Genomic DNA, 104,972 nt, shown 5'->3' with positions numbered 1-104,972 from the left:
ATACAAGGGTGGGCAAAGCGTAGCGTGCCCAGGTCATGCGTCTATTGCGATCACGCAGAGATGGTGGGCAAGTCGCTTGCGCTCCTTTGCCCGCCCTACGGCGTCGTCATATCAGGCTACTCGCGGACGCCTCAGTCGGGCGTCTTCAAATCGTCAGGCCTCGGCATCAGGACGATGTTGTAGCCGGAATCGACGTAGTGGATCTCGCCGGTGACGCCGCCGGAGAGATCCGACAGCAGATACAGCGCCGAGCCGCCAAGCTCGTCGAGCGTGACGCCGCGGCGAAGCGGCGAATGCTTTTGCATGAAGGCGAACATCGCGCGCGCCTCGCCGATGCCGGAGCCGGCGAGCGTCCGGATGGGGCCCGCCGAGATCGCGTTGACGCGGATGCCGCGCGGTCCGAAATCGGAGGCGAGATAGCGCACGGAGGCTTCCAGCGCCGCCTTGGCCACGCCCATCACGTTGTAGTTCGGCATCGCGCGCTCCGAGGCGCCGAAGGTCAGCGTGATCATGCTGCCGCCCTCCGTCATCAGCTCGGCGGCGCGCTTTGCCACTTCCGTGAACGAGAAGCAGGAGATCACCATGGTGCGTGAAAAGTTCTCGCGGCTGGTGTCGGCGTAGCGGCCCTTCAGCTCGTTCTTGTCGGCAAAGCCGATGGCGTGGATGACGAAATCGAGCTTGCCCCATTTTTCACGGAGCACATCGAAGGTCGCATCGACGCTGGCGATGTCCTCGACGTCGCACGGCAGCACCAGATCGACGCCGAGCTGCTCCGCCAGCGGCTTGACGCGCTTGCCGAGGGCCTCGCCCTGGAAGGTGAAGGCAAGCTCGGCGCCGTGGGCATGCAGCGTCTTCGCCATGCCCCAGGCGATCGAATGATCATTGGCGATGCCCATGATCAAACCGCGCTTACCTTTCATCAGACCTTCCATCTCGCGATCACCTTCCGCTTTGGTCATGCCCGGGCTTCCACGCCCTTCCAAACCTAGTCCCAATACGTGGATGGCCGGGACAAGCCCGGCCATGACGAGAAAATCAACAGTACGCCAACAACGACGTCATGCATCCAGCCGGCTGAACACCAGCGTGGCGTTGGTACCGCCGAAGCCGAAGGAGTTCGACAACACGGTGCCGATCTTGACGTTGTCGATGCGCTTGCGCACGATCGGCATGTCGGCGAAGACAGGATCGAGCTCCTGGATATGGGCGCTCTCGCAGATGAAGCCGTTGTTCATCATCAGCAGCGAGTAGATCGCCTCCTGCACGCCGGTGGCGCCCAGCGAGTGGCCGGTCAGCGCCTTGGTCGCCGAGATCGGCGGGCACTTCTCGCCACTTCCGAACACGCGGCGGAGCGCGTCGATCTCCGGCGGATCGCCGGCCGGGGTCGAGGTCGCGTGCGGATTGATGTAGTCGACCTTGGTCTTCACCGTCGACATCGCCATGCGCATGCAGCGCTCGGCGCCTTCGCCTGAAGGTGCGACCATATCGTAGCCGTCCGATGTCGCGCCGTAGCCGACGATCTCGCCGTAAATGCGGGCGCCGCGCGCCTTGGCATGTTCGAGCTCTTCCAGCACCAGCACGCCGGCGCCGCCGGCGATGACGAAGCCGTCCCGGTTGACGTCGTAGGGACGCGAGGCCGTGGCCGGCGTGTCGTTGTACTTCGAGGACATCGCGCCCATGGCGTCGAACAGCACGGAGAGCGACCAGTCCAGCTCCTCGCAGCCGCCGGCGAAGATGACGTCCTGCTTGCCGATCTGGATGGTCTCATAGGCGTTGCCGACGCAATGGTTCGACGTCGCGCAGGCCGAGGAGATCGAATAGTTCACGCCCTTGATCTTGAACCAGGTCGCAAGCGTCGCGGAGGCCGTGGACGACATCGCCTTCGGCACGGCGAAAGGTCCGACGCGCTTCGGTCCCTTGGTGCGGGTGATGTCGGCGGATTCGACGATGGTGCGGGCAGAGGGGCCGCCGGAGCCCATGATGATGCCGGTGCGAATGTTGGAGACTTCATCAGGCGACAGACCGGAGTCCTGGATCGCCTGCTCCATCGCGACGTGATTCCACGCCGCGCCCTGGCCGAGGAAACGCATCGCGCGGCGGTCGACCACCGTCGCAGGATCGAGCGTCGGCGCGCCCTGTACCTGCGAACGGAAGCCGAGCTCGGCATATTTCTCAGCCCGCGAAATGCCCGACTTCGCCTCGTGAAGGCTCGCAAGCACTTCCTGGGTGTTGTTTCCGATCGACGAGACGATGCCCATCCCGGTGACCACAACCCGCCTCATGACAGCCTCGCCTTAATCGTTGTTGTCTTGGTGATGCGCTCAGCCCAGGCTCGTGCCCTGCTTGAACAGGCCGACCTTCAAGTCCTTGGCGCGATAGATAATCTGGTCATCGACCGAAAGCCACCCGTCGGCGATACCGAGCACGAGCTTTGAACGCATCACGCGTTTGATATCGACGTTGTACACAACCTTGCGCGCCTCGGGCAGCACCTGGCCGCTGAACTTTAATTCGTTCAAGCCAAGCGCCCGACCGCGACCTTCGCCCCCGGTCCAGCCCAGGTAAAAGCCGACCATTTGCCACAGCGCGTCGAGGCCGAGGCAGCCCGGCATCACCGGATCGTTCTTGAAGTGGCAGCCGAAGAACCAGAGGTCGGGCTTCACGTCGAGCTCGGCGCGCACCAGCCCCTTGCCGAACTCGCCGCCATTGTCGTTGATGTCAGTGATGCGGTCGAACATCAGCATCGGCGGCAACGGCAGCTGGGCATTGCCCGGGCCGAACATCTCGCCGCGGCCACAGGCCAGCAGATCTTCGTATTCGTAACCGTTGCGCCTGTTCAGCATGCACGAGCCTCTGTTTGAATTCCGGTTGAGCGGCGCTTTCTGGCGAAAATGGGCCCCGTCCCGGTCGGAGAGCAACGCCATTGCCACTGTCAGGCGCTACGCCCGCATGCCCCGGATGGACTGCGGACCGGGCTTCGATGCCCGGCTGCGCCAAGATCGGCTAAGCGGAACCGCGCGCTCTCTAACACAGGCCATTTCGGGTAGCAAAGCGCATCCATGAAGGTAAAATGATGCGATCCCGGCCCGGTTCCAAGTCTGATTAGAACCTCTCTAGTTGCGAGAAACTTGCATCTGCATCTTTCTGTTCTTATATTGCGGAGAGATATTGTTCACGCGTGCCCGAAATCTGGAAATGAACGAGAATACCGCGCCCCATCACGACGACGACGTCCATGCCGCGGCCCTCTTGTCCGGCCGCCAGCCGGCTCTGACCGGCTGCCCCTGGCACGACGTCAATGAAATGCTCCAGTCCGCCGGGCTTCGTCCGACGCGCCAGCGCATGGCACTGGGCTGGCTGTTGTTCGGCAAGGGTGCGCGTCACCTGACGGCTGAAATGCTGTACGAGGAAGCCACGCTGGCCAAGGTTCCGGTGTCGCTGGCGACCGTCTACAACACGCTGAATCAGCTCACCGACGCCGGGCTGCTCCGGCAGGTCAGCGTCGACGGCACCAAGACCTATTTCGACACCAACGTCACCACCCACCATCACTACTACCTCGAGAACAGCCATGAGCTGGTCGACATCGAGGATCCGCATCTGGCGCTGTCCAAGATGCCGGAGGTGCCGGAGGGTTACGAGATCGCGCGCATCGACATGGTCGTGCGCCTGCGCAAGAAGCGCTGACGTCGTCCTGAAATCGCTGAATTGATCGTCTTGGCCGGGCTTGTCCCGGCCATCGTTATTTGCACGGTCATTCCGGGATGGTCCGAAGGACCAGACCTCAGATGCGCAATTTGCGCATCGGGGAATCTCGGTATCCTCAGGTGCGCAATTGCGCACCATAGTTCGATGCTGACGCATCGCCCGGGATGACCCTTCGGGTCAGTTGACCTGCTCGTCCGAATACACGCCCCAGAGGCGCTCCTGCTGGATCCAGCCGTCAAAGCCGTTGCCGGTGACCCGGCACCAGTTTGCAGCGCATTTCTTCACCTGCGTGACGACGCCGGCCTGGAGTCTTGCTGCAACCGCGCTGTCCAGATCGGCGCGATCGTAGATCGGGGCGAGGTCGTCCTTGTGCTTCATGGTGACGACCGCGGTGCGGCGGCCCGACAGCAGCGAATGATAGACCCAGCCCTCGGCGCCCTCGGAATCGCGCACCCGGCGCCAATTCTCGAACTCGGCGGTGATTTCCACCGGCAGGCCTGAACGGGTGTAGACCCAGGCCACGTCATTGTCCTTGGTCGGGCCGGCACGGACGTTCACGTGGTCCGATTTGAGGCTGACATAGCGCGGCACCGGCAGGCCGCTGGCGGTCTGGGGCGTGGTGTCCTTGGCCGAATGCGAGGGGCCGACCGACGCGCTCAACCAGGTGCAAACGAGCGCCATCACCGAACAAAACCGCCCCAACGCCATCAACCCGTCTCCTGTCGAAGACCCGGCCCGAGCCGGGTCCTCACCCCAAATTCCAAAACCCGCCGCGCAAACCCCTGACCCGCCCCACGCGGGTGTTCCCCAGGCCCGATCCTTGAAGCCTTAACCCGTGGTTCTTGTCTTGGCCCGGCCTTCTGCTAGAGAGGACGGGCACTTGAACAACCAGTTTGCCCCGATTTTCCGGCCGGAAATATCGGGGGAGCTTGAAGGAAACGCCGGGGACGGACACGGCAAGGGCAGTGTCGAACAACCGGGTTAATGAGACCTCAACGACCGGCCTTTGGCGACAGAGGCGGCCTGCGACGCCTCATGAGAGCAGGACATGTCGGTGAAGAAAAAGCCCCTCGTCGTGGTGACGCGCAAGCTGCCGGATTCCATCGAGACGCGGATGCGCGAATTGTTCGACGCGCGGATCAATCTCGAGGACACGCCGATGTCCGCCGACCAGATCGCGGAAGCCGCACGCACCGCCGACGTGCTGGTTCCGACCGTCACCGACCATATCAGCGCCGACATCGTCAACCAGCCCGACTGCAAGCTGCGGCTGATCGCCAATTTCGGCAACGGCGTCGACAATATCGACGTCGAGGCCGCGCATGCCCGCGGCATCACCGTCACCAACACGCCGAAAGTCCTGACCGAGGACACCGCCGACATGACCATGGCGCTGATCCTCGCCGTGCCCAGGCGGATGATCGAAGGCGCCTCGATCCTGACGGAGGGAAAGCCCTGGCCGGGCTGGTCGCCGACCTGGATGCTCGGCCACCGTATCGGCGGCAAGCGGCTCGGCATCATCGGCATGGGCCGCATCGGCCAGGCGGTGGCGCGCCGCGCCCGCGCCTTCGGCCTGCAGATCCACTATCACAACCGCCGTCCCGTAGCGCCGAAGATCGCCGAAGAGCTGGGGGCGACCTATTGGGAAAGCCTCGACCAGATGCTGGCGCGGATGGACATCATCTCGGTGAACTGCCCGCACACGCCGGCGACCTATCATTTGCTCTCGGCGCGGCGGCTGAAGCTGATCCGCAAAGACGCCTACATCGTCAACACCGCGCGCGGCGAGGTGACCGACGAGGACACGCTGATCAAGCTGATCGAAGGCGGCGAGATCGCCGGCGCCGGCCTCGACGTCTACGAGCACGAGCCTGCGGTCAACCCGAAGCTGGTGCGGCTCGCCAAGGCCGGCAAGGTGACGCTGCTGCCGCACATGGGCTCGGCCACGATCGAAGGCCGGGTCGAGATGGGCGAGAAGGTGATCATCAACATCCGCACCTTCCTCGACGCCCACAAGCCGCCGGATCGCGTGCTGCCGAGCATGCTCTGAGGTTTCACTGCCACCTCTACTCGCGGTGGATGCTCAAATCGTCGAACACCGGCCCATCGCCGTTGAGCGGGTTGGCCGGATCGCGTCCGTAGCGCAGCGTCTCGAAGCGCATCGCGCGCGCATCGATCATCAGGAGGCGGCCGACCAGCCCGTCGCCGAAACCGACGATCTCGCGGATCGCCTCCATCGCCATCATCGATCCCAGCACGCCCGCCAGCGCACCCATGACGCCGGCTTCCGCGCAGGCCGGAACGGTACCCGGCGGCGGCGCTTCCGGAAACAGGCAGCGATAGGTCGGATTGAATTCGCCCTGCTCGTTGGTCTCGTGCGCGCGGATGGTGGTGAGCGAGCCGTCGAAGGTCCCGAGCGCCGCCGTGATCAGCGGCCGCTTCGCGAAGAAGCAGGCGTCCGAGACCAGATAGCGCGTCGAGAAATTATCGGAGCCGTCGAGCACGAGGTCGTAGTCGCCGATCAGGCTGAGCGCATTGTCCGCATTCAGCCAGGTGGCGTGGCCGACGAAACGGACATGCGGATTGAGCGCTGCAATCCGTTCGGCGGCGCTCTCGACCTTGTGCCGGCCGATATCGGGCGTGGTGTGGATCACCTGGCGCTGCAAATTGGACAGCGACACCACGTCGTCATCGACCACGCCGAGCGTGCCGATACCGGCGGCGGCCAGATACATCAGCGCCGGCGCGCCGAGCCCGCCGGCACCGACCACCAGCGCGGAGGCCCGCTTCAGCGCGGCCTGGCCCGGTCCGCCGACGTCGCGCAGCACGATATGGCGGGCATAGCGTTCGAGTTCGTCCGGGCTCAGCATCGTCGTACGCCTCTCCTAACACGCCCTTGCTCTCGATCCTCATGGTGAGGAGCGCGGAACGCGCGTCTCGAACCATGAAGGCCCCGATGTCGCCTGTGGCCATCCTTCGAGACGCCGCCTTCGGGCCGCTCCTGAGGATGAGGATCTCGGTTTGTGGCCACTAAGCCACCTGAACCACCGCTACATTGTTCGCGACCAACGAGATGTGCTTGAATGACATTGCGTTCAATGGGCTGGCTGGATTTGTCATGAGATCGATGCTTGCGGCAACACTGATGTTTGCGTCTGCCACAGGCGCGAACGCCCAGATGACGACGCCGCAGATCCCCGGTACCAAGCCGAAGCCGGTCCAGACCGTGCCGATCCGGCCACCCGCAATGCAGACGCCGTCGGCGACGGCGGACGCGATGGCGCAGGCGGAGCGGCTGTCGCTGCAATCCGACCTCGCCTGGGTCGGCCAATACAACGGCGCCATCACCGGCGACGTCAGCGCGCGGCTGGTCACCGCCATCAAGGAATACCAGAAGGCCAAGGGCGGCAAGCCGACCGGCGTGCTCAATCCGCAGGAGCGCGCCGCGCTGGCCGAGACGGCGCGAAAGAAGCAGGACGGCGTCGGCTGGAAGATCGTGACGGAGCCGACCAGCGGCGCCCGGCTCGGTATCCCCTCGAAACTGGTGCCGCAGCAGGCGAGCGACGCCAACGGCTCGAAATGGACTTCGCCGACGGGAACCGTGCAAGTGCTGCTCAGCCGCCGCAAGGAGGCGAACCCGACCACGGCAAAACTCGCGGATCTCGAGAAGGAGCCGTCCGGGCGCAAGGTCGATTACACCGTGGTGAAGCCGGATTTCTTCGTGCTGTCCGGCTTGCAGGGCCTGAAGAAATTTTACGTCCGCGGCACCTTTAGAGGCGACGAGGTCCGCACCATGACGATCCTCTACGACCAGGCGACCGAGAACACGGTCGAGCCGGTCGTGATCGCGATGTCGAGCGCGTTCAATGCGTTTCCGCCAGGCCCGCAGGCCGGGCCGCCGCCCCGCAAGACCGTCGAGTACGGCACCGGCCTCGTCGTCAGCGACGACGGCGCGATCGTCACCGACCGGCTCGTCACCGACAACTGTCTTGCCATCACGATCGCCGGCTATGGCAGCGCCGATCGCCTCGCCGAGGACAAGGAGCGCGGTCTCGCACTCCTGCATATCTACGGCGCGCGCGGCCTGAAGCCGTTCAGCCTCGCTGGCGGCGCAGCAAAGACGAACGTGGATGTCGTCGGCATCGCTGATCCCCAGAGCCAGGGCGGCGCGGCCGGCGTGTCGGTGGTCAAGGCCGCACTTGCGCCGGTCCCGAGCAGCGATTCCATGCTGTCCCCGCCGCTGGCGGTCGGGTTGTCCGGTGGTCCGGCGATCGATGGCGACGGCAAGTTCGCCGGCATTGCGCTGTTGAAGCCGGCGATGGTCGCGGGGCCCGCGACATCGGTGCCAGCGTCACAGGCGGTGATGGTGTCCGCGGACGCGGTGCGCGATTTCCTGAAGGCGAACGAGGTCACAGCGAACGGCACCTCGACGGATGCAAAAGCTGCCGTCGTGCGCGTGATCTGCGTGCGGAAGTAGGTCTAACGCCAACTCTCGTGTCCCGGACGCGGTGCGGCGCGTAGTGCCGCGCCGCTGAGCCGGGACCCGTGCTTCCTCAAATTCCGTGCAAGTGGCTTTCTGGGCCCCGGCTCCGCAGCGCATCACTAACGTGCTGCGCTTTGTCCGGGGCACGAGCTCAACCGAACCGCGAGCATCGTCACACGTACGACTACTGGTCCAGTAATGGTACGGATTAGCTGGCCATCCCTATTCCGCCATCATCGTTACTGCTGATTCGGACCTCCGCGATCCCCCTTTGGATCGGGCCGGCACGTCCTGAGCTAGAAGGCTCAGCATCGAGATCGATGCACGTTCGCGTGGCGTATTCCTGACCCAAGCATTCCAAAGGATTGATCTTCAAATGCACACGATCGTACTGGCCACCCAAAAGGGTGGCAGCGGCAAGAGCACGCTCGCCATCGGCCTCGCGCTGGCGGCCAAGCAGGCCGGCTTCACCGTCCGCCTGATCGAGACCGACCCGCAGGGCACCCTGTCGAACTGGCAGCGCCGCCGCACCGCCGATGATCTCGTCGTCGAGCCGATCTATCACGCCGCCGACATCGAGCCGCGCCTGAAGATGCTGGCTGACAGCGGCCTGCAGCTTGCGATCGTCGACACCGCAGCCGGCCTCAGCGCCGCGACCACCGCTGCGATCCGCCATTCCGATCTCTGCCTGATCCCGGCCCGCCCGAGCGTCGCCGACATCGAAGCGACCGTCTCGACGCTCAGCGTCGCGCGCGCCTGGAAGCGGCCCTACAGCTTCGTGCTCAACCAGACACCGATCCGCGGCCAGCGCATCGACAATGCCGCCAATACCCTCGCCGAGGAAGCCGCGCTCGATCTTTCGGACGTGCTCGCGCGTCCGCTGATCGTGATGCGCAACGATCACCAGGACTCGCTCGCGAACGGCCTTGCGGTGAGCGAATTCGCGCCGAACGGTAAGTCGGCGAACGAGATCCGCGGCCTCTGGCGCTGGATCGAAACCCGGCTCGAGCTCGAAGCCACGGCCAATGTCCTGATCGACCAGGTGATGTCGGCTGCGGATGGCATGCTGCATGTCGCTGCCGATCTTTCGGCGGACGAGACCACGACCCTGGCGTCCTGAGCGGGGCGATCGCTCAGACGGCAGCCGGCCCTTCGCCATCCCAAAGGGCCCCAGCGACGAAGCAATCCGGCCACCAGCCCGGCCGGATTGCTTCGCTTCGCGTTTTGTCTAAAACAACCCCATGCACAGTAGAACTGCTCCCGGCTGGCGTGGCCCGGTGGCGGCGCGCAGGCGTTTGACTTATCGGCGAAAACGGCCATGTAACGGAAAACAGCTTCGATCGGATCAAACTTCGCCGTGTCTGGCGCCGGGTGTCACACCCTACCGCGCAACCAGGCCTCGTACCGTACGATCCATCGCTCGGACTTCGACTGTCCGTCGTGATGCGCGAACTCGATGAAGCCGATGACCTTCGCGCAGGTCTTCTGCTTGACCCTGCGCGAAGTCTCGCGCCGCACCAGTGCACATGTTACGCTTGGTAGTAGTTGGCTTACTCAATAGTTGCATACGCTCGGACGACATAACTCAACCGCCAAGGAGCGCAAGAGGAAACTGGTAATGCCAGATTGGTTGAAAGAGTTCACTCAGGGCTGGCCAATGATCAAGGCCAATCTGCCGACCTTTATCTTCATTCTGTTCCTGATGGGCGGCGCCTTCTGGGCCATCTTCACTTGGGCTTATGGCTCCATCATCGCAAACCAAGCCTCCGAAATTAAGCTTCTCGAACGACAAAAACTCGAAGCCACTGCCGCTCCCAAAGCGGTCGGGTTCGTCGAACGCGCCTCGCTATCGTTGCATCTCTATCCAGATACGCGACAACCAGACAGGCTTGATACCGCGGAGAATGTCTGGCGTTGGTATTATCTCGCTGATGTTCTTGCCAGTGTCGATGCCGACGGTAAGGAGAGCCGACGAATCATGAGTTCAAAACTATTTGTAACTTTTGAGCAGCCGGTCAACGTGGGAACGCTCTCCGTGAAGGCCGACAAGCCGTTGACTGCTTACGAAGTCAAAGAATTCAACAATCGGTTCGCAATTGTCGTATTCGCGGGACCGATCCCAGAATGCAATGTCGAACTCAGAGTGACCAAATAGCTGCTCTTGTCGGCTTTTGAGCTAATCCAGCCATCCGGCAGTCCAGCCGATCGGTTTCAAGCTGCGGCGTCTGCATGAACAACTATTTCTGACATTTCGGACACCAGAACGTCGATCGGCCGTTCTGCGTAAATCGCTTCACCGTGCCGCCACACCCCGGCGTCTTGCAGGTCTCGCCTTCGCGGTCGTAGACCTTGAACGAGTACTGGAAATAGCCGAGCTCGCCCGAGGTCTGGCGATGATCGCGCAGGCTGGAGCCGCCGGCCTTGATGGCGTCGTTCAGCACGGTGTGAATCGCACTCACCAGCCGCTTCGCATGATCGGTCGGCTCGCCGCCACCAGTGCCCTTGCGACCCTTGGTCGCGAGCGTCGCGGCGATCCGGCGCGGCGACAGGTGCGAGCGATGCAGGGCTTCGCAGACATAGATGTTGCCGAGACCCGCGACCACGCGCTGGTCGAGCAGCGCGGCCTTCAAATTGGTCTTTTTACCTTCGCACGACCGCGCCAGCATCGCGGCGTCGAATTCGTTGCCGAGCGGCTCGGGACCGAGGTCGCGCAGCAGCGGCTCCTCGTCGAGCGCGTTACGTGCGATCACTTTCATGTAACCGAAGCGGCGCGGGTCGTTGAAGACGATGTCGGCGCCAGAGGACATCCGAAACAGCACGTGGTCGTGCGTGGAGTCCTTCCCCCTGGGATAGTGAAACTCGCCGGGAGCTGCCTCGTTGTCCGGCTTGACGACGCGGAACGAGCCCGACATGCCCAGATGCATCAAGAGCACATCGCCAGAGGCGAGATCGGCCATGAGATATTTTGCACGGCGGCCGAGCCCCGTGACGATCTGCCCCTGGAGCCGGGCCACGAAGTCCGGCTGGAACGGAAAGCGCAGGTCCGGCCGGCGGGCCTCCGCGACCAGGATTTTCGCGCCCTCCATGACGGGCTGAAGGCCGCGGCGAACGGTCTCGACTTCGGGCAATTCAGGCATGGTCAGGCATTCACCTTATGAGGGCGGTGTGATAGCGCCATTGCGGCGGGCGCGCTATGGTTCGCCCAGTGGAGTAGAGTAATGGATCGGCCGGGCGAAACCACGCATTTTGGCTTCAGGGACGTCCCCCTCGGGGACAAGCAGACGCTGGTGAACGACGTGTTTCACAGCGTGGCGTCGCGCTATGATTTGATGAACGATTTGATGTCCGGTGGCCTGCACCGGGTCTGGAAGGACATCATGATCACCGCGCTCGACCCGCCCAGGGGCGACCGGCCGTTCGCGTTGCTCGACGTGGCCGGCGGCACCGGCGACATCTCGTTCCGCGCCGCCAAGGCGGCGGGCCCCGGCTTCCATGCCACGGTCTGCGACATCAACACCGACATGCTGGCGGTGGGCCGCGAGCGCGCCGCGAAGCGCCATCTCGAAACCCGGGTCGATTTCGTCGAAGGCAATGCCGAAGCGCTCGCCTTCGCCGACCGCAGCTTCGACGGATATACGATCGCTTTCGGCATTCGCAATGTGCCCCGGATCGATCTGGCGCTGCGCGAGGCCTATCGCGTGCTCAAGCCCGGCAGCCGCTTCCTGTGCCTGGAATTCTCCACCGTCGAGATGCCCGGGCTCGACCGGATCTACGACCTGTTCTCGTTCAAGGTGATCCCGCCGCTCGGCCGGATGATCACGGGCGATGCCGAGTCCTACCAATATCTCGTCGAATCCATCCGCAAGTTTCCCAAACCCAACGCCTTCGCCGACATGATCCGCGACGCCGGCTTCGCCCGCGTCAGCTGGCAGACATTGTCCGGCGGAATCGTCGCACTGCATTCGGGCTGGCGTTTGTGATCTCTGCCTTCACCCACATTGCGCGCCTGATCCGCGCCGCGTTCGTGTTTGCGCGCGAGGGCGTGTTCGGCTCGGTCGATCCGAGCCTGGTGCCGCCGCCGGGACAGCTCGCACTGAAGCTGGCGCGCCTCATCGAACGGCGCGGCGTCAAGCACGGCCCGCGGATATCACGTGCGCTGACGCGGATGGGCCCCGCCTATCTCAAGCTCGGACAATTCCTGGCCACGCGCCCCGACGTCGTCGGCGTCATCATGGCGCGCGACCTCGAGAGTCTCCAGGACCGCCTGCCGCCGTTTCCGCAGGACGAAGCCGAAGCCGCCATCGCGACCTCGCTGGAGCGGCCGCTGAAGGACGTGTTTGTGAGCTTCGGGCCCCCCGTCGCGGCCGCCTCGATCGCGCAGGTGCATCGCGGCGAGGTCTTGCACGCCGGCATCCGCAAGTCGGTCGCGGTCAAGGTGCTCAGGCCCAACGTGGCCTCACGCTTCCGCCGTGATCTCTCCGACTTCTTCTTCGTCGCAAACAAAGCCGAGACCTACTCGGCCGAAGCGCGGCGGCTGCGCCTCATCGAGGTCATCAACACCATGTCGCGCTCGGTCGCCATGGAGATGGATCTGCGGCTGGAAGCCGCGGCGCTGTCGGAGATGGCGGAGAACACGCAGGGCGATCCTGATTTCCGCGTGCCTGCTGTCGACTGGGACCGCACCACGCACAACGTGCTGACGATGGAGTGGATCGACGGCATCGCGCTGAACGATCACAAGCGTCTGGCAGAATCGCAGGTCGACCTGCCCGATCTCGGCCGCAAGGTGATCCAGAGCTTCCTGCGGCACGCGCTGCGCGACGGCTTCTTCCACGCCGACATGCATCCGGGCAATCTGTTCCTGGATGACGCGGGACGACTCGTCGCGGTCGATTTCGGCATCATGGGCCGGCTCGGCATGAAGGAGCGGCGTTTTCTCGCGGAAATCCTGCTCGGCTTCATCACCCGCGATTATCGCCGCGTCGCCGAGGTGCATTTCGAGGCGGGCTACGTGCCCGCGCATCACTCGGTCGAGAACTTTGCGCAAGCCATCCGCGCCATCGGCGAGCCGATCCACAACCGCACGGCGGAAGAGATCTCGATGGCGCGGCTCTTGACGCTGCTGCTCGAGGTCACCGGCCTGTTCGACATGACGACGCGGCCCGAGCTGATCCTGCTGCAGAAGACCATGGTGGTGGTCGAGGGCGTGGCGCGCGGCTTCGATCCCAAGCTCGACATCTGGAAGATCGCCGACCCCGTGGTGCGCGAATGGATCGAGCGCAATCTCGGACCCATAGGCCGGGTGCAGGGTGCCCTCGCCGGGACCGGAGACATCGCGCGCGTGCTGATGCGCCTGCCGGAGATCGCCGAGCGGTCGGTGAAGGTGCTGGAGCAGCTCGAGACCATGACGCGGGAGGGCATCAGGCTGTCGCCGGAGAGCATCGCCGCGATGGGTCGCAGCGAGGGCCGCAAGAACCGCTGGCGCACCGTCGCGCTCTGGATCATCGCCGCGACCTTCATCGGGATCCTGATCGCCGTCCGGAATCTGTGATTGCCAAAAGCTTGATTGCATTGCAATCACGCGAATGATAGCATCGCCATCATTTCGTGCTGGAGGGCGTCATGGCAAGCCTGACCATCCGCAAGCTCGACGACGGCGTCAAAACCTATTTGCGGCTGCGCTCGGCCAAGAACCGCAGATCGGTCGAGGAAGAGGTCCGGGTCATCCTGCGGGAGCTGATCGAGGGCCGGGAGGAGCCGCTGACGCCGTTTTCGGCGCCGCCGGCAGCCTCCGTCGTCCCCACCCCTCAGCGCACCGGCGCCGTCCCTGAGGCCAGCGTCACCCTGATCATCGGCGGCGGGATCGCGGCCTATAAATCGCTCGACCTGATCCGAAGGCTGAAGGAGCGCCGCGTCGAGGTCCGCTGTGTCCTGACCAAGGCCGCGCAGCAATTCGTCACGCCGCTGGCGGTCAGCGCGCTGTCGCATGAGCGTGTCTATACCGACCTGTTCGACCCCCAGAGCGAGTTCGACGCAGGCCATATCAGGCTCGCCCGCGACTGCGACCTGATCGTGGTGGCGCCGGCCACCGCCGACCTGATGGCGAAGATGGCGAACGGCCACGCCGACGATCTCGCCAGCGCGATCCTGCTCGCGACCAACCGCAAGGTGCTGCTGGCACCTGCAATGAACCCACTGATGTGGAACAATGCGGCGACGCGTCGCAACGTCGGCTTGCTCCAGCGCGACGGCGCGGTGCTGATCGGGCCCAATTCCGGCGAGATGGCGGAAGCGGGCGAAGCTGGTGTCGGCCGCATGTCTGAAGCGATCGAGATCGCCAATGCCGCCGAGCGTCTGCTGCGGCCGCCGGTGCCGCGCCCGCTCGCCGGCAAGCGCGTGTTGATCACCGCAGGTCCCACCCACGAGCCGATCGATCCGGTGCGCTACATCGCCAACCGCTCTTCCGGCAAGCAGGGCTTTGCCATCGCCGCCGCCGCACAGGCCGCCGGTGCCGAGGTGATCCTGGTGAGCGGGCCGGTCGACCTCAGCGATCCCCAGGGCGTGACGGTAAAGCATGTGGAATCGGCACGGCAGATGCTGGAGCAGGTGCAGGCCTCGCTTCCCGCCGACATCGCGATCTTTGCCGCCGCGGTCGCCGACTGGCGCGTTGCCAACGAAGGCGAGCAAAAGCTGAAGAAGACCTCGGCCGGCATGCCGCCGCTTCAGCTGATCGAGAACCCCGACATCCTCGCCACGATCTCGAAGCTGACCGACAAGCGCCCGCCGCTGGTGATCGGCTTTGCCGCCGAGACCGAGCACCTCATCGACAACGCCAAGTCAAAACTCGCCCGCAAGGGCTGCGACTGGATCGTCGCCAATGACGTCTCGCCCGCCACCGGCGTGATGGGCGGTGATCGCAACACCGTGCACCTCATCAGCAAGAATGCTGAGAAGAACGGCGAGATGACAGTTGATTCCTGGCCGGTGATGACCAAGGAACAGGTCGCCATCGAGCTGGTCGCGCATGTCGCGAGAAGTGTGACCGACAAATCCCTGGAGCCGGCATCTTGAGCACGAAGGTCACTGTCGAATTGCAACGCCTGGCCCACGCCGAGGGCCTGCCAATGCCGGCCTATCAGACCACCGAGGCTGCCGGCCTCGATCTGATGGCGGCGGTGCCGGAGGGCGAGCCGATGACGCTCGCTCCCGGCCAATATGCGCTGGTGCCGACGGGCCTTGCGATCGCATTGCCGGCCGGGCACGAGGCGCAGGTGCGGCCGCGCTCGGGACTTGCCGCCAAGCACGGTGTCACCGTGCTGAACGCGCCGGGCACGATCGACGCGGACTATCGCGGCGAGATCAAGGTGATCCTGATCAACCACGGCGCGGCGCCGTTCGTGATCGAGCGCGGCGAGCGCATCGCCCAGATGGTGATCGCGCCCGTGGTGCAGGCCGCGCTGGTTCCGGTGGCCACATTGTCGGCCACCGATCGGGGCGCCGGCGGCTTCGGCTCGACCGGCCGCTAGTTTTTACACCTCTCCCGCTTGCGGGAGAGTTCGGCGCGAAGCGCCGGGTGAGGGCTCTATCCTCTGGGGGATTGTCCCGTTGCGGAGACACCCTCTCCCCGACCCTCCCCCGCAAGCGGGGGAGGGAGCGCATCTTCATCTTGGCGAGCGATCCGCATCACACGCTAACGCCCGGCAATTTCAGCCGAATCACCCGAAGAATTACGTGGGTTGGAACCGCCCGGCCGGCATTTTTGGGGGGCTATGTTTGCGTTCACGATCTGGACTCTTACCGGCGGAGTCGCGGTGAGGGTATTGTCGTTTGATTCGCGCGCGACGGGGGTCGCCGCGCGTAAATTCGTGCGGTCTTGGGGCAACTATGTCAGGCGTGATCGTGTCGATGCGTCGGACGCTGCTGTCGTGCACATCGCTGGCGCGCAACGGCTTGTTGGGAGGCGCTCTTGCGGCGCTGCTGCCGGCTGCGCCGGCCGAGGCGGCCGACCTCATCGACACCCTCTCCATCATGCTGGATTTCAACCGGCAGGAACTCGCGGTGCTCGCCACCGCGCTGGCCTTGCTCGGCTTCTCGGTGGTGGCTGCGATCCTCTTGATGCGCACGCGCGTGCGCACCGCGAAGAACGAGGCGCGGCTGCGCGCCCGAATCGGGGAACTGCAGCTCCAGGCCGACCGCTTCGGCGCGCTGCTGTTCGCCGAGCCGCAGATCCTGATCTCCTGGCCGGCCGGCGACAATCGCGCGCAGATTTCCGGCGACATCTCCTTGGTGCTGCCGCGCGATTCCTCGCCGCAACGCGTGCTCGCATTCGGAACCTGGCTGCCGCCGGAGCCCGCACTCCAGATGGATCATGCCGTCGATGCGCTGCGTGACCGTGGCGACGGGTTCCAGCTGACCCTGACCACCGCGCATGGCCACACGCTCGAGGCCATCGGCCGCGCCATCGGCGGCCAGGCCATTGTCCGGATTCGCGAACTCTCGGGGCTGCGCCGCGATCTGGCCGAGACCAATCTGCGCTACAACGCGCTCTCCGACGAGACCGAGATGCTGCGCGGCTTTGCCGCCAACGCGCCCTGGCCGATCTGGGCCAAGGGCGAGAACGGCGCGCTGACCTACGCCAACCCGGCCTATGTCCGCGCCACCGAGGCAAACAACGTCACCGACGCGCAGGAGCGCAGGCTCGAGCTGCTCGACAGCGCCGACCGCAGCGCGATGGAACGGGGACTGAAGGACACCGCCAATTTCAACGCGCGGCTGCCGATCGTGATCAGCGGCGAGCGCCGCATCTACGACGTGCGCGCGGTCAATGTCGGCAGCGGCAGCGTCGGCGTCGCCATCGATGCCAGCGAGGCGGATGCGCTCAGCTCGGCGCTGGTACGGATGGCAGAGGCGCATCGCCGCACGCTCGACCAGCTCTCCTCCGGCGTTGCCGTGTTCGACGGCCAGCGCCGGCTCGCCTTCTACAACGATTCCTACCGCCGGCTGTGGGACCTCGACCGCACCTTCCTCGACGCCAATCCCGACGATTCCAGCGTGTTGGATCAGCTCCGTGCCGCGCGAAAACTGCCGGAGCAGCCGGACTTCCGTGCCTGGAAATCCAAGCTGCACGAGGCCTATCGCGCGGTCGAGACCACCAAGGACACCTGGTACCTGCCCGACGGCCGCGCGCTCTCGGTCGTCACCACGCCGAACCCAGAAGGCGGCGTCACCTATCTGTTCGACGATGTCACCGAGAGCCTCGAGCTCGCTCGCCGCTTCGACGGCATGATCCGCGTCCAGCGCGAGACGCTGGACAGTCTCGCCGAGGGCGTCGCCGTGTTCGGCAGCAACGGCAAGGCGCAGCTGTTCAACCCGGCCTTCGTGCGGATGTGGAAGCTGTCCAGCGATGCCATGCGCGACGAGCCGCACATCCAGACGGTGGAAGGCTGGTGCCATCAGCTGTTCGACGACCCCGCGGTCTGGCGCCAGATCCGCGAGGCCGTCACCTCGATCGAGAGCCGCGCCGACGTGCCGCTGAAGCTGGAGCGCAAGGATGGCAGCGTGCTCGACGGCATGATCCGTCCGCTGCATGACGGCGCGACCATGCTGACGTTCCAGGACATCACCGACACCGAGAACGTCGAGCGCGCCCTGCGCGAGCGCAACGAGGCGCTGGAGGCCGCCGACCAGATGAAGGTGGATTTCGTCCACCACGTCTCCTACGAGCTGCGCTCGCCGCTCACCACCATCATCGGCTTCGCGCATTTCCTCAGCGATCCCTCGACCGGGCCGCTGACGCCGAAACAGGCCGAATATCTCGACTACGTCACCAAATCGACCAACGCGCTGCTGGCGCTGACCAACAACATCCTCGATCTTGCCACCATCGACGCCGGCGCCATGAAGCTGGAACTCGGGCCGGTCGACGTCAGCAAGACCATCGAGCTGGCCGCGGAAGGCATCCAGGACCGGCTCGCCACCGACCGCATTCGCCTCAAGGTCGAGATCGCGCCCGATGTCGGCAGCTTCGTCGGCGACGAGAAGCGCGTGGTGCAGGTGCTCTATAACCTCCTCGCCAACGCCGTCGGGTTTTCTCCACAGGATTCCACGGTCGGCATCAGCGCGCGGCGTACAGAGCGTAGCGTGGTCTTCACTGTGACAGATTCCGGGCCTGGAATACCTGCCGACATGAAAGACAAGGTGTTCAACTGGTTCGAAAGCCGCTCGCAAGGCTCGCGTCACCGCGGTGCCGGGCTCGGCCTGTCGCTGGTGCGCTCCTTCGTCGAGCTGCATGGCGGCAAGGTGCGGGTGGATTCGATCGTCGGCCGGGGCACGGTCGTGATCTGTGACTTCCCGACCGACCAGGCGGCGCATCGCGACGCCGCCGAATGAGCGCGCCCACCACATTCTCCGTCGCGCTTCACAACGAGACGGCCACCGCGCAACTGATGGCCGACCTCGCGCTGCTGGTCGGTCCCGGCGATGTCATCACCCTCACCGGCGATCTTGGCGCCGGCAAGACCGCGGCCGCGCGCGCCATGATCCGCTACCTCGCCGGCGACGAGGCGCTGGAGGTGCCGAGCCCGACCTTCACCCTGGTGCAGGGCTACGAGCTGCCGCCGTTTCCGGTGATGCACGCCGATCTCTACCGCGTCGAGGACGAGAGCGAGCTCGAGGAGATCGGGCTGTCGCCGCTGCCCGATGCCACGCTCGTCCTGATCGAATGGCCGGAGCGGGCGCCGTCGGCGATGCCGCAGGACCGCATCGACATCGCACTGACGCATCGGCCGGCGCTGGGCTCGAATGCGCGCGCCGCCGACATCACCGGTTACGGCAAGGGGGCCGCCGCTGTCGCGCGGCTGCAGGCGCTGCGCGAATTCCTCGACGCCTCCGGCTACATGGATGCAACGCGCAAACGCATGGCCGGCGATGCCTCGACCCGCTCCTATGCGCGGCTCTTGCGCGACGACGACATCGTCATCCTCATGAACTTTCCGCAGCGCCCTGATGGTGCTCCGACGTACAACGGAAAATCCTACAGCGCCGCAGTGCACCTCGCCGAGAACGTCAAACCCTTCGTCGCCATCGACGAAGGCCTGCGCGCGCAGGGCATCTCCGCGCCCGCGATCCACCATTCCGACCTCGACCATGGCTTCCTGATCACCGAGGATTTCGGCAGCGAAGGCGTGATCGAAGGCGACCCGCCACGCCCGATTGCCGAGCGCTACGAGGCCGCGACTGACGTGCTGGCCGTGCTCCACGGCAAGACGCTGCCGGAAACATTGCCGCTGGACGGACAGACCTACGCCATTCCCCTCTTCGATGCCGAGGCGCTGCTGATCGAGATCAGCTTGATGCCGGAATGGTACCTGCCCGATCGCAACACGCCGCTGAGCGACGACAAGCGCGCCGAATTCTTCGCGATGTGGCGCGAGCTGCTGAAGAAGCCGCTGGCCGCGCCGAGGACGTGGATCATCCGCGACTATCACTCGCCCAATCTGATCTGGCTTCCGGATCGCGCCGGCATCGCGCGCGTCGGCGTGATCGATTTCCAGGACACCGTGCTCGGTCCGCAATCCTACGACGTGGTGTCGCTGCTGCAGGACGCCCGCATCGACGTGCCCGAAAGCCTCGAGCTGACGCTGCTGTCGCGCTACATCAAGGCGCGGCGCGCTGGCGATGCCGGCTTCGATCCGGCCGGGTTCGCCGAGCTCTACGCCATCATGTCGGCACAGCGGAACACGCGGCTGCTCGGCACCTTCGCCCGCCTCAACCGCCGCGATGGCAAGCCGCATTATTTGCGTCACCAGCCGCGGATCTGGACCTATCTCCAGCGCTCACTGGCGCATCCCGCGCTGAGCCCTTTGCGCGACTGGTATCTCGCCAACGTCCCACCGCCCCAAAGTCCGCCAAAGGCCTGATTCGGAGTCCGATTTACCGGCTGTTAGCCAAGACGCCGGTATTCTGGCGGCGAGGCAGCCGGATGATTACGGGCTGGAGCGGGCAGATGGCGGTAAAGACGGACCAGCGAGGCAACAGCCGGGTTGTCTTCGAGCGCGGGATCTCGGCCCAGATGATGGGAATCGACGGCACCTGGCGGCGCGACTGCACCATGGAGGACGTCTCCGAGACCGGCGCCAAGCTGACCATCGACGGCTCGGTGGAGGGCCTCCATCTGAAGGAATTCTTTCTGCTGCTGTCGTCCACGGGACTTGCGTACCGGCGTTGCGAGCTGGCCTGGGTCAATGGCGACCAGATCGGGGTCAATTTCCTCAAGCTCGGTGACAAGAAGAAAAAGACGCGTTCCACAGCCGTCGGGGCATGATGGCAACACCCGTCGTACAACCGTCACGGCGGGTGGTTAAGGCGGTTGAGATGCGGTGCGGCTGATCTAACCTCGTGTTAGGATTGCTGCGAACGCGAAAGGTCCGAGAAAGCGAAGGATGTCCGTCAAACCGACCAAAGCCATGGTGCTCGCCGCAGGATTTGGCCTGCGCATGCGTCCGCTGACGGACAAGATGCCGAAGCCGATGGTGCCGGTGGCCGGCCAGCCGCTGCTCGACCATGTGCTCGACAAGCTCGGCCAGGCCGGCGTGACCGAGGCCGTGGTCAACGTGCATTACCTGCCGGATCAGATCATCGATCACACAGCATCGCGCCAGCTTCCGCGCGTGACGATTTCCGACGAGCGCGACCAGGTGCTCGGCACCGGCGGCGGTGTGGTCAAGGCGCTGCCGCTGCTCGGCGACGCGCCGTTCTTCCATGTCAATTCCGACACGCTCTGGATCGACGGCGTGCGCTCCAATTTGACGCGGCTTGCTGAAAATTTCGACCCCGCGCGGATGGACATCCTGCTGCTGATGGCGCCGACTGCGACCAGCATCGGCTATAGCGGTCGCGGCGATTACGGCATGCTGCCCGACGGCGCCCTGCGCAAGCGCAAGGAAAAGGAGGTCGTTCCGTTCGTCTATGCCGGCGCTGCGATCCTGTCGCCGTCGATCTTCGAAGGCGCGCCGCAGGGCGAGTTCTCGCTGACGAAGATGTTCGACCGCGCGGGCGAGCAGGAGCGGCTGTTCGGCCTCCGTCTCGACGGCGTCTGGATGCATGTCGGCACGCCCGACGCCGTGCACGCCGCGGAAGAGGCGTTCCTGGAGAGCGTGGCGTAGGCCAGCCTCGAGGACGGTGCCGTAGGGTGGGCAAAGCGAAGCGTGCCCACCACCTGATGCCGTCGGGAAAGATCGTGGGCACGGCGCAAGTGCGCCTTTGCCCACCCTACGGCACCTCGCCTAGTCCGGCGAACAACGGGGACTATCCCACCTCCGCCCATGACCATTTGAGCCCGCCTCCCTATATTGCCCTGATCTCCGAATCAGGCGGTTCATGCGCGTCTTCAGCGTCCCCATCTCAGTTCCATTCCTGCGCACGATCGTCGCGAGCCTGCTCGAGGGACGGCTGGTCGAGGGATTCGAGGCGCGCAAGGAACCGGCGCGGCTGGCGGATGCCACGCTGTATTTGCCGACAAGGCGTGCGATGCGCGTGGTCCGCGAGATCTTCCTCGACGAGATGAAAGCGGACGCCGTGGTGTTGCCGCGCATCGTCGCGCTCGGCGACATCGACGAGGATGAGCTCGCCTTCGCCGATGAAGGCGAGCAGTTCTCCGGCGCGACTCCGCTCGACATTCCGCCGCGGCTCGGCGAGCTCGAACGACGGCTGACGCTGGCGCAACTGGTTGCGGCGTGGGCCAAGGGCCCGGTGCTGTCGCCGCTGGTGGTCGGCGGACCTGCCTCGACGCTGGCGCTCGCCGGCGACCTCGCGCGCCTGATCGACGACATGGTGACGCGCGGCGTCGACTGGAGCGCGCTCGACGGCCTCGTACCTGATAACCTCGACCGCTACTGGCAGCACTCGCTCGAATTTTTGCGGATCGCGCGCATCGCCTGGCCCGGGCATCTCGCGGAAATCAACCGGATCGAACCCGCGGCGCGGCGCGATCTGCTGATCGCGGCGGAAGCCAAACGGCTGACCGCGCATCCGAGCGGGCCGGTGATCGCAGCCGGTTCGACCGGATCGATGCCGGCCACCGCAAAATTTCTGCACGCAGTCGCCTCGCTGCCGAATGGCGCAGTGGTGCTGCCGGGCCTCGACACCGATCTCGACGACGACGCCTGGCGCAGCATCGGCGGCGTGCGCGACTCGCTCGGCAAGTTCGCGGAGCATCCGGCGTCGAACCATCCGCAATATGCCATGCACGCGCTGCTGGATCGTTTTGGCATCAAGCGCAGCGACGTCGAGATTCTCCAGCCGCCAGCGGACGGCGGCCGCGATCTGCTCGCATCCGAATCGATGCGACCATCGGCCAAGACGGAAGTCTGGCACGACCGGCTGAAGCAGCCGGATGTTGCCGCGAAGATCACCGGCGGCATGAAGAATCTCGCTGTCGTCGAAGCACCCAACCCTGAAATGGAAGCGCTCGCCATCGCCATTGCGATGCGCGAGGCGCGACATCTCGACAAATCGGCGGCGCTGGTGACGCCCGACCGCGCGCTGGCACGACGCGTGATGGCCGCGCTGACCCGATGGGATCTCGCGTTCGACGATTCCGGCGGCGACGTGCTGATGGAAACATCCGCCGGCGTTTTCGCGCGGCTTGTGGCGGAAGCGGCGACCAAGGGATTGGAGCCGCCGACGCTGCTGGCGATGCTGAAGCATCCGCTGTGCCGGCTCGGCCGACTGCCTGGCGCGTGGAAGGCGGCGATCGAAGATCTCGAGCTTGCAGTCCTGCGCGGCACGCGCCCGCCTGCGGGCACGGCCGGCCTCTTGCGCGAATTCAACCGCTTTCGCGAGGAGCTGACAAAGCTGTGGCGCAGCGAGGTCTCCGCGCTCCACAAGGCCGAGCCCCGCGCGCGTCTCAAGGCTGAGGATCTCGACCGCATCCAGACGCTGATCGACGCCCTGCAAGCAGCATTGGCGCCGATCGAGAGCCTGCCGCCATTAAAGCCATATGACTTCGCCGAGCTCGCGCACCGGCACCGCGAGATCATGATCGAGCTGTCGCGCGACGAGCAGGGCATCCCGCTGGCCTTCGAGGAGCGCGAAGGCCTCGCGCTCGCCGGCGCCTTCGACGATCTGCTGCGCGGCGGCACGATCAGCGGATTGATGGTGACGCTGCCTGATTATGCCGACGTCTTCCAGACCGCGTTCAGCGATCGCGCGGTGCGGCGGCGCGACAAGCCGGGCGCGCGGCTGCAGATCTACGGCCCGCTGGAATCGCGCCTGATGCAGGCCGACCGCATCATCGTCGGCGGGCTGATCGAAGGCGTTTGGCCACCCGCGCCGCGCATCGACCCCTGGCTCAGCCGGCCGATGCGGCACGAGCTCGGTCTCGATCTGCCGGAACGCCGCATCGGCCTCTCCGCCCACGATTTTGCCCAGCTGCTCGGCGGCGACGAGGTGATCCTCACCCATTCCGCCAAGGCCGGCGGCGCGCCGGCGGTGGCTTCGCGCTTCCTGCATCGGTTGGAAGCGGTTGCGGGCGACGATCATTGGAAGGCGGCCGTTCGCGCCGGCGAGAAATATGTGCAGTTCGCCGGCGCGCTGGACCAGCCGGACGAGGTCAGGCCGATCAAGCAGCCCGAGCCGCGGCCGCCGCAGGCCACGCGGCCGCTCAGGATGTCGGTGACCGCGATCGAAGACTGGCTGCGCGATCCCTACACGATCTACGCAAAACACATTTTGCGGCTCGATGCGCTCGATCCCGTCGACATGCCACTGTCGGCCGCCGACCGGGGCTCGGCGATCCATGACGCGATCGGCGAGTTCACTGAGAGCTATGCCACACGTCTGCCTGACGACCCCGCGCGTGTGCTGCGCACGATCGGCGAGAAATATTTCGCTCCGCTGATGGAACGGCCCGAGGCGCGGGCGCTGTGGTGGCCGCGCTTCCAGCGCATCGCGCGCTGGTTCGGCGAATGGGAGACCGCGCGGCGCAACGCGATCGAGGCCATTACCGCCGAGACACGCGGCGAGATATCCATTCGCCTCGACAATGCGCGCACGTTCCATCTTTCCGCACGCGCCGACCGCATCGAGCGGCGCCAGGGCGGCGGCTACGCCATTCTCGACTACAAGACCGGCCAGCCGCCGACCGGCAAGCAAGTGCGCATGGGCCTGTCGCCGCAGCTCACGCTGGAAGCCGCGATCCTCCGCGAGGGCGGTTTTCCCGATATCGACGCAGGTTCTTCCGTGAGCCAGCTCGTCTATGTGCGCCTGAGCGGCAACAACCCGCCCGGCGAGGAGCGTATCCTCGAGCTCAAATACAAGCAGAGCGACGAGCCGCAACCGCCGGACACGGCGGCCGCGGAAGCACGGGCCAAGCTGGAGGCGCTGATCCGTGCCTTCGAGGACGAGAACCAGCCCTACACTTCGCTGAACCTGCCGATGTGGACGAACCGCTACGGCGCCTATGACGACCTTGCCCGGATCAAGGAATGGTCGGCAGCCGGCGGCTTGGGGATCGAGGAATGGTGAAGCTGCCGCGCCCCATCCCCGACGAGGTGCGCGCGCGGCAGGCGCGTGCGTCCGACCCGACCGCGTCGGCCTTCGTGTCGGCCAATGCCGGCTCGGGCAAGACGCATGTGCTGGTGCAGCGGGTGATCCGCCTGCTGCTGTCGGGCGTGCCGCCGGAAAAGATCCTCTGCATCACCTTCACCAAGGCCGCCGCCGCCAACATGGCCGAGCGCGTGTTCACCACGCTGGGACATTGGGTGACGCTGGATGATGCAGCGCTCGACGGAGCGATCAAGGCTGTCGGCATCCCGCATCCCAGCGCGAAAATTCGGCGCGACGCGCGAAAGCTGTTTGCCTGTGCGCTGGAGACGCCGGGCGGACTGAAGGTGCAGACCATCCACGCGCTGTGCACGCGCCTGCTCCAGCAGTTTCCGTTCGAAGCCAACGTGCCCGCGCGCTTTGCCGTGATCGACGAGCGCGACCAGACCGACATGATGGAGCGCGCCAATCTGAAGGTGCTGCTGGAGGCCGCGCGCGACCCGGAGAGCGTCACCGGCCGCGCATTGCTGACCGCGATGGCGAGCGCGGCCGACGTCACCTTCAAGGAGGTCGTGCGCGAGGCCTGCCTCAGCCGCGATCACTTCATGGCCTGGACGGACGAGGCCGGCAACGCAGAGGCCGCTGCCGCGCAGATGGCGGCGGCGCTGGGTGTTGACCCCGCCGACCGCATCGAGGACATCGAGACCGAGATTCTCGATGGACCCTTTCTGCCGCGATCGCGCTGGGACGACATCGCCTTCGCGCTGGAGGACGGCAGCAAGTCCGACAACGACCAGGCCGGCCGCCTTCGCGACGCAAAGGCATTTTCCGGCAGCGCGCAGGTCGATGCCTATCTCTGCGTCTTTCTCACCGACGAAAAGCTGCCGCGCAAGGCGGTGCTGACCAAGAAGTTTGGCGAGCACAACCCGTCCGTCGCCCGCCTGTTCGAGAACGAGGCGCAGCGCATTGGTGTATTGATCGAGAAACGCCGCGCCGTGACCATGCGCGATCGCACCGCGGCGCTGTTGCACATTGCGACCGCTGCCGCGGCAAACTATCGTCGCGAGAAGCAGGAGCGCGGCCTGCTCGACTACGACGACCTCATCGACAAGACGCTGGCGATGCTGAACCGCGTGTCTTCGGGCTGGGTGCATTACAAGCTCGACCGCGGCGTCGACCACGTGCTGATCGACGAAGCGCAGGACACCAGCCCGCGGCAGTGGGACATCGTCGCCCACATCATTTCCGAATTCACGGCCGGCGAAGGCGCGCGCGAGGGGCTGAACCGCACGGTCTTCGCGGTCGGCGACGAGAAGCAGTCGATCTTCTCGTTCCAGGGCGCTGACCCGCACGAATTCGACAGGCGCAAGCGAGAGCTGGATCGCAGATTCAGAGCTGCCGGGCTGAAGTTCGACCCCGTCGCCTTTACCTACTCGTTCCGTTCGGGTGCTGCGATCCTGCATTCGGTCGACCACGTCTTCCGCGAGCCCCAGATCTACAAGAGCATCCATTCGATCGACGTCGGCCATCCCTTGCACAATTCGCTCAGCGATGCTGGTCCAAGCGTCGTCGAGCTCTGGGACCTCGCGGAGGCCGATGACAGGCAGGACATCGAGGGCTGGCGCGCGCCGTTCGACGGCGTCGCCGTCACCAGCCCCGAGGTCAAGCTGGCGCGCCGCATCCAGGCCGAGATCAAGCGGCTGGTCGAGAGCGGCACGCTGACGGGGCACGAAGGCGAGCGGCGGCCGCTGCGCTATGGCGACATGCTGATCCTGGTGCGCCGGCGCGGCAATGCGTTCGATGCCGTGATCCAGGCGCTGAAGCACGCCGGCGTTCCGGTGGCCGGCGCCGACAGGCTCAAGCTGACCGAGCACATCGCGATCATCGACCTGATGAACCTCGCCGATGCCCTGCTACTGCCGCAGGACGATCTCGCGCTGGCTGTGGCGCTGAAGAGCCCGCTGTTCGGGCTCGATGACGACGACCTGTTCCAGCTTGCCCATGACCGCAAGGGATCACTGCGCCGCGCACTCGGCGAGCATGCGTCCGGGAGCGAGAAGTTCGCGGCCGTGCTGCGGCGTCTGGAAGCCTGCGAGACGCGCGCGCGCGAGGAGACGCCGTTCGCCTTCTACGCCTGGCTGTTGGGAGGCGACGGCGGCCGTGCGCGCATCCTGCGCCGGCTCGGCCACGAGGCCAATGATGCGCTCGACGAATTCCTGGAGCTGGCGCTGAGCTGTGAGCGCAAGGCGCCGGCCTCGCTGCAGGGCTTCATGGCCTGGCTGCGCTCGGCCGACACCGAGGTGAAGCGCGACATGGAGATCTCGCGCGACGAGGTGCGGGTGATGACCGTGCACGGCGCCAAGGGCCTGGAGGCTTCCGTAGTGTTCATGGTGGACACCACATCGTCGCCGGCAGACTCACAGCGGGTTCGGCTGATCCACGTGCCGCGCGGCAATGGCGGTGAGGTCGTGGTCTGGGCCGGCCGCAAGGCTGATGACCCCAAGCCCGTCGCCGACGCGCGCAAGGCCATGCTCGAGGAGACCGAGGACGAATATCGCCGCCTGCTCTATGTCGCGATGACACGCGCGGCCGACCGACTGATCGTCGGCGGCTGCATGCCCGGCAATATGAGGACGGTGCGCAAGCTGAGCTGGTACGACCTGGTCGACACCGGTCTCGGCGGCTCGGGCCTGGACAAGCAGACGATCGAGACGCCGCTCGGCAAGGTGACCCGATTCACCCGGCCAGAGGACGTCGCCGCGCTGGGTATCCCGGCGGCGACCGTGGACCAGACGGTCGCGTTGCCGGACTGGCTGCGGACGCCAGCGCCGCGCGAGACCGTTGACGACGATCTGGTGCGTCCCTCCGGTCAGGTCGCCGAGCAAGGCCGCGCGGTGCGGACTGGCGAATCGGTCCAGTCCCGCGCGCTCGCGCTGCAGCGCGGCACGCTGGTGCACCGTCTGCTGCAATCCCTGCCCGATATCGCCGCGGAGCGCCGGCGCGAGGCCGCGCTCGGCTTCATGGCGCGCAACGCCGCGGACTGGACGGAAGCCGACCGCACCGCTTTGGCCGACAAGGTGCTGGCCTTGATCAATGAACCGCGCTTTGCGCCGGTCTTTGCCGCCGGCAGCCGGGCGGAGGTCGCTATCGCCGGCCGACTGGAGCGGCCGGGCCGTGCGCCAGCGCTGGTGTCGGGGCAAATCGACCGGCTGGTCGTTCGTCCGGATGAGGTTTTGATCGTCGATTTCAAGACCAACCAGGCGACGCCCAGGAACGCCGCGGAGGCGCCCGCCGCCTATGTCCGGCAGCTTGCGCTGTATCGGGCGGTGCTGGCGCGGCTTTATCCCCAAAAGCCGATCCGCGCCGTCCTGCTCTGGACCGAGGCCCTTGAATATATGGAGATTTCACCCCCCGCGCTGGACGCGGCGCTGGCATCCCTTCATCTCGGCGTGAGCGTCCTTGACCCGGCAAGGGGCCGTTCATAGGTTGACGGCATGATTCCGGGCGCGATTCCCATCCGCGCCGATTCTTTCAACCGAACGAGGTACTCCCATGGCCGTTGGCAAGGTTTCTGACACCGATTTCGAAGCCGAAGTGCTCAAGGCGAACGGTCCTGTGGTCGTCGATTTCTGGGCTGAGTGGTGCGGCCCCTGCCGCATGATCGCGCCCGCCCTTGACGAGATCGCCGGCGCGATGGGCGACAAGGTCAAGATCGTGAAGCTCAACGTCGACGAGAGCCCCAAGACCGCGTCCAAGTATGGCGTGATGTCGATCCCGACCCTGATGATCTTCAAGGGCGGCGAGATGGCCTCCCGCCAGGTCGGCGCGGCGCCGAAGGCGAAGCTGCAGCAGTGGATCACCTCCGCGGTCTGATCCGCGGCGCGTAAGATTATTTTCGACAACGGCCGGCGAAAGCCGGCCGGTTTGCGTTGATGGGACGTGTCCAGCGTATGACGAGTCCCGCCCTTGCCCGCCCCTCCCGCAAAGCGCGCGCGAAAATCGACCTCCTCTCTCGTTGCGATGGAGGCGCGGTCGGTCGACGAGATTCCGCGCGGCAAGGAGTGGCAGTACGAGCCGAAATGGGATGGCTTTCGCTGCCTGCTGTCGCGCGACGGCGGTCATGTCGATCTGCGCTCAAAATCCGGCGAGGATCTCGCGCGCTATTTCCCGGAAGTAGTCGTCGCCGCATTGAAGCTGAAGGCAGATCGCTTCACCCTCGACGGTGAGATCGTCGTGCCGCACGGCAAGAGTTTTTCGTTCGACGCACTCCTGCAACGCATTCATCCCGCGGCGAGCCGCGTGACGAAACTCTCGCAGGACACGCCGGCGCTCTATCTCGCCTTCGATCTGCTCGCGGCGGCAAAACAGGAGCAGCTTGCTGAGCGGCCGCTGAGCGAACGACGGCCGGCGCTGGAAGCTTTTGCGAAGGCCATTCTGAAGGCCAGTCTCTTCCGGCTCTCACCGGCGACAACGAACTATGCCACCGCGAAGAAATGGCTGGCTCAGTCCGGTGCCGGCTCGGACGGCGTCATCGCCAAGCGCGTCGACCTGCCCTATCAGGCCGGAAATCGCGACGGCATGCAGAAGATCAAGAAATTCCGCAGCGCCGATTGCGTCGTCGGCGGCTTCCGCTACGCCACCAACAAGATCGCGGGGCGAAAGGTGGTCGGCTCGCTGCTGCTCGGGCTCTATGACGATGGCGGCCTGCTGCATCATGTCGGCTTCAGCTCCGCGATCAAGGCAGAGGAGAAGCCCGCGCTGACCGACCGGTTGGAGGCGCTGATCGCAGAACCCGGCTTCACCGGCAACGCGCCGGGCGGGCCGAGCCGCTGGTCCACCGAGCGCTCGGCGAAATGGTGTCCGCTCAAGCCAAAACTGGTGATCGAAATCTGCTACGACCATTTCAGCGGCGAACGCTTCCGCCACGGCACCTCGATCCTGCGCTGGCGCCCCGACAAAGCACCGCGGCAATGCGGCTTCGAGCAGCTGAAGCAGAAGGTGGCGGACCCGATGAAGCTGCTGAAGTGAGTCGGTCTAGTGCCCCGGACGCAGCGCGAAGCGCTGCACCGCGTCCGGGACACGAGAGGATTTACCTGAGCCATCCGGTCGCGATCGCCTGCGCCAGTTCGGGCTGCCCATTGCGCCGCGCCAGCGCCGCCATCGCCTCGTGATCGTACGCGACGTGGCGGAATGTCACCTGCCAGGCACCATCAACCAGATCGAGGATCGCGTAGCGCGCATGCGGCGTGCCGGCCTCGACGACATGCGGATAGGGATGCTTGTCGCGAAAGCCGGGACTGCCGACGCTGCCGGGATTGACGATCAACCGGCCGTCGCGCAAGCGCACGGCGCGGGCGAGATGGGTGTGGGCGCAGAGGATCAGGGATTGCGTGAGCCCCAGCGCGAATTGCTCGATGCGGTCGAGCGGCGACAGCGCCACCGCGCCGTCCGGGTGCACTATGTCGAGCCAATAGACCTCGTCGTTATCGGGCGTCGCGTGGCAGAGGAACACCTGCTCGCGAAACACCCGCGTCATCGGCTGCGCGCGCAACCAATCCAGTTGCACGATATTAAGCGCTGCGTGGGCGGGGCGATCCCACGAGCCCATTTTCTCCGGGGGGCGGTCGAGCAGATAGCGGTCGTGATTGCCGAGCACGTGCACGGCGTCGAGCGTCATCAGGATCTCGATGGTGCGGCGCGCATCGAGCGGGCCGCTCAGCATGTCGCCGAGATTGACGATGTCGGTGATATCAAGGGCCCGGATGTCGGCCAGCACCGCCTCCAGCGCGAGATAGTTTCCGTGGACGTCGGCAATCGCGGCGAAACGCATGTTGTTATCCCCACTCTCGTGCCCCGGACGCAGCGCAGCACGCAGTGGTGCGCTGCTGAGCCGGGGCCCATGTTGCGGCATTCTGGGTCCCGGCTCGCGCTCCGCGCGTCCGGGACAAGAGAAATCATGCAGGAGGCGTGCCGTTGATCGCCAGCACGTGGCCGGCCAGATACAGCGAGCCGGTGATCAGGATGCGCGGCGGCACCTCGTAGGCGAGCTTCGACAGGGCGCGCAGCGCGGCCTCGACGCCGGAGACGGTCTCGACGCGCATGCCGAGGCTGCGAGCGGCGTCGGCGAGGCGATCGACCGGCATCGCGTTCTCGGTGTCGGGGATCGGCACCGCGATGATGTGACGGGTGAGACCGGCGAAATTGGCGAGAAAGCCCTGCGCATCCTTGTTGGCCATCATGCCGGCGATGACGACCAGCGGTCGCGACACCCGCTCTTCGAGATCTCCGAGCGCGGCTGCCGCGACGCGGCCGCCTTCGGCATTGTGCCCACCATCCAGCCAGATCTCCGAGCCCTGCGGTCCCCACGAGAGCAACTCGCCGGAGGTGATGCGCTGCATCCGCGCCGGCCATTCGGCACCGACGATGCCGGCCTCGAACGCCGCCTGATTGATCTTGAAGTTCGGAATCGCGCGCAGCGTCGCGATCGCAAGGCCGGCATTATCGAACTGGTGGCGGCCGAACAGCCGCGGCGCTGCCAGATCCATCAGGCCGCGATCGTCGGAATAGACGAGGCGACCGTGCTCGACATTGACGTGCCAGCTCTCGTTCGCCGCAAAAAGCGGCGCGCGCATGCGCTTGGCCTGCGCCTCGATCACCGCCATGGCTTCGCCCGCCTGCTCCGCGGAGATCGCGGGCACGCCGCGCTTGATGATCGCCGCCTTCTCGCCGGCGATCGACGTCAGGGTGTCCCCGAGGAAATCCATGTGGTCCATGCTGACGGGCGTGATCACGCAGGCCGCCGGCGCATCGATCACGTTGGTCGAATCGAGCCGGCCGCCGAGGCCGACTTCGAGCAGCACCACGTCGGCCGGGTTCTGCGCAAACAGATGGAAGGCGGCCGCCGTCTTCAGCTCGAACAATGTCGCGGCCTCACCGGCATTGACGCGCTCGACCTCTTCGAGTGCGGTACGCAACTCGTCATCGCCGACGAGCCCGCCACCGCCGACGCGGCCGAGCCGGAAGCACTCGTTGATCCTGACAAGATAGGGCGAGGTGTAGGCGTGCACCCGCAGGCCTGCTGCCTCCAGCGTCGCGCGCAGATAAGCGAGCGTCGAGCCCTTGCCATTGGTGCCGGCGATGTGGATCACCGGCGGCAGCTTGAGCTCGGGGCGGCCGAGCCGCTCGAGCAGGCGGTGCATCCGCTCCAACCCGAGATCGATGCGCTTCTGATGCAGGACCGACAGCCGCCCGATCAATTCACCGAGCGGCGTCTTCGCGCTGTCAGGGGACGCGTTCACGCGTGGGGCGCAGCCGGCGCCGTCTCGGCGGCCGATACGATCTGCGCCGGGCTGACCACCGGCTGCATCGGCTTCGACGCGGTCTCCAGCGCCGGCGCCTTGGTCAGCAGGCGGCAGAGCCGCGCCAAAGTCGGACGCAGCTCGTGGCGATGCACGACCATGTCGACCATGCCGTGCTCTTTCAGATATTCGGCGCGCTGGAAACCTTCAGGCAGCTTCTCGCGGATGGTCTGCTCGATCACGCGCGCGCCGGCAAAGCCGATCAGCGCGCCGGGTTCGGCGATCTGCACGTCGCCGAGCATCGCATAGGACGCGGTGACGCCGCCGGTGGTCGGGTTGGTCAGCACGACGATGTAGGGTTGCTTGGCCTCGCGCAGCATCTGCACCGCGACCGTGGTGCGCGGCATCTGCATCAGCGACAGGATGCCTTCCTGCATGCGCGCGCCGCCCGAGGCGGCGAACACGATGAACGGCGACTTCTTCTCGACCGCGAGCTCGAGCCCGCGGACGATGGCTTCGCCTGCGGCCATGCCGAGCGAGCCGCCCATGAAGTCGAAATCCTGCACGGCGACGACCACGGCGGAGCCTTCGAGCTTGCCGTAGCCGACCTTGATCGCGTCGTTCAGATTGGTTCGGGCGCGCGCGTCCTTGATGCGGTCGACGTATTTCTTCTCGTCGCGGAACTTGAGCGGATCTGGCGTGACGTCAGGCAGCGCGACGTCGAACCATGTCTCGTTGTCGAAGATCGACTTCAAGCGCGCTACCGCACCCATGCGCATGTGATAGTTCGAGCCGGGGATGACGAACTGGTTGGCCTCGACGTCCTTGTAGAACACGAGCTGCCCGGAATCCGGACACTTGATCCACAGATTCTCCGGCGTCTCCCGCCGCAGCATGTTGCGGATCTTCGGCCGGACCACGTTGGTAAGCCAGTTCATGGTTTGCTCCGATGTGCGACCCGCCTCGCGGATCGCCTGAAGGGATATATGGCGACCGGGCCGTTGCCCGGCAAGCCGCCGTGTCGCCGTGTCGCCCGCCCCAAAAGCGGAATTATGGCCTATTCCGCCGCTGCCCGCGCGCCTTTGACGCCCTGGGCCAGGGCCGCCGTCAGCTCAGCCACGGCGTTAACGGTTTTGCCGGTCGCCCGTCCCTCGGCGTCGAGGCTGTTCTTGAGCGCATCGACCAGCGCGGTGCCGACGACCGCACCATTGGCATGGGAGGCAATGGCACGCGCCGTCTCCGGCGTGCGGATACCGAAGCCGACGCAGACCGGCAGCTTGGTGTGCCGCTTGATGCGGGCGACCGCTTCGCTCACGGCCGAGGAGTCCGCCGTCGCAGCACCGGTGATGCCGGTGATGGAGACGTAGTAGACGAAGCCCGAGGTGTTGGCGAGCACGGCCGGCAGGCGCTTGTCGTCGGTCGTCGGCGTCGCCAGGCGAATGAAATTGAGGCCGGCCTTCAGCGCGGGCAGGCAGAGCTCGTCGTCCTCTTCCGGCGGCAGGTCGACGATGATGAGGCCATCGACACCGGCGCTCCTGGCATCGACCAGGAACTTGTCGACGCCGTAGATGTAGATCGGATTGTAGTAGCCCATCAGCACGATCGGCGTCGCATTGTCGTCCTTGCGGAAGCTGCGCACCAGCTCCAGCGTCTTCTTCAGCGTCATGCCGGCCTTGAGCGCACGCAGCCCGGCGGCCTGGATCGAGGGACCGTCGGCCATCGGATCGGTGAAAGGCATGCCGATCTCGATGACGTCGGCGCCTGATTTCGGCAGCGCCTTGATGATCTCGAGCGAGGTCGCGGGATCAGGATCGCCGGCCATCAGGAAGGTCACGAAGGCCGAGCGGCCCTGCTTCGCAAGCTCGGCAAAACGGATGTCGATACGCGTGGTCACTTCTTGCCCCTCAGGATGTCGCCGACCTGCGGGACGTCCTTGTCGCCGCGGCCGGAGAGGTTGACGACCATCAGGTGATCCCGAGGCCGCTTCGGCGCGAGCTCCATCACCTTGGCGATGGCGTGCGCGGGCTCGAGCGCGGGGATGATGCCTTCGAGGCGCGACAGCAGCTGAAACGCGGCGAGCGCCTCGTCGTCGGTCGCGGAGAGATAGTTCACACGGCCGATCTCGTGCAGCCAGGAATGCTCGGGACCGATGCCGGGATAATCGAGGCCGGCCGAGATCGAATGCGCGTCCTGGATCTGGCCGTCCGCGTCCATCAAGAGATAGGTGCGGTTGCCGTGCAGCACGCCGGGACGGCCGCCCGCGATCGACGCCGCATGCAGCTGCGTCAGCCCATGGCCCGCAGCTTCGACGCCGAAGATTTCGACGGAGGGATCGTCGAGGAACGGATGAAACAGGCCCATCGCGTTCGAGCCGCCACCGATGCAGGCGACCAGCGAATCCGGCAGGCGGCCTTCGACCTCCTGCATCTGCGTCTTGGTCTCGTTGCCGATGATCGACTGGAAGTCGCGCACCAGCGTCGGATAGGGATGCGGGCCGGCCACCGTGCCGATGCAGTAGAAGGTGTTGTGCACGTTGGTGACCCAGTCGCGCAGCGCCTCGTTCATGGCGTCCTTCAGCGTGCGCGTGCCCGACTGCACCGGCATCACCGTGGCGCCCAGCATCTCCATGCGGATCACGTTGGGCTGCTGCCGCTCGACGTCGACGGCGCCCATGTAGACCACGCATTCGAGCCCGAAGCGCGCGCACAGCGTCGCGGTGGCGACACCGTGCTGGCCGGCACCGGTCTCGGCGATGATACGCTTCTTGCCCATGCGCCGCGCCAGCATGATCTGGCCGAGCACGTTGTTCACCTTATGCGAGCCGGTGTGGTTGAGCTCTTCGCGCTTCAAATAGATCTTGGCGCCGCCGAGATGCTCGGTGAGACGCTCGGCGAAATAGAGTGGCGAGGGCCGGCCGACATAGTGCTTGAGATAGCCGTTCATCTCGGCCTGGAACGCCGGATCGGCCTTAGCCTCAGTGTAGGCCTTCTCCAGATCGAGGATCAGCGGCATCAAGGTTTCGGCGACGAAGCGGCCGCCGAAGATGCCGAAATGGCCGCGATCGTCGGGACCGCTGCGATAGGAATTGGGTTTGGCGACGTTCATCGAACACTCAACTCTTGGCTGGATTCTTGGCTGGCGCGCGCAGCGCGAATGAAGGCCTTGATCATTTCAGGATCTTTCACGCCGGGGGCGCTCTCGACACCGGAGGAGACGTCGACGCCGCCGGCGCGGGTGACGCGGAGTGCCTCGGCGAGATTGTCGGCGTGAAGCCCGCCCGAGACCATGTAGGGCAGCTTCAGATCGAGGTTTTCGAGAAGGTGCCAGTCGAACGGCTCCCCCAGGCCGCCGGGCCGGGTCGCGTCCTTCGGCGCGCGGGCATCGAACAGGATGCGGTCGGCGATCGCGGCATAGCCGGGCAACACGGCGAGATCGGCCGCGGTCGCGACCGGGACCGCCTTCATCACCGGCCGGCCGAACCGCTGCTTGATGTCGCGCAGCCGCGCCACGCTCTCCTTGCCGTGCAGCTGGAAAATGTCCGGCGACAGCGCGTCCATGATGTTGTCGAGCGTCGCATCGTCGGCGTCGACGGTGAGGGCGACCTTGAGCGCGCGCCCCTTCACCTGCCGGCCGAGATCGCGGCCAAGCTCCAGGGACAGGTGCCGCGGCGAAGGCGGGAAGAACACGAACCCCACCATATCCGCACCCGTCTCGAGCGCCGTTTGAAGCGTCTCGCGCGTGGACAGGCCGCAGATTTTGACGAGCAGGGACATGGTCTCAAAGCAAATGGAGGCCGCAACGTGCGGCCGGAAAACAGCGTTTTCGGTCGGGGCCGCTTCTACAACGTCGCGCGCTGCTTGTCTCGCCCGATGGGCCCGTAAAGCCCGACCCCGGAGGGAACGGGAAGGCGCTGCGACCCGGGCTTTGCCGCGGCCGCCTGGGCCCGCAAATCGGCCAGTTCGCCCCTGGCGGCCCGTGAATCCGCCTCGTGCCGGCGCGCCGCGCGGCGCCAGTGCCGCTGGCCGAACCAGACGGCACAGCCGCCAGCGAAGACGCCGAGGGCGGCGACCAGGATCAGGAGCAGGAACAGCGGCAGTGTGACCGACAATGACGGGTCGTTCGCAATGAACGGATCGAACGAGACCGCGACGAAGTGCCGGTTGGCAACGGCGAAGGCCACCAGGATCAGGCCCAGCGGGATCACGATCAGCGCGGTCAGGAACTTTCGCATCGCGATCGCTCGTCTTGAATCAAGCTTGCGGCCGCATCGTGCGGCCGTTCGGTTAAACCCCGACGACGACAGCCTCAGTCGGGCGCGCCGGGATCCGGATGGTCGCGGTTCAGCCGCTCGCGCATTTCCTTGCCGGTCTTGAAGAACGGAACGCTCTTCTGATCGACGGGCACATGGGCGCCGGTACGTGGATTGCGCCCGGCGCGTGCAGGGCGATGCTTGACCGAGAAGGCACCGAAGCCGCGCAACTCGACGCGGTCACCGCGCGCGAGGGCCGCTACGATCTCTTCGAGAATCGCATTCACAATGTTCTCGACATCCCGCTGGTACAGATGCGGGTTGTGCTCGGCGATACGCTGAACAAGTTCGGATTTGATCATCGAGAGATAGGACCCGGAAGCGTGCGGATGACCATTTCCGTGAAAATACCTTGATCTGTCAAGACGCTAAATCAAGGTTGAGCGTCGTGAAATTGCGTGACAAATGCCGAAAAAGCGGGCTGCCCCGACGCGCGTCAAACGGGAAAACCCTCAGATGCTCGCCCAGTTCCGTCAATTTGAGGCGGCCGGTTGCCACAGGGCCAGCATTCCATCCATTCCGAACCGATCGACCGCCTGCGCGACGCCGGTTTGCCCGATTTGATGCGCAATCGAGCCCAAACCGAGCGCTTCCAGCGTAACGGCGGCGGCCGTCTTGAGGAATGGCAGATCGCCGAAGCGCGGCTGGAGCTTGTAGTCGCGCACGGAGAGCCCCTTCTTGACGCCCTTCTGCTCGACCAGCCAGGTCACCGCCGTCTTCTCGTCGCCGATCTGATCGATCAGCTTGAGATCGATCGCCTGGCGCCCGGTGAAGACGCGGCCATCAGCCACTTTCTCGAGCTGCGTGTCATCCATGCCACGCCGCTCCTTCACCAATCCCCTGAACCAGGCATAGGAATCCTTCACCAGCGCATCGAGGGCGGCCCGTGCTTCCGGGCTGGTCGGCTCAAAACCGTTGGGCGCGGCCTTCAGCGGCGACGACTTCACCTCCTCGACCTTGACGCCGATGGTCTTCAGCAGCTCGCTGACGTTGGGATATTGGAACAGCACGCCGATCGACCCGACCAGCGAGCTCTGCTGGGCGATGATGTGGTCGCTGGCAATCGCCGTGATGTAGCCCCCGGAGGCAGCCAAGCCCTCGACCACCACGACGAGCGGCTTTTTCGCCTTCAGCCGGACAAGCGAATCGTAAAGCTGCTCGGACCCGGCCGTGGTGCCGCCCGGCGAGTTGATGTGAATGATGACCGCGGCGGCCTGCGAATTCTCCAGCCGCTCCAGCGCCTGCGTGCGATCGGAATCGCTGCGGATCAGGCCCTCGATCTGGACCCGCGCGATCGAGCCGGCGGATGCGAACGTGCCCCGCGTCCCCGGTGTCACGACCAGCGCAAAGCCCGCAATCGCCGCAATCGCGATCAGCGCAGCCACCACGCGCCAAAACGTCAGCTTGCGGCGGATCCTGCGGCGATCGACGATGATGTCCGAATCGAGCGACATCTAGGTATCTCCAAATGAAAGGCCGGACGCGTTGTGCCCTCACAGCGTGACCAACGGCTTATCTGGATACATCAATTGCGGCGCAATTTGAAGAAAACAAGGCCTCTTGAGGCCCAGCAAGCAGCCACAAGCTCAGTCGTCATCCCCGCGAACGCGGCGATCCATAACCCCAGGCAAGAGTTGTCGCGCGAGCTCGCAACCGCGAGTCTTCGCCAAACTCGATCCTGTGGTTATGGGTCCCGGGCGCGCGCTTTGAGCGCCCCGGGACGACAGCGGAGTTTGTGGAGGCGGCAACAAAAAAGCCCCGGCTCGCGCCGGGGCTTCGATGTCTGGCGAACCGAAAGGTTCGCTTACTTGCTGTCGCGGTTCTTGAGCGCGGTGCCGAGGATGTCGCCGAGCGTTGCTCCCGAATCGGAGGAGCCGTACTGCGCGATGGCTTCCTTCTCTTCGGCAACTTCGAGCGCCTTGATCGACACCTGGACCTTGCGGGCCTTCTTGTCGAACTGGATCACGCGGGCGTCGACCTTCTCACCGACGGCAAAGCGTTCGGCGCGCTGGTCGTTGCGGTCACGGGCGAGCTCGGAGCGCTTGATGAAGGTCGAGAAGTCGGTACCGGTGATCTTCACCTCGATGCCGCTTTCCTTCACTTCGAGCACTTCGCAGGTCACGACCGCGCCCTTCTTGACATCGCCCGGCTCGGCGAAGGGGTCGCCTTCGAGCTGCTTGATGCCGAGCGAGATGCGCTCCTTCTCGACGTCCACATCGAGCACCACGGCCTTCACCATGTCGCCCTTCTTGTAATTGTCGATCACCTGCTCGCCCGGAAGCTTCCAGTCGAGGTCGGAGAGATGGACCATGCCGTCGACGTCGCCCTCGAGACCCAGGAACAGACCGAACTCGGTCTTGTTCTTGACCTCGCCCTCGACCGTCGAACCGGTCGGGTGACCTTCGACGAAGACCTCCCAGGGGTTGCGCATGGTCTGCTTGAGGCCGAGCGAGATGCGGCGCTTGACGGAATCGACTTCCAGCACCTGCACTTCGACTTCCTGCGAGGTCGAAACGATCTTGCCGGGGTGCATGTTCTTCTTGGTCCACGACATCTCGGAGACGTGGATCAGGCCTTCGATACCCGGCTCGAGCTCGACGAACGCACCGTAGTCGGTGATGTTGGTGACGCGGCCGGTGAAGCGGGCACCCAGCGGGTACTTGGCTTCGATGCCCTGCCACGGATCGTCGAGCAGCTGCTTCATGCCCAGCGAGATGCGGTGCGTCTCGTGGTTGATCTTGATGATCTTGACCTTCACGGTCTGGCCGATCGAGAGCACCTCGGTCGGGTGGTTGACGCGGCGCCACGCGATGTCGGTGACGTGCAGCAGGCCGTCGATGCCGCCGAGATCAACGAACGCACCGTAATCGGTGATGTTCTTGACCACGCCGTCGATGACCTGACCCTCTTCGAGGTTCTGCACCAGCTCCTGACGCTGCTCGGCGCGGGTCTCTTCGAGAACCGTGCGGCGGGACACGACGATGTTGCCGCGGCGGCGATCCATCTTGAGGATCTGGAACGGCTGCGAGTTGTTCATCAGCGGCGCAACGTCGCGGATCGGACGGATGTCGACCTGCGAGCGCGGCAGGAAGGCCACGGCACCGTCGAGGTCGACGGTGAAGCCGCCCTTGACCTGGTTGAAGATGACGCCGTTGACCTTCTCGTTGTTCTGGAACGCCTTCTCGAGCTTGCCCCAGCTCTCTTCGCGGCGCGCCTTGTCGCGCGACAGCACGGCTTCGCCGAGCGCGTTCTCGATGCGATCGAGGAACACTTCAACCTCGTCGCCGACCTTCAGTTCGCTGTCACGGCCGGGGCCGGAAAATTCGCGCAGGGCGACGCGGCCCTCGGTCTTCAGGCCGACGTCGATGACGGCCATGTCCTTTTCAATTGCAACAACCTTGCCCTTGACGACTGAGCTCTCCTGCAGGTTGCCACCTGCGAAGGACTCGTCGAGCATCGCGGCGAAATCGTCGCGCGACGGGCTATAGGTATCAGCAGAAGTCGAAGCCATTTGTTCTCCAGTTGCGGATGTCGTGCCGGCCGTTGGGTTCATGGGCGTATCGCGCGCGCAGTGTCGGAAGGTCCGCAGAACCTTCGAGCGACCGCTCGCTGCTCCGGCCTGAAAGGCGGAACAGCGGAAGCGGGCCGGCTGAGGCCCGCGCGTTCGATACGTGGAAATCTTGTGTCCGGAGCCTGGATCGCGTCGGCCCCAAACAGGGGACCGAGGTATCGACCTCAAAGAGCGGGAGCGGGCACTTCCTCCAATGACGGCGGCGGCTTAACCCCGCGACCGGCCCGCTCGGACGGCCTCGATAATGTCGATGGCGGCCCGGACGCCGCCTTCTATATCCAGTTGGGAGTTATCTAGCAAGTAAGCATCCGCGGCCGGTTTCAGGGGGGCAATCGGCCGGTTCTTGTCACGTTCGTCGCGCTGGATGATGTCGGCGAGAACGGCGGCCTCGTCGGCCTCCTCGCCCCTCGCCTTGGCCTCCATGGTCCGGCGGCGCGCCCGGACTTTTGGGTCGGCGACGACGAAGATCTTCACGTCGGCATGCGGGCAGATCACGGTTCCAATGTCCCGGCCGTCCAGCACCGCGCCGGGCGGATCGGCGGCGAATTGCCGCTGAAAATTGACCAGGGCCTCGCGCACCCTGGGGATCGCCGAGACGATGGAGGCGCCCTCGCCGGCCTTCTGGGTCTTCAGGGCGGGATTGCCGAACTTTTCGGGATCGAGTTCCAGCGCTGCGGCGACCGCAGCCTCCTCGTCCCGGAGATCGTGACCGGACTGCATCAGGGCATAGGCCACCGCGCGATAGATCACGCCGGTATCGAGATGACGGTAGCCGTAATGGTGCGCGAGACGCTTGCCGAGCGTCCCTTTGCCCGAAGCCGCGGGCCCGTCGATGGCGATGATCATGTCACTCAAACCTTGGCTGTCTGCGGCCCGCGCGCACGTCGCAATGGCCGCTCTTCGGTAAAAATATTGCGAGACGCGAACTCGGCCGGGCTCGCAAAAGTGAGATATTCGCGCATCGCGTCGGACGGGGACGACGCGGTGAACCATGGCTCGGCAAGGCGTCGGGCCGGATCGCAGACCCAGGCCGGCACCCGGCCAAGACAACGTTGTTTTGCCAGATATTCGGCGATCGCACCGACCAGGGCGTCGAGCCGTTCGTTCTGCGTCAGCGCCGGCTCGTCCTCGATCGTCTCGTATTGAGCGAGGCTTGTCCCGGCCAGATCGAACGTGTCTACGAATTCGGCCAACGTCGCGTCCTGCGGCGCGCCGGCGCGAATACGGTCGACGGCTTCAGCGAGGGTATTTGGGCGCATCCGCTCCTCCCCCGAGATCCATGTTTTTCAGCAAGAAGCGTTGCTTCTCCGAGGACGCGGCGCTCACCGGAAAATATCGGCCTAGCAAAGCGATGGCTTCCTCAACAGTCGAGATTCCGACGACTTTCATCAAGTTCAAAATATCCAGCCGCTCCGTCTCCCCGCGAACGGGATCCGTGATACGGAACGCCTTCAATTTCAATGCCAGAAGATATGCAGCGGAGGGCACGGAAACCTCAAGCCCTGGTGATGTGCCGTCACGTGGGAAAGTGCCGAATTCGAGGTGATCCGCGGCGCGATCAGCCAGCGGGCTGAGATGAAATACGACCTGATCGTTGAACCAGTCGGCGTCCCATCCATTCCGCGCGGCAATTTCGGCTGTTATCCTCTTCAGCCAATCTGGCAGCGGATGCTCGAGCTTCGAGACGTCGACATCTTCCGTCGCAAAGCGGAAATTACTGGCGAGCATGAGGGCGGAGCCACCATAGACCGCGATCTGAAGCTTGGTTCCGGCGTCGGCCGCAGCGCGGCCGATCGAATCGAAAGCGTCCAGCAAGGCCTCGCGGTCGAGGGCTTCGCTCATGGCCGCGGCCTCATGAAAACTCGGCCCCTAGCGAACGCATCATCGGAATGAAGTCCGGGAAACTGGTGGCGATGAAGGCGGTGTCGTCGACGGTCACCGGCTGGTCGGAAGCGCAGCCCATCGCCAGGGCGGACATCGCGATACGATGGTCCATGTGGGTTGCGACAGTGCCGCCGCCGGGGACGTGACCGCGGCCTTCGACGATCAGGTCATCGCCGGAGACCTCGACCTTCACACCGTTGACGCGGAGCATGGCGGCCGTGGCCTCCAGACGGTCGGATTCCTTGACGCGCAGTTCCTGCAGGCCGCGCATGATCGTCGTGCCCTCGGCGAAAGCGGCTGCCACCGCCAGCACGAGATATTCATCGATCATCGAGGGCGCGCGCTCCGGCGGCACCACGACGCCGCGCAGCTTCGAGGCGCGCACGCGCAGTTTCGCCATCGGCTCGCCAGCGTCACCGCGGATCTCGCTCTCCTCGATCGATGCGCCCATTTCGCGCAGCGTGGTGAACAGGCCGGTGCGCAGCGGATTGGTCATGACGTCGGACAGGACGACATCGGAGCCCTCGACGATCAGCGCCGCGACCACCGGGAAAGCCGCCGACGACGGATCGGCCGGCACCACCACATTGGCGCCGTGCAGCTCGGGCTGGCCTTTGAGCGTGATACGGCGGCCGTGCACGCCCTCCTGTGCCAAGGTGATGTCGGCGCCAAAATGCTTCAGCATCAATTCGGTGTGGTCGCGGCTGGCCTCGGTCTCGATGACCGTCGTGGTGCCGGGCGCGGCGAGGCCCGCCAGCAGCACCGCCGATTTGATCTGGGCCGAGGCGACCGGAGTCTTGTAGGTGATCGGCAGCGGGTCGCGCGCGCCCTGAAGGGTCAGGGGCAGACGGCCACCCTCACTGCCCGAAATGACCTTGGCGCCCATCTTTTCCAAGGGATCGAGGATCCGGCGCATCGGGCGGCTGCGCAGCGAGGCGTCGCCGTCGAAAACCGCCGAGATCGGGCAGCCGGCGACGGCGCCCATCACCAGCCGGCAGCCGGTGCCGGAGTTCCCGAAATCCAGCGCTCCCTTGGGCTGGGCGAAGCCCGCGACGCCCACACCCTGCACCTTCCAGGCAAAATCGCCGGTCCGCTCCACGGTGGCGCCCAGCGCCTGCATCGATTTGGCGGTGTTGAGGACGTCTTCGCCTTCCAGCAGGCCTGAAATCCTGGTCTCGCCGACCGCGAGCGCGCCCAGGATGAGGGCACGGTGGGAGATCGACTTGTCCCCGGGCACCCGTACTTTCCCGGTCAGGGCCCCGCTGGCGCGAGCCTGGAGCGGCCTCGTTTGGTCGGAATGGGTCACGATTGTGTCCTTGGATGCGCCCTCGAGGGGGCTGGGCGCAGGTACCACATGGTCCGCGCCTCGTCACGGGCATGTCGTTCTCCCGTAATGCGCTATTGACAGCGGGCCGCCAACTAGCCAAGTGAAACACCGCTTTTCAGACATTCCCAGGATTCCTGCCGTGGCCAAGTCCGAACTCGGAACTAAACGTATTTGCCCGACCACGGGCAAGAAGTTCTATGACCTCAACAAGAATCCGGTGATCTCGCCCTATACCGGCGAAGTCGTGCCGATCGCCCCCGTCGCGCCCGCGCGCGTGCCCCGCGGCGCCGAAGCCCGGCACGCAGCGACGGCGGACGCCACGCCGGAGCCGGCAGAGGTCGAGGAGGTCTCGCTCGAGGAGGCCGACGCCGAGGAGAACACCGGCAAGGTCAAGGCCGCCGTGCCCGAATCCGAGGACGATATCGAGGTCGATGAGACCCTCGATGACGACGATGACGATGATTCGACCTTCATTGCCGACGAGGAAGAGGGCGATGAGGACGTGACCGACATCATTGGTGATGTCGGAGGTGATGAAGAGACTTGAGATCAGCCCTGATCTGTGAAAAAGGGTGCACCGCGCGAGTCACCAGGGCTCGCCGGTGCGGGTGATCCACCAGGATCCCCGCAAGGACTAAAGGGGCCATAGCTCAGCTGGGAGAGCGCTTGCATGGCATGCAAGAGGTCGGCGGTTCGATCCCGCCTGGCTCCACCACGCTTCGCCCTTCGGGCTACGCGTGGCGCAGCCGCGCGAAGCCTGAAGGGTGAAGCGTGGTGTCCGGCGTAGCCCGAAGGGCGAAGACGGACTGGTGAGACCCCCACCTAACGGCTACCCGGGCGATAGCGTCGATGTGGTACGTCTACATCCTCCGCAGCATTGAATTTCCCGAGCAGGAATACGTTGGCGCTACCGAGAATTTGAAGCGACGGATTCCGGAGCACAATGCCGGCAGATCCAGCCACACCGCCAAGTTCAAGCCCTGGAAGCTGATCTGGTACTGCGCCTTCCCCGACAAGCATAAAGCGCTCGCGTTCGAGGCGTATATGAAGTCTCACTCCGGGCGCGCTTTCACGAAGAAGCGGCTGTCGTAAGGGATACGCCCCCTACTCCCCGATCACCGCGTTCAGCCGATCCCGCAGCGCGACGATCTCGTCCTTCATCGACACCAGTTCCGACACCGAGCAGTCCGAGGCCGCCAGGATCGACTGTGGCACGCTGCGGGCTTTTTCCTTCAGGGCCTGCCCCTGCGCCGTCAGCGCGATCAGGACCTGACGCTCGTCCTCGCTCGAGCGGGTGCGCCTCACGAGATGGGCGGCCTCGAGCCGCTTGAGCAGCGGCGTCAGCGTGCCCGAATCCAGGAACAGCCGCTCGCCGATGTCCTTGACCGGCACGTCGTCGCGCTCCCACAGCACCAGCATCACCAGATATTGCGGATAGGTCAGGCCGAGCCGGTCCAGCAGCGGCTTGTAGACGCGGTTGAAGGCGTGCGCGGCCGAATAGACCGCGAAGCAGATCTGGTTGTCGAGCCGCAGCGGCGCGTCCGCTGCCGAAGGTCTTCGAGGCATGGAGAATCTCACGGGATTTCCTCCCATTCTGGGGCCGGCGGGCGGCACATTCAATTGCGAACAATTAAATGTGAGCCATGCTAATTTCAATTGTGCACAATCTAATTGTTTGCGATACAGAGCGTACCCCAACCGGAAGACCCGAGGAGACGACAATGTCCGTGAACGTCCTCTACAAGACCAGCGCCAAGGCCACCGGCGGCCGCGACGGCCATGCTGCAACCCTCGACGGCGCGCTCGACGTCAAGCTCACCACGCCGAAGGAGCTCGGCGGCGGCGGCGGCGCCGGCAACAATCCCGAGCAGCTGTTCGCGGCCGGCTACGCCGCCTGCTTCATCGGCGCGATGAAGTTCGTGTCGTCGCAGGGCGGGCCCAAGGTTCCCGCCGACGCCTCCGTGACCTCGACCGTCGGCATCGGCCCGCGCTCCGAGGGCGGCTTCGGTCTCGACATCGATCTCGCCGTCTCGCTGCCGGGCCTCGCCCGCGCGGAAGCCGAGGCGCTGGTCGAGAAGGCGCACCAGGTGTGCCCATACTCCAACGCCACGCGCGGCAATGTCGACGTTCGCCTGACGGTCGTCTGATCGAAAGGGCGGATTGGCTGGCCCGGGATCCCCCTCGGGCCGGCCGCTTCCGCTGATGCGCCAATCCTGATTTGCCATGCCGCGGCATGCGGCCGGCACTGCATACGTCCCTACGCAACAAGCCATTGCTGGCTTGTGCGAACCTCGCTAGGCCTGTGACCAAATCTCGACACAGGGAAGCGAAGGCATGAGTTCTGAAGCCGCCAGTTCTGAAGCCGCATTGGGCGCAATGAGCGGATTGCGCGTCATCGACCTCACGCGCGTGCTCGGCGGTCCCTACTGCACCCAGATCCTCGCCGACCACGGCGCCGACGTGATCAAGGTCGAGCCGCCCGCCGGCGACGAGGTGCGCGAATGGGGCCCTCCCTTCCACGAGGAGGACGCGGCCTATTTCGTCGGCATCAACCGGAACAAGCGCTCGATCGGCCTCGACCTCGCCTCCGAGGGCGGCCGCATCGTGCTGCTCAAGATGCTGGAGACGGCCGACGTCCTGATCGAGAATTTCAAGCCGGGCACGCTGGAGAAATGGGGCATCGGCAACGATGTGCTCAGCAAGAAATTTCCGCGCCTCGTGCATTGCCGGATCTGCGGCTTCGGCGCCGACGGCCCGCGCGGCGGCAATCCCGGCTATGACGCCATCATCCAGGCCATGACCGGCATGATCGCTGCGACCGGCTCGCCCGAGAGCGGGCCGATGCGGATCGGCGTGCCGCTGGTCGACATCACCACCGGCCTCTACGCGGCGATCGGCATCCTGATGGCGCTGTCGGAGCGGCAGCGTTCGGGCAAGGGGCAATTCCTGGAGACGACGCTGTACGAGACCGGCCTTGCCATCATGCATCCGCACACCGCGAATTATTTCATGCATGGCAAGCCGCCGAGCCTCACCGGCAACGAGCATCCAAACCTCGTGCCTTATGCGATCTTCCCGACCAAGACCGACAACATCTTCATCGGCGTCGGCAATGACGGCACCTTCCGCAAGCTCGCCAAGGAAATCGGCAAGCCGGAGCTCGGCACCGATCCGCGCTTTGCCCGCAACAAGGACCGCATCGCCAACCGCGAGGCGCTGCGCGCCGAGCTCGCCGCCGTGTTCAGCCAGCACGAGGCCGAGCCGCTGTGCAATCGCCTGCTCGCCGCGGGCCTGCCCGCGGGTCCCGTGCAGAAGATCGACCAGGCGCTGACCAACCCGCACACGATCGCGCGCGGCGATATTATCGAGAAGGACTGGTACAAGGGCGTGGCCTCGCCGATCCGGCTCGACCGCAGCAAGCCGAGCCTGCGCCGCCTGCCGCCGAAATTCAGCCAGCACTCGGCGGAAGTGCTGGGCGAGTTCGGCTACTCCAAGGCCGAGATCGACGCGATGGTCGAGCAGGGCACCGTCTGCGGCCCCGAGCGCAAGCGGTAGAGGCCACCACCTCCGTCCAACGAATGATGCCGCAGTGCGGCGCGGGCACGATAGTGCAGCGCGAACGGAGGAGGCTGCCCCCTCCGTCTTCGCCTATTTGCCGGCTTCCCTTTTCCAGCGCTTGCCGCTTTCGTTTCGGCCGCTTACACAGTCATGTGAACGTCATATGGCGCTGCTAGCGCAAGCGCTTCTTTAGTGACGGGCAAGGGAGGTTTTCTTGATGGCTCTTCGACATTTTGGCACGGCTGCTGCTGTTGCACTCACGGTTGGTCTCGGCGCTTCGCCGGCTTTGGCCGTGACGGAAATCCAGTGGTGGCACGCGATGACCGGCGCCAACAACGACGTCATCGTCAAGCTCGCCAACGACTTCAACGCGTCGCAGAGCGACTTCAAGGTCGTTCCGACCTACAAGGGCAATTACGCCGACACCATGAACGCGGGCATCGCGGCGTTCCGTGCCGGCAACGCGCCGCACATCATGCAGGTGTTCGAGGTCGGCACCGCCACCATGATGGCTGCGACCGGCGCGGTGAAGCCAGTCTACAAGCTGATGGCCGACGCCGGCGAGAAGTTCGATCCCAAGATCTACCTGCCCGCCATCACCGGCTACTACTCGACCTCGAAGGGCGAGATGCTGTCGTTCCCCTTCAACTCGTCGTCCACCGTGATGTGGGTCAATCTCGACGAGCTGAAGAAGGCCAATGTCGCGATCCCGAAGACCTGGCCCGAAACGTTCGAGGCCGCCAAGAAGCTGAAGGCTGCCGGTCATGACACCTGCGGCTTCTCCGGCTCCTGGGTTACCTGGGTCAATCTCGAGCAGCTCTCCGCCTGGCACAACGTCCCGCTCGCCAGCAAGGCCAACGGCCTCGACGGCTTCGACACCAAGCTCGAGTTCAACGGGCCGCTCCAGGTCAAGCATCTCGAAAACCTGGTCGAGCTGCAGAAGACCAAGGTCTACGACTATGCCGGCCGTACCAACACCGGCGAAGGCCGCTTCACCTCGGGCGAATGCCCGATCTACCTGACCTCGTCGGCCTTCTTCGGCAACGTCAAGGCCCAGGCCAAGTTCGCCTTCACCGCGGTGCCGATGCCGTATTATCCGGAGGCAAAGGGCGCGCCGCAGAACTCGATCATCGGCGGCGCTTCGCTCTGGGTCATGGGCGGCAAGCCGGCCGACGAATACAAGGGCGTCGCGAAATTCCTGACCTTCCTCTCGGACACCGATCGCCAAGTCTACATCCACAAGGCCTCGGGCTATCTGCCGATCACCAAGGCGGCCTATGAGAAGGCCAAGGCCGAGGGCTTCTACAAGGACCAGCCCTATCTCGAGACCCCGCTGCTCGAGCTGACCAACAAGGAGCCGACCGAGAACTCGCGCGGTCTGCGCCTCGGCAACATGGTTCAGCTCCGTGACGTCTGGTCGGAAGAGATCGAGCAGGCGCTGGCCGGCAAGAAGACCGCCAAGCAGGCGCTGGATGCCGCCGTCGAGCGCGGCAACACGATGCTGCGGCAGTTCGAAAAGACCGCCGTCAAGTGAGGCGATGAGCGGCAGGCCGGTTACCCCGCCTGCCGCTTTCGGCGGACACCATGCAAAAGCAAGCCATTTTCCAATCCAGGCTATTGCCCTACGCGCTGGTTGCGCCGCAGCTCGCGATCGTCCTGCTATTCTTCTACTGGCCGGCCTTGCAGGCGGTCATCCAGTCCTTCCTGCTCCAGGACGCCTTCGGTCTGTCGACGAGCTTCGTCTGGTTCGACAATTACATCGAGCTGTTCAAGGACCCCGCCTATTTCGAGGCAATCGTCCGGACCTTCTTCTTCTCGTTCGCGATCGCGGTCTCGTCGTTGTCCTTTGCGCTGCTGCTCGCCGTCATGGCGGACAAACCCCTGCGCGGCTCGATGCTGTACCGCACGCTCTTGATCTGGCCCTATGCGGTGGCGCCGCCCGTGGTCGGCGTGCTCTGGATCTTCATGCTGCATCCCTCGCTCGGCGTGATCTCGCGCTATTTGCGCGCTGCCGGGATCGACTGGAATCCGCTGCTCGACGGCGACCAAGCCGCCAGCCTGATCATCCTCGCCGCCGCCTGGAAGCAGATCTCCTACAATTTCCTGTTCTTCCTCGCCGGCCTGCAGAGCATCCCGCGGAGCGTGCTCGAAGCCGCCGCGATCGACGGCGCACGCCCGATGCGCCGGTTCTGGACCGTGACCTTCCCGCTGCTGTCGCCGACCATCTTCTTCCTGCTGGTCGTCAACATCGTCTACGCCTTCTTCGACACGTTCGGCATCATCGACACCATGACCCGCGGCGGTCCCGGCAAGTCGACCGAGACGCTGGTCTACAAGGTCTATTCCGACGGCCTGCTCGGCGGCAATCTCGGCAGCTCCGCGGCGCAATCGGTGATCCTGATGATCATGGTCATCGTGCTCACGGGAATCCAGTTCCGCTTCGTCGAACGCAAGGTAACCTACTGATGGTCGAGGAAGAGGGCTTTCGGCGCTACGTTGCCCACATCATTCTCTGGATCGGGATCGCGATCGTCGCCTTCCCGGTCTACATCGCGTTCATCGCCTCGACCCAGGACAACGCGCTGATCGCGAACGGGCAGATGTCGCTGCTGCCGGGCGGTCATTTCTTCGAGACCTATTATCAAACCATCTTCGTCGGCACGAGCGGCTCGACCCGCGAGCCGGTCGGCAACATGATGCTGAACTCGCTGGTGATGGCGCTGCTGATCGCGATCGGCAAGATCGCGATCTCGATCATCTCGGCCTATGCGATCGTGTATTTCCGCTTTCCGTTCCGGATGCCGATCTTCTGGATCATCTTCATCACGCTGATGCTGCCGGTCGAGGTCCGCATCTATCCGACCTACAAGATCGTCGCCGACCTGCACATGCTCGACAGCTATGCGGGCCTCGCGCTACCGTTGATCGCCTCGGCCACCGCGACGCTGCTGTTCCGCCAGTTCTTCATGACCGTGCCGGACGAGCTGCTGGAAGCCTCGCGCATCGACGGCGCCGGCCCCTTGCGCTTCTTCTGGGATACGCTGCTGCCGCTGTCGCGCACCAACATGGCGGCGCTGTTCGTGATCCTGTTCATCCTCGGCTGGAATCAATATCTCTGGCCGCTGCTCATCACCACGCGCGACGACATGCAGACCATCCAGGTCGGCATCCGCAAGATGATCACCACCACCGACGCGCTGACCGAATGGCCGATCGTGATGGCAACCGCCGTGCTGGCCATGCTCCCGCCGGTGTTCGTCGTCGTCGCCATGCAGAAACTGTTCGTGCGCGGACTGGTCGAGACGGAAAAGTAAGAAGTGAGTTTTCATGGCTAACGTTACCCTGCGCAACGTCCGCAAGACCTATCCCGGCGGCTTCGAGGCCATCAAGGGCGTCAACGTCGATGTCGGCGACGGACAGTTTTGCGTGCTGGTCGGCCCCTCCGGCTGCGGCAAGTCCACGCTGCTGCGCATGGTCGCAGGCCTCGAGACCGTCACCGGCGGCGAGATCGACATCGGCGGCCGAATCGTCAACCAAATCGAGCCCGCCGATCGCGACATCGCGATGGTGTTCCAGAACTACGCGCTCTATCCGCATATGAGCGTCTACAACAACATGGCTTACGGCCTGCGCAACCGCGGCATGGCGGAGGCCGAGATCAAGGCCCGCGTCGAGGAAGCCGCGCGCGTGCTCGAGCTGTCGCCGATGCTGGAGCGCAAGCCGCGCCAGCTCTCCGGCGGCCAGCGTCAGCGCGTCGCCATGGGCCGCGCCATCGTGCGCCAGCCCAAGGTGTTTCTGTTCGACGAGCCGCTCTCGAACCTCGATGCGAAACTCCGCATCGCGATGCGCGTCGAGATCCGCAAATTGCAGCGCCGGCTCAACACGACGTCGATCTACGTCACCCACGACCAGCTCGAAGCCATGACGCTCGCCGACATTCTCGTCGTGATGAACGGCGGCCAGGTTGAGCAGGTCGGCAATCCCCTGGCGATCTACGAGAAGCCGGCGACCACCTTCGTCGCCTCCTTCATCGGCGCGCCGCCGATGAATTTGATGTCGACGCGCCCCGAGGAGATCAGGTCGCAGCTTGCGGGCAGCGCGGCGGCCGATGCCGGCATCCTCGGCATCCGCCCGGAAGATTTCGTCATCACCGACCAGACACCGGCCGGCGGCGTCGCCTTGCCGCTGACCGTGGAGGCGATCGAGCGCGTCGGCGCCGAAACCTTCGTCTACGGCTCGCGCGAGCAGGAAGAGCAGCGTGTCGCCGCCACGCCGGGCGAGCTGCCGCCCGGCGAGATCATCGTCCGCATTCCCGGAACCGAGGCGCCCGCGATCGGCGCGAAAATCCGCGTCGCGGCGCTACGGGCGAAGCTGCATTTGTTCAGCGGTGACGGGCGGACGCGGCTGGAGGGCTGAAGGTCCAACCAAAAAGTGCGAAAACAACCCCATGCACAGTAGAGGGGGCTTTGTTTTCGTTGGAGTAATTCTCCTGCAACTTCGTCGTGCCCGGGCTTGTCCCGGGCATCCGCGTTCTTGATGCCGCGAATAAAGATCGGGAATGGCCGGGACAAGCCAGCCATGACGGTTCGGGAGCATCTGGCGGCGCGACCAGCCCCTCCACAGCACTCTGCTACGTGCTTGAACCCACAGGGGAACGTGCCCATATTGCTGATCAAGGGGCGCCTCTATGGGCCCTGATGCACCAAAGTCGCTTTGCGAGGACTTTGTAAACTATGTCTCGTGTTCCCACGTTATCCAGTCCGTTCCTTCTGGGCTTCGACGAGATTGAGCGCGTGCTCGATCGCGTCGTCAAAGGCGCCGACGGCTACCCTCCCTACAATATCGAGAGGTGTGGCGGCGCGGACGGCCAGCCCGAGCGCTTACGTATCACGCTGGCGGTCGCCGGATTTACGCGCGACCAACTCGATGTAACCATTGAGGAAAACCAGCTCGTGATCCGCGGGCGGCAGCAGGACGACAAGTCCCGGCAATACATCCATCGCGGCATCGCCGCGCGCCACTTCCAGCGCACCTTCGTGCTGGCGGAGGGGATGCTGGTGCTGGGTGCGGATCTGAAGAACGGGTTGTTGTCGATCGATCTGGCCCGGCCTGAACCGGAGAGGATCGTTAAGACAATCGCTATCAATGAGCACGAATAATGGAACGAGTAGCGGACTCGACCGCTTAGTGTTCCAGAGGAGTCGAGACCATGAGTGAAGGTCACGTTGCGTTCGAATACGAAGCCAAGAACGTCTCGCCCGAGACGCTGGCAACCCTGGGCGAAGGCCATATCGCCTATGTGAAACAGATCCGCTCCGAGGACGTGCCGGGCCTGTTTCCCGAAGCGCCGAAAATCGCGCCGGGCCTCAAGCTCTTTGCGCTCCACGCCGCCGACGGCACGCCGATCATGCTGACCGACAGCCGGGAAGCTGCGATCGCCAATGCCTGGAGCAACGAGCTGCAAGCCGTCAGCGTGCACTGAGCGCACGTCGCACGAATAGAGTTTCCAGCGGGCATGCCTTCTTGCGAAGGCGTGCCCGTTTCCATTTCGTGTGCAAACTCGAACCGGAGCGCGAGCGCGATCTGACTGAATCGATTGAGCCACGGACCCGTCCGACTTGTCTCGCTTAAGTAAACCGCCGACGCGAGCCGCGCGCATGGGAATACTGAACTAGCCGCAAGGGGCGCGCTCGTATCGCACCGAACAGTTACGGAACGCGGGATTGCGGCTTAGTCGCTTGTCCCCATGTGGCGCTGGATAGAACTCCTCGCAACAACAGCAAGCGCTAGATTAAAATGACCTAGTGTGAGGCCGCGGCGTGCTTAGCTCTCGTGCCCCGGACGCGACGCAGCGCAAAGCGGCGCGGCGCAGCACGACGCATCGCGCGGTGGAGTTCAGGTCACGTAACTTTCCCGCTTCAACGCCCCGCCGGCATCAGCGCCCGCATGACGTCCGGCTTCCAGGTTTGACGCGCGCTGTCGAAGGCCGCGAAATCATGGTCGAACTGCCAATAGGCCCATGCCCAGCCAAGCCGGTCCGCACTTCGCGCCACGAACGACAGATATCGCGTCCGGGCTTCGGCCGGAGCGCGCTCGTACACGCCGAACTCGCCGAGATAGATCGGGCGCCTTTCCTTTTCCGACCAGATCCGGATCTTTTCGAAGTCGGCGAGAGCCTTCCGTTCGTCCTCCGGCGTGCCCCAATCGAGTGGCCCGATTTGCGAAAACGTTGGGGACCACGGCGCACCCTGATGCGTGAAGCGTATCGGCGCGTAATAGTGAAACGTGACGATGAGGTTCCTGTCACCTGACGGCAGGGCCAGTTCCTCGACCGGCATGTCATCGACGTTGAGAACGGCAGCAATGACCGTCCGTCCGGGATTGCCGGTGCGGATGATGCCGAGACACTCGTTCAGAAGCGCGTTCCAGCTGGTCGACGTCATCTGCCCGCCGGGCTCGTTGAGGACCTCGAAGACCAGCGTCGGATATCTTCCGGCATAGCGCCCGGCGATTTGCGTCCAGAACGCCTTCAGCTTCTCGGCGCATCCGGACACGTCGCGCTGGCAAGTATCCGTATCGTGCTCGTCGAGAATGGGGATGAGCTTCCGGGCGAGCACCTCCTCGATCACGGCATCAAGCCGCCTCAAGACGATTTCATCCAGCAGATTCCCTGGGCCCATGAACTTGAAGCCGAAGAAATTGATCCGAACGTGCGAGAACCCGGCCTTTCGGATGGCCGTGAGGTTGTCCAGACGAAATGGCGCGTTCCGGCCTCCCTCCCAGATGCCGTCGTAGCCAAGGATGTTGATGCCGCGCCCCAACTCTCCTGGAGCGGGCGCGGTGCCCTGTCCGGCTGCGTCGGCCTGAGAGCAGATCGCAAGCATGGTTATCGCCAAGGTGAGACGGAAGGTCACCGACCAGCGGGCGCAGATGGCATTCAAGCTGCTTCCTCCATCATGGCTGCAGGGGTTGCTGCGGCACCGGCCTGCACACTGCGAAGAAGCATGCGACGAGAAGCACCGACGTGAACATCGTCGAGCGAAGGAACATCGTCTCCGTGAAGTTCGATTGAAAGCTCAAGACGACAAATCCGATGATGAGAGCGCAATGGCAACGATTGATCGACCGCGTGGCGATCAAATACAGGACCTTTTCCGAAAACAGATAGACGCTCGCGACGAACAGCAAATATCCCAGAAACCCCGTTTCGATCGCCACCGCGATGTAACCGCTATGATAATTGTCGAGCACCCAGCCATGGTTCTGGTTGAAATAGTCGTAAATCGAAGGACGCGTCCAGAATCCGTTGATGCCAAAGCCCAGCAGGGGCGCATCGTTGAAATGGCTGATGGCGTACTGCCAGATGAAGGTCCGCTCGGTCAAATCGATGGTCGATTCGCCGAGATGGATGGAATCGTACCCCGTCAGATAGAAATACAGGAACAGCAGGGCGGCCAGGATGCACATGATGAACGGCAGAACCGCATAGACTCTCATGCAACGGATCGACCACATCGAGGTCACGAGCAGTCCACACGCGGCAACGGCAACGGCGCCGGCACCGCGGGATTCCGAGGCGATGACGCACGTCAATGCCAGAAGGAACGTCGCGAGAAAAGCGATCCATCCCTGCCCCGTCATCTTCTGATAGCAGGCAAAGAACATCAGATATGCGCTGATGAAGCCGAGCGTCTGCTTCGATTCGTAGATTCCTTGCCACTGGCCATTGTGCATCCAGCTCTGGTCGACGCCGATCTCTGGCACGAAGACGGCACACAAGGCCGAGGCGGCGACCAGAATGAAGAACCCGAGGGCCGTCGATCCGACGATCTCGTCCATGTCGATACGCGTAATGAGGCAGTACGCACCGAAGGTCGTCACCACAAGTGCCGCGCTCTTCATGATCGCCGCAACGGCGAGACTGGTCCAGAGAACGGAAATGGCAGCGAGGGCATAGAATGCCACCAGCGCGATGAGATCGGGATTGAGCTGCACGCGCACGCGTGGACGCACGAAGACACTGGCGTAGATCAGGATGCTCCACATCACGAGCGCAACGGCCTGTTGCAGATAGCTCCACTCTGCGGGAAGCAGCGCGGGATGGAAGACCCCCATCGACGCGACCACGTTGACGGTGATCGAACCGCGGATCACGTTTCGGGCAAGCTTCTCCACGCCGACGCTGCGCGCTTTCCAGATCGCGCTTTCGTATGCCTCGGAATCCGAAGCGATTTGGAGGTTGGCCCCGAGCTGACCTTCCTGAAGCACGGCTGATGTTCCCTTACCGCGCGTCGCGACCGCCTTCGCGCGGTCGACATTCCCGGGGCTTGCGCCGCGAGCGGGCCTCCATTGGCCCGGACGTCAGTTCGAGCAAAAGCGCAGCGTGAACCCAACGATATCGATGATTGGCGGTTCGTCGCCGGCTCCAACGCCAGCACCGAATGGATCGCCTGGGCGTTTCGCGAGGCGCGTAGCTTTTGGACGATACGCCGGGCATCCGCCGGCCGAGGCCCGGTTGCCCGGGCCGCTCTCCCCCCGCCGCGCCAATGCGCAACGACGCATTTCCATTCCGAATCACGTCCGCTCAGTCCAAAGCTTCGAACGACTCTTAGCGGATCCTGGCGCCGCCCAATATGCCGTGCGTCTCACGCGGGACAATTTTCGGAGCGTCTACCTGGAGGTCCCTTGGGGCAGGGCGAGCGCCGACAATGCCTGGCGATCCAGGAGGCCAGAGTCGACCCGGCCTTTGACGGCGACGTTACGCCGCGGTGGCCGGCGGCAGTGCCAGCACAGAGTAAATCGCCTGGGCATCGCGCGAGGCACGCAGCTTCTTGGCGATGTCCTGGTCGCGCAACAGGCGGGCGATGCGGGCGAGCGCCTTGAGGTGATCGGCGCCGGCGCCTTCGGGGGCGAGCAGCAGGAAGACCAGATCGACCGGCTGGCCGTCCATCGCATCGAAATCGATCGGGCGGTCGAGGCGAGCGAACAGGCCAAAGATCTTTTCGAGCTTGGGCAGCTTGCCGTGCGGAATGGCAACGCCATAGCCGACCGCGGTGGTGCCGAGCTTCTCCCGCTGCAGCAGCACCTCGAACACGGAGCGCTCGTTCTGCCCGGTCAGCTCGGCGGCCCTGGCCGCGAGCTCCTGCAGAGCCTGCTTCTTGCTGTTGACCTTCAATGCCGGGAGAATCGCCTCGGGTGCGACCAGATCGGTAATCGGCATGGAGGGTTTCCGAGGTGAATTAAACCGTCAGGTTCCGAATTGGCCGGCTTGGAGAGAAACCACGCCGGGCCGGCGCGAGAAGGTGAAGCAGGAAGGGGACTTAGCCCCGGTCCTGATGTGGGGCGCTTCTACTCCAACGCAATCCCGGTGCCAACTGCCGCGTGCGGCTTTGCCCCGGTCATTGTTAAGCCCTGGGGATCATACGGGGCTCCGGTTTTTGGCTAACCGCCCGCCTTGCCGTCCGGTTTCGCACCAGGCGGGTCGATCCAGCCCACATTGCCGTCGGCCCGGCGGTAAATGATGTTCACCCGGCCGCTGGAGCCGTGCTGAAAGACCAGGCAGGGGGCCCCACTCAGGTCGAGTTCCATGACGGCCTCGCTGACCGACAGCGGCTTCAGCGAGGTGGTGGCCTCGGCGATGATGACGGGGCTGTAGCCGGTGACCTCGTCCTCGCCCTCCGGCGCCTCGAGCACGTAGCTGGTGGCATCGAGCGCAGCCATCGCTTCGGAGGCGACATGGGCCTTGCGGGCGGAGCGGTCCTTGAGCCGGTTCTTGTAGCGGCGCAGCCGCTTCTCGATCATCAGCAGCGCCTGGTCGGCGCTGGCATAGGCATCCGGCGCGTTCGAATCGGCCTCGAGCGTGATCCCGGAATCGAGATGCAGGGCGCAATCGGTGCGGAAGCCGAAGCCGTCCTTGCTGAGCGTGATGTGGCCGGAATAATTGCCGTCGAAATATTTGCGCAGCACCTCGTCGGTGCGGTCGGCAACGCGGCCGCGCAGGGCCTCGCCGACGCTGATGCTCTTTCCGGAGATTCTGAGAGTCATGTGATGCCTCGCTTGGTTCACGTGCTCGCGGTGCGATGACACGTCATCGCACCTCTGGAATATTCCCTGCGCATGATCTCCCCGCAAACGCGTTTGGCCTTTTTCGGGAAGGGAAACCGTTGGCCACTTTTCCGGATCATGCGCGTGCTTGGATCGGTCTCGACGGGAGGTCGAGAGTAGCGGGATTTCGCGCCAGCGCAATCAGGCTGGCTCGGTGTTGCGGGAACGATCGGACAACGCGGTGGAGAGGACGTTACCAAGAGCGCTCTGCTTGTCGCGGCGACGTTGCACCGAGGAAGGAATGCGCATGGCTTCGCGGTACTTCGCGACCGTGCGGCGGGCAATATCAATGCCCGAGGCGCGCAAGCGTTCCACGATGGTGTCGTCCGACAGGATCGCCGCAGGCTCCTCCGAATCGATCAGCTGCTTGATGTGGTGGCGCACGGCTTCGGCGGAATGCGCCTCGCCGCCATCGGCCGAGGCGATCGAGGCCGTGAAGAAATATTTCAGCTCGAACGTGCCGCGATTGGTCGCCATGTATTTGTTGGCGGTGACGCGCGACACCGTGGATTCATGCATCTGGATGGCGTCGGCGACGGCCTTCAGATTGAGCGGCCGCAAATGCGCCACGCCGTGGGTGAAGAAGCCGTCCTGCTGGCGCACGATCTCGGTTGCAACTTTCAGGATGGTGCGGGCGCGCTGATCGAGCGCGCGCACCAGCCAGGTCGCGTTCTGGAGCGCGTCGGTGAAATAGGACTTGTCGCCGTCCTTGCCGATCTTCTTCGAGAGCTCGGAATAGTAGGTCTGGTTGACCAGCACGCGCGGCAAGGTGTCGCTGTTGAGCTCGACATGCCAACCGCCGTCGGGACCCGGGCGGACATAGACGTCGGGCACCATGGTCTGCAAACGCGCCGAGCCGAACTTCATGCCGGGCTTGGGATTGAGGCGGCGAATCTCGCCGATCATGTCGGCGATGTCCTCGTCGTCGACGCCGCAGAGCTTGCGCAGCGCCACGATGTCGCGCTTGGCCAGGAGATCGAGATGCTCGACCAGGGCCTGCATCGCAGGGTCGTAGCGGTCGAGCTCGCGGAGCTGGATCGCGAGGCATTCGCTCAAATTGCGCGCACACACCCCGGGCGGATCGAACTTTTGCAGCACGGCAAGGACGCCCTCGACGTCGGCTTGCGTCGCGCCAAGGCGCTCGGCGGCCTGGCCGAGGTCCGGCGGCAGATAGCCGGCCTCGTCGACGAGGTCGATCAGATACTGGCCGATCATGCGCTGCGCAGGGGCGGTGAAGGCCACCGAGAGCTGCTCGGCGAGATGGTCGCCGAGCGTGGTTTCCGCGGCGACGAAGGCCTCGAGATTGTAGTCCTCGTCGCCGGAGGCACCGCCGCCCCATTCCGTATAGGTGGTCGGCGCCGCATCCTGGGCGTTGCGCGCCGCGGCCTCGGCCGGCTCCTCGGAGAAGACGTTGTCCAGGCCCGTATCCAGGGTCTGCTCGATCTCGGCGCGGGTGCCGAGATCCTTGCTCATCCATTCTTCCTGGCCCGGCTCGAACGCCTCGCCCGGACCGCCGCCCGGCTCGTCGCTACTTCCACCGCCGAAATCGTCGTTATCGCTGTACTGGCCGGCCTCGGCCGGGGCCTCGCCCGCGGGGGCCTCGTCATTGGCCCGTTCCAGCAGGGGGTTACGCTCGAGCTCCTCTTCCACGAAGGTCGTGAGATCGAGATTGGACAATTGCAGCAGCTTGATCGCCTGCATCAACTGCGGCGTCATGACCAGCGACTGCGATTGCCGGAACTCTAATCTCTGCGTGAGCGCCATGAAGCAAGAACCGTTCCCAAAAATTGGTCCGATTTTTGCTTATCCTAGTCCGGGCCCGATGTACACGCCTTGACGAAACCCAAAAACGGGCTAGAGGCGGAATTCCTCGCCAAGGTAAAGGCGGCGCACGTCCGGATCGGCGACGATCTCATCCGGGCTCCCCTCGGTCAAGATTTCACCGGCATAGACGATGTAGGCGCGATCGGTGAGGCCGAGCGTCTCGCGGACATTGTGGTCGGTGATGAGCACGCCGATGCCGCGATTGGTGAGATGGCGGACGAGGTCCTGGATGTCGCCGACCGCGATCGGGTCGATGCCGGCGAAGGGCTCGTCGAGCAGCATGTAGTTCGGACGCGTCGCCAGCGCGCGCGCGATCTCGACGCGGCGCCGCTCGCCGCCGGACAGCGCGATCGAGGGTGATTTGCGCAGCCGCGTGATGTTGAACTCGTCGAGCAGCGAATCGAGCTGCTGCTCGCGCTTCTTGCGCGAGGGCTCGACGACCTCGAGCACGGCGCGGATGTTCTGCTCGACGGTGAGGCCGCGGAAGATCGAGGCTTCCTGCGGCAGATAGCCGATGCCGAGCCGCGCGCGCTGATACATCGGCAGCTTGGTAACGTCGTGGCCGTCGAGCTCGATGGCGCCGCGATCGGCCTTGATCAGGCCGGTGATCATGTAGAACACGGTGGTCTTGCCGGCGCCGTTCGGACCGAGCAGGCCGACGGCTTCGCCGCGGCGCACATAGATGCTGACGCCGCGCACCACCTGGCGGCTGCCGAACGCCTTTTCCACGCTATGCACAGCCAGGAAGCCCGGCCGCTTCAGGAGCTGGGGCCCGCCGGTGCCGTTCGGCTTGGCGGCGGCCCTGACGGGATGAACCGCCGGCTGACGCGGCGCCTCGGCCTGATAGTCGTCTTGATAGTCACCCTGGAACTGATCGGGCGCAGGTATCGCCTGATCGCGGGCCATCGGCGCGTCCCTGATAGGGCTGGTCACGAGCCCGCCGACGCCGTCACCGAGCGCGGTGATGTCCTGACGCGCAAATCCTGGCCGGCCGCGCTTGGCGGGGCGCCGACGGAACATGCTGAAGAGATCGACCATCCCCGCCTTCTAGCCTTTCGCGACGATCCTGCGCGAATTCGCGCAACTGCCGCACAGGCATTTCGATTTGCCGGTGCAGCATGAGTGAAGGGATGTCTCATGCCCAGTGAAACACGCCCGAAAAGCGGCGGACCCCGCTTCGAAAGCCCTGCGCGCTAGATACAGTCTCGCCGGCCAAGCTTCAACCTCGGTTCGGCCGCATCCGAACCAAGCTGTTGAATTCATTTCGGTTTAGTTGCACCGGGCAATTGCAAAGGCGGCGCCCCGCCGGGCTTGCCCGAACCGCAATCATTGCCGCCGCCCTGCGGCAGCAGGGCCTGAACCCGGCCGTTGTCGGATTCCACCCGCGACACGCCGGTCGTCATGTCGACCATCAGACGGTCGCCGCGCAGCACGTTCTTGCACTGCGTCAGGACGACCTGGCCCCCGCCGCCCAGCATGGTGATGAGATTGGTCCTGGTGTCGAACACGGCGGTCTCGCCCGTCACCACCTGGTCCTTCTGGGTGACCACAACATTGCCGCGCGCCTCCAGCCGCTTGATCGAGGAGCTGCCACCCGGGCCCGGCTGCGCCGACTGCATCGGCGCGCTCTTGGTCGCCTTGGCCGCCGGCTGCGGCGTAGCCGGCTTGTCGCCGCCCGATTCGTAGAACACCACCAGCGTCTTCGAGGTCATGGTGGTGTCGCCCTGGACGACCTTCACATTGCCTGAGAAGGTCGCCTCCTTCTTCTTGTCGCGCATCTCGAGCGAGGCGGCTTCGATCTGGATCGGCTGATCGCGGTTCTGCGAAAAGCCCTGCATCGCGTTGGGCACGCCCTGCATCGTGCTCTGCGCAAATGCGGCGCCGGTTGCAGCAAGCGCGACGGTGGCGGCGAGCGCAACTGCACTGAAGATGGCATTGCGCGTGTGATTGCGCGGAAAAGACCTGATCATGAAATCACTTTGAATTGGCAGATTTGTTCTTTGACTTGGCCGGCGGCGCCGCCGGCGCGGGCTCGACCGGCGCAGGCTGCGCGGCGGCGGGGTCATCCAGCTTGTCCAGATGCATCACCACATTGCCCTCGAAGCGGATGACGTCGCCGCCTTCCGTGATACGCAGCTTGTCCGCGGTCAGCGTGCCGTTGGTCAGCTTGACGTCGACACGTTCGTCCGAGGAGACCGTGCCCTTGCCCATGTCCACGAAGGCCGAGTTCAGCCGCGCCTCGTAGCCGGTCGAGGTGCGCAGGAAGATGTCCTTGTGCAAATCGAGCTGCTGCTGCTTGTTGTCGAAGCGGCCGGTGCGGGCATCGAGGAACAGGGTCGATTGATCCTCCATCAGCACTTTCGCGCGCAGGTCTTTGAGATCGACGTGATCAGGATCGGTGATGTCCTGGGTCGCGGTCTTGGCCCAGAGCTCGTAGGGCCGCTGATCCGGCGTGAAGCCGGCCAGATGCGGCGATTCCATCGTGATCTTGGTGCCCGACACCACCATGTTTTCGACGGTGAGCGGCAGCTCGGGAATCCTGAATTTGTTGAAGAACGCGATGTAGATGATCACGGCCATGGCCACGATCACCGTCGCCGGGACCGAGACCCGCAGAATCCGCACCAGGCGGCTGTGGCGCGCCGCGCTGGCAAACTTCGCCGCAAGCGCGGCGTCGTAGGTTGGATTGTGGGCCGAATTCACCTGAGCTCCAGGGTGCCTGCTAGCCTGTTCGGGTCGAAGGTTCATTGTACCCGGCGCCGGCAAAATATGCAGCTGGCGACAGGCCGTTACGAAAGTGTCCGAAACGGGGCGGCAACTCCCTCCAGATGGGCTCAGGAGTGCGCGAAAATGTCCTCCTCCTCCCAGCCCTGGAGGTCGAGCAGGGCGCGGGTCGGCAGGAAATCGAAACAGGCTTTGGCCAGCGCAGTGCGGCCCTCCCGCACCAGCATGGCGTCGAGCCGCTCGCGCAGGGCGTGGAGGTGCAGCACGTCGGAGGCGGCGTAGGCGAGCTGCGGCTCGGTCAGGCTGTCGGAACCCCAGTCGCTGGATTGCTGCTGCTTGGAGAGATCGACATTGAGCACCTCGCGCACGAGGTCTTTCAGGCCATGGCGATCGGTGTAGGTGCGGATCAGACGGGAGGCAATCTTGGTGCAATAAATCGGGCCGGTCATGACGCCGAAGGTCTGGTACAGCACCGCGACGTCGAACCGCGCAAAGTGGAAGATCTTGGTGATGGCGGGATTGGCCAGGAGCGCCTTGAGGTTCGGCGCGTCGGTGTGGCCCTTGGGGATCTGCACCACGTCGGCGCTGCCGTCGCCGGGCGAGAGCTGCACCACGCAGAGCCGGTCGCGGTGCGGGTTCAGCCCCATGGTCTCGGTGTCGATCGCCACCGCTCCGGTGTAGCGGGACAGGTCGGGCAGGTCGCCGCGATGCAGGCGTACGGTCATGGCGTTCAAAACCTCGGGTCTAATCGGTGCGTCGGCACAATAGCGAATTCGGATTGCCCGCGATGTAGCCATTGCCGGCGGACCGCGCAAGCACGGGTTCGCTCAGATCGCCGCCAGCATGATGCAGATCATCGCCGCAACCGCAATGCGGCTGGGGCCGTCGCGGAAGGCGTACAGAATCGGGTCATCGGGCATCTCGCGGCGATGCGCCATCATCAGGGCGCGGCCGAACCAGTACAGCAGCAGCGGATTGAGCAGCCACAGCATCCAGGGACGGCTGTACAGCGGCATCACCGCGGACGAGGAGACGTAGAGCGAGAACACGGTCACCGCGTTCATCGCGCTCGCCGCCGCCATCGCGCCGATGATTTGCAGGTCGGTGATTCTGTAGTCGCGGTTGGAAGGATCGGAGAGGCCGGCGCTCTCGCGCATGCTGAGCTCGCTGAAGCGCTTGATCAGTGCCAGCGAGGTGAACACGAACAGCGAGAAGATCAGCAGCCATTCCGACAGCACCACGCCGACGCCGACCGCGCCGGCGACGATGCGAAGCGTGTAGAGACCGGCGAGCGTGACGATGTCGACCAGCATCTTGCGCTTGAGCGCGAGCGAATAGGCAATCGTGGTGACGAGATAGGCGCCGAGCACGCCGAGGAACAGCGGCGAGATGCAGAGGCCGGCCACGACCGCGAACAGCCACAACGCAGGGATCGCTGACAGCGCCGACGAGATCGGCAGATCTCCGGCCGCCAGCGCGCGATGGCGCTTGGTCGGATGCTGCCGGTCGGCTGCGAGATCCAGGAGGTCGTTCATCAGATAGGCGCCGGACGCACAGGCCGAGAACGCCAGGAACGCCAGCAGCGCGGAGCCGAAGCTGGCAAAGTTCAGCTGATGCGCGGTGATGACGGGCACGAACACCAGCGTGTTCTTGGCGTATTGATAGACCCGCAGCGCCTTGGCCCAGGTCTTCAGGCTCGCACGGCCGCTACTGCGGGCGCCGATGCGCGCGATGAAGGCGCGATCGAAGGGAAGCTCGCCCGCGGCAAGATTGGCCGGCGCAACCACGCCGTCGAAGCCGAGATGCGCGGCGATGCCCGCGGCATGACGGGCGAAGCGGTCAGCGACCAGATAGATCTTCTCGCCCCGCGCCCGCGCCGCCAGCGCCTGGTTCAGCACTTCGGAGTCGTAGGGCAGATGGGCGTAGTCGATCTCGGCGCGCGCCAGGATATCCGTGAGCGCCGCCATGCCCGGGCGTCCGCCAGCGCCGAAGCGGGCGAGCATGCGCGCCGGCGCGCTGAACAGCGCCTCCATCAGCAGCTCGGACCGCAGCAGCGCGCCTTCGAGATCGATGACGAGCGTCCGCGCGGCCGCCGCCGTCGGTGCGGGGGCGCCAGACTCGTACTGCCGGGCAGGCTGCTCCATCCGAAAACGCTCTGACTTGCCGCAAACTGACCGGCATCCGGCCGGGGAGCAGGGAAATGGACGGTCAGGACACTAGGGGAGCATTCGCTAAAGGCGGCTTAATCGGGGCTGCAGGCGCAGCGAGAACAGGTGGGAGCGCCCGCCGGTCCAGCGACAAATGCACACTTATCAATGGGTTATGACCCAGCAACCGCTCGCGGCGCCTTCTTCTGCGCAGCCATGGCCGGCTTCGCGGGCGTCGCCTGGGCGTGCGGCTGTGGGGATGCGGCTTCCGGCGTGGCGACCGCGAACAGACGCCATTGCATGGAAGGCCAAAGCCCGACATCACCAGCCGACGCGCATTCCGACGCGGCCGCCCAATCCGCCGCCATTGGTGCCGTAGGTCAGGCCGCCACTGGCCTGCACATGCTCGCTGACGCGCAGCGCTGCACTCATGGAGAGCGCATTGGTGTTCTGGAAGGTGCCCCAGTTCATGCTCATTGCGATCTTCTCGGACGGCATCAGCCATGGCGAGCCGGACATTGCAAAGGCCATCGCGACGCCGTTGATCGCCTTGCCGGCTCTGCCGTCGATCTCGTTGAGGCGGGCATTGATGCCGGCGAGCTGGCTATTGATGCCTGCGATATCCGCGGGGCTCGCAAACCCGAGCGCACTGAGCGAGGTCGCCGCGAGATTGCCGGCCGCGTCCGTGGTGACGAGCTGCACCGGTCCGGACTGCGCGGCCGTGCTCGCGGCCGAGGTGACGCCTGTCATCGTGTAGGTATTGCTCGCGGTGCCGTAGACCTGCTGGTTCGCGCGCGTCGCGGTGGCGCCATTGCCGACCGCGGTGGAATTGGCGAAGGTTGCGGAGGCGCCATTGCCGAAGGCCGAGGAATTTGCGCCGGTGGCGTTGGAGCCGTTGCCCACCGCGGTGTTCGCGACACCGTTTCCGCTCGCATTGGCGCCGTTTCCGACCGCAATGTTGAAGCTGCCGGTCCCGCTGGCATTGGATTGCGTGCCGTTCGCGATATTCCTCGAATTGGCGCCGTTGGCATTCGCAAGATAGCCGGTCGCCGCGTTGGAGCTGTTGGCGCCAAATGCGATGGCGGCGTTGCCGGTGGCGACGTTGTTGCTTCCGGACCCGCTCGCGTTGGTATTCAGGCCGGTCGCGATGTTGAAGCTGTTGTCGCCGGTCGCGTTGGAGTTGACGCCGGTCGCGATGTTGCCGCTGCCGTTGCCGAAGGCGTTGGCGTTGCTCCCCGTCGCGGTGTTGGCGCTGGCGTCACCGTAGGCCTTGGCGACAAACCCGCTCGCAACATTTCTGCTGTTGTTGCCGGAGGCATTGGAACTGCGCCCTGTCGCAACGTTCCTGCTGTTGTCTCCGTTGGCCAGGGCGGTCAGCCCGGACGCAAGATTGCCGCTGTTGTTGCCGCTGGCATTGGCTCCGGCGCCGGCCGCGATATTGGTGCTGTTGTCACCGCTGGCTTGCGCGTTGTTTCCGGACGCCATGTTTTTGCTGCCGTCACCGCTGGCGATGGCTCCCGCTCCGGTCGCGCTGTTGAAACTGTTGTTGCCGCTGGCGTTGGCATTGCTTCCGGTCGCAATATTGGAGCTGCTGTGGCCGCTGGCGTTAGCGCCGGTCCCGGTCGCGGAGTTGTTGCTGCCGTTGCCGTCAGCGGAAGCAGACGGCCCGCAGGCAAAATTGCTCGCTGATCCGGCCGCCGTGGCGCCTTGCTCAGACGCGGCACCATCCACGCACACGAACTGAGCCCGGGCCTGCGGTGCGCCGGCGCAGGCCGCGATCACGGCAATGAGCGCCGTTGCCAGAAAAGCGGTTGCTGGCGCCCGCGATGAAATCGTCATGTTCGTTCCCCACTCCCGTCTTCCAAACTCGCAACCGGCAAGACGAGGAAGAATGAAGACCGCCGTCACTTCCAGCCCCAGCCTGCCACTGCGTCAACGCGATTGACGCTTGTGCAACACTCAAAGCATGTGAGCTGTGGTTTTGGGAAGGCTCCCGACGCAGGCAGGTCTGCGCGGCATTCCGTCCTCCCATGTTCATGGGGCATGTTCGTGGGGCTTGCCCCGACGACCCAACTTCTCAGTCCGCGCATCCCTTTCGCGAAGAGGCGGACGGTTTGCCGAATGCCCTGCTGTTGCATGGATCCCACAGCTCGGCGCGAGCTTCATGTTCCGGCGCAACGAGTGGCCTGCGGCCCCTAAAAATCGCCCCAAGCCACCCCATCTGCCAATTTCTCTCCCCGCCCACTACGAATCGAGATCCATGACCGAACAGACGCTCGCCGCGCCGATCGACGATCCATCAGAACGCCAGCGCGGCTTCACGCGCTACCAGGCGCTTCTGATCGCGCTGCTCGCGTTCACGCAGTTCACGATCATCCTCGACTTCATCATCATGTCGCCGCTCGGCGCCATCCTGATGCCTGCGCTCGACATCACGGCGACGCAATTCGGCGTTGCGGTGTCGGCCTACGCGTTCAGTGCGGGACTGTCGGGCATCCTCGCCGCCGGCTTTGCCGACCGCTTCGACCGCAAGCGGCTCTTGCTGTTCTTTTATGTCGGCTTCACGCTCGGCACCCTGCTCTGCGCCGTGGCGCCGAACTACCATGTGCTGCTGCTGGGCCGGATCGTGACCGGATTGTTCGGCGGGGTGATCGGCTCGGTGGTGCTCGCCATCATCACCGATCTTTTCCCGCTGCACCTGCGCGGCCGCGTGATGGGCTTCGTGCAGACAGCGTTCGCGGCGAGCCAGGTGCTCGGCATTCCCGCCGGGCTGTTTCTCGCCAATCACTGGAGCTGGCATGTCTGCTTCATCGCGATCGTCATCGTGTCGATCGCCGCGATCGCCATCATCGCCTTCGCCATGGAGCCGGTCGATGCGCATCTGAAGCTGAAGCAGGACAAGAACCCGTTCCACCATCTGATCGCGACCGTCGCCCAGCCGCGCTACACGCTGGCCTTCTTCGTCACGACGCTGCTGGCGACCGGCGGATACATGCTGATGCCGTTCTCCAGCGCTTTCACCGTGCACAATCTCGGCATCGACATCACGCATCTGCCGACGATCTATCTGGTCTCGGGCCTGTTCAGCATCGTCACGGGACCGCTGGTCGGCCGTGCGAGCGATGCGTTCGGCAAGTACCCGACCTTCGTGTTCGGCAGCGTGGTGTCGGTGATCATGGTGCTGATCTACACCCATCTCGGCCACGTTACGCTGACGACCGCGATCCTCGTCAACGTGCTGATGTTCGTCGGCATCTTCTCACGCATGATCCCGTCGCAGGCGCTGATGTCGGCAATCCCCGATCCCGACCAGCGCGGCTCGTTCAGCGCGGTCAGCGCCTCGCTGCAGCAGCTCTCCGGCGGCCTCGGCTCGGTGCTCGCCGGCGCGATCATCGCGCAGGCGCCCGACGGCTCGCTGATCCATTTCGACCGGATCGGCTACGTCGTCGTGGCGTCGGCAATCGTCTCGCTGGTGGCGATGTACTTTGTGCAGAAGGCGGTGGCGGGCCGGGCGGGGAGGCGGATGGTGTGAGGGGGCGGGCGGAGACCACGATCTCGCCCGCGTGCCGCACAGCGACCGCGAGCCGCTGCCGAGGCGTCAAGCATCCATCTTCTTTTTGAGTTCGTCGATAAAGCGCTTCGCCCAAGGCGAGCGGCCAACCACCTTGGAAGGATCCATCAACGCAAGCAACTTAAACGAATGTTCGCCTTTGCCATATGCGGCCTTAGTTTTGCAAGCGGCAGTGGATTTTTGAAGCGCTCCATATACTTCCGCCTTTGTGATTTGCTCGACAGCCCGCGCTGCCGCCGGGAGCTGGCTCTCTTTGAAACCGATGCCAAAAAAAACCTTTAGGCTGTTGCGGTCGGCCAAGAACCAGTTCTCCATGACTTCGACCATGAGGTGGCAATCATCACTCTTACTTCCACGCGGCATCTCCCATCCGTCGCCTTGGCGCTGCTTGAGATGCGCCCATGGCAACCAAGTCGCGGGCATGCCCTGTTGATGCGCTTCGGCGACGACTGCTTCACTATCCACGAGAAGCATGGCTTCATCACCGCTGGCGATCGCAGTACAAAAGGAATCGTATGCATCGCGTCGGCTGCCGCAGGCGACGACACGAGGACGATTCTTTAGTCCAGCTTTCGTGATGAATTTCGTGAAACCTTCGCGACACGCAGATTTCAACGCGGCCGCATCTCCACCGCCTTCAACGTAGAGCTTCACCAGCGCACCCCCCCGATCTCGCCTCGGGTCCAGAGTTCGCCAAGCCGATACTTCTCTAGCCAGGGTTTTAGCTTCTCGGCGCTTAATCGTTCAAGTGTGCTGCCATGCTCCGACCGCCCTGCTACCAAAACGGCTTCAGGCATATCAGTCAGTGCATCCACCAACACATCGGAATGCGTCGTGACGATGATCTGTGTACGCTCGGACGCTTCCTTGAGGAGCGTTGCCAAGGTTGGCAGAACATCGGGGTGCAATCCCAACTCTGGTTCTTCGATGCACAGCAGTGGTCCAGGGTTAGGGTGACAGAGTACGGCGAGCAGGCAGAGGTAACGTAGCGTGCCATCAGAGAGTCGAGTTGCTGGCACAGTGTAGCGCCCTTCATGGAAGAACACCTGCACAGTTCCTCCTTCGATCTGCACGTCGAAATCGTCGATGCCTTCGTATAGTACGCGAAGAGATTCCAGCAGCTGCTTCCTGACGGCCGGCTCGCGACGCAGACGATTCAAAACCAATCCCAGGTTGCTGGCATCTGATTCCAAATGCTCGTTGGGAAGGTCAGCTTTCTGAGGCAAGCGCGGGATCGTATAGCGGCCGAAGCTCCATTCCCTGTAGAGCCGCATCTTGGTAAAAGTGTTCCCAAGATACGTCAGCTCAGGATATTGATCCGGGTCCTTGCGCTGGGACAGAATAGAGCCGGCAGGATCTATATCTTCATGTTGAAGACGGCGCTGATTTCCCTTTACGTTAAGCACGCCATGCCCACTCTCGAAACGGTAGTAAAAGTATGGGTGTGTGTGACCGCGGTCGGGAAATTCGTTCTCGACCCTTTCATCTACGATTTCGAAGCGTTGGCCGACCTCGGTGAAGCTCAGTACGTAACGCAGTGCCGTTGGGCCGTTGGGATAAGCGATGACGGCATCAACCTTGGCCGCCGGAAGCTTGGATGCTCCCTTCCATAGCCAGTCTCTCACACCGCCACCGTCGCGAATAGGCGTAAGTAGGTCTTTTGGTGTGGCGCGGAGAAGCTCAATCGCCTCAATGAGGTTGGATTTACCCGAACCATTGGGACCAATGACGACGTTCAGCGGACGAAGCTCGATGGCCGGCGTTGCATCTCCGTAGCTTAGGAAATTAGTGAGCGTAATGCTCTTAAGGAACATGCTGCAATCCTTCACGACTTCGACTCGCTTCCGCGAAGTGGTCGCATTAATTTTTAGTGGCAGATTTCCTCTGGCGCCACAGCCGTCTCAAGGACCCTAGGAAGATACGCGCCCAGTCTTATGGTGATCATAGGGCAACCCGCTCTTCATCCCTCGACCTGGCACCGGCGTCACGCTTGCTGTCACGGGTGGCCTTCAGCTTTGCCACCAGCCGGGGCCTCCCAATGCGGGCCTAGGTCTCGAAACCAGCCATGCACCTGTCAAAAACCAGCAGCAAGCGGTGGTCGTCCGGAATGCGAAGGACGACTGACGGTGCCCCCACACTGAAATTTCAGCGCGAGAAACCTCTAGCGGGATAGATGTGTACCCGGGGTGTGCATCGGTTAGGGGCTCAAATCCCCTGCAAGTGAGCGATTTCAACCACTTGGGTTGGGGGTGGTGCCCAGGAAAGGACTCGAACCTTCACGGCCGTTAAGCCACTGGCACCTGAAGCCAGCGCGTCTACCAATTCCACCACCTGGGCATGCCGTTTGGGGCACGGAGGCGGTTACTACGGTTCGGTGACGCCGTTGTCAATTCATGCGTGACCCGGGTTTGGGGATGCCGATTGCGCATCGCAAACTGGCCCGATACAAGCCTGACAAGACGCACTCTTTTCCGCAGGAATGGCTCCCATGGCATCGAATCTGGAAACTCTCGTCACGGTTTTCGGCGGATCGGGGTTTTTGGGCCGCAGCGTGGTCCGCGCCCTGTGCAAGCGCGATTACCGGGTCCGGGTCGCGGTCCGGCGGCCGGAACTGGCCGGATTCCTCCAGCCGCTCGGCCGGGTCGGGCAGGTCCATACCGTGCAGGCCAATTTGCGCTATCCGGCCTCGGTCGAGGCGGCGCTGCGTGATTCGCATGTCGTGATCAACCTGGTCGGGGTCCTCACTGAAGCCGGCGAGCAGACATTCGACGCCGTCCAGGCCAGGGGCGCCGAAACGGTCGCGAAGGCCGCCGCCGCGGCAGGGGCCCGCCTGGTGCATGTCTCGGCGATCGGCGCCGATGCCGAATCACCCTCGCGCTACGCCAGGGCCAAGGCGGCCGGCGAGGCTGCGGTCCTGTCCGCGGTGCCCTCGGCCACGATCTTCCGCCCCTCGGTGATGTTCGGCCCCGAGGACCAGTTCACCAACCGCTTTGCCGCGCTGGCCCGGATGTCGCCGGTGCTGCCGCTGATCGGCGGCGAAACCAAGATGCAGCCGGTCTATGTCGGCGACGTCGCCACCGCGATCGCGAACGCCGTCGACGGCAAGGCCAAGGCAGGCGCTCCTTACGAACTCGGCGGGCCGGAAGTGCTGACCATGCGCGAGATCATCGAGACCATCCTGGAGATCACCGACCGCGAGCGGATGCTGATCCCGCTGCCGTTCGGCCTCGCCCGCTTCCAGGCCGCGTTCCTGCAATTCGCGCCGGGCGCGTTCAAGCTGACGCCGGACCAGGTCACGTTGCTCGAGCGCGACAATGTGGTGTCGGATACGGCGAAGGCCGCCGGGCTGACGCTGGAAGGGCTCGGCATCACCGCCGATTCGCTGGAAGCGATTGCCCCGCAATATCTCTGGCGCTTCCGCGCCGCCGGGCAGTTCCAGCGCAAGAGCGCGTGAGGTTCTTACCTCTCCCGCAAGCGGGCGAGGGAGCACACCTTCAGCGCGGCGGCGGCGCCACTTCTTCAACCCTCAGAACTTCAACTTCTTGAACACCGCTTCCGGCAGCGTCTTGATGATCAGCATCACGAGGCGCCATTTGCCGCTGACATAGACGACGTCGGTTTTGTTCTCGACCGCCTGGAGAATGGCATCGCCGACCACCGGCGCTTCGACGGTGAGCGGGCCGATCAGCTTCATGCCCTCCGTCATCTTGGTGCGGACGAAGCCGGGCTTGACGGTGACGACATGCACGCCGCCACGGCTGGCGCGGGCGCGCAGGCCCGACAGGAAGGCGGAGAAGCCGGCCTTGGCCGAGCCATAGACATAGTTCGAGGCGCGGCCGCGATCGCCGGCCACGGACGACACGCCGACAATCGTGCCGCTGCCACGCGCGAGGAATCTCTCCGCGAACAGGCCGAGGATCAGCGCGGGCCCTTCGTAGTTCGAGCGCATGATCGCGGTGGCATGGACAAGGTCGCTCTCGGCATTCTGCTGCACGCCGAGGAGGCCGACGATCGAGATGACGACATCGGGCAATGCCGGCAGGCCGCTCACAAAGCCCTCGAATGCGGCGGTGTCGAGCACATCGAATTTATGGAGCCCGACGTCGATCGCGTAGCGCGCGCGCAGATCGGCGGCGTCGGGCTCGAGCGCGACTACGTCGCGGCCGGCGAGACCGACATCGTATCCCGCCTTGGCAAAGGCGCGCGCCGCGGCGCGGCCGATGTCGGAGGAGCCGCCGAGCACCAATACAGACTTGCGTGACGTCACGGCCTAGACCTCATCAAACAGACGCTGTGAAAGTTTCGATCGGATGTTGCCGGCAGGATCGAGCGATTTGCGGATCGCGTTGAAACGCTGCAAGGCAGGATAGCCCGCCACGAAGGTCGCGCGCGACTGGCGCGCGTCTTTCGCCAGATACAGCCTGCCGCCGGCGGCGACGACGAGGCGATCGATCTCGTCGAGAAAGTTCAGGATGTCGCCCTTCACGGGGAAATCCAGCGCGAGCGTGTAACCGGGCAGCGGGAACGACAGGATGCCGTCGCCCTGGCCGAGCTTCTTGAGCACGGCGAGGAAGGAGGCATCGCCGCGCCGCGCGACGCGATCGAGGATGTCGCCGAGAACGGCGCGCGCGCCGGCTTGCGGGATCACGCATTGATGCTGGAGGAAGCCGCGCTTGCCATAGATCCGATTCCACGCACTGATGCTGTCGAGCGGAAAGAAATACGGATAGAGCGAGACCACATGGCTGGCGCCGGCGCGCCGCGCGCCCATGCGGTAGTAGAGCTCGTTGAAGGCGCGGACGCTGGTGCGGTTCAATGCCATCGACGGCAGGTCGACCGGCACGCTGAGGCGAGACTCCTTGCCGAGCGGAAATACATCGGCGCCTTCCGCCAGCTCGCCTCTGCCCGCGTGCTCGCCGAGATAGATCAGCGAACGGCCGAGATCGCGGCCTCGTGCCACGCAATCGATCCACGCCACCGAATAGGTCGCTGCATCGCCCGCCTCGAGCGCGCGCATCGCGGCATCGAGATCGGACGCGGAGATCACCCGCTCGCGGATCCACCCGGTCTCGACCCGGCGCAGCCGTATCGTCGCTTCGAGGATGATGCCGGTCAGGCCCATGCCACCGACGGTCGCGAAGAACGCATCGGAGTTCTGTTCGCGCGAGGCCTCGATGACCTCGCCCTGCCCGGTGCGCAGCAGGAGGCTGTCGACATAGCGGCCGAAGCCGCCCTCGCAATGATGGTTCTTGCCGTGAACGTCGGCGGCGATGGCGCCGCCGATCGAGACGAAGCGGGTGCCGGGCACGACGAAAGGCAGAAAGCCACGCGGGCCAAAGGTGTCGATCAGGTCCGACAGCAGGACGCCGGCCTCCAGGCGGATGCGGCCCGTCACCGCATCGAACGACCTGATCCGGTCGAAGCCGGTCATCGTGACCGTCCTGACCGCGCCAATCGCGGCATCGCCATAGGCGCGGCCGTTGCCGCGCGCGACGGTGCCGGCGGAGACGGCTTCGCCGACCGCCGCGAACGAGCGCGGGCGCAGCACATCGCTATCGACAACCGGGAAACGCCCCCAGCCGCTGACGAGGGTCATGGCTCAGCTCCTGTGCCGGACGCGCGCCGCCCGGCGTTGGAACTGACCTGACTACCGATCAAAAGCTTATTTTGCGTTGAAAACGCCGGTCCAACCGTTACGGACCATAAGCCTACCTGCCGAGCGCCAGCGCGATCAGGCCGAGCGTGCCGACGATGACGCGCCACCAGGCGAACACCACGAAGCCGTGCCGGGTGACATATTCCAGGAACGTCTTGACCACGATGATCGCGGTGATGAACGACACCACGAAGCCGATCGCGACGATGCCCATATGGTCCATCGTCATCTCGGAGCGGTTCTTGTAGAAGTCGTAGGCGAACGCACCGATCATGGTGGGGATGGCGAGAAAGAACGAGAACTCCGCCGCCGCGCGCTTGTCAGCGCCCAGGAACATCGCGGCGACGATGCTGGCGCCGGAACGCGACACGCCCGGGATCATCGCGACGCACTGCGCGATGCCGATATAGAGATACATCAGCAGCGGAAACCTCGTGGCGTCGTGCTCGCGCGGCTTGAGGTCGAGCTTGTCGACCCAGAGCAGGATGGCGCCGCCGACGATCAGCGTGAAGCACACGACCCATGGATTGAACAGCACGCTCTTGATGTACTTGCCGGCGACGAGGCCGACGACGACAGCGGGCAGGAACGCGACCAGCACGCCGACCACGAAGCGGCGCGAATAGGTGTCGCCCGTGAAGAAGCCGATCACGACGTCCCAGAGCTTCTTGAAGTAGAGCCCGACGATCGCGAGGATCGCACCCAGCTGGATCAGAACCGTAAACGAATCCCAGAACGCGCCTTCACCGAGATGGAAGAAGCGTTCCGCGAGCAGCAAATGGCCGGTCGAGGACACGGGAAGGAACTCGGTCACACCCTCGATGATGCCGAGGATCACTGCCCGTATTGCGTCTGACATATTTACGGTCCATTTCGGCTGGAAAAGCGGGGCTCTTCTCGCCTATTCGCCCCCATGCCGCAATCGCAAAATGCGAAATCACGCCCTTGCCTCGCGGTTTTGAAGGACTAGTGTGGCGCCGCACAAACATTGATGGAATCTTAAGCACCATCAAATAGTCAAAGGCTTCATGTTTACGCTGTTTCATCATCCGTTCTGTCCGCATTCGCGTTTCATCCGCCTGATCGCGGGCGAATACGGGCTCGACCTCAAGTTGGTCGAAGAGCGCAGCTGGGAGCGGCGCGAGGCGTTTCTGTTGCTCAACGCGGCCGGCACGACGCCCGTTCTGGTAGACGACGAGCAGCCGCCGATCCCGGGCGCGGCGATCATCGCCGAATATGTCGACGAGGCCTATGGCGCCGAGATGGGACCCAAGCGCCTGATGCCGGAAGCCATCGGCGAGCGCGTCGAGGTGCGCCGGCTGATGGCCTGGTTCAACGAAAAATTCTTCGAGGAGGTCTCGCACCCTCTCGTCACCGAGCGCATCTACAAGCGCTTCATGAGCGAGGAGAACGGCGGCGGACCGCCTTCGGCCGACGTGATGCGCGCCGCCAAGGCCAATGTGCGCTATCATCTGGCCTATATCGGCTGGCTGGCGCAGACGCGTAATTTCCTCGCCGGCGACCGGCTCACTTACGCGGATCTCGCCGCCGCGGCGCATCTCTCGGCGATCGACTATCTGGGCGACGTGCCATGGAGCGAGGACGACGCAGCAAAGGCGTGGTACGCGCGGGTAAAGTCCCGCCCGTCGTTCCGTCCGCTGCTGAGCGAATGGCTGGCCGGCGTGCCGGCGTCGCGGACCTACGTGGACCTGGATTTCTGAACTCCGATCCGACTGAACTGAAAGCGGCGCTCACGCGCGAGGCGCGGGCACTCGGCTTCGACTGCATCGGCGTCACTGCACCTGGCACGATCGAGACCGCCGGAAAATACTTCCTTGAATTCATCGCCTCCGGCGGCCATGGCGACATGGACTGGCTCGCGGCGCAGCCGGAGCGCCGGGTCGATCCGCGCGGGCTGTGGAGCGATGTGCGCAGCGTCATCATGCTCGGCGTCAATTACGGCCCGGACCAGGATCCGCTCGCAATTCTCGAGCAGCGCAAGCGCGCGGCGATCTCGGTCTATGCGCAGGGCGACGACTATCACGATCTCATCAAGAAACGCCTGAAGGCGCTGGCGCGCTGGCTGGTCGCGACCGCACCGTCGGACGTGAAAGTGTTCGTCGACACCGCCGCGGTGATGGAGAAGCCGCTGGCACAGACCGCGGGTCTCGGCTGGCAGGGCAAGCACACCAACCTCGTCTCGCGCGAATTCGGCTCGTGGCTGTTCCTCGGCGCGATCTACACCACGCTGGAGCTGCCGCGCGACGATGCCGAGATCGATCATTGCGGCTCGTGCCGGGCCTGTCTCGACATCTGCCCGACGGCGGCGTTCCCCGCGCCCTACAAGCTCGATGCGCGGCGCTGCATCTCCTATCTCACCATCGAGAACAAGGGACCGATCCCGCACGAATTTCGCAAAGCCATCGGCAATCGCATCTATGGCTGCGACGATTGCCTCGCTGCGTGTCCCTGGAACAAGTTTGCGCAGGAGGGCCGCGAGGCCAAGCTCGCCGCGCGCAGCGAATTGCGCGCGCCTGGTCTCGCCGAGCTCGCACGCCTCGACGACGCCGCGTTCCGCGCGCTGTTCACGAAGTCGCCGGTCAAGCGGATTGGTCGCGATCGCTTCTTGCGGAACGTGCTGATTGCGATTGGCAACTCGGGTGAGGCGGAGCTCACGGAAGAAGCGCGGCGGTTGCTGGAGGATGCAAGCCCGCTGGTGCGTGGCGCTGCGGTATGGGCGCTGGGACAATTGATGGGACGGGACGAGTTTGAGGCGATGAAGGGCGCGGCGTTAGGCGAAGAATCGGACGAAGGCGTTCGTCAGGAGTGGCACGCCCACCCTTGATTTCCCCGTGCGTTTCTTCAATCTCGCGCGCATGACAAACCTGCCTTTCTTCACCCGCGACGGCGATACATTCCATCCGACGGAAGCCGCCAATGGTCCGTGGGATCCAAAATCGCTGCACGGACGCGTCGTCGTCGGGCTGCTCGGCTTTGCGATCGAGGAGCGCCATTCCGGTCCCGAATTGGTGCCGGCGCGGCTCACCGTCGACATGTTTCGGCTGCCGACCATCGACAAGCCGATCGAGGTGACGACGCGCCTGGTGCGCGACGGCCTGCGCATCCGCGTGGTCGAGGCGGAGTTCGTCTCCGGCGGTGTCAGCATGGCGCGTGCCTCGTGCCAGCTGCTGCGCAAGACGCAAAATCCGGACGGCAATGTCTGGTCGCCGCCGAATTGGGACGCGCCGAAGCCGGCCGACATTCCAAAACCCACCGATCCCAGGCTCGGCATGAACGGCAAATGGACGACGCGCCCCATCGTCGGCCACATGGGCTCGCTCGGCCCGCGAAAGCTCTGGATGAGCGAGGTGCGCGAGCTCGTCGCCGGCGTGCCGATGACGCCGTTCGTCCATGTCGCCACCGGCGCCGATTTCGCCAGCCCGTTTGCGAACGCCGGCGACAACGGGCTCGGCTACATCAACAGCGACGTGACGATCTATCTGCACCGACTGCCGGTGACGAACTGGATCGGCTTCGAGGTGGTGAACCATCACGCCACCGACGGCGTCGCGATCGGCGAATGCTGGCTCTATGACGAGCAGGGCCCGATCGGCACCGCGACGGTGGCCGCACTGGCGCAGCGCAAGCCGATGACGAATCCGTCGAAGCGGTAGCTCTCCGCCGTCAATCCGGGTCCGCGCCGTGCACCAGATGCCGCTTCATCTCCGGCCGTACCTTCAGCTCCGCGCCCTGCTTGGCGACGATCTTGGCAATCCGCTCGGGTGCGAACTTCAGATCGACGAACGCTGGCGCGGTATTGGCGACCTCGTGATAGCTCACGATCTTGCCGCCGTTCAGCGTCATGATCGCGACACCCTCGAACATCGCCCGCGCGCCGTTCGCCTCTGGCAAGGTCGAGCGATAGCTGAAGGTGTAGCGCGCATAGAGCGTGGTGCCGTCGGTGACGGGATCGTGCATGTCCCAGCGGAAATCGGTCGCCGTGCGATAGAACCAGTCGTCGATCATCGCAGCGATCTTCTCGCGGCCGGCGAAGGCGCCGTAGAACACGTCGTGATAGACGCCGTCCTCGGTGAACAGCTCGGCGAATGCTTTGCCGTTGCGCTGCTCGACGGCATCACAGAACGCGCGCAGCATGGCGGTGGTGGTCATTGTTGCCTCCCGGTGTCCTTCTTCCCTCTCCCACAAGAGGAGAATGAAGTGAACAATCACCCCATCTCCGCCACCGCGGCAAGAATGCGCGCGATGTCCTGCGGGCGGGAGAGGCGGTGATCGCCGTCCTGGATCATGGTCAGCACGACGTCGTCGGCCGGCAGGCGATGTGTCAGCGCGAATGCGTGCTGCCAGGGCACGTCGGGATCCTTCGCGCCTTGCAGGATGCGGACCGGGCAGCCGAGATCGATGGCGCTGCCGAGCACGAGATGGTTGCGGCCTTCCTCGATCAGGTTCCGCGTGATCGGATAGGGTGAGCCGTCGCCATATTCGGATGGCCGCAGCCAGAGGCCCTTGGTCTCGATCTCCTGCTTCACCGCGGGCGAAAAATTCTTCCACATCAGCTCTTCGGTGAAGTCCGGCGCAGGCGCGATCAGCACGAGCCCTGCGAGCGAGGCCGCACCAGAACGCTTCCTGATCTCGCGCGCGAGCAGCAGCGCCATCCAGCCGCCCATGGAGGAGCCGATCAGGACCTGCGGACCGGCGCAGAACCGCTCGAACACCGCCACGCACTCCTCCAGCCAACGTCCGATGGTTCCATCGGCGAAATCGCCGCCGGATTCGCCGTGACCGGAATAGTCGAACCGGACCATGGCGCGGCCATGATCCCGGGCCCAGGCGTCCAGCGCCAGGGCCTTGCTGCCCTGCATGTCGGACTTAAATCCGCCGAGCCAGACCAGCCCGGGTCCCTGTCCGTGCCGGCTGCGCACCGCGATCCTGCGCGCGGACGGGCCCTCGCCCACATCGATGGAGCCGAGCACGGCATTGGGAATTGCATGGCTCATGGAACGTTTGCCCTGGCTGCGCGGTTTGAGCTGTCGGGTCGAATTCCGCAACGCCGGAGACCGGCATTGTCCCTTTGGGACGCTTGCGGAACGGAAGCAAGGTGTCTATGTCGGTCAGCGTGCCTAGGCGTGACCGAAATACCTCGCATTTGAGGGTTTTTCGTTTCGCGCACGAGCGAATTGCTTGCCGGCAAACGTATCTTCCTGCAAAGTAGCGGCCTCTTTCACAACTTTGGAGAACCACCCATTCGCCGTCCCAATAAAGCCCCGCCCGTCGCCAGCAAAGACGGGCCGCGCATCAATGATGATATTCGCAATGCGCAGATCCAGCTGATCGATCAGGCCGGTGACAACAAAGGCACGGTCGAGACCGTTGCCGCCATCCGCATGGCCCAGGAAGCCGGCATGGATCTGGTCGAGATCTCGCCGAACGTCAGCCCTCCCGTCTGCAAGATCATGGACTACGGGAAGTATAAGTATTCGGCCCAGAAAAAAGCTGCCGAAGCCCGCAAGCGGCAGAAGATCGTCGAGATCAAGGAGATCAAGCTCCGCCCGATGATCGACGACCACGATTACGACGTGAAGATGCGCGCGATGCAGCGGTTCTTCGAAGAGGGCGACAAGGTCAAGATCACGCTGCGCTATCGCGGCCGCGAAATGGCGCACCAGGAGATCGGCACCAAGCTGCTCGACAAGATCAAGACCGACGTCGCCGAGCTCGCCAAGGTCGAGCAGGACGCCAGGTTCGAGGGCCGTCAGGTCGTCATGGTGCTGGCGCCGCGCTGAGCTTTGTTTTCAGTTGAGATTCAACGGCCCGTCCGGACATCCGGCGGGCCGTTTTGTTTAAGGGATCATGCGAGCCGCGGGAGAGGTCGGCGCGAAGCGCCGGGTGAGGGCTTTCTCCTCTTGGGGGGTTCTCGCTTGCGGAGATACCCCCTCCCCAACCCTCCCCCGCAAGCGGGAGAGGGAGTGCACCGTCTCCGTGATTGCGATCTCAGGTCCTTGTCGCCTGCCAGGTGCCGCTGCAGCGGTCGCCGGAGATGATGCCGTTCCACGAACCGGCGCCGTTCACGCCGGCGAGCCGGCCGCCGCCGCTGGCGTGGGAGGCGCCGACCGAGACCTGGACTGCGACCGCGCCGCCGCGATTGATCTTGCCGGAGACCCGGCCGCCGCCGGCAGACGACACCCGGCTACCGGTCACGGTGAAGGGGACGCTGTAGCCGGAGCTGCAATTGCCCCGCGTGGTGGCGAAGGTGACGTTCCAGATGCCGTCATAGCCGCCGATGCGGGCATCGGCAGTCGATGGCAGCGTGGTCGTGGCGAGCACGGCCAGAAGCGCCAGATGGCGCGGACGGGCGAAAACCGTCAAAGAGGGAAGCGATCGGGAAAAATGGGCCATTTTGGTCCTGCTCCAGGCGACAGGCTTGGACATGAGGGTCGCAATTCCGAATAGTCGCCGGGCTGGTTTCGCCGGTTCATCGTTGCCAATCGGCTTGTCCTCTGTCATAAGCCCAGCCTTCATCGCCCGGCTGATTAAGGGCTGCCGTGGCGGTGTTTCGTGCGGGTTTCGCGCTTGTTCGCAAAACTTGAGCACAATCAACGCTCTAACGAGCATTTTTGACGGCCAGCCGCCTTCGCGGGCGGATCTCTGTGGCCATTAGGAGAGCCAAATGCCCAAGCTGAAGACCAAATCGGGCGCTAAAAAGCGCTTCAAGGTGACTGCCACCGGCAAAGTGATGTTCGCCCATCGCGGCAAGCGTCACGGCATGATCAAGCGGACGAAGAAGCAGATCCGTCAACTGCGCGGCACCGCGGTGCTGTTCAAGACCGACGGCGACAACGTCAAGAAGTACTTCTTGCCGAACGCCTGATCGCGTCCAAGATCATTGCCAGCTCCGCCGCGTTCCGCGCGGCGATCCGAAAACCAAGTCACCTCTGAAGGATATTTGTCATGTCACGCGTCAAACGCGGTGTGACCGCCCACGCCAAGCACAAGAAAGTCTACAAGGCCGCCAAGGGTTTCTACGGCCGCCGCAAGAACACCATCCGCGCCGCCAAGCCGGCCGTGGAGAAAGCCCAGCAGTACGCGTTCCGTGATCGCAAGCGCAAGAAGCGGACCTTCCGCGCGCTCTGGATCCAGCGCATCAACGCTGCCGTCCGCCCGTTCGGCCTGACCTACAGCCGATTTATCGACGGCATGGCCAAGTCCGGGATCACCGTGGACCGCAAGGTGCTGTCGGATCTCGCGATCAGCGAGCCCGCGGCGTTCCAGGCGATCGCCGAGAAGGCCAAGGCCGCCCTTGCGGCGTAATGCGGCCAAGGCTGCGCTGGCGGCGTAAGCCGTCCTCCACTGTCCTCTGCGCAGCGTTGAACTTGTGATGGCCCGGGCAGAGGCGCGTCTCGGCGCTTGACTGCCCCGGCCGTCATCACTCGCGCAAACACTTCTCCGACGTGGAAGCCCGGCGCAACGCCGGGTCTGACGGGCTAGGATCATCGGCTCAGCATCCTGGCCAAAAGGGATTGCCATGACCGATCTTGCCCAGCTCCAAGCCCAGATCATCGCCGACATCGCCGCCGCCGCCGACGAGGCCGCGCTCGAAGCCGTCCGCGTTGCCTCGCTCGGCAAGAAGGGCTCGATCTCAGCCTTGCTGGCAACGCTCGGCAAGATGTCGCCGGACGAGCGCAAGACGCAAGGCGCCGCGATCAACCAGGCCAAGGACGAAGTTGCCCAGGCGCTCGCCGCGCGGCGCGACGTGCTGAAATCGGCGGCACTCGATGCGCGGCTCGCGTCCGAGACCGTCGACGTCACGCTGCCGCTGCGCGATGCCCCGACCGAGGCCGGCCGCATCCATCCGCTGAGCCAGGTCTGGGACGAGCTGACCACAATCTTCGCCGACATGGGATTCTCGGTTGCCGAAGGCCCCGACATCGAGACCGACGATTACAACTTCACCAAGCTGAATTTTCCGGAAGGCCATCCGGCGCGCGAGATGCACGACACCTTCTTCTTCCATCCGAAGGAGGACGGCTCGCGCATGCTGCTGCGAACCCACACCTCGCCGGTGCAGGTGCGCACGATGCTGAGCCAGAAGCCGCCGATCCGCGTGATCTGCCCGGGCCGCACCTACCGCATCGATTCGGACGCGACCCACACGCCGCAATTCCACCAGGTCGAAGGCCTCGTCATCGACAAGCACTCGCATCTCGGCCACCTCAAATGGATCCTGCACGAGTTCTGCAAGGCGTTCTTCGAGGTCGACCACATCAACATGCGCTTCCGCCCGTCGTTCTTCCCGTTCACCGAGCCGTCGCTGGAAGTCGACATCCAGTGCCGCCGCGACAAGGGCGAGATCCGCTTCGGCGAGGGCGAGGACTGGCTCGAGATTCTCGGCTGCGGCATGGTGCATCCGAACGTGCTGCGCGCCTGCGGCATCGATCCCGACGAGTACCAGGGCTTCGCCTGGGGCATGGGCATCGACCGCATCGCCATGCTGAAATACGGCATCGCCGATCTGCGCCAGCTGTTCGACAGCGACGTCCGCTGGCTGTCCCATTACGGCTTCAAGCCGCTCGAAGTGCCAACGCTGGCTGGAGGGCTGAGCTCGTGATGCTCGCGCCCAGACACGCAAAGACTTTCTCTGTTCCCTCCCCCCTTGTGGGGGAGGGTCAGGGAGGGGGGTAGCCGCGGATGCCGCACGCAGTTGTGAGCGAACGTCAGCGCAGCCGAGCCAAGCAGCTTCGGCGAACGATGACGCGCGCCGAAACACTGCTGTGGCGCTATCTGAAGGCTAACCGCATGGATGGTGTTGGCATCCGCCGCCAAACGCCAATCGGAAACTACATCGCCGACTTCGTCCGCTTCTCTTCGAAGATCATCATCGAGCTTGATGGGGAATCCCACGATTTCGAAGAACGTCAGAAGAAGGATGAGCGTCGCGACGCTTTCTTCGCAGCCGAGGGCTTTCAGGTTCTGCGCTTCACCAACGAACAGGTGATGTCGAACTTGGAGGGAGTTGTTGAGACAATTCGCCAGGCCACTTCAGCCGGAGCCCGCGGCTCACCCCCCTCCCTGCCCCTCCCCCACAAGGGGGGAGGGAACACTGGCACCGACCACAGTAACTCCACCGACAAGAGCCGAGGCACACAGCCATGAAATTCACCCTCTCCTGGCTGAAGGATCATCTCGAGACTGACGAGCCTCTCGACAAGCTCGCCGAGAAGCTCACCATGATCGGGCTCGAGGTCGAGAACATCGAGGACAAGGCCAAGGCGCTGAAGCCCTTCACCATTGCAAAGGTGATCTCGGCCGAGCAGCATCCGAATGCGGATCGCCTGCGCGTCTGCATGGTCGATACCGGTGACGGCGGTGCGCCGGTGCAGGTCGTGTGCGGCGCGCCGAATGCGCGGGCCGGCCTCGTCAGCGTGTTCTCGGCCCCCGGGACCTACATTCCCGGCAAGGACATCACGCTCGGTGTCGGCACCATCCGCGGCGTCGAGAGCCGCGGCATGCTGTGCTCGGCGGCCGAGCTGCAGATCTCCAACGACCATGACGGCATCATGGAATTGCCGGCGGATGCGCCTGTTGGCGCCGGCTATGCCGAATGGGCCGCGCTTGGCGATCCCGTGGTCGAGATCAATTTGACGCCGAACCGGCAGGACTGCACCGGCGTGCACGGCATCGCGCGGGACCTCGCCGCCGCCGACATGGGCAAGTTCAAAGACCCGGCCATCAAGCCGATCAAGGGCGAGTTCGCGTGCCCGGTGAAGGTCACGGTCGAGGATTCCACACTCTGTCCAGGCTTCGCGCTGCGCCTCGTGCGCGGTGTCAAGAACGGTCCGTCACCGGAATGGCTGCAGAAGCGGCTGACCGCGATCGGGCTGCGTCCGATCAACGCGCTGGTCGACATCACCAACTTCATGACCTACGACCGCGCGCGGCCGCTGCACGTGTTCGACGCCAGGAAGGTGAAGGGCAATCTCGTCGTGCGCCGCGCGCGCGAGGGCGAGACGCTGCTCGCGCTCGACGGCCGCACCTACAATCTCGATCCCGCCATCTGCGTGATCGCGGACGAGCACGGCGTCGAATCGCTCGCCGGCATCATGGGCGGCGAAGCCTCCGGCTGCGACGATGATACCACCGACGTGCTGATCGAATCGGCGCTGTGGAACGAGATCAACATCGCCCAGACCGGCCGCAAGCTCGGCATCAATTCGGATGCGCGCTACCGCTTCGAGCGCGGCGTCGATCCGGCCTTCATGGTGCCGGGGCTGGAGCTGGCGACCAAGCTCGTGATGGAGATGTGCGGCGGCGCGCCGTCCGAGACCATCGTGGTCGGCAAGGCCTTTGGCGACGACCGGGTGATCGATTTCCCCGTGACCGAGGTCAAGCGCCTCTCCGGCATCGAGGTGCCGCAGCCGGAGATGAAGCGCATCCTGACCCATCTCGGCTTCATGATGGCAGGCCCCGGCCCGGTGGTGAAGGTTGCGGTGCCGTCGTGGCGCACGGATGTACACGGCAAGGCCGACATCGTCGAGGAGATCGTCCGCATCTACGGCGTCGACAAGGTGCCAATGACGCCGTTCGAGCGCGGCGAGGACGCGCGCAAATCGGTGCTGACGCCGCTCCAGCTGCGCACGCGCCGCGCCCGGCGCGCGCTCGCAAGCCGCGGCATCATCGAAGCGGTGACCTGGTCCTTCATCACGAAGTCCGCGGCGAAATTGTTCGGCGGCGGCCAGCGCGAGCTCGAAGTCGCCAACCCGATCGCGTCTGACCTCTCCGACATGCGCCCGACCCTTTTGGCGGGCCTGATCGCGGCCGCACAAGCCAATGCCAATCGTGGCGTCAGCGATGTCGCGCTGTTCGAGGTCGGCCAAATCTTCAAAGGCGACCGTCCGCAGGACCAGTTCATGGCGGCGAGCGGCGTACGCCGCGGATTTGCCTCCTCTGAAGGTCTGGGACGGCACTGGTCGGGCTCGGCCCAGGCTGATGTGTTCGACGCCAAGGCGGATGCGCTGGCCGTGCTGGCAGCCGCAGGCGCGCCGATGCAGGCGCTGCAGATCGTCGCCCGCGGGCCGGCATGGTTGCATCCGGGCCGCTCCGGCACGATCCAGATCGGGCCGCAGAACGTGCTCGGCACTTTCGGCGAGGTGCACCCCAGAGCGCTCGAAGCGCTCGGTGCCGACGGTCCGCTGATGGTGTTCGAGGTGATCCTCGACCGCATCCCCGAGGCGAAGAAGAAGCCGACCCGCGCCAAGCCCGTGATCGAGCTGTCGGCATTCCAGCCCGTCACGCGCGACTTCGCCTTCATCGTCGATCGTACCGTGAAGGCCGGCGACATCGTGCGGGCCGCGCAAGGCGTCGACAAGAAGCTGATCACCGGCGTGAACGTGTTCGACGTCTACGAGGGCAAGGGCATCGACGACGACAAGAAGTCGATCGCGATCGCGGTGACGATCCAGCCGCGCGAGAAGACACTGACCGACCAGGAGATCGAGGCCGTGGCTGCGAAGATCGTGGCCGAGGTCACCAAGAAGACCGGCGGCACGCTGCGGGGATGAGTATTGCGGACTTCCTTCCGAAGGATGTCAGCCTCACCATTGCGATGGCGCTCTGCGCCGTCGCCTTCGTTTCCGGCACTGCACGCGGCTTCTCCGGCTTCGGCTCGGCGCTGATCTTCATGCCGCTGGCAAGCAGCATTGCTGCGCCACGGCTCGTCGCCGCCTTGCTTCTGGTGATCGATTTCGTCGCGGCGGCACCGCTGCTGCCCGACGCTTGGCGTAAGGCCGACCGCAAGGCGACCGCGGTCATCGTGCTGGGCGCGCTGGTCGGCGTGCCCGTCGGCACCTATTTCCTCAGCGTGCTCGAGCCCGTCACCACGCGCTGGATCATCTCCTGCTTCGTCGCCGCGCTGTTGCTCCTGCTGCTGTCGGGTTGGCGCTATCGCGGCAAGGACCACACCTGGCTCTCGGTCGGCATTGGCGGCCTGTCGGGCTTCTGTAGTGGCCTCGCGCAGACCGGCGGCCCGCCGATCGTCGGCTACTGGCTCGGCCGCCCGGTCGCGCCGATCGTCGCGCGCGCCAATATCGTGCTGTTCTTCGGCGCGTCTGATTTCTTCTCGATGATCAGTTACGCGTCCACGGGTCTGATCAGCCGCGAGTCGCTCGTGCTCTCGCTGATCGTCGGGCCGGTCTATGCGGCTGGCGTCGCATTCGGCGCCTCGCTGTTCGGACGCGCCAGCGAGAAGGTGTTTCGCAGCATCTGCTACGGGCTGATTGCGATGGCCGTGATCGCGGGACTGCCGCTGCTGGACGGGGTGTTGCGCTGATCCATCCGTCGTCCCGGCGAACGCCGGGACCCAGACCGCGTGATCTCACGAGTGAGATCGGTTGCAGTACCAGGCGCAAAGTCTTCGCCAAACTTCTCCCTGGGCGTATGGGTCCCGGATCTGCGCTTCGCTTGTCCGGGACGACAGCGGAGTTTGTTGCGGCTTAGTTGCCCTGCTGCCGCGGCGCCCTGCGGCGCTTGGTCGATTGCGTCGGCACGTCGGCGGGCTCGTCCTTGAGCGCACCGATCTTGCGCAAGGCTGCGTCCGCGGCGCGTTCGCCGCTTTCCCAGGCACCGTCGACGGTGCCCCACAGCGTCTCGTGCGTAGCTTCGCCGGCGAGGAACACATTGCCGATCGGCTCTGTCAGGATTTTCCGCGACAGTTGACCGCCCGGGGAGGCCGCCGACATCGCGCCCATCACGTAGGGCGAGGCGTTCCAGCGCGTCGCGCTGGTCTTCTGCACGGCGACCGCGGCCTCGCTGCCGAACAGTTTTGTGATCCATTCGCGGGCGAAGGCCGCCATTGCCTTCTCGCCCTGCTCGGAGAGATCGCGGCCGAACGCGCCGCCGACGTCGATCGAGCACAGCGAGGAGCCGCCGATATTGGCGTACATCAGCGCCGTGCGCGCCGAATTGCTCTGCTCGATAAGGATATCGTCGCGCGACAGGCCGAGCGGATTGCCGGGCAATTGCAGCACGATCCGATCATAGCTGCCGAGGCCCAGCTTTGACGCCGCGTCCAACGTGCGTTTGGGAATGTCGGGCGTGAACTTGATCGCGCCCGATGTCAGCACGTTGGTCGAGACCGTGACGATGACGGCGCGCGCTGCGATCTTGCCGGCTTGCGTCTCCACGCTGACGTCGCGGTTGCTCCAGCTGATGCGGCTCGCCGGCGTCGACAGCGCCACCGGCGCCTGCTCGCCGAGCTTGGTGATCAGCGTGCCCAGGCCCTGACGGCAGGCGATCGCCGCGTTGCGATCCTGCGCGCGTCCCTTGTCGATCGCGGACAGCTCCTTCAGGTCCTTGCCCGCAAAGCCCGCGCCCAGCATGAACTCGGCCGCGCCCGTCCAGTCGCCGAGATCCTTCGGCAGCACGGAGGCGCAAGAGGTATCCAGCTTGGCCCGCGAGGCATCGTCGATGGCACGATTGGCGCGCACCAGCGCCGCCAGGAATTGCTCGGTCTCGCCCGCGCGCGCGTTGCGCCGGCCGATGCGCATCTTCTGGCCCGATGGCGCCGGCAGTACGTCCAGCCCGACATTGCGCGCCAGCCGGATCATCGGATTGGTGTCGGGATTGTGCATCCAGCGCGCACCACGGTCGAACGGCACCTCGAAGGTGGTGCTGTCGGTGATACAGCGGCCGCCGACTTGCGATGCCGCTTCCATCACGACGACCTTGCGTCCCGTCGCCATGATGCGCCGCGCCGCGGCGATTCCGGCGGCCCCCGCACCGATCACGACGATATCGGCCTCGCGCGGCAGGGGCGCGGCGGTCGCGCGCAGGACCGGCATCGCGGCAAGGGCCGCCGACGCCGAAAGGAAACCGCGGCGCGTGATTGTCATGTCATGGTTTCCGAGGACTTGCGGCGAACGGGAACAGTCAGCGAACCTTGCCGCATCTGATGTTGCACGGCAACCATCATGGTGAATCAATCGTGCTTGATGTCACGGAGTGATGAACCGAATTGCAAGACGTTTCGACCATGATAGAGAAGGGAAAAAGACGGCCGGAAAAGGCCGTGGGGGGAGTTTGAAATGGGGACGGTCCTAGATTCAGTCGGCAAGCTGATTGCCGCGTACCTCTCCAAGGAGGTGCCGGGCTACGAACCGTTCACGCCGAGCGACCCGGAGCACCTGCGCGGCGTGATCGAACCCGGCGACGTGCTGCTGGTCGAAGGCAACAACCGCATCTCCGGCATCATCAAATATCTGACGCAGTCGACCTGGTCGCATGCCGCGCTCTATGTCGGCCCGATCGAGGGCGCCGCGGAGCCCGACGGCGAACCGCATGTGCTGATCGAAGCCAATATCGGCGAAGGCGTCACCTCGGCGCCGCTGTCGAAATATTTCCCCTATCACACCCGGGTCTGCCGCCCGGTCGGGCTGTCCTATGAGGACCGCACCACGGTGTGCCGCTATGCGATCAACCGCATCGGCTTCGGCTACGACACCAAGAACATCGTCGACCTGATGCGCTTCCTGTTTCCGCTACCGATTCCGCAGCGCTGGCGGCGCCGCATGATCGCGATCGGCTCCGGCGATCCGACCAAGATCATCTGCTCGGCCCTGATCGCCCAGGCGTTCGATGCCGTGCGTTACCCGATCCTGCCGAAGATCACCAAGGCCGGCAGCCGCGCCGCCCGCCGCGAGATCCTGCACATCCGCGATTCCTCGCTCTACATGCCCCGCGACTTCGACATCTCGCCCTATTTCGAAGTCGTCAAACCCACCATCGTGCACGGGTTCGACTACACCGCCCTGCACTGGGCCGACAAGCAGAAGCCGCTCGAGGAGGTAGCGGGCACATTCAGTGTGTTTCCAGAAACGATCAGTGCGCCGCCGCTCGTTCCTGAGGCGGCTGACGAAGAGGCGCCGGACGAGATTCCGGCTGAGCAAGTGAGTGCGTGCCTTTCGGAGACCGCTGAAAGCGTCCCCGTCCCCGCTCATATCCCGCTGCTGAAGAAACTGGCGATGTACCGCCCGCGGCGGCGTGGCCGAGTCCGCGAGAGGGCGGCGTAACGGCTGCGAGTGTGGCGCGATCTCGCCACAACAATCGTCATTGCAAGGAGCTCTTGCGACGAAGCAATCCAGACTGCCTCTACGGAAGCCGTCTGGATTGCGTCGTTGCACTCGCAATGACGTAAATTACCGCTCCGCCCGCCCGATCACCGCCATCAGCTCCGCGATCTTCTCGCGCTGGTCGGCCTTGTCGCCGCTCGCAATGGCGTGCTCGACGCAATGGGCGACGTGGTCCTTCAAGACCTCCTCCTCGACCCGGCGCAGCGCGGCACGCACCGCCGAGATCTGGGTCACGATGTCGATGCAGTAGCGGTCTTCCTCTACCATTTTCGAGAGGCCGCGAACCTGCCCCTCGATCCGGCCGAGGCGTTTTCCGACAGATGCCTTGATGTCCTTGCGCATGAGGTCTATATACCCCTACCGGGTATGGGTTGCAAGACCTGGTGCAAGCGCCGGAGCGAGAGCTATGAACGAACACGAGCATCATCACGACGCGGGCGGGCATTCCGGATGCGGTTGTTCGGCCAAGACGGAACCAGCCAAGGCGGAAGCAGCCAAGCCGGCGGCGTCCTCGTGCTGCGGCGATCACGCCGGCCACGGCCATCATCACGCGCATGACCATGGCGAGGCGGCCAGCAAGGTGCACGATCCCGTCTGCGGCATGACGGTCGATCCCACGACCTCGAAGCACCGCTTCGAACATCACGGCGAGACATTCCATTTCTGCTCGGCCGGCTGCCGCACCAAGTTCGCCGCGGATCCCGCAAAATATCTCGCCAAGGACAAGGCGCCCGAGCCCGCGATGCCCGCTGGCACGATCTACACCTGCCCGATGCATCCGGAGATCCGCCAGGTCGGTCCCGGCAGCTGCCCGATCTGCGGCATGGCGCTGGAGCCGGAGGTCGCGAGCCTGGAGACAGGTCCCAATCCGGAGCTCGCCGACATGACGCGGCGGTTCTGGATCGGCGGCGCGCTGGCGCTGCCGGCGGTGGTATTGGAGATGGGCGGCCACCTCGCCGGCCCGCACAACTGGATCGACCCGACGCTCTCGAACTGGATCCAGCTCGTGTTCGCCACGCCGGTGGTGCTGTGGGCCGGCTGGCCGTTCTTCGTTCGCGGCTGGCAGTCGCTGCTGACGCGCAACCTCAACATGTTCACGCTGATCGCGATGGGCACCGGGGTTGCCTATGTCTACAGCATCATCGGCACCGTCGTGCCGCAGATCTTCCCCGCGACGTTCCGCGGCCATGAAGGTGCGGTTGCCGTCTATTTCGAGGCGGCTGCCGTCATCACCGTGCTGGTGCTGCTCGGCCAGGTGCTGGAGCTGCGCGCCCGTGACGCAACCTCCGGCGCGATCAAGGCGCTGCTTCAGCTTGCGCCGAAGACCGCGCGCCGCGTCGATGACGACGGCAGCGAGCACGAGGTCGAAATCGACGCGCTCCATGCCGGCGAACGCCTGCGTGTCCGTCCCGGCGAAAAGGTGCCGGTCGACGGCGTGATCCTCGAGGGCCGCTCCTCGCTCGACGAATCGCTCGTCACCGGCGAGTCCATGCCGGTGACCAAGGAAACCGGCGCGAAGGTGATCGCCGGCACGCTGAACCAGTCGGGCAGCTTCATCATGCGCGCCGACAAGGTCGGACGCGAGACGCTGCTGTCGCAGATCGTGCAGATGGTCGCGGACGCGCAGCGCTCGCGCGCGCCGATCCAGCGGCTGGCCGATCAGGTCGCGGGCTGGTTCGTGCCCACCGTCATCGTCGTCGCGATCGCCGCCTTTGCCGCCTGGGCCTGGTTCGGACCTGAACCGCGGCTCGCCTTCGGCCTGGTCGCTGCGGTGAGCGTGCTGATCATCGCCTGCCCCTGTGCGCTGGGCCTCGCAACCCCGATGTCGATCATGGTCGGCGTCGGCCGTGGGGCGCAAGGCGGCGTGCTGATCAAGAACGCCGAGGCGCTGGAGCGGATGGAGAAGATCGACACGCTGGTGGTCGACAAGACAGGCACGCTGACCGAAGGCAAGCCCAAGGTGGTCGCGATCGTGCCCGCGTCAGGTTTTGCGGAGGATGACATCCTCAAGCTTGCGGCCAGCGTCGAGCGCGCCAGCGAGCATCCTTTGGCTGACGCGATCATGCGCGCGGCCAAGGAGAAGCAGCTTGCCCTCGGCCAGGTCGAGCAATTCGACTCGCCGACCGGCAAGGGCGCCACCGGCAAGGTCGACGGCAAGACCATCGTGCTCGGCAATGCCAGATATCTGACCTCCATCGGCATCGACACCAAGACGCTCGACACTGAAGCCGAACGGCTACGCGGCGATGGCGCCACCGTGATCAACATGGCCGTCGACGGCCGGCTCGCCGGCCTGTTCGCGATCGCCGATCCGGTCAAGGCCTCAACCCCGGAGGCGCTGAAGGCGTTAGCTGCCGAAGGCATCAAGGTGATCATGCTAACCGGCGACAACCGTACCACGGCCGAGGCCGTGGCGCGCCGGCTCGGCATTGCCGAGGTCGAGGCCGAGGTGTTGCCAGACCAGAAGAGCGCGGTGGTCACCAAGCTGCAAAAGGCCGGCCGCATCGTCGCGATGGCCGGTGATGGCGTCAACGACGCGCCGGCGCTGGCCGCCGCCGAAGTCGGCATCGCCATGGGCACCGGCACGGATGTGGCGATGGAGAGCGCCGGCGTGACCCTGCTCAAGGGCGACCTTACCGGCATCGTGCGGGCGCGAAAACTGTCGCAGGCGACGATGAGCAACATCCGCCAAAACCTGTTCTTCGCCTTCATCTACAACGCCGCCGGCATTCCGATCGCGGCCGGCATCCTCTATCCCACCTTCGGCGTGCTGCTCTCGCCGATCATCGCCGCAGCAGCGATGGCGCTGTCCTCGGTGAGCGTGGTCGGAAATGCGCTGCGGCTGCGTGCGGCCCGGCTGTGAGGGCGACGAAATCCGTGTAAGACGGGTCCATTCAGCGGGTACGCGCGGAGAGGACCTGATGCAGCGAATTACCATCACGATCGAGGACGATCTGCTGGCGGAGATCGACGCGGCGGCGGAAGCCCGTGGCTACCAGAACCGCTCCGAGATCATCCGCGATCTCGCCCGCGCCGGCCTGCAGCAGAGCACCGAGGACACCGCCCAGACCGGCCAATGCGTCGCCGGCCTCGTCTATGTCTACGACCACGCCGCCCGCGATCTGTCAAAACGCCTGGTGCAGGAGTTCCACGGCCATCACGACCTCGCGCTGGCGACGCTGCACGTCCATCTCGACGACAACAATTGCATGGAGATGACGGCGCTGCGCGGCGATGCCGCCGAAGTCAGGCATTTCGCCGACCACATCATCGCCGAACGCGGCGTGCGCTACGGCCGCGTGGTGATGATCCCGACCGGCGAAGGCAAGCCCGCGAAGGCGCGGAAGCATCCGCACCGGCATGGGTAGGAGCGAGCTTGCGTGCCCCGGACGCGGTCGTGCCTTGGGCAGCCGCCCTCCCTTGCCGAAGCCGCATTGGGTGTCTACCTCTCGCAGGTAGTTTACCTCAGAGGGTCCCCCATGCTGGATGCCGCCATCAAGGCGCTGTCGCAAATGATCTCGCCGCCGATGCGCTCGATCCTGTGGCGATCGGTCGGGCTTGCGCTCGTGCTGATCACCGTGCTGGCGATCGGACTGCAGCGGCTGCTGAGCTGGTTTGCGACCTCCGGTGAGGTCTGGCTGGAAGGCCTGCTCGGGCCGGGCTGGCACACCTCGCTCGAGGTCTTGTCCTGGATCGTCTCGATCGCGGCGGGTCTTGGCGTCGTGTTCGGCGGCGTCTTCCTGATGCCCGCGATCACCTCGCTGGTGGCGAGCCTGTTCGTCGACGACGTCGCCGACATCGTCGAGCGCGAGCATTATCCCGCCGAGCAGCCGGGCCTCGCGCTGCCGTTCAGCCAAGCGATCTTCGAGGGCATCAAGACCGCGCTCCTGACCATCCTGGTCTATCTGATCGCGTTGCCGCTGGTGCTTTTCGCCGGCGCAGGCTTCCTGATCTTCTTCCTCGCCGCTGCCTGGCTGCTCGGCCGCGAATATTTCGAACTCGCCGCGATGCGTTTCCGCTCGCCGGAAGAGGCCAAGGCGATGCGGCGCGACAATGCCGCCACCATCTTCACTGCCGGCCTCTTCATCGCCGCCTTCGTCTCGATCCCGATCGTGAATCTGGCGACGCCGATCTTCGGCATGGCCTTCATGGTCCACATGCACAAGCGGCTGTCGGGCCCGCGGCCGGAGCTGATCGAGCCGGCGCGGCAGATGCGGTGATGCGCTCTACGTTACCTGCACGCCGCACTTCCGCAGCACCGTCTTGGCGAAGCCGAACGGCGCCGGCGTGAACGGGCCGGGCGGGGCGCGGGTGATCAGCGCGAGGACACCGAGCGCGGCTACAGCGAGCCAGAAGCACAGCCAGAAGCCGTCGATATAGGCGAGCACATTGGCCTCGCGCTGCACGATGCCCGCCAGCGTGCCGACCGCGCGCGGCTGCGCCAGCCCGGCGCCGTGGGCCGCGAAGTGATCGGCAAGCTGCTTCAGGACGCGGACCACATCGACATCGCCGACGCCGAGGTTCTGGCCGAGATAGAAGGAATGGACCTGCTCGCGCACGCGCAGCCATGTCCCCATCAGCGCCACGCCGATCTCGGCACCGCCGAGCCGCATGATCTGGATATAGGCGGCAAAGGAGGTGGCACGGCTCGGGTCGGAGTTCGACAGCAGCGTGATGATCAGCGGCAGCAGGGTCAGCGACTGCCCGATCGCCTGGAGCAGCACGATGCCGACAAAGTCCTCGCGCGCCCAGTCATGGGTGAGCTGCGTGCCCCAGAGATTGGCGGCGGCGAAGCAGGCGAATCCCACGACCACCACGGTCCGCGTATCGAAATGCCGCAGCAGCCAGATCGAGAGCGGCACCAGCACGAACATCGGGAGCGCGCCATAGGTGAGCAGCAGCACGCCGCTCTGCTCGGGCCTGAGCAGGGCGATGGCAGCGAGGAAATTCGGCACCAGCGAGGCGTTGGACAGGCTGGTCAGCGTGTAGAGCAGGATCAGCACCAGCCCCAATCCGATATTACGCGAGAACAAGACGTTCACATGCGCCCAGGGCTGCCGTACCAGCGACTCGTTGACGAGGAAGCCTGCGAACAGCACCGCACCACTGACAAGCAGCGCCATCACCGTTCCCGAACCCAGCCAGTCCAGCCGGTTGCCCTGATCGAGCCCGGCGTAGATCATCGCGACACCTGCGCCGAGCAGCAGCATGCCGCCCCAATCGGCCTCGCGCAGCAGCGCGCGGTTCACCGGCTCGTTCGGTGTGCCGAGATAGACCATCAACCCCATCAGCGGCGCGACCACGACGCTCTGCCAGTACAGCCATTGCCAGCCGAGATGGTCGACATAGAAACCGACCAGCGAGCTCGAGGTATCGAGCGCAAAGCCGACGCGGATCGAATAGATCGAGATCGCCGGCAGCCACCAGCGGATCGGCAAATTGCGGAACACGATCATCAGCGTCGCCGGCACGAAGGTGCCGAGCAAGAGGCCATGCACGACGCTGAGCGCGAGCAGCGTTGGATAATCGTGCACGAAGGGAACGATCAGCGAGATGACGGCATAGATCAGGCTCGGAACGCCAAGCACGCGCCGCAGCCCGAACACGGTCGCGAGCCATGCCACTGCCGGCGCGATGAAGATCTGCGAGCCGATGCCGGCGGTCGAGAGCCAGGCGCCCTCGTCGAAGCTGAGCGAGAACGCGCCGCGCAGGTCGGGCAGGCCGACCGTGGTCAGGCGGCTGTCGAAATTGGCGAGGAAGGAGCCGAGCAGCACCGCCGCAACGGCGAACAGCGGCCGCGGCGCGACGCCGCCGCGCGACAGCGGTCCGCGATCGGCATCGTCATTTTCCGCCATTGCCGTCCCTGGTGTCGATGCTGGTAACGACCGACATGCCCGGCACCAGCCGCGCCAGCAGCGGCTGGCCGTCGTCGAGCTGGATCCGCACGGGAATGCGCTGCACGACCTTGGTGAAATTGCCGGTGGCATTGTCCGGCGGCAGCAGCGCGACTTGCGCCCCCGTCGCCGGCGCGATGCGCTCGACCTTGCCGCGCAGCGTCTCGCGCGGAAAACTGTCGACGGTGATCTCGACCGGCTGACCCGGCGCGACGTGCGTCAGCTGGGTCTCCTTGTAGTTCGCGATCACATAGACCTTCGGCAGCGGCACCACGTTGATGAGGTTGGTGCCGATATTGACGTAGTCGCCGGGCTGCACCTGGCGCTCGCCGACGACGCCGTCGAACGGCGCCGATATCCTGGTGTAGCCGAGCTTGAGCTTCGCACCCGCCAGCGTTGCCTTGGCCGCAGCGACATCGGCGGCACGCTGCTTCCGGGTGCCTTGCAGGACTTCGAGCTGGTGCTGCTGGGCTGCGATCACGGCGCGGCTCGCGCGCACGTCGGCCTGCGCCTTGGCGTAAGCAGCCACCGCCTGCTCGAGCCGCTGCCGCGTGCCGGCTTCGGTCTGCGACAGCGATTGCTGACGCTCCTGCTCCTGCCGCGCCTCGACCTCCATGGCTTCCGCGGAAAGCCGCGCCGCCTGCGCCTGCGCGATCGTCGCATATTGCAGCTCGACCTGATTGGCCAGATTGTCGAGCGCGGCCTGCGCGGCGGCGACCGAAGCTTCGGACTGCGCGACTTGGGCCTCGTAGTCGGCGGGATCGATCTGGATCAGGAGATCACCGGCCTTGACGCGCTGGAAGTCGGTCACGGCGACGGTCAGCACTTCGCCCGAGACACGGCTGGAAAGCCGCGTCAGCTCGGCGCGCACATAGGCATCATTGGTGGTCTGGATCACGGCATTGCCGACCCATTCGTCGAAGCGCAGCGTCGCCAGCGCGACGAAGCCGAGCGCGACGATCACGGCGAACAGCGGGATCGCGAACCGACTCCACAGCGAAGTGGCTGGCCGCTGCGTCGGCTTCGATGATGGGGCCGGCGTTGCGGCAGCCGGGGGCGGGACTTGTTCCTGTTGACTCACGATATCACCCCAAGACGCTCTGCTCTTGCCGCCGTCATTCCGGTCCTTCGGACCGCCCCGGAATGACCCCCACTGCCAATCTCAGACCGTCTTCTCCGGCCACCGGCAGAGATCGTTGATCAGGCAGACCTCGCAGCGCGGCTTGCGTGCGAGGCAAGTATAGCGGCCATGCAGGATCAGCCAATGATGGGCATGCAGCATGAACTCGGCCGGGATCACCTTTTCGAGACCAAGCTCGACTTCGAGCGGCGTCTTGCCGGGTGCAAGTCCGGTGCGGTTGCCGACGCGGAAGACATGCGTGTCGACCGCCATTGTGTGCTCGCCGAAGGCCATGTTGAGCACGACGTTGGCGGTCTTGCGTCCCGCACCGGGCAACGATTCGATCCCGGCGCGCGTGCGCGGCACTTCGCCGCCGAATTCGCTGAGCACCTTGGCAGACAGCGCGATCACGTTCCTGGCCTTGGTGCGGTAGAGGCCGATGGTCTTGATGTACTCGCGCAAGCGCTCCTCGCCGAGATCGAGCATCTTCTGCGGGGTGTCAGCGATTTCGAACAAGGCGCGCGTCGCCTTGTTGACGCCGGCGTCGGTTGCCTGCGCCGACAGCACCACCGCGACCAGCAGCGTGAACGGATTGACGTGCTCGAGCTCGCCTTTCGGTTCCGGGTTGGCTTTGCGGAAACGGCTGAAGACCTCGTGGACCTCGGCGGGCGTCCAGCGCTTTACCGCCTTGAGCGTCTTCTTGGCGGGCGCGTTCGGCTTCGCGACGATCGCCTTTGCCTTCTTCTTCGGCACCGGCGCTTTGCGCGGAGCCGGCTTGCGGGTGATTTTCGCCATGATCGGGATATACTGAGGGACGATGAGCACAGGCAACGAAATTGAGGGCAGCGATCCTGATCCGCGCGACGTGCAGATCTTCTCCGCGCTGCTGACGCCGCACCGCTCGCTGAACCGCACCGGCTTCCTCGCCGTGATGCTGTTCCTGAGCGTGGTCAGCTTCGTCACGGGCCTCGCCTTCCTGATGATGGGTGCCTGGCCGGTGTTCGGTTTCTTCGGCCTCGACGTGCTCGTGATCTGGTGGGCCTTCAAGGCCAATTTCCGCGCGGCGCGGGCCAGCGAAGAGATCGTGGTCACGCCCTCGGAGCTGCGGGTGCGCCGCGTCAGCCATCGTGGCCAGGTCTCGGAATGGACGTTCAATCCGCTCTGGGTCCGGCTCGACCAGGAGGTCGACGAGGAATACGGCATCGAGCACCTCTATCTGATCTCGCGCGGCCGCCGGCTGCTCCTTGCCGGCTTTCTCGGGCCGGAGGAAAAAGCTAGCTTTTACAATGCCTTGGTCGGCGCCCTGAATGCCGCCCGGCGCGGCCCGACCTACAATCCGGTGACCTGAGCGCAGTCAGAAATCGGGTGGTTTCCCATCCGTCCCTCTCCTACATTTCCGGTCATGATGACACTCGCCATACATGACCAGCGCCTGGCCGGGCCGGGCACCCAGAACGCCGCGCTGCGCGACTATGATTCGGTGCGCCGGGCGATCGCCTTCATCTCGGAGAACTGGCGCGCGCAGCCGACCATCGAGGCGATGGCGGATGCGGCCGGGGTCACGCCGGATGAGCTGCACCATCTGTTCCGCCGCTGGGCCTCGATCACGCCGAAGGCTTTCATGCAGGCGCTGACGCTCGATCACGCCAAGGGCTTGCTGCGGGACTCCGCGAGCATCCTCGACGCCGCGCTCGACTCGGGCCTGTCAGGGCCGGGCCGGCTGCACGATCTCTTCGTGACCCACGAAGCGATGTCGCCGGGCGAATGGAAGAACGGCGGCGCCGGTCTGACCTTGCGCTACGGCTTTCACCCCTCGCCGTTCGGGACGGCCATCGTGATCGCGACCGATCGCGGCCTATCGGGGCTCGCCTTCGCTGACCCTGGCGAGGAGAAGATCGCACTCGCCGATATGACGCGGCGATGGCGGAACGCAACCTATGTCTGGGATCACGAAGGCACCGCGCCACTCGCCCAGCGCATCTTCGATACAAAACTGTGGCGGCCGGACCAGCCGCTGCGCGTGGTGATGATCGGCACCGATTTCGAGGTGCGGGTGTGGGAGACGCTGCTGAAGATCCCGATGGGGCGCGCGGTGTCCTATTCCGACATCGCCTGCAACATCAACAGCCCGAAGGCCTCGCGCGCCGTCGGCGCGGCGGTCGGCAAGAACCCGGTCTCGTTCGTCGTGCCCTGCCACCGCGCCCTCGGCAAGAGCGGCACGCTGACGGGCTATCACTGGGGCATCACCCGCAAGCAGGCGATGCTGGGCTGGGAGGCCGGGCAGCTCGGGGTGCAGTAGTTGAGATCTAGTAGGGTGGGTTAGCCGTAGGCGTAACCCACCTCTTTGGTTTCCACGGTGACGGAATTGGTGGGTTACGCCGCCGACTGCGCTTCGCACAGTCGCCGTCTAACCCACCCTACGGCAGCGTGCTCGCGTCGAAAACCTAACCCGCCAGATCGAGCTTCGAGGCCACCGTCGAATCCGCGTTGAGGCGGTAGATGATCGGCACACCCGTCGCCAGCTCGCGCTTCAAAATGCCTTCGGGCGAGAGCTTTTCCAGCACCATGATCAGCGCGCGCAGTGAATTGCCGTGGGCGGCAACCAGGGTGCGCTTGCCGTTGAGCACGCCGGGCAGGATCTCCTGCACGTAGTACGGCAATGCGCGCGCCAGCGTGTCCTTCAGGCTTTCGCCGCCGGGCGGCGGCACGTCGTAGGAGCGGCGCCAGATCAGCACCTGGTCCTCGCCCCATTTCTTGCGCGCGTCGTCCTTGTTGAGGCCGGAGAGATCGCCGTAGTCGCGCTCGTTCAGCGCGAGGTTCTTCGTCGTCGGCAAGCCCTTCTGGTCGAGCTCGCCGAGGATGAGATCGAGCGTGTGCTGTGCGCGCGTGAGCACCGACGTGTAGGCGACGTCGAACACGAGGCCGTGCGCCTTCAGCTTGCGGCCGGCTTCCGTGGCTTCCTTGACGCCGAGCTCGGTGAGGTCAGGGTCCTTCCAACCCGTGAACAGGTTCTTCAGATTCCATTCGCTCTGGCCGTGACGCACGAGCACGAGAAGACGTTCGCTCATTGACTGCTTTCCGTTAGGTTCGATCAGATGTCGGACAGGCCGAGCACGTCGGCCATGGAGTAGTGCCCCGGCTTCTTGCCATGCGCCCACAGCGCCGCCTTCAGCGCACCATGGGCGAACAGCATGCGGTCCTCGGCCTGGTGCGACAGCGTCAGGCGCTCGAACGGGCCGAGGAAGGTGACGCTGTGATCGCCGGCGACGGTGCCGCCGCGCAAGGAGGCGAAACCGATATTGCCCGGCCTGCGCGCGCCGGTGATGCCGTCACGGCCACGTTCGGAATGTTCATCGAGAGTGACGCCGCGGCCGCTGGCTGCGGCCTGCCCGAGCATCAGCGCGGTGCCGGATGGCGCATCGACCTTCATGCGGTGATGGGTTTCGACGATCTCGATGTCAAAACTCTGGTCGAGCGCCTTGGCGACGCGCTTGACCACGGCCGCCAGCAGATTGACGCCGAGGCTCATATTGCCTGATTGCACCACGACGGCGCGGTTGGTGACGCTCTTGATCACGGCATTGTCGGAGCCGGACAATCCGGTGGTGCCGACGACATGCACGATACCGCGCTCGGCCGCGATCGCGACATTGGCGATGGTCGCCGCCGGCACGGTGAAATCGAGGATGCCGTCGGCCTCCTTCGACATCGCCCAGAGATCGGCCGAGAGCTTGATGCCGTTGGCCGGCAGGCCTGCGAGCACACCGGCATCCTTGCCGAGCAGCTCCGAGCCGGGGGCCTCGAGCGCGCCGGCCAGCACCGCGCCTTTGCTCTCGGCAATCGCCCGCACCAGCGCGCGGCCCATCCGGCCACCGGCTCCAGCAACAATCAGGCGCATGTCGGACATGGTGTGATCCTCTCACGGCCGTTGTAGCGGGGGGACGCAGTTCCGGCAACCGAGGGAGGAGCAACGCAACCGTCATTCCGGGGCGACTCGCAGAGCCGAACCCGGAATCTCGAGATTCCCCGGTGCGCAATTGCGCACCTGAGGTCTGGTCCTTCGGACCATCCCCGAATGACAGTGGATCTCAGCCGTCAGACGGCTGCGGGCCGTCATAGCCCTCGATGATGATGAGGTCGGCGACCGAGTGCGGCTGGCGCACCTTGATGTTGGCCTGGTATTCCGGCGAATTGTAGCAGGCGATCGCGGTCTCGTAGTCCGGGAATTCGATCACGACGTTGCGGGTGCGGCTGGCGCCCTCGACGGTGGTGAACTTGCCGGCGCGGACGACGAAGCGGCCACCCCACTTCTTGAAGATCGGACCGTTGGCGACGGCGTAGGGCTTGTAGCCCTCGTCACTGCTCACATCGACGCGCCCGATCCAGTAGCCTTTTGCCATTGTTCTTCTCCCTATGTCGCTGATCTTCATTTGAGCATGATCTGATCGGAAAGCCGCTTCACACTTTGCGCTAACGCGGCCCTTCGGGTCCGGATCATGCTCAGAGCGCCTGCGCGATCTCGGCCTGGATGGCTTCCGCAATCGCCTTGGGGTCGGCGGCTTCGACGACCGGCCGTCCGACGACGAGATAATCGGCGCCGGCGGCGATCGCGCGGCCCGGCGTCATGATGCGCTTCTGGTCGCCGGTTGCCGAACCGACCGGCCGGATGCCGGGGGTGACGAGATGCATCTGGTGGCCGACGATCTTGCGCAAGGCCCCGACTTCCTCCGGCGACGACACCAGCCCGTCGATGCCAAGCACCTGGGCCTGCTGCGCGCGCGCCTCGACCAGCTCGGAGACGCCGAGCCGATAGCCGGCCGCGTGCAGATCGTCCTCGTTGTAGGAGGTCAGGACCGTGACGGCGAGGATCTTCAGGCTCGAATTGCCGCGGCCTTCGACCGCGCCCTTCATGGTCTGCGGATAGGCGTGCACGGTGAGAAAGGTGGCGCCAAGCCTGGTGATGCTCTCGACGCCTTGCATCACGGTGTTGCCGATGTCGTGCAGCTTGAGATCGAGAAAGACCTTCTTGCCCTTGTCGGCGAGCTTGCCGACCAGCGGCAATCCGCCGGCATAAGCGAGCCGATAACCGATCTTGTAGAAGGTGACGCTGTCGCCGAGACGATTGATCGTCGCCTCCGCGGCATCGACGCTGGGCAGATCGAGCGCGACGATCAGGCGGTCCTTGGGGGCGATCTCGGCTGGCGTCATGTCACCTCACATCATGCGTTGGGAAATGTCGATCAATTGCGCCACCAACTCCTTCAACGCGGCGATATCGGCCTCGTTCTTGAGCCTGTCCATATCGTCATAGGCCTGGTCGGCAAAGGCGAGCGTGAGCTGGCTGGCAATCACATTGGCGTGGCAGGAGGTCAGGATCAGCCTGAGCGCCTGCAGCGCACGAGCCGCGCCGAGCCGGCTCTGCGAGGCGCCGGCGAGTGCGAAGGCACGGTTGCGGAACACCTCGCCGCGCGTCTCGTGCGGATCCTGCACACGGCTGACCCAGTCGATCGCGTTCTTGAGCAGCGGCGGCACCGAGGCGTTGTATTCGGGCGAGACGAACAGCACGCCATGATGCGTGCCGATCATGCGCTTGAGATTGACCGCATGCTTGGGCACGCCGGCCTTGGCCTGGAGATCGCCGTCGTAGATCGGCAGCGGAAAATCGGCGAGCGAGATGCGGGTGACGTCCACGCCGGCCCGGGCGAATTCATAGGCGGCGACCGCCGCCAACTTCACGTTGTGCGAACCGGTGCGCAGCGAGCCGGGAATGACCAGGATTTTAGGTGCGGACATCCGCTTCCATGCGTTCGGCGAATACGAGCCGCCGCGCAAAGAACCGAGCCGGCGGAATTAATGCTTGCGATACACCCAGACGCGGGCGGGCGGAAGGTTCATCCAGATCCGTTCCGACGCCTCTGTGGACACGCCGGGCAGCGATTTCGGGATCGGCGGCACCACCGCATAGGTGAACTGGACGAAAGGCGCGCCGGGCGCGAGCGCCGTGAAGGCGTCGCGGATCAGCCGCAGCCGCGTCAGCATCGGTTTTGTCACGAGCGGCAGGCCGGAGACGACTGCGGAGGCCGGCGCGCTCAGGACGTTCCAGAGCGTGTCACGCAGGCGATAGGCATCGCCCTGCACCACCTTGGCCTGCGGATAGCGGTCGCGCAGCAGGGCGCAGAAGCCGGGATTGTATTCGACGAGGACGAGACGCTTCTGGTCGACGCCGCGCTCGATCAGGGCCGAGGTGATGGCGCCGGTGCCGGGTCCGAGCTCGACCACAGGCGCGTCCGAATCGACATCGACGTAGTGGGCCATGGTCCGGGCCAGCAGCTTGCCCGACGGCATCACCGCGCCCATGTGCAGGGGCTTTTCGATCCATGATCTGAGAAAGCGCACCTCGTCGTCGAGACGAGGCTTCTTCAACGCACGCGCGGACGATGGCAATGGCATGTCAGGACCGGACGGGACCGCGGGACCGCGGCGTGTCAGAAAATGGTCATAAAGACGTATAGGCCGAAGGCGGTATGGTCAAGCCGAGTCAACTCGCCCGATTACCGAAGAAATCCTTGACCTTGGCGAAGAAGCCCTCGGATTCCGGCTGGGTGTTGCCGCTTGACAGCTTTTCGAACTCGGCCAGCAATTCCTGCTGCTTCTTGGTGAGGTTCTGCGGGGTCTCGACCACGACCTGAACATACATGTCGCCCATCTGGCGCGACCGCAGCACCGGCATGCCTTTTGATGCAATGCGGAATCGGCGGTTCGACTGGGTCCCGGCCGGCACCTTCACCTTGGCCTTGCCCTTCTCGATGGTTGGCACCTCGAATTCGCCGCCAAGGGCGGCCGTCACCATCGAGATCGGCACACGGCAATGCAGATCGGCGCCGTCGCGCTGGAAGAACTGGTGCTGGGCCAGCGACAGGAAGATGTAGAGGTCGCCGGGCGGACCGCCGCGGACCCCCGCCTCGCCCTCGCCGGCGAGCCTGATCCTTGTGCCGTCCTCGACACCGGGGGGAATGTTGACCGAGAGATTCCGCTCGCGGGTGACGCGGCCCTGGCCCGAGCAGGACGGGCAGGCATCCTCGATCATCTGGCCGCGGCCCTGGCAGCCCGGACAGGTTCGCTCCAGCGTGAAGAAGCCCTGCGACTGCCGCACGCGGCCGGCGCCGCCGCAGCTCGAGCAGGTCTTCGGCTTGGTTCCGGCCTTGGCGCCGATGCCCGAGCAGGCCTCGCAGGTGACCGAGACCGGAATCTCGATCTGCGCGGTCTTGCCGCCGAAGGCTTCCTCGAGCGTGATTTCCATGTTGTAGCGCAGGTCGGCGCCGCGCTCGCGACCGCCGCGGCCGCGCTGCCCGGCCATGCCGAACAGATCTTCGAAAATGTCGGAGAAGGAAGAGGCGAAGCCCGCGCCGAAGCCGGCGCCACCGCCGCCCTGCTCGAAGGCGGCATGGCCGTAGCGGTCATAGGCCGCGCGCTTGTCCTTGTCCTTGAGGACCTCGTAGGCCTCGTTGATTTCCTTGAACTTGACTTCGCTGGTGTCGTCCCCGGGATTGCGGTCCGGGTGGAACTTCATCGCCAGCTTGCGGAACGACGATTTCAGGACGGATTCGTCGGCATCGCGTTCGACTTCGAGGGTTTCGTAATAGCAGCGCTTGGTGGACGTGGACATGTGGGACTCGGTCTATCCAATCGCGATTCAAGTCGGAGCGAAACGACGTCGCCACACGACGATATAGGCAGCCTTCTGCCTGACGGCAGAGGCTAGCGTGGCGGCGTTCAGCATAACGGCTGGGAATTGATCGATCGTAACGGGCGACCCGCCCGTCCGTCCCGACACGACGGCCTCCCCCGCGAAGGAGGAGGCCGGTAGAGCGTGTGGGGTCCAAGCCGTCCGCATCATGACCCTCTTGGGGTTCAGGCGGACTTCTTGTTGTTCTTGTCGTCGTCGACTTCGGTGAATTCCGCGTCGACGACGTCGTCCTTGGCCGCGTCCTTCTTGGCGTCGGCCTCGGCCTGCTGCTTGTACATGGCCTCGCCGAGCTTCATCGAAGCCTGGGCCAGCGTCTGGGTCTTGGCCTTGATCGCCTCGGCATCGTCGCCCTTCAGCGCTTCCTTGAGGTCGCCGACGGCATCCTCGATGGCGCGGCGCTCGGTCTCGCCGACCTTCGAACCGTGTTCGGCCAAAGCCTTCTCGGTCGAATGCACCAGACCATCCGCCTCGTTCTTGGCGGTCACGGCCTCGCGGCGCTTCTTGTCCGCCTCGGCATTGGCCTCGGCGTCCTTGACCATCTTCTCGATGTCGGCTTCCGACAGGCCGCCGGAGGCCTGGATGCGGATCTGCTGCTCCTTGCCGGTGGCCTTGTCCTTGGCCGAGACGTTGACGATGCCGTTGGCGTCGATGTCGAAGGTGACCTCGATCTGCGGCATGCCGCGCGGAGCCGGCGGAATGCCCATCAGGTCGAACTGGCCGAGCATCTTGTTGTCGGCCGCCATTTCACGCTCGCCCTGGAAGACGCGGATGGTGACCGCGTTCTGGCTGTCCTCGGCGGTCGAGAACACCTGGCTCTTCTTGGTCGGGATCGTGGTGTTGCGGTCGATGATGCGGGTGAACACGCCACCCAGCGTCTCGATGCCCAGCGACAGAGGGGTGACGTCGAGCAGCAGCACGTCCTTGACGTCGCCCTGGAGCACGCCGGCCTGGATCGCAGCGCCGATCGCCACGACTTCGTCGGGGTTGACGCCCTTGTGCGGCTCCTTGCCGAACAGCTGCTTCACGACTTCCTGGACCTTCGGCATGCGCGACATGCCGCCGACCAGAACCACTTCGCCGATCTCACCGGCGGTGACGCCGGCGTCCTTCAGCGCCTTGCGGCAGGGCTCGACGGTCTTCTGGACGAGGTCGTCGACCAGCGCTTCGAACTTGGCGCGGGTGAGCTTCATCGTCAGATGCTTCGGGCCGGTCTGGTCCGCGGTGATGAAGGGCAGGTTGATCTCGGTCTGCGTCGTCGAAGACAGCTCGATCTTGGCCTTTTCAGCGGCTTCCTTCAGGCGCTGCAACGCGAGCTTGTCGTTGCGCAGGTTGATGCCCTGCTCCTTCTGGAATTCGTCGGCGAGATAGCCGACCAGGCGCATGTCGAAGTCTTCGCCGCCGAGGAAGGTGTCGCCGTTGGTCGACTTCACCTCGAACACGCCGTCGCCGATCTCGAGGATCGAGATATCGAACGTGCCGCCGCCGAGATCGTACACCGCGATCGTGCCGGTCTTGGTCTTGTCGAGGCCATAGGCGAGCGCGGCCGCGGTCGGCTCGTTGATGATGCGCAGCACTTCGAGGCCCGCGATCTTGCCGGCATCCTTGGTCGCCTGGCGCTGGGCGTCGTTGAAGTAGGCGGGAACGGTGATGACGGCCTGATCGACCTTCTGGCCGAGATGGGCTTCCGCAGTCTCCTTCATCTTCTGCAAGATGAACGCCGAGACCTGCGAGGGCGAGTAGGTCTGGCCGTCGGCCTCGACCCAGGCGTCGCCGTTGGAAGCCTTCACGATCTTGTAGGGGACGAGCTTCTTGTCCTTCTCGACCATCGGGTCGTCGTAGCGGCGGCCGATGAGGCGCTTCACTGCGAAGAAGGTGCGCTCGGGATTGGTGACGGCCTGGCGCTTGGCCGGCTGGCCGACGAGGCGCTCACCGTCGTCCGTCACGGCGACGATCGAAGGCGTCGTGCGCATGCCTTCGGAATTCTCGATGACTTTGGCGTTCTTGCCATCCATCACGGCGACGCACGAATTCGTGGTGCCGAGGTCGATCCCAATGACCTTTCCCATGGTCCTGATATCCTTGTTTTTGCGGCAGGTTGGCTGGGCCCAGAAGGCACCCGACCGAAACCCCCTAAGATCAAACATCCGCGATATTGCGATGATTGAGGCTCATATAGGAGGGGGGGAGGGGCCCGCAAGGACCGAAGCTACGTTTCTGCCGTGAAAACATTGGGTTTTGGACGATGATATCCGGACTTCACCGCCCTTGCGGGTGAGGAATTATTAACAGGTTCAGGCATCAGCAAGCCCCCGCTACCGCAGCCGGTGCCGCCCTGTTGCCGCAGGCCCAAACCCGGTAAAAGGCGGAC

98 protein-coding genes and 2 tRNA genes are annotated in these 104,972 nt (G+C 64.8%); 46 read left to right on the top strand and 54 right to left on the bottom strand.

Features of this window, described 5'->3' with window-relative positions:
- Positions 1-131 precede the first annotated feature (131 nt).
- The 3 genes from fabI to fabA all read right to left on the bottom strand — a co-directional run bounded on the left by fabI (position 132) and on the right by fabA (position 2,843).
- On the bottom strand, positions 132-932 hold the full coding sequence (fabI, locus tag AABA86_RS24970; protein WP_028139498.1) for an enoyl-ACP reductase FabI: 801 nt from the start codon (positions 930-932) through the stop codon (positions 132-134).
- A 126-nt stretch (positions 933-1,058) separates the two neighbouring features.
- The gene (fabB, locus tag AABA86_RS24965) at positions 1,059-2,282 is read right to left on the bottom strand and encodes a beta-ketoacyl-ACP synthase I (protein WP_038949452.1); all 1,224 of its coding nucleotides are present in this window, start codon (positions 2,280-2,282) and stop codon (positions 1,059-1,061) included.
- A 39-nt stretch (positions 2,283-2,321) separates the two neighbouring features.
- A complete protein-coding gene (fabA, locus tag AABA86_RS24960) occupies positions 2,322-2,843 on the bottom strand; it encodes a bifunctional 3-hydroxydecanoyl-ACP dehydratase/trans-2-decenoyl-ACP isomerase (protein ID WP_018323402.1) in 522 nt (173 codons plus the stop codon).
- A 352-nt stretch (positions 2,844-3,195) separates the two neighbouring features.
- Here fabA and irrA point away from each other — a divergent pair, with 352 nt between their 5' ends.
- Positions 3,196-3,687, top strand: coding sequence for an iron response transcriptional regulator IrrA (gene irrA / locus AABA86_RS24955; protein ID WP_094894280.1), 492 nt, complete (start codon positions 3,196-3,198; stop codon positions 3,685-3,687).
- 198 nt (positions 3,688-3,885) lie between these two features.
- On the opposite strand, the gene AABA86_RS24950 is transcribed toward irrA, so the two are convergent.
- The gene (locus AABA86_RS24950; RefSeq protein WP_018323403.1) at positions 3,886-4,416 is read right to left on the bottom strand and encodes an SH3 domain-containing protein; all 531 of its coding nucleotides are present in this window, start codon (positions 4,414-4,416) and stop codon (positions 3,886-3,888) included.
- A 340-nt stretch (positions 4,417-4,756) separates the two neighbouring features.
- Here AABA86_RS24950 and AABA86_RS24945 point away from each other — a divergent pair, with 340 nt between their 5' ends.
- The gene (locus AABA86_RS24945) at positions 4,757-5,758 is read left to right on the top strand and encodes a 2-hydroxyacid dehydrogenase (protein WP_212243473.1); all 1,002 of its coding nucleotides are present in this window, start codon (positions 4,757-4,759) and stop codon (positions 5,756-5,758) included.
- A 16-nt stretch (positions 5,759-5,774) separates the two neighbouring features.
- On the opposite strand, the gene AABA86_RS24940 is transcribed toward AABA86_RS24945, so the two are convergent.
- Positions 5,775-6,578: a HesA/MoeB/ThiF family protein gene (locus AABA86_RS24940; RefSeq protein WP_338308769.1), complete on the bottom strand. Its 804-nt coding sequence runs from the start codon at positions 6,576-6,578 to the stop codon at positions 5,775-5,777.
- A gap of 248 nt (positions 6,579-6,826) precedes the next feature.
- Here AABA86_RS24940 and AABA86_RS24935 point away from each other — a divergent pair, with 248 nt between their 5' ends.
- From AABA86_RS24935 to AABA86_RS24925, 3 genes are all read left to right on the top strand, one after another.
- Entirely contained in the window at positions 6,827-8,185 is a 1,359-nt protein-coding gene (locus AABA86_RS24935; protein WP_338308768.1) for a peptidoglycan-binding protein, read from the top strand.
- Positions 8,186-8,567: 382 nt separating this feature from the next.
- Complete coding sequence (locus tag AABA86_RS24930) at positions 8,568-9,311, top strand: ParA family protein (protein WP_338308767.1); 744 nt, start codon at positions 8,568-8,570, stop codon at positions 9,309-9,311.
- Between the two features lie 498 nt (positions 9,312-9,809).
- Positions 9,810-10,346, top strand: a complete 537-nt coding sequence (locus AABA86_RS24925; protein WP_212243467.1) for a hypothetical protein — start codon at positions 9,810-9,812, stop codon at positions 10,344-10,346.
- Positions 10,347-10,428: 82 nt separating this feature from the next.
- Here AABA86_RS24925 and mutM read toward each other — a convergent pair whose 3' ends face one another.
- Positions 10,429-11,328, bottom strand: coding sequence for a bifunctional DNA-formamidopyrimidine glycosylase/DNA-(apurinic or apyrimidinic site) lyase (mutM, locus tag AABA86_RS24920; RefSeq protein WP_338308766.1), 900 nt, complete (start codon positions 11,326-11,328; stop codon positions 10,429-10,431).
- Between the two features lie 81 nt (positions 11,329-11,409).
- On the opposite strand from mutM, the gene ubiE reads away from it, so the two are divergent.
- From ubiE to AABA86_RS24860, 12 genes are all read left to right on the top strand, one after another.
- Positions 11,410-12,171 carry a bifunctional demethylmenaquinone methyltransferase/2-methoxy-6-polyprenyl-1,4-benzoquinol methylase UbiE gene (gene ubiE / locus AABA86_RS24915; RefSeq protein WP_212243463.1) on the top strand — a complete coding sequence of 254 codons (762 nt, stop codon included), beginning with the start codon at positions 11,410-11,412 and terminating at the stop codon, positions 12,169-12,171.
- Positions 12,168-13,742 carry a 2-polyprenylphenol 6-hydroxylase gene (gene ubiB, locus AABA86_RS24910; RefSeq protein WP_338308765.1) on the top strand — a complete coding sequence of 525 codons (1,575 nt, stop codon included), beginning with the start codon at positions 12,168-12,170 and terminating at the stop codon, positions 13,740-13,742. Before ubiE ends, ubiB begins: the two co-directional genes overlap by 4 nt.
- A 71-nt stretch (positions 13,743-13,813) precedes the next feature.
- Complete coding sequence (coaBC, locus tag AABA86_RS24905) at positions 13,814-15,262, top strand: bifunctional phosphopantothenoylcysteine decarboxylase/phosphopantothenate--cysteine ligase CoaBC (RefSeq protein ID WP_338308764.1); 1,449 nt, start codon at positions 13,814-13,816, stop codon at positions 15,260-15,262.
- Entirely contained in the window at positions 15,259-15,717 is a 459-nt protein-coding gene (gene dut, locus AABA86_RS24900; protein ID WP_212243454.1) for a dUTP diphosphatase, read from the top strand. Before coaBC ends, dut begins: the two co-directional genes overlap by 4 nt.
- A gap of 358 nt (positions 15,718-16,075) precedes the next feature.
- Positions 16,076-18,580 (top strand): sensor histidine kinase, encoded by a 2,505-nt coding sequence (locus AABA86_RS24895; RefSeq protein WP_338308763.1) that lies wholly within the window; start codon positions 16,076-16,078, stop codon positions 18,578-18,580.
- Positions 18,577-20,109 carry a tRNA (adenosine(37)-N6)-threonylcarbamoyltransferase complex ATPase subunit type 1 TsaE gene (gene tsaE, locus AABA86_RS24890; RefSeq protein WP_338308762.1) on the top strand — a complete coding sequence of 511 codons (1,533 nt, stop codon included), beginning with the start codon at positions 18,577-18,579 and terminating at the stop codon, positions 20,107-20,109. Before AABA86_RS24895 ends, tsaE begins: the two co-directional genes overlap by 4 nt.
- An 86-nt stretch (positions 20,110-20,195) precedes the next feature.
- Positions 20,196-20,513, top strand: a complete 318-nt coding sequence (locus AABA86_RS24885; RefSeq protein ID WP_212243443.1) for a PilZ domain-containing protein — start codon at positions 20,196-20,198, stop codon at positions 20,511-20,513.
- Between the two features lie 118 nt (positions 20,514-20,631).
- The gene (locus AABA86_RS24880) at positions 20,632-21,354 is read left to right on the top strand and encodes a nucleotidyltransferase family protein (RefSeq protein ID WP_212243441.1); all 723 of its coding nucleotides are present in this window, start codon (positions 20,632-20,634) and stop codon (positions 21,352-21,354) included.
- A 214-nt stretch (positions 21,355-21,568) separates the two neighbouring features.
- Positions 21,569-24,715 (top strand): double-strand break repair protein AddB, encoded by a 3,147-nt coding sequence (addB, locus tag AABA86_RS24875; protein WP_338308761.1) that lies wholly within the window; start codon positions 21,569-21,571, stop codon positions 24,713-24,715.
- On the top strand, positions 24,709-28,218 hold the full coding sequence (gene addA, locus AABA86_RS24870) for a double-strand break repair helicase AddA (protein WP_338308760.1): 3,510 nt from the start codon (positions 24,709-24,711) through the stop codon (positions 28,216-28,218). The genes addB and addA overlap by 7 nt, the downstream gene beginning before the upstream one ends.
- A 67-nt stretch (positions 28,219-28,285) precedes the next feature.
- Positions 28,286-28,606 (top strand): thioredoxin, encoded by a 321-nt coding sequence (gene trxA / locus AABA86_RS24865; RefSeq protein WP_007598398.1) that lies wholly within the window; start codon positions 28,286-28,288, stop codon positions 28,604-28,606.
- 147 nt (positions 28,607-28,753) lie between these two features.
- Positions 28,754-29,761, top strand: a complete 1,008-nt coding sequence (locus AABA86_RS24860) for an ATP-dependent DNA ligase (protein ID WP_338308774.1) — start codon at positions 28,754-28,756, stop codon at positions 29,759-29,761.
- A gap of 61 nt (positions 29,762-29,822) precedes the next feature.
- On the opposite strand, the gene AABA86_RS24855 is transcribed toward AABA86_RS24860, so the two are convergent.
- The 14 genes from AABA86_RS24855 to aroA all read right to left on the bottom strand — a co-directional run bounded on the left by AABA86_RS24855 (position 29,823) and on the right by aroA (position 43,101).
- Positions 29,823-30,563, bottom strand: a complete 741-nt coding sequence (locus AABA86_RS24855; protein ID WP_338308759.1) for a metallophosphoesterase family protein — start codon at positions 30,561-30,563, stop codon at positions 29,823-29,825.
- 124 nt (positions 30,564-30,687) lie between these two features.
- The gene (locus AABA86_RS24850) at positions 30,688-32,031 is read right to left on the bottom strand and encodes a bifunctional folylpolyglutamate synthase/dihydrofolate synthase (RefSeq protein WP_338308758.1); all 1,344 of its coding nucleotides are present in this window, start codon (positions 32,029-32,031) and stop codon (positions 30,688-30,690) included.
- The gene (gene accD, locus AABA86_RS24845) at positions 32,028-32,969 is read right to left on the bottom strand and encodes an acetyl-CoA carboxylase, carboxyltransferase subunit beta (protein WP_338308757.1); all 942 of its coding nucleotides are present in this window, start codon (positions 32,967-32,969) and stop codon (positions 32,028-32,030) included. Before accD ends, AABA86_RS24850 begins: the two co-directional genes overlap by 4 nt.
- 119 nt (positions 32,970-33,088) lie before the next feature.
- Complete coding sequence (gene trpA, locus AABA86_RS24840; RefSeq protein WP_338308756.1) at positions 33,089-33,925, bottom strand: tryptophan synthase subunit alpha; 837 nt, start codon at positions 33,923-33,925, stop codon at positions 33,089-33,091.
- A complete protein-coding gene (gene trpB, locus AABA86_RS24835) occupies positions 33,922-35,136 on the bottom strand; it encodes a tryptophan synthase subunit beta (RefSeq protein WP_212243429.1) in 1,215 nt (404 codons plus the stop codon). Before trpB ends, trpA begins: the two co-directional genes overlap by 4 nt.
- Entirely contained in the window at positions 35,133-35,804 is a 672-nt protein-coding gene (locus tag AABA86_RS24830) for a phosphoribosylanthranilate isomerase (protein WP_338308755.1), read from the bottom strand. The genes trpB and AABA86_RS24830 overlap by 4 nt, the downstream gene beginning before the upstream one ends.
- 65 nt (positions 35,805-35,869) lie before the next feature.
- On the bottom strand, positions 35,870-36,262 hold the full coding sequence (locus AABA86_RS24825; RefSeq protein WP_212243428.1) for a DUF1049 domain-containing protein: 393 nt from the start codon (positions 36,260-36,262) through the stop codon (positions 35,870-35,872).
- Between the two features lie 74 nt (positions 36,263-36,336).
- A complete protein-coding gene (locus AABA86_RS24820; protein WP_007598410.1) occupies positions 36,337-36,642 on the bottom strand; it encodes an integration host factor subunit beta in 306 nt (101 codons plus the stop codon).
- A gap of 171 nt (positions 36,643-36,813) precedes the next feature.
- A complete protein-coding gene (gene sppA, locus AABA86_RS24815) occupies positions 36,814-37,794 on the bottom strand; it encodes a signal peptide peptidase SppA (RefSeq protein ID WP_091962325.1) in 981 nt (326 codons plus the stop codon).
- A 350-nt stretch (positions 37,795-38,144) separates the two neighbouring features.
- Positions 38,145-39,851, bottom strand: coding sequence for a 30S ribosomal protein S1 (gene rpsA / locus AABA86_RS24810; protein ID WP_028139473.1), 1,707 nt, complete (start codon positions 39,849-39,851; stop codon positions 38,145-38,147).
- A 267-nt stretch (positions 39,852-40,118) separates the two neighbouring features.
- Positions 40,119-40,757, bottom strand: a complete 639-nt coding sequence (gene cmk / locus AABA86_RS24805; RefSeq protein ID WP_028139472.1) for a (d)CMP kinase — start codon at positions 40,755-40,757, stop codon at positions 40,119-40,121.
- Between the two features lie 5 nt (positions 40,758-40,762).
- A complete protein-coding gene (locus AABA86_RS24800; RefSeq protein ID WP_338308754.1) occupies positions 40,763-41,104 on the bottom strand; it encodes a hypothetical protein in 342 nt (113 codons plus the stop codon).
- Positions 41,105-41,147: 43 nt separating this feature from the next.
- The gene (locus AABA86_RS24795) at positions 41,148-41,753 is read right to left on the bottom strand and encodes a hypothetical protein (RefSeq protein WP_212243425.1); all 606 of its coding nucleotides are present in this window, start codon (positions 41,751-41,753) and stop codon (positions 41,148-41,150) included.
- Between the two features lie 10 nt (positions 41,754-41,763).
- Positions 41,764-43,101, bottom strand: coding sequence for a 3-phosphoshikimate 1-carboxyvinyltransferase (aroA, locus tag AABA86_RS24790; protein WP_338308753.1), 1,338 nt, complete (start codon positions 43,099-43,101; stop codon positions 41,764-41,766).
- Positions 43,102-43,261: 160 nt separating this feature from the next.
- Between aroA and AABA86_RS24785 the strand changes: the two genes are divergently transcribed.
- The 3 genes from AABA86_RS24785 to AABA86_RS24775 all read left to right on the top strand — a co-directional run bounded on the left by AABA86_RS24785 (position 43,262) and on the right by AABA86_RS24775 (position 44,214).
- On the top strand, positions 43,262-43,669 hold the full coding sequence (locus tag AABA86_RS24785) for a TIGR02300 family protein (protein ID WP_211411279.1): 408 nt from the start codon (positions 43,262-43,264) through the stop codon (positions 43,667-43,669).
- 92 nt (positions 43,670-43,761) lie between these two features.
- A tRNA-Ala gene (locus AABA86_RS24780) sits at positions 43,762-43,837 on the top strand.
- A 134-nt stretch (positions 43,838-43,971) separates the two neighbouring features.
- The gene (locus AABA86_RS24775; RefSeq protein ID WP_338308752.1) at positions 43,972-44,214 is read left to right on the top strand and encodes a GIY-YIG nuclease family protein; all 243 of its coding nucleotides are present in this window, start codon (positions 43,972-43,974) and stop codon (positions 44,212-44,214) included.
- Between the two features lie 12 nt (positions 44,215-44,226).
- On the opposite strand, the gene AABA86_RS24770 is transcribed toward AABA86_RS24775, so the two are convergent.
- Positions 44,227-44,688 carry a MarR family winged helix-turn-helix transcriptional regulator gene (locus AABA86_RS24770; RefSeq protein WP_212243422.1) on the bottom strand — a complete coding sequence of 154 codons (462 nt, stop codon included), beginning with the start codon at positions 44,686-44,688 and terminating at the stop codon, positions 44,227-44,229.
- A 155-nt stretch (positions 44,689-44,843) separates the two neighbouring features.
- On the opposite strand from AABA86_RS24770, the gene AABA86_RS24765 reads away from it, so the two are divergent.
- From AABA86_RS24765 to AABA86_RS24730, 8 genes are all read left to right on the top strand, one after another.
- The gene (locus tag AABA86_RS24765; protein ID WP_018323436.1) at positions 44,844-45,269 is read left to right on the top strand and encodes an organic hydroperoxide resistance protein; all 426 of its coding nucleotides are present in this window, start codon (positions 44,844-44,846) and stop codon (positions 45,267-45,269) included.
- A 187-nt stretch (positions 45,270-45,456) separates the two neighbouring features.
- On the top strand, positions 45,457-46,677 hold the full coding sequence (locus AABA86_RS24760) for a CaiB/BaiF CoA transferase family protein (RefSeq protein WP_338308751.1): 1,221 nt from the start codon (positions 45,457-45,459) through the stop codon (positions 46,675-46,677).
- Between the two features lie 220 nt (positions 46,678-46,897).
- Positions 46,898-48,214 carry a sn-glycerol-3-phosphate ABC transporter substrate-binding protein UgpB gene (ugpB, locus tag AABA86_RS24755; RefSeq protein WP_212243420.1) on the top strand — a complete coding sequence of 439 codons (1,317 nt, stop codon included), beginning with the start codon at positions 46,898-46,900 and terminating at the stop codon, positions 48,212-48,214.
- Positions 48,215-48,264: 50 nt separating this feature from the next.
- On the top strand, positions 48,265-49,146 hold the full coding sequence (gene ugpA / locus AABA86_RS24750) for a sn-glycerol-3-phosphate ABC transporter permease UgpA (protein WP_338308750.1): 882 nt from the start codon (positions 48,265-48,267) through the stop codon (positions 49,144-49,146).
- Positions 49,146-49,994 carry a sn-glycerol-3-phosphate ABC transporter permease UgpE gene (gene ugpE / locus AABA86_RS24745; RefSeq protein WP_091962352.1) on the top strand — a complete coding sequence of 283 codons (849 nt, stop codon included), beginning with the start codon at positions 49,146-49,148 and terminating at the stop codon, positions 49,992-49,994. The genes ugpA and ugpE overlap by 1 nt, the downstream gene beginning before the upstream one ends.
- Positions 49,995-50,007: 13 nt before the next feature.
- A complete protein-coding gene (locus AABA86_RS24740) occupies positions 50,008-51,096 on the top strand; it encodes a sn-glycerol-3-phosphate import ATP-binding protein UgpC (RefSeq protein ID WP_338308749.1) in 1,089 nt (362 codons plus the stop codon).
- A gap of 317 nt (positions 51,097-51,413) precedes the next feature.
- Positions 51,414-51,839, top strand: a complete 426-nt coding sequence (locus tag AABA86_RS24735) for an Hsp20 family protein (protein WP_018323442.1) — start codon at positions 51,414-51,416, stop codon at positions 51,837-51,839.
- A gap of 50 nt (positions 51,840-51,889) precedes the next feature.
- Entirely contained in the window at positions 51,890-52,162 is a 273-nt protein-coding gene (locus tag AABA86_RS24730; protein ID WP_007598581.1) for a DUF1150 family protein, read from the top strand.
- Positions 52,163-52,598: 436 nt separating this feature from the next.
- Here the strand turns inward: AABA86_RS24730 and AABA86_RS24725 are convergent, their stop codons facing one another.
- The 11 genes from AABA86_RS24725 to AABA86_RS24675 all read right to left on the bottom strand — a co-directional run bounded on the left by AABA86_RS24725 (position 52,599) and on the right by AABA86_RS24675 (position 65,318).
- Positions 52,599-53,621: a glycoside hydrolase family 5 protein gene (locus AABA86_RS24725; protein WP_338308748.1), complete on the bottom strand. Its 1,023-nt coding sequence runs from the start codon at positions 53,619-53,621 to the stop codon at positions 52,599-52,601.
- A gap of 13 nt (positions 53,622-53,634) precedes the next feature.
- Entirely contained in the window at positions 53,635-54,948 is a 1,314-nt protein-coding gene (locus AABA86_RS24720) for an O-antigen ligase family protein (protein WP_212243404.1), read from the bottom strand.
- 490 nt (positions 54,949-55,438) lie between these two features.
- Entirely contained in the window at positions 55,439-55,900 is a 462-nt protein-coding gene (gene ptsN, locus AABA86_RS24715; RefSeq protein WP_338308747.1) for a PTS IIA-like nitrogen regulatory protein PtsN, read from the bottom strand.
- A gap of 221 nt (positions 55,901-56,121) precedes the next feature.
- On the bottom strand, positions 56,122-56,724 hold the full coding sequence (gene hpf, locus AABA86_RS24710) for a ribosome hibernation-promoting factor, HPF/YfiA family (RefSeq protein ID WP_338308746.1): 603 nt from the start codon (positions 56,722-56,724) through the stop codon (positions 56,122-56,124).
- A gap of 201 nt (positions 56,725-56,925) precedes the next feature.
- Positions 56,926-58,548 carry an RNA polymerase factor sigma-54 gene (gene rpoN / locus AABA86_RS24705; protein WP_212243402.1) on the bottom strand — a complete coding sequence of 541 codons (1,623 nt, stop codon included), beginning with the start codon at positions 58,546-58,548 and terminating at the stop codon, positions 56,926-56,928.
- 90 nt (positions 58,549-58,638) lie between these two features.
- Positions 58,639-59,646, bottom strand: a complete 1,008-nt coding sequence (gene lptB, locus AABA86_RS24700; RefSeq protein WP_338308745.1) for an LPS export ABC transporter ATP-binding protein — start codon at positions 59,644-59,646, stop codon at positions 58,639-58,641.
- Between the two features lie 221 nt (positions 59,647-59,867).
- Positions 59,868-60,578: an LptA/OstA family protein gene (locus tag AABA86_RS24695; RefSeq protein WP_338308744.1), complete on the bottom strand. Its 711-nt coding sequence runs from the start codon at positions 60,576-60,578 to the stop codon at positions 59,868-59,870.
- A 4-nt stretch (positions 60,579-60,582) separates the two neighbouring features.
- The gene (gene lptC / locus AABA86_RS24690; RefSeq protein ID WP_338308743.1) at positions 60,583-61,311 is read right to left on the bottom strand and encodes an LPS export ABC transporter periplasmic protein LptC; all 729 of its coding nucleotides are present in this window, start codon (positions 61,309-61,311) and stop codon (positions 60,583-60,585) included.
- A 131-nt stretch (positions 61,312-61,442) separates the two neighbouring features.
- The gene (locus tag AABA86_RS24685) at positions 61,443-62,057 is read right to left on the bottom strand and encodes a ribonuclease D (RefSeq protein WP_094976049.1); all 615 of its coding nucleotides are present in this window, start codon (positions 62,055-62,057) and stop codon (positions 61,443-61,445) included.
- 102 nt (positions 62,058-62,159) lie between these two features.
- Positions 62,160-63,476 (bottom strand): UbiA family prenyltransferase, encoded by a 1,317-nt coding sequence (locus AABA86_RS24680; protein ID WP_338308742.1) that lies wholly within the window; start codon positions 63,474-63,476, stop codon positions 62,160-62,162.
- A 324-nt stretch (positions 63,477-63,800) separates the two neighbouring features.
- Positions 63,801-65,318: a hypothetical protein gene (locus tag AABA86_RS24675; protein WP_338308741.1), complete on the bottom strand. Its 1,518-nt coding sequence runs from the start codon at positions 65,316-65,318 to the stop codon at positions 63,801-63,803.
- 421 nt (positions 65,319-65,739) lie between these two features.
- Between AABA86_RS24675 and AABA86_RS24670 the strand changes: the two genes are divergently transcribed.
- A complete protein-coding gene (locus AABA86_RS24670) occupies positions 65,740-67,011 on the top strand; it encodes an MFS transporter (RefSeq protein WP_338308740.1) in 1,272 nt (423 codons plus the stop codon).
- A gap of 66 nt (positions 67,012-67,077) precedes the next feature.
- Here the strand turns inward: AABA86_RS24670 and AABA86_RS24665 are convergent, their stop codons facing one another.
- From AABA86_RS24665 to AABA86_RS24655, 3 genes are all read right to left on the bottom strand, one after another.
- On the bottom strand, positions 67,078-67,704 hold the full coding sequence (locus AABA86_RS24665) for a DUF4276 family protein (protein WP_338308739.1): 627 nt from the start codon (positions 67,702-67,704) through the stop codon (positions 67,078-67,080).
- Positions 67,701-68,864 carry an AAA family ATPase gene (locus tag AABA86_RS24660; RefSeq protein WP_338308738.1) on the bottom strand — a complete coding sequence of 388 codons (1,164 nt, stop codon included), beginning with the start codon at positions 68,862-68,864 and terminating at the stop codon, positions 67,701-67,703. Before AABA86_RS24660 ends, AABA86_RS24665 begins: the two co-directional genes overlap by 4 nt.
- Before the next feature lie 436 nt (positions 68,865-69,300).
- Positions 69,301-69,387: transfer RNA gene (locus AABA86_RS24655), tRNA-Leu, on the bottom strand.
- 151 nt (positions 69,388-69,538) lie between these two features.
- Here AABA86_RS24655 and AABA86_RS24650 point away from each other — a divergent pair.
- Positions 69,539-70,504 carry a complex I NDUFA9 subunit family protein gene (locus AABA86_RS24650; RefSeq protein WP_338308737.1) on the top strand — a complete coding sequence of 322 codons (966 nt, stop codon included), beginning with the start codon at positions 69,539-69,541 and terminating at the stop codon, positions 70,502-70,504.
- A gap of 72 nt (positions 70,505-70,576) precedes the next feature.
- Here AABA86_RS24650 and AABA86_RS24645 read toward each other — a convergent pair whose 3' ends face one another.
- From AABA86_RS24645 to AABA86_RS24635, 3 genes are all read right to left on the bottom strand, one after another.
- A complete protein-coding gene (locus AABA86_RS24645; RefSeq protein WP_338308736.1) occupies positions 70,577-71,317 on the bottom strand; it encodes an SDR family oxidoreductase in 741 nt (246 codons plus the stop codon).
- Between the two features lie 3 nt (positions 71,318-71,320).
- On the bottom strand, positions 71,321-72,646 hold the full coding sequence (locus AABA86_RS24640) for an FAD-binding oxidoreductase (protein ID WP_338308735.1): 1,326 nt from the start codon (positions 72,644-72,646) through the stop codon (positions 71,321-71,323).
- Between the two features lie 112 nt (positions 72,647-72,758).
- A complete protein-coding gene (locus AABA86_RS24635; protein WP_212243379.1) occupies positions 72,759-73,565 on the bottom strand; it encodes an undecaprenyl-diphosphate phosphatase in 807 nt (268 codons plus the stop codon).
- A 169-nt stretch (positions 73,566-73,734) separates the two neighbouring features.
- Between AABA86_RS24635 and AABA86_RS24630 the strand changes: the two genes are divergently transcribed.
- Genes AABA86_RS24630 through AABA86_RS24620 form a run of 3 tightly spaced genes read left to right on the top strand, consistent with a single transcriptional unit; the run spans position 73,735 to position 76,380 of the window.
- Positions 73,735-74,427, top strand: coding sequence for a glutathione S-transferase family protein (locus tag AABA86_RS24630; protein ID WP_212243377.1), 693 nt, complete (start codon positions 73,735-73,737; stop codon positions 74,425-74,427).
- Positions 74,376-75,551, top strand: coding sequence for a tRNA epoxyqueuosine(34) reductase QueG (queG, locus tag AABA86_RS24625; protein WP_338308734.1), 1,176 nt, complete (start codon positions 74,376-74,378; stop codon positions 75,549-75,551). The genes AABA86_RS24630 and queG overlap by 52 nt, the downstream gene beginning before the upstream one ends.
- 31 nt (positions 75,552-75,582) lie before the next feature.
- Positions 75,583-76,380: an acyl-CoA thioesterase domain-containing protein gene (locus AABA86_RS24620; protein WP_212243372.1), complete on the top strand. Its 798-nt coding sequence runs from the start codon at positions 75,583-75,585 to the stop codon at positions 76,378-76,380.
- Between the two features lie 10 nt (positions 76,381-76,390).
- Here AABA86_RS24620 and AABA86_RS24615 read toward each other — a convergent pair whose 3' ends face one another.
- On the bottom strand, positions 76,391-76,876 hold the full coding sequence (locus tag AABA86_RS24615) for a nuclear transport factor 2 family protein (RefSeq protein ID WP_338308733.1): 486 nt from the start codon (positions 76,874-76,876) through the stop codon (positions 76,391-76,393).
- Positions 76,877-76,932: 56 nt separating this feature from the next.
- Positions 76,933-77,721, bottom strand: a complete 789-nt coding sequence (locus AABA86_RS24610) for an alpha/beta hydrolase (RefSeq protein WP_338308732.1) — start codon at positions 77,719-77,721, stop codon at positions 76,933-76,935.
- Positions 77,722-77,967: 246 nt separating this feature from the next.
- Between AABA86_RS24610 and infC the strand changes: the two genes are divergently transcribed.
- Entirely contained in the window at positions 77,968-78,507 is a 540-nt protein-coding gene (gene infC / locus AABA86_RS24605; protein WP_091962567.1) for a translation initiation factor IF-3, read from the top strand.
- Between the two features lie 208 nt (positions 78,508-78,715).
- Here infC and AABA86_RS24600 read toward each other — a convergent pair whose 3' ends face one another.
- Entirely contained in the window at positions 78,716-79,120 is a 405-nt protein-coding gene (locus tag AABA86_RS24600; protein WP_338308731.1) for a hypothetical protein, read from the bottom strand.
- A 271-nt stretch (positions 79,121-79,391) separates the two neighbouring features.
- On the opposite strand from AABA86_RS24600, the gene rpmI reads away from it, so the two are divergent.
- The 6 genes from rpmI (at position 79,392) to AABA86_RS24570 (ending at position 85,046) form a co-directional block, all read left to right on the top strand.
- Positions 79,392-79,592, top strand: coding sequence for a 50S ribosomal protein L35 (gene rpmI / locus AABA86_RS24595; RefSeq protein WP_008143958.1), 201 nt, complete (start codon positions 79,392-79,394; stop codon positions 79,590-79,592).
- 80 nt (positions 79,593-79,672) lie between these two features.
- A complete protein-coding gene (gene rplT / locus AABA86_RS24590) occupies positions 79,673-80,032 on the top strand; it encodes a 50S ribosomal protein L20 (RefSeq protein ID WP_027561620.1) in 360 nt (119 codons plus the stop codon).
- 214 nt (positions 80,033-80,246) lie between these two features.
- The gene (gene pheS, locus AABA86_RS24585) at positions 80,247-81,329 is read left to right on the top strand and encodes a phenylalanine--tRNA ligase subunit alpha (protein ID WP_338308730.1); all 1,083 of its coding nucleotides are present in this window, start codon (positions 80,247-80,249) and stop codon (positions 81,327-81,329) included.
- A 140-nt stretch (positions 81,330-81,469) separates the two neighbouring features.
- A complete protein-coding gene (locus tag AABA86_RS24580) occupies positions 81,470-81,874 on the top strand; it encodes an endonuclease domain-containing protein (protein WP_445083487.1) in 405 nt (134 codons plus the stop codon).
- Complete coding sequence (gene pheT, locus AABA86_RS24575; protein WP_338308728.1) at positions 81,871-84,279, top strand: phenylalanine--tRNA ligase subunit beta; 2,409 nt, start codon at positions 81,871-81,873, stop codon at positions 84,277-84,279. The genes AABA86_RS24580 and pheT overlap by 4 nt, the downstream gene beginning before the upstream one ends.
- Positions 84,276-85,046 (top strand): sulfite exporter TauE/SafE family protein, encoded by a 771-nt coding sequence (locus AABA86_RS24570; protein WP_338308727.1) that lies wholly within the window; start codon positions 84,276-84,278, stop codon positions 85,044-85,046. The genes pheT and AABA86_RS24570 overlap by 4 nt, the downstream gene beginning before the upstream one ends.
- 163 nt (positions 85,047-85,209) lie before the next feature.
- On the opposite strand, the gene AABA86_RS24565 is transcribed toward AABA86_RS24570, so the two are convergent.
- Entirely contained in the window at positions 85,210-86,607 is a 1,398-nt protein-coding gene (locus AABA86_RS24565; protein ID WP_338308726.1) for a flavin monoamine oxidase family protein, read from the bottom strand.
- 192 nt (positions 86,608-86,799) lie between these two features.
- Between AABA86_RS24565 and AABA86_RS24560 the strand changes: the two genes are divergently transcribed.
- On the top strand, positions 86,800-87,783 hold the full coding sequence (locus AABA86_RS24560; RefSeq protein ID WP_212243344.1) for a YiiX/YebB-like N1pC/P60 family cysteine hydrolase: 984 nt from the start codon (positions 86,800-86,802) through the stop codon (positions 87,781-87,783).
- A gap of 126 nt (positions 87,784-87,909) precedes the next feature.
- Here the strand turns inward: AABA86_RS24560 and AABA86_RS24555 are convergent, their stop codons facing one another.
- Positions 87,910-88,185 (bottom strand): metal-sensitive transcriptional regulator, encoded by a 276-nt coding sequence (locus AABA86_RS24555; protein ID WP_007598521.1) that lies wholly within the window; start codon positions 88,183-88,185, stop codon positions 87,910-87,912.
- 64 nt (positions 88,186-88,249) lie between these two features.
- Here AABA86_RS24555 and AABA86_RS24550 point away from each other — a divergent pair, with 64 nt between their 5' ends.
- The 3 genes from AABA86_RS24550 (at position 88,250) to AABA86_RS24540 (ending at position 92,063) form a co-directional block, all read left to right on the top strand.
- Positions 88,250-90,706: a heavy metal translocating P-type ATPase gene (locus AABA86_RS24550; protein ID WP_338308725.1), complete on the top strand. Its 2,457-nt coding sequence runs from the start codon at positions 88,250-88,252 to the stop codon at positions 90,704-90,706.
- A gap of 58 nt (positions 90,707-90,764) precedes the next feature.
- On the top strand, positions 90,765-91,211 hold the full coding sequence (gene nikR / locus AABA86_RS24545; RefSeq protein WP_338308724.1) for a nickel-responsive transcriptional regulator NikR: 447 nt from the start codon (positions 90,765-90,767) through the stop codon (positions 91,209-91,211).
- A 111-nt stretch (positions 91,212-91,322) separates the two neighbouring features.
- Entirely contained in the window at positions 91,323-92,063 is a 741-nt protein-coding gene (locus AABA86_RS24540; RefSeq protein WP_038948637.1) for a sulfate transporter family protein, read from the top strand.
- A 6-nt stretch (positions 92,064-92,069) separates the two neighbouring features.
- Here AABA86_RS24540 and AABA86_RS24535 read toward each other — a convergent pair whose 3' ends face one another.
- The 3 genes from AABA86_RS24535 to nth form a co-directional block, all read right to left on the bottom strand.
- A complete protein-coding gene (locus AABA86_RS24535) occupies positions 92,070-93,698 on the bottom strand; it encodes an MFS transporter (protein WP_338308723.1) in 1,629 nt (542 codons plus the stop codon).
- Positions 93,685-94,818: an HlyD family secretion protein gene (locus tag AABA86_RS24530; RefSeq protein ID WP_338308722.1), complete on the bottom strand. Its 1,134-nt coding sequence runs from the start codon at positions 94,816-94,818 to the stop codon at positions 93,685-93,687. The genes AABA86_RS24535 and AABA86_RS24530 overlap by 14 nt, the downstream gene beginning before the upstream one ends.
- 81 nt (positions 94,819-94,899) lie before the next feature.
- Positions 94,900-95,652: an endonuclease III gene (nth, locus tag AABA86_RS24525; RefSeq protein ID WP_338308721.1), complete on the bottom strand. Its 753-nt coding sequence runs from the start codon at positions 95,650-95,652 to the stop codon at positions 94,900-94,902.
- A gap of 22 nt (positions 95,653-95,674) precedes the next feature.
- On the opposite strand from nth, the gene AABA86_RS24520 reads away from it, so the two are divergent.
- Both AABA86_RS24520 and AABA86_RS24515 read left to right on the top strand, forming a co-directional pair.
- Positions 95,675-96,205 carry a DUF2244 domain-containing protein gene (locus AABA86_RS24520; protein WP_212243328.1) on the top strand — a complete coding sequence of 177 codons (531 nt, stop codon included), beginning with the start codon at positions 95,675-95,677 and terminating at the stop codon, positions 96,203-96,205.
- 54 nt (positions 96,206-96,259) lie between these two features.
- Positions 96,260-97,156, top strand: coding sequence for a bifunctional helix-turn-helix domain-containing protein/methylated-DNA--[protein]-cysteine S-methyltransferase (locus AABA86_RS24515; protein WP_338308720.1), 897 nt, complete (start codon positions 96,260-96,262; stop codon positions 97,154-97,156).
- Between the two features lie 145 nt (positions 97,157-97,301).
- Here the strand turns inward: AABA86_RS24515 and AABA86_RS24510 are convergent, their stop codons facing one another.
- From AABA86_RS24510 to dnaK, 8 genes are all read right to left on the bottom strand, one after another.
- Positions 97,302-97,925, bottom strand: coding sequence for a 2,3-bisphosphoglycerate-dependent phosphoglycerate mutase (locus tag AABA86_RS24510; RefSeq protein ID WP_212243326.1), 624 nt, complete (start codon positions 97,923-97,925; stop codon positions 97,302-97,304).
- Positions 97,926-97,948: 23 nt separating this feature from the next.
- Positions 97,949-98,764 (bottom strand): 4-hydroxy-tetrahydrodipicolinate reductase, encoded by an 816-nt coding sequence (gene dapB / locus AABA86_RS24505; protein ID WP_212243325.1) that lies wholly within the window; start codon positions 98,762-98,764, stop codon positions 97,949-97,951.
- A 181-nt stretch (positions 98,765-98,945) separates the two neighbouring features.
- Positions 98,946-99,257: a DUF1330 domain-containing protein gene (locus AABA86_RS24500; protein WP_027566211.1), complete on the bottom strand. Its 312-nt coding sequence runs from the start codon at positions 99,255-99,257 to the stop codon at positions 98,946-98,948.
- A 100-nt stretch (positions 99,258-99,357) separates the two neighbouring features.
- Positions 99,358-100,065 carry an orotidine-5'-phosphate decarboxylase gene (pyrF, locus tag AABA86_RS24495; protein ID WP_212243324.1) on the bottom strand — a complete coding sequence of 236 codons (708 nt, stop codon included), beginning with the start codon at positions 100,063-100,065 and terminating at the stop codon, positions 99,358-99,360.
- Positions 100,066-100,071: 6 nt separating this feature from the next.
- Entirely contained in the window at positions 100,072-100,650 is a 579-nt protein-coding gene (locus AABA86_RS24490) for an NADPH-dependent FMN reductase (protein WP_212243323.1), read from the bottom strand.
- Between the two features lie 57 nt (positions 100,651-100,707).
- Positions 100,708-101,307 carry a class I SAM-dependent methyltransferase gene (locus AABA86_RS24485; protein WP_038948644.1) on the bottom strand — a complete coding sequence of 200 codons (600 nt, stop codon included), beginning with the start codon at positions 101,305-101,307 and terminating at the stop codon, positions 100,708-100,710.
- Positions 101,308-101,395: 88 nt separating this feature from the next.
- Positions 101,396-102,523 carry a molecular chaperone DnaJ gene (gene dnaJ / locus AABA86_RS24480; RefSeq protein ID WP_028139412.1) on the bottom strand — a complete coding sequence of 376 codons (1,128 nt, stop codon included), beginning with the start codon at positions 102,521-102,523 and terminating at the stop codon, positions 101,396-101,398.
- Positions 102,524-102,768: 245 nt separating this feature from the next.
- The gene (dnaK, locus tag AABA86_RS24475) at positions 102,769-104,670 is read right to left on the bottom strand and encodes a molecular chaperone DnaK (protein ID WP_028139411.1); all 1,902 of its coding nucleotides are present in this window, start codon (positions 104,668-104,670) and stop codon (positions 102,769-102,771) included.
- Positions 104,671-104,972 lie beyond the last annotated feature (302 nt).

Source organism: Bradyrhizobium sp. TM233, from assembly GCF_036247965.1.
GTDB lineage: Bacteria > Pseudomonadota > Alphaproteobacteria > Rhizobiales > Xanthobacteraceae > Bradyrhizobium > Bradyrhizobium ottawaense.
This window is presented reverse-complemented; position numbering and strand designations above follow the sequence as displayed.

Coding starts and splice junctions, on each gene's coding strand:
- fabI (WP_028139498.1), bottom strand. CDS start 932: ATGGAAGGTCTGATGAAAGGTAAGCGCGGTTTGATCATGGGCATCGCC.
- fabB (WP_038949452.1), bottom strand. CDS start 2,282: ATGAGGCGGGTTGTGGTCACCGGGATGGGCATCGTCTCGTCGATCGGA.
- fabA (WP_018323402.1), bottom strand. CDS start 2,843: ATGCTGAACAGGCGCAACGGTTACGAATACGAAGATCTGCTGGCCTGT.
- irrA (WP_094894280.1), top strand. CDS start 3,196: ATGAACGAGAATACCGCGCCCCATCACGACGACGACGTCCATGCCGCG.
- AABA86_RS24950 (WP_018323403.1), bottom strand. CDS start 4,416: ATGGCGTTGGGGCGGTTTTGTTCGGTGATGGCGCTCGTTTGCACCTGG.
- AABA86_RS24945 (WP_212243473.1), top strand. CDS start 4,757: ATGTCGGTGAAGAAAAAGCCCCTCGTCGTGGTGACGCGCAAGCTGCCG.
- AABA86_RS24940 (WP_338308769.1), bottom strand. CDS start 6,578: ATGCTGAGCCCGGACGAACTCGAACGCTATGCCCGCCATATCGTGCTG.
- AABA86_RS24935 (WP_338308768.1), top strand. CDS start 6,827: ATGAGATCGATGCTTGCGGCAACACTGATGTTTGCGTCTGCCACAGGC.
- AABA86_RS24930 (WP_338308767.1), top strand. CDS start 8,568: ATGCACACGATCGTACTGGCCACCCAAAAGGGTGGCAGCGGCAAGAGC.
- AABA86_RS24925 (WP_212243467.1), top strand. CDS start 9,810: ATGCCAGATTGGTTGAAAGAGTTCACTCAGGGCTGGCCAATGATCAAG.
- mutM (WP_338308766.1), bottom strand. CDS start 11,328: ATGCCTGAATTGCCCGAAGTCGAGACCGTTCGCCGCGGCCTTCAGCCC.
- ubiE (WP_212243463.1), top strand. CDS start 11,410: ATGGATCGGCCGGGCGAAACCACGCATTTTGGCTTCAGGGACGTCCCC.
- coaBC (WP_338308764.1), top strand. CDS start 13,814: ATGGCAAGCCTGACCATCCGCAAGCTCGACGACGGCGTCAAAACCTAT.
- AABA86_RS24895 (WP_338308763.1), top strand. CDS start 16,076: ATGTCAGGCGTGATCGTGTCGATGCGTCGGACGCTGCTGTCGTGCACA.
- tsaE (WP_338308762.1), top strand. CDS start 18,577: ATGAGCGCGCCCACCACATTCTCCGTCGCGCTTCACAACGAGACGGCC.
- AABA86_RS24885 (WP_212243443.1), top strand. CDS start 20,196: ATGGCGGTAAAGACGGACCAGCGAGGCAACAGCCGGGTTGTCTTCGAG.
- AABA86_RS24880 (WP_212243441.1), top strand. CDS start 20,632: ATGTCCGTCAAACCGACCAAAGCCATGGTGCTCGCCGCAGGATTTGGC.
- addB (WP_338308761.1), top strand. CDS start 21,569: ATGCGCGTCTTCAGCGTCCCCATCTCAGTTCCATTCCTGCGCACGATC.
- addA (WP_338308760.1), top strand. CDS start 24,709: ATGGTGAAGCTGCCGCGCCCCATCCCCGACGAGGTGCGCGCGCGGCAG.
- trxA (WP_007598398.1), top strand. CDS start 28,286: ATGGCCGTTGGCAAGGTTTCTGACACCGATTTCGAAGCCGAAGTGCTC.
- AABA86_RS24860 (WP_338308774.1), top strand. CDS start 28,754: ATGGAGGCGCGGTCGGTCGACGAGATTCCGCGCGGCAAGGAGTGGCAG.
- AABA86_RS24855 (WP_338308759.1), bottom strand. CDS start 30,563: ATGCGTTTCGCCGCGATTGCCGACGTCCACGGAAACTATCTCGCGCTG.
- accD (WP_338308757.1), bottom strand. CDS start 32,969: ATGAACTGGCTTACCAACGTGGTCCGGCCGAAGATCCGCAACATGCTG.
- trpB (WP_212243429.1), bottom strand. CDS start 35,136: ATGAACGTCGCCAAACCCAATTCCTATCGCAGCGGTCCCGACGATCGC.
- AABA86_RS24830 (WP_338308755.1), bottom strand. CDS start 35,804: ATGTCCCTGCTCGTCAAAATCTGCGGCCTGTCCACGCGCGAGACGCTT.
- AABA86_RS24825 (WP_212243428.1), bottom strand. CDS start 36,262: ATGCGAAAGTTCCTGACCGCGCTGATCGTGATCCCGCTGGGCCTGATC.
- AABA86_RS24820 (WP_007598410.1), bottom strand. CDS start 36,642: ATGATCAAATCCGAACTTGTTCAGCGTATCGCCGAGCACAACCCGCAT.
- sppA (WP_091962325.1), bottom strand. CDS start 37,794: ATGTCGCTCGATTCGGACATCATCGTCGATCGCCGCAGGATCCGCCGC.
- rpsA (WP_028139473.1), bottom strand. CDS start 39,851: ATGGCTTCGACTTCTGCTGATACCTATAGCCCGTCGCGCGACGATTTC.
- cmk (WP_028139472.1), bottom strand. CDS start 40,757: ATGATCATCGCCATCGACGGGCCCGCGGCTTCGGGCAAAGGGACGCTC.
- AABA86_RS24795 (WP_212243425.1), bottom strand. CDS start 41,753: ATGAGCGAAGCCCTCGACCGCGAGGCCTTGCTGGACGCTTTCGATTCG.
- AABA86_RS24775 (WP_338308752.1), top strand. CDS start 43,972: ATGTGGTACGTCTACATCCTCCGCAGCATTGAATTTCCCGAGCAGGAA.
- AABA86_RS24770 (WP_212243422.1), bottom strand. CDS start 44,688: ATGCCTCGAAGACCTTCGGCAGCGGACGCGCCGCTGCGGCTCGACAAC.
- AABA86_RS24765 (WP_018323436.1), top strand. CDS start 44,844: ATGTCCGTGAACGTCCTCTACAAGACCAGCGCCAAGGCCACCGGCGGC.
- AABA86_RS24760 (WP_338308751.1), top strand. CDS start 45,457: ATGAGTTCTGAAGCCGCCAGTTCTGAAGCCGCATTGGGCGCAATGAGC.
- ugpB (WP_212243420.1), top strand. CDS start 46,898: ATGGCTCTTCGACATTTTGGCACGGCTGCTGCTGTTGCACTCACGGTT.
- ugpA (WP_338308750.1), top strand. CDS start 48,265: ATGCAAAAGCAAGCCATTTTCCAATCCAGGCTATTGCCCTACGCGCTG.
- ugpE (WP_091962352.1), top strand. CDS start 49,146: ATGGTCGAGGAAGAGGGCTTTCGGCGCTACGTTGCCCACATCATTCTC.
- AABA86_RS24740 (WP_338308749.1), top strand. CDS start 50,008: ATGGCTAACGTTACCCTGCGCAACGTCCGCAAGACCTATCCCGGCGGC.
- AABA86_RS24735 (WP_018323442.1), top strand. CDS start 51,414: ATGTCTCGTGTTCCCACGTTATCCAGTCCGTTCCTTCTGGGCTTCGAC.
- AABA86_RS24730 (WP_007598581.1), top strand. CDS start 51,890: ATGAGTGAAGGTCACGTTGCGTTCGAATACGAAGCCAAGAACGTCTCG.
- ptsN (WP_338308747.1), bottom strand. CDS start 55,900: ATGCCGATTACCGATCTGGTCGCACCCGAGGCGATTCTCCCGGCATTG.
- hpf (WP_338308746.1), bottom strand. CDS start 56,724: ATGACTCTCAGAATCTCCGGAAAGAGCATCAGCGTCGGCGAGGCCCTG.
- rpoN (WP_212243402.1), bottom strand. CDS start 58,548: ATGGCGCTCACGCAGAGATTAGAGTTCCGGCAATCGCAGTCGCTGGTC.
- lptB (WP_338308745.1), bottom strand. CDS start 59,646: ATGGTCGATCTCTTCAGCATGTTCCGTCGGCGCCCCGCCAAGCGCGGC.
- AABA86_RS24695 (WP_338308744.1), bottom strand. CDS start 60,578: ATGATCAGGTCTTTTCCGCGCAATCACACGCGCAATGCCATCTTCAGT.
- AABA86_RS24685 (WP_094976049.1), bottom strand. CDS start 62,057: ATGACCGTACGCCTGCATCGCGGCGACCTGCCCGACCTGTCCCGCTAC.
- AABA86_RS24680 (WP_338308742.1), bottom strand. CDS start 63,476: ATGGAGCAGCCTGCCCGGCAGTACGAGTCTGGCGCCCCCGCACCGACG.
- AABA86_RS24675 (WP_338308741.1), bottom strand. CDS start 65,318: ATGACGATTTCATCGCGGGCGCCAGCAACCGCTTTTCTGGCAACGGCG.
- AABA86_RS24670 (WP_338308740.1), top strand. CDS start 65,740: ATGACCGAACAGACGCTCGCCGCGCCGATCGACGATCCATCAGAACGC.
- AABA86_RS24660 (WP_338308738.1), bottom strand. CDS start 68,864: ATGTTCCTTAAGAGCATTACGCTCACTAATTTCCTAAGCTACGGAGAT.
- AABA86_RS24650 (WP_338308737.1), top strand. CDS start 69,539: ATGGCATCGAATCTGGAAACTCTCGTCACGGTTTTCGGCGGATCGGGG.
- AABA86_RS24640 (WP_338308735.1), bottom strand. CDS start 72,646: ATGACCCTCGTCAGCGGCTGGGGGCGTTTCCCGGTTGTCGATAGCGAT.
- AABA86_RS24635 (WP_212243379.1), bottom strand. CDS start 73,565: ATGTCAGACGCAATACGGGCAGTGATCCTCGGCATCATCGAGGGTGTG.
- AABA86_RS24630 (WP_212243377.1), top strand. CDS start 73,735: ATGTTTACGCTGTTTCATCATCCGTTCTGTCCGCATTCGCGTTTCATC.
- queG (WP_338308734.1), top strand. CDS start 74,376: ATGGCTGGCCGGCGTGCCGGCGTCGCGGACCTACGTGGACCTGGATTT.
- AABA86_RS24620 (WP_212243372.1), top strand. CDS start 75,583: ATGACAAACCTGCCTTTCTTCACCCGCGACGGCGATACATTCCATCCG.
- AABA86_RS24615 (WP_338308733.1), bottom strand. CDS start 76,876: ATGACCACCACCGCCATGCTGCGCGCGTTCTGTGATGCCGTCGAGCAG.
- AABA86_RS24610 (WP_338308732.1), bottom strand. CDS start 77,721: ATGAGCCATGCAATTCCCAATGCCGTGCTCGGCTCCATCGATGTGGGC.
- AABA86_RS24600 (WP_338308731.1), bottom strand. CDS start 79,120: ATGGCCCATTTTTCCCGATCGCTTCCCTCTTTGACGGTTTTCGCCCGT.
- rpmI (WP_008143958.1), top strand. CDS start 79,392: ATGCCCAAGCTGAAGACCAAATCGGGCGCTAAAAAGCGCTTCAAGGTG.
- rplT (WP_027561620.1), top strand. CDS start 79,673: ATGTCACGCGTCAAACGCGGTGTGACCGCCCACGCCAAGCACAAGAAA.
- pheS (WP_338308730.1), top strand. CDS start 80,247: ATGACCGATCTTGCCCAGCTCCAAGCCCAGATCATCGCCGACATCGCC.
- AABA86_RS24580 (WP_445083487.1), top strand. CDS start 81,470: ATGACGCGCGCCGAAACACTGCTGTGGCGCTATCTGAAGGCTAACCGC.
- pheT (WP_338308728.1), top strand. CDS start 81,871: ATGAAATTCACCCTCTCCTGGCTGAAGGATCATCTCGAGACTGACGAG.
- AABA86_RS24570 (WP_338308727.1), top strand. CDS start 84,276: ATGAGTATTGCGGACTTCCTTCCGAAGGATGTCAGCCTCACCATTGCG.
- AABA86_RS24565 (WP_338308726.1), bottom strand. CDS start 86,607: ATGACAATCACGCGCCGCGGTTTCCTTTCGGCGTCGGCGGCCCTTGCC.
- AABA86_RS24560 (WP_212243344.1), top strand. CDS start 86,800: ATGGGGACGGTCCTAGATTCAGTCGGCAAGCTGATTGCCGCGTACCTC.
- AABA86_RS24555 (WP_007598521.1), bottom strand. CDS start 88,185: ATGCGCAAGGACATCAAGGCATCTGTCGGAAAACGCCTCGGCCGGATC.
- AABA86_RS24550 (WP_338308725.1), top strand. CDS start 88,250: ATGAACGAACACGAGCATCATCACGACGCGGGCGGGCATTCCGGATGC.
- nikR (WP_338308724.1), top strand. CDS start 90,765: ATGCAGCGAATTACCATCACGATCGAGGACGATCTGCTGGCGGAGATC.
- AABA86_RS24540 (WP_038948637.1), top strand. CDS start 91,323: ATGCTGGATGCCGCCATCAAGGCGCTGTCGCAAATGATCTCGCCGCCG.
- AABA86_RS24535 (WP_338308723.1), bottom strand. CDS start 93,698: ATGGCGGAAAATGACGATGCCGATCGCGGACCGCTGTCGCGCGGCGGC.
- nth (WP_338308721.1), bottom strand. CDS start 95,652: ATGGCGAAAATCACCCGCAAGCCGGCTCCGCGCAAAGCGCCGGTGCCG.
- AABA86_RS24520 (WP_212243328.1), top strand. CDS start 95,675: ATGAGCACAGGCAACGAAATTGAGGGCAGCGATCCTGATCCGCGCGAC.
- AABA86_RS24515 (WP_338308720.1), top strand. CDS start 96,260: ATGATGACACTCGCCATACATGACCAGCGCCTGGCCGGGCCGGGCACC.
- AABA86_RS24510 (WP_212243326.1), bottom strand. CDS start 97,925: ATGAGCGAACGTCTTCTCGTGCTCGTGCGTCACGGCCAGAGCGAATGG.
- dapB (WP_212243325.1), bottom strand. CDS start 98,764: ATGTCCGACATGCGCCTGATTGTTGCTGGAGCCGGTGGCCGGATGGGC.
- AABA86_RS24500 (WP_027566211.1), bottom strand. CDS start 99,257: ATGGCAAAAGGCTACTGGATCGGGCGCGTCGATGTGAGCAGTGACGAG.
- pyrF (WP_212243324.1), bottom strand. CDS start 100,065: ATGACGCCAGCCGAGATCGCCCCCAAGGACCGCCTGATCGTCGCGCTC.
- AABA86_RS24490 (WP_212243323.1), bottom strand. CDS start 100,650: ATGTCCGCACCTAAAATCCTGGTCATTCCCGGCTCGCTGCGCACCGGT.
- AABA86_RS24485 (WP_038948644.1), bottom strand. CDS start 101,307: ATGCCATTGCCATCGTCCGCGCGTGCGTTGAAGAAGCCTCGTCTCGAC.
- dnaJ (WP_028139412.1), bottom strand. CDS start 102,523: ATGTCCACGTCCACCAAGCGCTGCTATTACGAAACCCTCGAAGTCGAA.
- dnaK (WP_028139411.1), bottom strand. CDS start 104,670: ATGGGAAAGGTCATTGGGATCGACCTCGGCACCACGAATTCGTGCGTC.